At 57.9% G+C, this 115343-nt stretch carries 95 protein-coding genes and 1 pseudogene (2 of these 96 cut by a window edge); 50 read left to right on the top strand and 46 right to left on the bottom strand.

Annotated elements, in window-relative coordinates; genetic code table 11:
* The 4 genes from ACEPPP_RS07015 to ACEPPP_RS07000 all read left to right on the top strand — a co-directional run.
* Nucleotides 1-14213 carry the 3' portion of a non-ribosomal peptide synthase/polyketide synthase gene (locus ACEPPP_RS07015; protein ID WP_374090326.1) on the top strand. 2548 nt of this gene lie to the left of the window's left edge, so the window shows 14213 of its 16761 coding nt (coding positions 2549-16761); its start codon lies off the left edge, out of view; its stop codon occupies nucleotides 14211-14213.
* 315 nt (nucleotides 14214-14528) lie between these two features.
* Entirely contained in the window at nucleotides 14529-15542 is a 1014-nt protein-coding gene (locus ACEPPP_RS07010) for an SIR2 family protein (protein ID WP_374090325.1), read from the top strand.
* A 9-nt stretch (nucleotides 15543-15551) separates the two neighbouring features.
* On the top strand, nucleotides 15552-17285 hold the full coding sequence (locus ACEPPP_RS07005) for an ATP-binding protein (protein WP_374090324.1): 1734 nt from the start codon (nucleotides 15552-15554) through the stop codon (nucleotides 17283-17285).
* 98 nt (nucleotides 17286-17383) lie between these two features.
* Nucleotides 17384-17911: a hypothetical protein gene (locus ACEPPP_RS07000; RefSeq protein ID WP_374090322.1), complete on the top strand. Its 528-nt coding sequence runs from the start codon at nucleotides 17384-17386 to the stop codon at nucleotides 17909-17911.
* A gap of 237 nt (nucleotides 17912-18148) precedes the next feature.
* Here the strand turns inward: ACEPPP_RS07000 and ACEPPP_RS06995 are convergent, their stop codons facing one another.
* Nucleotides 18149-18601: an efflux RND transporter permease subunit gene (locus tag ACEPPP_RS06995; RefSeq protein WP_374090321.1), complete on the bottom strand. Its 453-nt coding sequence runs from the start codon at nucleotides 18599-18601 to the stop codon at nucleotides 18149-18151.
* 164 nt (nucleotides 18602-18765) lie between these two features.
* Here ACEPPP_RS06995 and ACEPPP_RS06990 point away from each other — a divergent pair, with 164 nt between their 5' ends.
* Both ACEPPP_RS06990 and ACEPPP_RS06985 read left to right on the top strand, forming a co-directional pair.
* The gene (locus ACEPPP_RS06990; RefSeq protein ID WP_374090320.1) at nucleotides 18766-19029 is read left to right on the top strand and encodes a type II toxin-antitoxin system RelB/DinJ family antitoxin; all 264 of its coding nucleotides are present in this window, start codon (nucleotides 18766-18768) and stop codon (nucleotides 19027-19029) included.
* Entirely contained in the window at nucleotides 19016-19297 is a 282-nt protein-coding gene (locus tag ACEPPP_RS06985; RefSeq protein ID WP_374090903.1) for a type II toxin-antitoxin system YafQ family toxin, read from the top strand. Before ACEPPP_RS06990 ends, ACEPPP_RS06985 begins: the two co-directional genes overlap by 14 nt.
* A gap of 91 nt (nucleotides 19298-19388) precedes the next feature.
* On the opposite strand, the gene ACEPPP_RS06980 is transcribed toward ACEPPP_RS06985, so the two are convergent.
* Both ACEPPP_RS06980 and ACEPPP_RS06975 read right to left on the bottom strand, forming a co-directional pair.
* Nucleotides 19389-22463 carry an efflux RND transporter permease subunit gene (locus tag ACEPPP_RS06980; RefSeq protein ID WP_374090319.1) on the bottom strand — a complete coding sequence of 1025 codons (3075 nt, stop codon included), beginning with the start codon at nucleotides 22461-22463 and terminating at the stop codon, nucleotides 19389-19391.
* A gap of 3 nt (nucleotides 22464-22466) precedes the next feature.
* On the bottom strand, nucleotides 22467-23636 hold the full coding sequence (locus tag ACEPPP_RS06975; protein ID WP_374090318.1) for an efflux RND transporter periplasmic adaptor subunit: 1170 nt from the start codon (nucleotides 23634-23636) through the stop codon (nucleotides 22467-22469).
* Nucleotides 23637-24196: 560 nt separating this feature from the next.
* Between ACEPPP_RS06975 and ACEPPP_RS06970 the strand changes: the two genes are divergently transcribed.
* The 7 genes from ACEPPP_RS06970 (at nucleotide 24197) to ACEPPP_RS06940 (ending at nucleotide 35934) form a co-directional block, all read left to right on the top strand.
* On the top strand, nucleotides 24197-25675 hold the full coding sequence (locus ACEPPP_RS06970; protein ID WP_374090317.1) for a NarK family nitrate/nitrite MFS transporter: 1479 nt from the start codon (nucleotides 24197-24199) through the stop codon (nucleotides 25673-25675).
* A 12-nt stretch (nucleotides 25676-25687) separates the two neighbouring features.
* The gene (locus ACEPPP_RS06965) at nucleotides 25688-27424 is read left to right on the top strand and encodes a protein kinase (RefSeq protein ID WP_374090316.1); all 1737 of its coding nucleotides are present in this window, start codon (nucleotides 25688-25690) and stop codon (nucleotides 27422-27424) included.
* A 327-nt stretch (nucleotides 27425-27751) separates the two neighbouring features.
* On the top strand, nucleotides 27752-30319 hold the full coding sequence (nirB, locus tag ACEPPP_RS06960; protein ID WP_374090315.1) for a nitrite reductase large subunit NirB: 2568 nt from the start codon (nucleotides 27752-27754) through the stop codon (nucleotides 30317-30319).
* Nucleotides 30316-30648: a nitrite reductase small subunit NirD gene (gene nirD, locus ACEPPP_RS06955; protein ID WP_374090314.1), complete on the top strand. Its 333-nt coding sequence runs from the start codon at nucleotides 30316-30318 to the stop codon at nucleotides 30646-30648. Before nirB ends, nirD begins: the two co-directional genes overlap by 4 nt.
* A 3-nt stretch (nucleotides 30649-30651) precedes the next feature.
* Nucleotides 30652-31563, top strand: a complete 912-nt coding sequence (locus ACEPPP_RS06950) for a PhzF family phenazine biosynthesis protein (RefSeq protein WP_374090313.1) — start codon at nucleotides 30652-30654, stop codon at nucleotides 31561-31563.
* A 153-nt stretch (nucleotides 31564-31716) separates the two neighbouring features.
* Nucleotides 31717-33912, top strand: a complete 2196-nt coding sequence (locus tag ACEPPP_RS06945) for a molybdopterin oxidoreductase family protein (protein ID WP_374090311.1) — start codon at nucleotides 31717-31719, stop codon at nucleotides 33910-33912.
* A 123-nt stretch (nucleotides 33913-34035) separates the two neighbouring features.
* On the top strand, nucleotides 34036-35934 hold the full coding sequence (locus ACEPPP_RS06940) for a DmsC/YnfH family molybdoenzyme membrane anchor subunit (RefSeq protein ID WP_374090310.1): 1899 nt from the start codon (nucleotides 34036-34038) through the stop codon (nucleotides 35932-35934).
* A 52-nt stretch (nucleotides 35935-35986) separates the two neighbouring features.
* Here ACEPPP_RS06940 and ACEPPP_RS06935 read toward each other — a convergent pair whose 3' ends face one another.
* Nucleotides 35987-36400 carry a HEAT repeat domain-containing protein gene (locus ACEPPP_RS06935; RefSeq protein ID WP_374090309.1) on the bottom strand — a complete coding sequence of 138 codons (414 nt, stop codon included), beginning with the start codon at nucleotides 36398-36400 and terminating at the stop codon, nucleotides 35987-35989.
* A gap of 461 nt (nucleotides 36401-36861) precedes the next feature.
* Between ACEPPP_RS06935 and ACEPPP_RS06930 the strand changes: the two genes are divergently transcribed.
* Both ACEPPP_RS06930 and ACEPPP_RS06925 read left to right on the top strand, forming a co-directional pair.
* Complete coding sequence (locus tag ACEPPP_RS06930; protein WP_374090308.1) at nucleotides 36862-37698, top strand: heme-binding protein; 837 nt, start codon at nucleotides 36862-36864, stop codon at nucleotides 37696-37698.
* A 163-nt stretch (nucleotides 37699-37861) separates the two neighbouring features.
* Nucleotides 37862-38143 (top strand): hypothetical protein, encoded by a 282-nt coding sequence (locus ACEPPP_RS06925; protein ID WP_374090307.1) that lies wholly within the window; start codon nucleotides 37862-37864, stop codon nucleotides 38141-38143.
* Between the two features lie 87 nt (nucleotides 38144-38230).
* On the opposite strand, the gene ACEPPP_RS06920 is transcribed toward ACEPPP_RS06925, so the two are convergent.
* The gene (locus tag ACEPPP_RS06920) at nucleotides 38231-38638 is read right to left on the bottom strand and encodes a ketosteroid isomerase-related protein (RefSeq protein ID WP_374090306.1); all 408 of its coding nucleotides are present in this window, start codon (nucleotides 38636-38638) and stop codon (nucleotides 38231-38233) included.
* Nucleotides 38639-38774: 136 nt separating this feature from the next.
* On the opposite strand from ACEPPP_RS06920, the gene ACEPPP_RS06915 reads away from it, so the two are divergent.
* Complete coding sequence (locus tag ACEPPP_RS06915; protein WP_374090305.1) at nucleotides 38775-39410, top strand: SOS response-associated peptidase; 636 nt, start codon at nucleotides 38775-38777, stop codon at nucleotides 39408-39410.
* Between the two features lie 251 nt (nucleotides 39411-39661).
* Here the strand turns inward: ACEPPP_RS06915 and ACEPPP_RS06910 are convergent, their stop codons facing one another.
* From ACEPPP_RS06910 to ACEPPP_RS06875, 8 genes are all read right to left on the bottom strand, one after another.
* Nucleotides 39662-39832: a rubredoxin gene (locus ACEPPP_RS06910; protein WP_374090304.1), complete on the bottom strand. Its 171-nt coding sequence runs from the start codon at nucleotides 39830-39832 to the stop codon at nucleotides 39662-39664.
* A 35-nt stretch (nucleotides 39833-39867) separates the two neighbouring features.
* Entirely contained in the window at nucleotides 39868-40881 is a 1014-nt protein-coding gene (locus ACEPPP_RS06905; RefSeq protein WP_374090303.1) for a Gfo/Idh/MocA family protein, read from the bottom strand.
* Nucleotides 40882-41057: 176 nt separating this feature from the next.
* Nucleotides 41058-42239 (bottom strand): bifunctional 3-hexulose-6-phosphate synthase/6-phospho-3-hexuloisomerase, encoded by a 1182-nt coding sequence (gene hxlAB, locus ACEPPP_RS06900; RefSeq protein ID WP_374090302.1) that lies wholly within the window; start codon nucleotides 42237-42239, stop codon nucleotides 41058-41060.
* Nucleotides 42240-42477: 238 nt separating this feature from the next.
* Entirely contained in the window at nucleotides 42478-42777 is a 300-nt protein-coding gene (locus tag ACEPPP_RS06895; protein ID WP_374090301.1) for a protealysin inhibitor emfourin, read from the bottom strand.
* Between the two features lie 179 nt (nucleotides 42778-42956).
* Nucleotides 42957-44042, bottom strand: coding sequence for a M4 family metallopeptidase (locus ACEPPP_RS06890; RefSeq protein ID WP_374090300.1), 1086 nt, complete (start codon nucleotides 44040-44042; stop codon nucleotides 42957-42959).
* Nucleotides 44043-44246: 204 nt separating this feature from the next.
* Complete coding sequence (gene rpoS, locus ACEPPP_RS06885; protein WP_374090299.1) at nucleotides 44247-45239, bottom strand: RNA polymerase sigma factor RpoS; 993 nt, start codon at nucleotides 45237-45239, stop codon at nucleotides 44247-44249.
* Between the two features lie 42 nt (nucleotides 45240-45281).
* The gene (locus ACEPPP_RS06880; protein WP_374090298.1) at nucleotides 45282-46076 is read right to left on the bottom strand and encodes a peptidoglycan DD-metalloendopeptidase family protein; all 795 of its coding nucleotides are present in this window, start codon (nucleotides 46074-46076) and stop codon (nucleotides 45282-45284) included.
* 5 nt (nucleotides 46077-46081) lie between these two features.
* Complete coding sequence (locus ACEPPP_RS06875; protein WP_374090297.1) at nucleotides 46082-46564, bottom strand: DnaJ domain-containing protein; 483 nt, start codon at nucleotides 46562-46564, stop codon at nucleotides 46082-46084.
* 184 nt (nucleotides 46565-46748) lie between these two features.
* On the opposite strand from ACEPPP_RS06875, the gene mobB reads away from it, so the two are divergent.
* From mobB to ACEPPP_RS06860, 3 genes are all read left to right on the top strand, one after another.
* Nucleotides 46749-47273 carry a molybdopterin-guanine dinucleotide biosynthesis protein B gene (gene mobB, locus ACEPPP_RS06870; protein ID WP_374090296.1) on the top strand — a complete coding sequence of 175 codons (525 nt, stop codon included), beginning with the start codon at nucleotides 46749-46751 and terminating at the stop codon, nucleotides 47271-47273.
* Complete coding sequence (gene glp / locus ACEPPP_RS06865) at nucleotides 47270-48508, top strand: gephyrin-like molybdotransferase Glp (RefSeq protein ID WP_374090295.1); 1239 nt, start codon at nucleotides 47270-47272, stop codon at nucleotides 48506-48508. Before mobB ends, glp begins: the two co-directional genes overlap by 4 nt.
* Before the next feature lie 314 nt (nucleotides 48509-48822).
* The gene (locus ACEPPP_RS06860; RefSeq protein WP_374090294.1) at nucleotides 48823-49338 is read left to right on the top strand and encodes a hypothetical protein; all 516 of its coding nucleotides are present in this window, start codon (nucleotides 48823-48825) and stop codon (nucleotides 49336-49338) included.
* A gap of 106 nt (nucleotides 49339-49444) precedes the next feature.
* Here ACEPPP_RS06860 and ACEPPP_RS06855 read toward each other — a convergent pair whose 3' ends face one another.
* The 8 genes from ACEPPP_RS06855 to gcvH form a co-directional block, all read right to left on the bottom strand.
* Nucleotides 49445-49966, bottom strand: coding sequence for a copper resistance protein NlpE (locus tag ACEPPP_RS06855; RefSeq protein WP_374090293.1), 522 nt, complete (start codon nucleotides 49964-49966; stop codon nucleotides 49445-49447).
* 91 nt (nucleotides 49967-50057) lie between these two features.
* On the bottom strand, nucleotides 50058-50450 hold the full coding sequence (locus ACEPPP_RS06850) for a group II truncated hemoglobin (protein ID WP_374090292.1): 393 nt from the start codon (nucleotides 50448-50450) through the stop codon (nucleotides 50058-50060).
* A 158-nt stretch (nucleotides 50451-50608) separates the two neighbouring features.
* A complete protein-coding gene (locus ACEPPP_RS06845) occupies nucleotides 50609-51799 on the bottom strand; it encodes a D-alanyl-D-alanine carboxypeptidase family protein (RefSeq protein WP_374090291.1) in 1191 nt (396 codons plus the stop codon).
* 366 nt (nucleotides 51800-52165) lie between these two features.
* Nucleotides 52166-53185, bottom strand: coding sequence for an exo-beta-1,3-glucanase (locus tag ACEPPP_RS06840; protein WP_374090290.1), 1020 nt, complete (start codon nucleotides 53183-53185; stop codon nucleotides 52166-52168).
* Nucleotides 53186-53233: 48 nt separating this feature from the next.
* Nucleotides 53234-54040 (bottom strand): nucleoside triphosphate pyrophosphohydrolase, encoded by an 807-nt coding sequence (gene mazG, locus ACEPPP_RS06835; protein WP_374090289.1) that lies wholly within the window; start codon nucleotides 54038-54040, stop codon nucleotides 53234-53236.
* A gap of 5 nt (nucleotides 54041-54045) precedes the next feature.
* Entirely contained in the window at nucleotides 54046-54981 is a 936-nt protein-coding gene (locus tag ACEPPP_RS06830) for a carbohydrate kinase family protein (RefSeq protein ID WP_374090288.1), read from the bottom strand.
* The gene (locus ACEPPP_RS06825) at nucleotides 54978-55349 is read right to left on the bottom strand and encodes a diacylglycerol kinase (protein ID WP_374090287.1); all 372 of its coding nucleotides are present in this window, start codon (nucleotides 55347-55349) and stop codon (nucleotides 54978-54980) included. The genes ACEPPP_RS06830 and ACEPPP_RS06825 overlap by 4 nt, the downstream gene beginning before the upstream one ends.
* A 70-nt stretch (nucleotides 55350-55419) precedes the next feature.
* Entirely contained in the window at nucleotides 55420-55806 is a 387-nt protein-coding gene (gene gcvH / locus ACEPPP_RS06820) for a glycine cleavage system protein GcvH (protein WP_374090286.1), read from the bottom strand.
* A 238-nt stretch (nucleotides 55807-56044) separates the two neighbouring features.
* Here gcvH and ACEPPP_RS06815 point away from each other — a divergent pair, with 238 nt between their 5' ends.
* The 6 genes from ACEPPP_RS06815 to ACEPPP_RS06790 all read left to right on the top strand — a co-directional run bounded on the left by ACEPPP_RS06815 (nucleotide 56045) and on the right by ACEPPP_RS06790 (nucleotide 63425).
* Nucleotides 56045-56710: a protein-L-isoaspartate(D-aspartate) O-methyltransferase gene (locus ACEPPP_RS06815; protein WP_374090285.1), complete on the top strand. Its 666-nt coding sequence runs from the start codon at nucleotides 56045-56047 to the stop codon at nucleotides 56708-56710.
* A 52-nt stretch (nucleotides 56711-56762) separates the two neighbouring features.
* Nucleotides 56763-57515: a protein-L-isoaspartate(D-aspartate) O-methyltransferase gene (locus ACEPPP_RS06810; protein ID WP_374090284.1), complete on the top strand. Its 753-nt coding sequence runs from the start codon at nucleotides 56763-56765 to the stop codon at nucleotides 57513-57515.
* Nucleotides 57512-59953: an SAM-dependent methyltransferase gene (locus ACEPPP_RS06805; protein WP_374090283.1), complete on the top strand. Its 2442-nt coding sequence runs from the start codon at nucleotides 57512-57514 to the stop codon at nucleotides 59951-59953. Before ACEPPP_RS06810 ends, ACEPPP_RS06805 begins: the two co-directional genes overlap by 4 nt.
* A 309-nt stretch (nucleotides 59954-60262) precedes the next feature.
* Nucleotides 60263-61882, top strand: coding sequence for a hypothetical protein (locus ACEPPP_RS06800; RefSeq protein WP_374090282.1), 1620 nt, complete (start codon nucleotides 60263-60265; stop codon nucleotides 61880-61882).
* 280 nt (nucleotides 61883-62162) lie between these two features.
* A complete protein-coding gene (locus ACEPPP_RS06795) occupies nucleotides 62163-62702 on the top strand; it encodes a M23 family metallopeptidase (RefSeq protein ID WP_374090281.1) in 540 nt (179 codons plus the stop codon).
* A gap of 3 nt (nucleotides 62703-62705) precedes the next feature.
* Complete coding sequence (locus tag ACEPPP_RS06790) at nucleotides 62706-63425, top strand: hypothetical protein (RefSeq protein ID WP_374090280.1); 720 nt, start codon at nucleotides 62706-62708, stop codon at nucleotides 63423-63425.
* Nucleotides 63426-63521: 96 nt separating this feature from the next.
* Here ACEPPP_RS06790 and ACEPPP_RS06785 read toward each other — a convergent pair whose 3' ends face one another.
* Together ACEPPP_RS06785 and ACEPPP_RS06780 are read right to left on the bottom strand one after the other, a co-directional pair.
* Nucleotides 63522-64409 (bottom strand): carbon-nitrogen hydrolase family protein, encoded by an 888-nt coding sequence (locus tag ACEPPP_RS06785; RefSeq protein WP_374090279.1) that lies wholly within the window; start codon nucleotides 64407-64409, stop codon nucleotides 63522-63524.
* Nucleotides 64399-64998 (bottom strand): GNAT family N-acetyltransferase, encoded by a 600-nt coding sequence (locus ACEPPP_RS06780; protein WP_374090278.1) that lies wholly within the window; start codon nucleotides 64996-64998, stop codon nucleotides 64399-64401. The genes ACEPPP_RS06785 and ACEPPP_RS06780 overlap by 11 nt, the downstream gene beginning before the upstream one ends.
* A 351-nt stretch (nucleotides 64999-65349) precedes the next feature.
* On the opposite strand from ACEPPP_RS06780, the gene ACEPPP_RS06775 reads away from it, so the two are divergent.
* On the top strand, nucleotides 65350-66276 hold the full coding sequence (locus tag ACEPPP_RS06775) for a multicopper oxidase domain-containing protein (RefSeq protein WP_374090277.1): 927 nt from the start codon (nucleotides 65350-65352) through the stop codon (nucleotides 66274-66276).
* Between the two features lie 21 nt (nucleotides 66277-66297).
* Nucleotides 66298-67302 (top strand): multicopper oxidase domain-containing protein, encoded by a 1005-nt coding sequence (locus ACEPPP_RS06770; RefSeq protein ID WP_374090276.1) that lies wholly within the window; start codon nucleotides 66298-66300, stop codon nucleotides 67300-67302.
* 94 nt (nucleotides 67303-67396) lie between these two features.
* On the opposite strand, the gene ACEPPP_RS06765 is transcribed toward ACEPPP_RS06770, so the two are convergent.
* The 5 genes from ACEPPP_RS06765 to ACEPPP_RS06745 all read right to left on the bottom strand — a co-directional run bounded on the left by ACEPPP_RS06765 (nucleotide 67397) and on the right by ACEPPP_RS06745 (nucleotide 72332).
* Nucleotides 67397-67651, bottom strand: coding sequence for a Rho-binding antiterminator (locus ACEPPP_RS06765; RefSeq protein WP_374090275.1), 255 nt, complete (start codon nucleotides 67649-67651; stop codon nucleotides 67397-67399).
* A 166-nt stretch (nucleotides 67652-67817) separates the two neighbouring features.
* Complete coding sequence (locus ACEPPP_RS06760; RefSeq protein WP_374090274.1) at nucleotides 67818-68918, bottom strand: Do family serine endopeptidase; 1101 nt, start codon at nucleotides 68916-68918, stop codon at nucleotides 67818-67820.
* Between the two features lie 507 nt (nucleotides 68919-69425).
* Nucleotides 69426-70418 carry a zinc-dependent alcohol dehydrogenase family protein gene (locus tag ACEPPP_RS06755; RefSeq protein WP_374090273.1) on the bottom strand — a complete coding sequence of 331 codons (993 nt, stop codon included), beginning with the start codon at nucleotides 70416-70418 and terminating at the stop codon, nucleotides 69426-69428.
* Nucleotides 70419-70545: 127 nt separating this feature from the next.
* The gene (locus tag ACEPPP_RS06750; RefSeq protein WP_374090272.1) at nucleotides 70546-71727 is read right to left on the bottom strand and encodes a carboxynorspermidine decarboxylase; all 1182 of its coding nucleotides are present in this window, start codon (nucleotides 71725-71727) and stop codon (nucleotides 70546-70548) included.
* Nucleotides 71728-71735: 8 nt separating this feature from the next.
* Complete coding sequence (locus tag ACEPPP_RS06745) at nucleotides 71736-72332, bottom strand: 5-formyltetrahydrofolate cyclo-ligase (RefSeq protein ID WP_374090271.1); 597 nt, start codon at nucleotides 72330-72332, stop codon at nucleotides 71736-71738.
* Between the two features lie 142 nt (nucleotides 72333-72474).
* Here ACEPPP_RS06745 and ACEPPP_RS06740 point away from each other — a divergent pair, with 142 nt between their 5' ends.
* Nucleotides 72475-73383, top strand: a complete 909-nt coding sequence (locus tag ACEPPP_RS06740; protein WP_374090270.1) for an NAD(P)-dependent methylenetetrahydromethanopterin dehydrogenase — start codon at nucleotides 72475-72477, stop codon at nucleotides 73381-73383.
* 194 nt (nucleotides 73384-73577) lie between these two features.
* The gene (locus ACEPPP_RS06735) at nucleotides 73578-74483 is read left to right on the top strand and encodes an NAD(P)-dependent methylenetetrahydromethanopterin dehydrogenase (RefSeq protein ID WP_374090269.1); all 906 of its coding nucleotides are present in this window, start codon (nucleotides 73578-73580) and stop codon (nucleotides 74481-74483) included.
* 100 nt (nucleotides 74484-74583) lie between these two features.
* Here ACEPPP_RS06735 and rplI read toward each other — a convergent pair whose 3' ends face one another.
* Genes rplI through rpsF form a run of 4 tightly spaced genes read right to left on the bottom strand, consistent with a single transcriptional unit; the run spans nucleotide 74584 to nucleotide 76698 of the window.
* Nucleotides 74584-75030, bottom strand: a complete 447-nt coding sequence (gene rplI, locus ACEPPP_RS06730) for a 50S ribosomal protein L9 (RefSeq protein WP_374090268.1) — start codon at nucleotides 75028-75030, stop codon at nucleotides 74584-74586.
* A gap of 44 nt (nucleotides 75031-75074) precedes the next feature.
* On the bottom strand, nucleotides 75075-75968 hold the full coding sequence (locus ACEPPP_RS06725) for a DUF2232 domain-containing protein (RefSeq protein ID WP_374090267.1): 894 nt from the start codon (nucleotides 75966-75968) through the stop codon (nucleotides 75075-75077).
* 22 nt (nucleotides 75969-75990) lie between these two features.
* The gene (gene rpsR / locus ACEPPP_RS06720) at nucleotides 75991-76215 is read right to left on the bottom strand and encodes a 30S ribosomal protein S18 (protein WP_374090266.1); all 225 of its coding nucleotides are present in this window, start codon (nucleotides 76213-76215) and stop codon (nucleotides 75991-75993) included.
* A 30-nt stretch (nucleotides 76216-76245) separates the two neighbouring features.
* Nucleotides 76246-76698 carry a 30S ribosomal protein S6 gene (rpsF, locus tag ACEPPP_RS06715; protein WP_374090265.1) on the bottom strand — a complete coding sequence of 151 codons (453 nt, stop codon included), beginning with the start codon at nucleotides 76696-76698 and terminating at the stop codon, nucleotides 76246-76248.
* A gap of 294 nt (nucleotides 76699-76992) precedes the next feature.
* Between rpsF and ACEPPP_RS06710 the strand changes: the two genes are divergently transcribed.
* Nucleotides 76993-78930: a hypothetical protein gene (locus tag ACEPPP_RS06710; RefSeq protein WP_374090264.1), complete on the top strand. Its 1938-nt coding sequence runs from the start codon at nucleotides 76993-76995 to the stop codon at nucleotides 78928-78930.
* 50 nt (nucleotides 78931-78980) lie between these two features.
* Here the strand turns inward: ACEPPP_RS06710 and ACEPPP_RS06705 are convergent, their stop codons facing one another.
* Together ACEPPP_RS06705 and ACEPPP_RS06700 are read right to left on the bottom strand one after the other, a co-directional pair.
* Nucleotides 78981-79304: a rhodanese-like domain-containing protein gene (locus tag ACEPPP_RS06705; protein ID WP_374090263.1), complete on the bottom strand. Its 324-nt coding sequence runs from the start codon at nucleotides 79302-79304 to the stop codon at nucleotides 78981-78983.
* Nucleotides 79305-79307: 3 nt separating this feature from the next.
* Nucleotides 79308-80474 (bottom strand): pyridoxal phosphate-dependent aminotransferase, encoded by a 1167-nt coding sequence (locus ACEPPP_RS06700; protein WP_374090262.1) that lies wholly within the window; start codon nucleotides 80472-80474, stop codon nucleotides 79308-79310.
* A 112-nt stretch (nucleotides 80475-80586) separates the two neighbouring features.
* On the opposite strand from ACEPPP_RS06700, the gene dksA reads away from it, so the two are divergent.
* Together dksA and gluQRS are read left to right on the top strand one after the other, a co-directional pair.
* A complete protein-coding gene (gene dksA, locus ACEPPP_RS06695; RefSeq protein WP_326500411.1) occupies nucleotides 80587-81021 on the top strand; it encodes an RNA polymerase-binding protein DksA in 435 nt (144 codons plus the stop codon).
* Between the two features lie 14 nt (nucleotides 81022-81035).
* Nucleotides 81036-81932 (top strand): tRNA glutamyl-Q(34) synthetase GluQRS, encoded by an 897-nt coding sequence (gene gluQRS / locus ACEPPP_RS06690; RefSeq protein WP_374090261.1) that lies wholly within the window; start codon nucleotides 81036-81038, stop codon nucleotides 81930-81932.
* 89 nt (nucleotides 81933-82021) lie between these two features.
* Here gluQRS and ACEPPP_RS06685 read toward each other — a convergent pair whose 3' ends face one another.
* From ACEPPP_RS06685 to ACEPPP_RS06660, 6 genes and pseudogenes are all read right to left on the bottom strand, one after another.
* Nucleotides 82022-82612, bottom strand: a complete 591-nt coding sequence (locus tag ACEPPP_RS06685; protein WP_374090260.1) for a TIGR00730 family Rossman fold protein — start codon at nucleotides 82610-82612, stop codon at nucleotides 82022-82024.
* Nucleotides 82613-82749: 137 nt separating this feature from the next.
* Nucleotides 82750-82997, bottom strand: a pseudogene (locus ACEPPP_RS06680) (DUF2238 domain-containing protein).
* A gap of 328 nt (nucleotides 82998-83325) precedes the next feature.
* Nucleotides 83326-83499 carry a hypothetical protein gene (locus ACEPPP_RS06675; protein WP_374090259.1) on the bottom strand — a complete coding sequence of 58 codons (174 nt, stop codon included), beginning with the start codon at nucleotides 83497-83499 and terminating at the stop codon, nucleotides 83326-83328.
* Between the two features lie 413 nt (nucleotides 83500-83912).
* Nucleotides 83913-84929, bottom strand: coding sequence for a ketol-acid reductoisomerase (gene ilvC / locus ACEPPP_RS06670; RefSeq protein WP_374090258.1), 1017 nt, complete (start codon nucleotides 84927-84929; stop codon nucleotides 83913-83915).
* Between the two features lie 51 nt (nucleotides 84930-84980).
* Nucleotides 84981-85475 carry an acetolactate synthase small subunit gene (gene ilvN / locus ACEPPP_RS06665; protein WP_374090257.1) on the bottom strand — a complete coding sequence of 165 codons (495 nt, stop codon included), beginning with the start codon at nucleotides 85473-85475 and terminating at the stop codon, nucleotides 84981-84983.
* Entirely contained in the window at nucleotides 85475-87211 is a 1737-nt protein-coding gene (locus ACEPPP_RS06660) for an acetolactate synthase 3 large subunit (protein WP_374090256.1), read from the bottom strand. The genes ilvN and ACEPPP_RS06660 overlap by 1 nt, the downstream gene beginning before the upstream one ends.
* A gap of 430 nt (nucleotides 87212-87641) precedes the next feature.
* On the opposite strand from ACEPPP_RS06660, the gene ACEPPP_RS06655 reads away from it, so the two are divergent.
* On the top strand, nucleotides 87642-90143 hold the full coding sequence (locus ACEPPP_RS06655) for a glycogen/starch/alpha-glucan phosphorylase (RefSeq protein WP_374090255.1): 2502 nt from the start codon (nucleotides 87642-87644) through the stop codon (nucleotides 90141-90143).
* Between the two features lie 7 nt (nucleotides 90144-90150).
* Nucleotides 90151-90621, top strand: a complete 471-nt coding sequence (gene trmL, locus ACEPPP_RS06650; RefSeq protein ID WP_374090254.1) for a tRNA (uridine(34)/cytosine(34)/5-carboxymethylaminomethyluridine(34)-2'-O)-methyltransferase TrmL — start codon at nucleotides 90151-90153, stop codon at nucleotides 90619-90621.
* A gap of 142 nt (nucleotides 90622-90763) precedes the next feature.
* On the opposite strand, the gene ACEPPP_RS06645 is transcribed toward trmL, so the two are convergent.
* A complete protein-coding gene (locus tag ACEPPP_RS06645; protein WP_374090253.1) occupies nucleotides 90764-91993 on the bottom strand; it encodes a pyrophosphate--fructose-6-phosphate 1-phosphotransferase in 1230 nt (409 codons plus the stop codon).
* Nucleotides 91994-92230: 237 nt separating this feature from the next.
* On the opposite strand from ACEPPP_RS06645, the gene ACEPPP_RS06640 reads away from it, so the two are divergent.
* The 4 genes from ACEPPP_RS06640 to ACEPPP_RS06625 all read left to right on the top strand — a co-directional run bounded on the left by ACEPPP_RS06640 (nucleotide 92231) and on the right by ACEPPP_RS06625 (nucleotide 96088).
* Nucleotides 92231-93577, top strand: coding sequence for an ABC transporter permease (locus ACEPPP_RS06640; RefSeq protein WP_374090252.1), 1347 nt, complete (start codon nucleotides 92231-92233; stop codon nucleotides 93575-93577).
* A 261-nt stretch (nucleotides 93578-93838) separates the two neighbouring features.
* Nucleotides 93839-94075 (top strand): DUF6364 family protein, encoded by a 237-nt coding sequence (locus tag ACEPPP_RS06635; RefSeq protein ID WP_374090251.1) that lies wholly within the window; start codon nucleotides 93839-93841, stop codon nucleotides 94073-94075.
* Complete coding sequence (locus tag ACEPPP_RS06630) at nucleotides 94072-94491, top strand: PIN domain-containing protein (RefSeq protein ID WP_374090250.1); 420 nt, start codon at nucleotides 94072-94074, stop codon at nucleotides 94489-94491. The genes ACEPPP_RS06635 and ACEPPP_RS06630 overlap by 4 nt, the downstream gene beginning before the upstream one ends.
* Complete coding sequence (locus tag ACEPPP_RS06625) at nucleotides 94484-96088, top strand: ABC transporter ATP-binding protein (protein WP_374090249.1); 1605 nt, start codon at nucleotides 94484-94486, stop codon at nucleotides 96086-96088. The genes ACEPPP_RS06630 and ACEPPP_RS06625 overlap by 8 nt, the downstream gene beginning before the upstream one ends.
* Here ACEPPP_RS06625 and ACEPPP_RS06620 read toward each other — a convergent pair.
* From ACEPPP_RS06620 to ACEPPP_RS06600, 5 genes are read right to left on the bottom strand one after another with little or no spacing between them, the layout of a single operon-like run.
* Nucleotides 96040-97341: a glycosyltransferase gene (locus tag ACEPPP_RS06620; protein ID WP_374090248.1), complete on the bottom strand. Its 1302-nt coding sequence runs from the start codon at nucleotides 97339-97341 to the stop codon at nucleotides 96040-96042. The two genes, ACEPPP_RS06625 and ACEPPP_RS06620, sit on opposite strands and share 49 nt — an antisense overlap.
* A 43-nt stretch (nucleotides 97342-97384) precedes the next feature.
* Nucleotides 97385-98497, bottom strand: coding sequence for an Ldh family oxidoreductase (locus ACEPPP_RS06615; protein ID WP_374090247.1), 1113 nt, complete (start codon nucleotides 98495-98497; stop codon nucleotides 97385-97387).
* Between the two features lie 6 nt (nucleotides 98498-98503).
* On the bottom strand, nucleotides 98504-98923 hold the full coding sequence (locus tag ACEPPP_RS06610; protein ID WP_374090246.1) for a secondary thiamine-phosphate synthase enzyme YjbQ: 420 nt from the start codon (nucleotides 98921-98923) through the stop codon (nucleotides 98504-98506).
* A gap of 52 nt (nucleotides 98924-98975) precedes the next feature.
* Entirely contained in the window at nucleotides 98976-100481 is a 1506-nt protein-coding gene (locus tag ACEPPP_RS06605; RefSeq protein WP_374090245.1) for a lipase maturation factor family protein, read from the bottom strand.
* A 5-nt stretch (nucleotides 100482-100486) separates the two neighbouring features.
* Nucleotides 100487-100780: a hypothetical protein gene (locus ACEPPP_RS06600; protein ID WP_374090244.1), complete on the bottom strand. Its 294-nt coding sequence runs from the start codon at nucleotides 100778-100780 to the stop codon at nucleotides 100487-100489.
* Here ACEPPP_RS06600 and ACEPPP_RS06595 point away from each other — a divergent pair.
* The 12 genes from ACEPPP_RS06595 to ACEPPP_RS06540 form a co-directional block, all read left to right on the top strand.
* Complete coding sequence (locus ACEPPP_RS06595; RefSeq protein ID WP_374090902.1) at nucleotides 100673-100963, top strand: thiol-disulfide oxidoreductase DCC family protein; 291 nt, start codon at nucleotides 100673-100675, stop codon at nucleotides 100961-100963. The two genes, ACEPPP_RS06600 and ACEPPP_RS06595, sit on opposite strands and share 108 nt — an antisense overlap.
* A 310-nt stretch (nucleotides 100964-101273) precedes the next feature.
* Entirely contained in the window at nucleotides 101274-101759 is a 486-nt protein-coding gene (rimP, locus tag ACEPPP_RS06590; protein ID WP_374090243.1) for a ribosome maturation factor RimP, read from the top strand.
* Nucleotides 101749-103263 carry a transcription termination factor NusA gene (gene nusA, locus ACEPPP_RS06585; RefSeq protein WP_374090242.1) on the top strand — a complete coding sequence of 505 codons (1515 nt, stop codon included), beginning with the start codon at nucleotides 101749-101751 and terminating at the stop codon, nucleotides 103261-103263. The genes rimP and nusA overlap by 11 nt, the downstream gene beginning before the upstream one ends.
* A gap of 15 nt (nucleotides 103264-103278) precedes the next feature.
* Complete coding sequence (infB, locus tag ACEPPP_RS06580; protein WP_374090241.1) at nucleotides 103279-105969, top strand: translation initiation factor IF-2; 2691 nt, start codon at nucleotides 103279-103281, stop codon at nucleotides 105967-105969.
* A 6-nt stretch (nucleotides 105970-105975) separates the two neighbouring features.
* Complete coding sequence (gene rbfA, locus ACEPPP_RS06575) at nucleotides 105976-106350, top strand: 30S ribosome-binding factor RbfA (protein ID WP_374090240.1); 375 nt, start codon at nucleotides 105976-105978, stop codon at nucleotides 106348-106350.
* Nucleotides 106347-107249 carry a tRNA pseudouridine(55) synthase TruB gene (truB, locus tag ACEPPP_RS06570; protein ID WP_374090239.1) on the top strand — a complete coding sequence of 301 codons (903 nt, stop codon included), beginning with the start codon at nucleotides 106347-106349 and terminating at the stop codon, nucleotides 107247-107249. Before rbfA ends, truB begins: the two co-directional genes overlap by 4 nt.
* 513 nt (nucleotides 107250-107762) lie before the next feature.
* Complete coding sequence (gene rpsO / locus ACEPPP_RS06565; RefSeq protein ID WP_374090238.1) at nucleotides 107763-108032, top strand: 30S ribosomal protein S15; 270 nt, start codon at nucleotides 107763-107765, stop codon at nucleotides 108030-108032.
* Between the two features lie 94 nt (nucleotides 108033-108126).
* The gene (gene pnp, locus ACEPPP_RS06560) at nucleotides 108127-110208 is read left to right on the top strand and encodes a polyribonucleotide nucleotidyltransferase (RefSeq protein WP_374090237.1); all 2082 of its coding nucleotides are present in this window, start codon (nucleotides 108127-108129) and stop codon (nucleotides 110206-110208) included.
* Nucleotides 110209-110936: 728 nt separating this feature from the next.
* Complete coding sequence (locus ACEPPP_RS06555; RefSeq protein WP_374090236.1) at nucleotides 110937-112322, top strand: undecaprenyl-phosphate glucose phosphotransferase; 1386 nt, start codon at nucleotides 110937-110939, stop codon at nucleotides 112320-112322.
* Between the two features lie 210 nt (nucleotides 112323-112532).
* A complete protein-coding gene (locus ACEPPP_RS06550) occupies nucleotides 112533-112814 on the top strand; it encodes a hypothetical protein (RefSeq protein WP_374090235.1) in 282 nt (93 codons plus the stop codon).
* Nucleotides 112815-113020: 206 nt separating this feature from the next.
* The gene (locus tag ACEPPP_RS06545) at nucleotides 113021-114496 is read left to right on the top strand and encodes an O-antigen ligase family protein (protein WP_374090234.1); all 1476 of its coding nucleotides are present in this window, start codon (nucleotides 113021-113023) and stop codon (nucleotides 114494-114496) included.
* On the top strand, nucleotides 114486-115343 hold the 5' portion of the coding sequence (locus ACEPPP_RS06540; RefSeq protein WP_374090233.1) for an outer membrane beta-barrel protein. The gene runs 441 nt beyond the window's last position; the window shows 858 of its 1299 coding nt (coding positions 1-858); its start codon is at nucleotides 114486-114488; its stop codon lies beyond the right edge, outside the window. Before ACEPPP_RS06545 ends, ACEPPP_RS06540 begins: the two co-directional genes overlap by 11 nt.

The following is a 115343-nucleotide window of genomic DNA, read 5'->3' as shown; positions in this document are numbered from 1 at the left end:
TCCAGGTCAAGATCCGCGGCTTCCGCATCGAGCTGGGCGAGATCGAGGCGCAATTGGCCGGCTGCCCTGGCGTGCGCGAGGCGGCGGTGCTGGCGCGCGCGAGCGCTGCGGGCGGCCTGGGGCTGGTCGCCTACTACACCGCCGACGCGGCGATCGCGGTCGATAGCCTGCGCGCTCGGTTGAACGAACGCCTGCCGGAATACATGGTGCCGGCGGCCTTTGTCCGGCTGGATGTGATGCCGCTGACCCCCAACGGCAAGCTGGACCGCAAGGCGCTGCCGGCGCCGGAAGCCGACGCTTATGTCGCCTTGGACTATGAGGCGCCGCAGGGCGAGGTCGAAAGAACCCTGGCCCGGATCTGGGTGGAGCTGCTGAAGGTCGAAAGGATCGGCCGGCACGACCATTTCTTCGCGCTCGGCGGCCATTCGCTGCTGGCGGTGACGTTGATCGAGCGGATGCGGCAGGCGGGCTTCAAGGCGGACGTGCGCGTGCTGTTTGCCTCGCCGACGCTGGCAGGCCTGGCCGCCGCCGTGGAGGGCAGTACCAGCCTGGTGGAGGCGCCCGGCAATCGGATTCCTCCGGGAAGCCTGGAGATCACGCCCGCGATGTTGCCGCTGGTCACTTTGAGTCCGCTTGAGATCGCGCGCCTGGTCGATGCGACACCGGGCGGCGCGGCCAATATCCAGGACATCTATCCTTTGGCGCCTTTGCAGGAAGGCATTCTGTTCCATCATCTGATGGCCGAGAAAGGGGACGCCTACCTGCTGCCCGCCATGCTGGCGTTCGACACGGCCGCACGGCTGCAGGAGACCCTGGACGCGCTGCGGGCGGTGATCGGCCGGCATGACATCCTGCGCACGGCGGTAGCCTGGGAGGGCTTGTCGGAGCCGGTGCAGGTGGTCTGGCGTTCGGCAGCGCTGAAGGTCGAGGCGGTCGAGCTCGACCCGGCAGGTGGGGACGCCGTCGCCCAACTGCGGGCCCGCTTCGATCCGCGCCATTTCCGCCTCGACGTGCGCCGGGCGCCGATGCTGCAGGCTTACACCACTTACGATGCGGCGAACGCCCGCTGGCTCCTGTTGCTGCTCACCCACCATCTGGCGCTCGATCACACCGCGCTCAAGATCCTGCTGGAGGAGACGCTTGCCCATCTGGCGGGACACGCCGAGCTGTTGCCGGAGCCGATGCCGTTCCGGAACTTCGTGGCGCAGGCGCGCCTGGGCATCAGCCAGGCCGAACACGAGGCGTTTTTCCGGGAGCTTCTCGGCGATGTGGACGAGCCGACGGCGCCGTTCGGCGTGCTCGACGTGCAGGGCGACGGTTCGGGCGTCGAGGAAGCGGCACTCACGCTCGATGCCGAGCTGGCGCGGCGCCTGCGCGAGCGGGCACGGGCGCTGAGCGTCAGCGCGGCGAGCCTGTGCCATCTGGCATGGGGGCAAGTGCTGGCGCGGACCACCGGGCGCCGGGACGTGGTGTTCGGCACGATATTGTTAGGACGCCTGCAAGGCGGAGCCGGTGCCGACCGGGTTCTCGGCATGTTTATCAACACGCTGCCGGTGCGGCTTGAGATAGGCACCGAGGGGATTGAGGCCGCCGTGCGGCGAACCCACGTGCAGCTGGCTGATTTGCTGCGTCATGAACACGCTTCGCTGGCGCTGGCGCAACGCTGCAGCGCCGTGCCGGCGCCGACGCCGTTGTTCACGTCGCTGCTCAATTATCGCCACAGCCCGGATTTGGAGGACCTCGAGACCGTGCCCATCTGGGATGGGATCGAGGTGGTGGTTGGCGAGGAACGCACCAATTATCCGATTGCCCTTGCCGTGGACGATATGGGGAAGGGTTTCCGCCTGACCGTGCAGGCGCAGGCCCCGGTCGATCCGGCGCGTCTGTGCGGTTACATGCAGGCGGCGCTGGCGGGATTGGTGGAGGCCCTGGAGCGGGCGCCGCAGACGGCCGTCTGCGCGCTCGACCTCCTGGGAGATGCTGAGCGGCACGAGCTGCTGGAGACAGGAAGCGGCACCGCGGCCGACTACCCGCAGGGCCTCTGTATCCATCAGCTGTTCGAGGCGCAGGCGTGGAAGACTCCCGAGGCGACGGCAGTGGTGTTCGAAGATCGGCACTTGAGCTATGGCGAGCTGAACGCCAGGGCCAACCGCTTGGCGCACCACTTGCGCGGCTTGGGCGTGGGGCCGGAGACGCGCGTGGCGATCTGCCTGGAGCGGAGCTTCGAGATGGTGGTGGGCCTGTTGGCCGTGCTGAAGGCGGGCGGCGCCTATGTGCCGCTGGACCCTGCCTACCCGGAGGATAGGCTGAGCTTCATGCTGGCCGATAGCGCCCCGCTGGCGTTGTTGGCGGACGCGGCGGCCAAGGCCCGGCTGGCAGGGCATTTCGGCGGTTCGGTGCTGATCGATCTTACAGCAGACGCCGCCGCGTGGGAACATCAACCCAAAGACAACCTCGATCCGCGCGGCATAGGGCTGGCCCCGGCGCATCTTGCCTACATGATCTATACCTCCGGCTCCACCGGCCGGCCGAAGGGCGTCATGCTACCGCATTCCGCCTTATGCAATCATACCCTTTGGATGCAGGAGACGTTTCCTCTGGAGGCGTCGGACCGTTTCCTGCAAAAAACCTCGATCAGCTTCGACGCCGCGGTGTGGGAGTTTTTCAATCCCTTGTCTTTCGGCGCGCCGCTGGTCCTCGCCCCGCCCAACTGGCAAGAGGACCCGCGCTCCCTGCTGTCGACGATTCGGGAACAGGGCATTACGGCACTGCAGGCCGTACCGAGTCTGCTGCGGCTGCTGCTCGATACGGACCGAGACGGCGCCTTGCATTCTTTAAAGCGGATTTTCTGCGGCGGCGAGGAGCTGCCGGCAGCGCTGGTGCAACAATGCCGCAGGCGTCTTGAGGCAGAGCTGATCAACCTGTACGGACCGACCGAAACCTGCATCGACGCGACTTACTGGGTCAGCCCGCGCGATTTTGAGGGTGCCTGGTCGCCGATCGGCCGGCCGGTGGCAAACGCCCGCGCCTATCTGCTCGACGACAACCTTGCACCGGTTCCGGGAGGGATTTCCGGTGAATTGTACCTGGGCGGCGAAGGGCTGGCGCGGGGCTATCTTGAGCGTCCCGATCTGACCGCGGAACGCTTCGTGCCCGACCCGTTCGGGGAGCCGGGCCGCCGCCTGTACAAGACCGGCGACTTGGCACGCTGGCTGCCGGACGGCACGCTCGAATACCTCGGCCGCAACGATTTCCAGGTCAAGATCCGCGGCTTCCGCATCGAACTGGGCGAGATCGAGGCGCAACTGGCCGGCTGCCTTGGCGTGCGCGAGGCGGCGGTGCTGGCGCGGGAAAGCGGCGCCGGCGATCCGCGCCTGGTCGCCTACTACACCGCCGATGCGCCGATCGCGGTCGATACGCTGCGCAGCCACTTGAACGAAAGTTTGCCGGAGTATATGGTGCCGGCGGCCTATGTCTGGCTGGACGTGCTGCCTGTGACCCCCAACGGCAAGCTGGATCGCAAGGCGCTGCCGGCGCCGGAAGCCGATGCTTTCGGCGTCTCGGGCTTTACCGCGCCCGAGGGCGAGATCGAAGCGCGCCTCGCGGGCCTGTGGGGCGAACTGCTGGGACTGGATCAGGTCAGCGCGACCGCCAATTTCTTCGAGCTCGGCGGCCATTCGCTGCTGGCGACCCGTCTGGTGGCGCTGATTCAGCGGGAGTTCGGCGTGGATCTGCCGATCGTCACGGTGTTCAGCCATCCGACCTTGCGGGCACAGGCGGCGGTGCTGGAGCGCGCCGAAGCGCGCAGCGACGTCCCGGCGCTCGAACGGATCGAGCGCGGCGGTGTCCTGCCGCTGTCCTACGCCCAGCAGCGGCTATGGTTCCTCGATCAGTTCGAGGGCCCGAACTCCCGTTATAACCTGCCGGCGGCGCTACGGCTCCGGGGCACGCTCGACCTGGCGGCGCTCGCGCGCACGTTCGAAGAAATCGTTCGGCGCCACGAGAGCCTCCGCACCACGTTCACCGCCGTCGACGGCGAAGCGCGGCAGCGCATCCAGCCGGCGGCCGGTGTGCCGCTGCCGCTGACCGACCTGCGGTCGCTGCCGGAGGCGGCGCGGGCGGCCGAGGCGGAGGCGCTGCTGGCGGCCGAGTCGGCGCAACCGTTCGACCTTGGCCGGGATCTCTTGCTGCGGACCCGGCTGCTGCAATTGCGGGACGACGAGCATCTGCTGGTGATCACGGCGCACCACATTGCCGCCGACGGCTGGTCGGTTGGGGTGTTGGTCAAGGAAGTGGCGGCGCTCTATGGCGCTTACGCGCGCGGCGAAGCCAGCCCGCTGGCGGAACTGCCGATCCAGTATGCCGACTACGCGGTCTGGCAGCGGCGTTGGTTACAGGGCGCCGAGCGCAGCCGCCTGGAGAACTACTGGCGCGGCCGGCTCGCCGGTCTGCCGGAACTGCACAGCCTGCCGACCGACCGGCCACGCCCGGCTCTGCAGAGCGACCGGGGCGCGGTGCACCGGCAACACTTCGGGCGCGAGTTGACCGCCGAGCTGAACAAGCTGGGCCAACAGGAAGGCGCGACCCTGTTCATGACCTTACAGGCCGCTTTCTCGGCGCTGCTGGCGCGCTACAGCGGCGGCGCCGATATCGTCCTGGGGACGCCTATCGCCAACCGCACCCAGGCCGAGTTGGCCCCCCTGATCGGCTTCTTCGTGAACACCCTGGTGCTGCGCCTGGATCTGTCGGAGGACCTGCGCTTCATCGACCTCTTGCGACAGGCCAGAGAGCGCGCGCTGGAGGCCTACGCGCACCAGTCGCTGCCGTTCGAACAATTGGTGGAACTGATGGAGCCGGAACGGAGCCTCAGCCACCATCCCTTATTCCAGGTCATGCTGACTTTGCAGAACAACGAGCAAGGGGAGCTGGCTTTGCCGGACCTCACGGTGAGCGCGGTGGAGCCGCCGCTGGCCGTGGCCAAGTTCGACCTGTTGCTGAATCTGGAGGAAGGGCCGGAAGGACTGGATGCCATCTGGGTATATGCCGCCGATCTCTTCGATGCGGCCACGATTGCACGCATGGCAGGTCATTTCGAGCACCTGCTCGAAGGCATCGTGCGCGCGCCCGAACAGTCCATTCGGGGCTTGCCGCTGCTCCGTGACCAGGAGCGTCGACAGCTTCTGCTCGACTGGAACGCGACCGCGGTCGACTACCCGCAGGCCCTCTGTATCCATCAACTGTTCGAGGCGCAGGTGAGAAAGACTCCCGAGGCGGTGGCGGTGGTGTTCGAAGACAGGCACTTGAGCTATGCCGAGCTGAACGCCAGGGCCAACCGCTTGGCGCACCACTTACGCGGCGTGGGCGTGGGGCCCGAGGCGCGCGTGGCGATCTGCCTGGAGCGGAGCTTCGAGATGGTGGTAGGCTTGTTGGCCGTGTTGAAGGCGGGCGGCGCCTATGTGCCGCTGGACCCGGCTTACCCCGAGGACCGCTTGGCCTTTATGCTCAGCGACAGCGCGCCGCGCGTGCTGCTGACCCAGGGCGACTTGGCCGCAAGTTTCCTTGCGGCGGCACCGGACGTTACGGTGATCGATCTCGCCGAGGCTTCGCAATGGGCGCAGAGACCCGCGTCTGATCCGGATCCGGCCGAAGTCGGCCTGACCGCGCGGCACCTCGCCTACATGATCTATACTTCCGGCTCCACCGGCCGGCCTAAGGGCGCAATGAATGAACACCGGGGCGTCGTGAACCGGCTCCTGTGGAAGCAAAGCGCCTACGGGCTGGAAGCCGGCGATGCGGTATTGCAGAAAACCCCGTTCAGTTTCGACGTTTCGGTATGGGAGTTCTACTGGCCTCTGTTCACCGGTGCTCGGTTGGTCATGGCACGTCCGGAAGGGCACAAGGACCCCGCTTACCTGGCGGATGTCATTCGGCGGGAAAACATCACGACACTGCACTTTGTGCCCTCGATGCTGCAAGTGTTTCTTGAACATCCGCAGGCGGCGGCATGCACTCCTTTGGTCCGCGTGATGTGCAGCGGCGAAGCCTTGCCCGAAGTGCTGGCGCGCCGTTTCCACGAACGCTTGCCGGGCGTGGCGTTGCACAACCTTTACGGGCCGACCGAAGCGGCCGTGGACGTGACGGCTTGGGCCTGCACCCCGGATTTCACCGGCACGAGCATTCCGCTCGGCCGGCCGATTGCGAATACCCGGATGTACGTCCTGGATCCGCAGGGCGAACCGGTCCCGATTGGCGTGGCGGGAGAACTTTTCATCGGCGGCGTGCAGGTGGGACGGGGCTATCTGGACCGTCCCGATCTGACTGCTGAACGCTTCGTGCCCGATCCGTTCGGGACGGCGGGGGCGCGCATGTACCGGACCGGCGATTTGGGACGCTGGCTGCCGGACGGCACGCTCGAATACCTCGGCCGCAACGATTTCCAGGTCAAGATCCGCGGTTTCCGCATCGAACTGGGCGAGATCGAGGCGCAACTGGCCGGCTGCCTTGGCGTGCGCGAGGCGGCGGTGCTGGCGCGGGAAAGCGGCGCCGGCGATCCGCGCCTGGTCGCCTACTACACCGCCGATGCGCCGATCGCGGTCGATACGCTGCGCAGCCACTTGAACGAAAGTTTGCCGGAGTATATGGTGCCGGCGGCCTATGTCTGGCTGGACGTGCTGCCTGTGACCCCCAACGGCAAGCTGGATCGCAAGGCGCTGCCGGCGCCGGAAGCCGATGCTTTCGGCGTCTCGGGCTTTACCGCGCCCGAGGGCGAGATCGAAGCGCGCCTCGCGGGCCTGTGGGGCGAACTGCTGGGACTGGATCAGGTCAGCGCGACCGCCAATTTCTTCGAGCTCGGCGGCCATTCGCTGCTGGCGACCCGTCTGGTGGCGCTGATTCAGCGGGAGTTCGGCGTGGATCTGCCGATCGTCACGGTGTTCAGCCATCCGACCTTGCGGGCACAGGCGGCGGTGCTGGAGCGCGCCGAAGCGCGCAGCGACGTCCCGGCGCTCGAACGGATCGAGCGCGGCGGTGTCCTGCCGCTGTCCTACGCCCAGCAGCGGCTATGGTTCCTCGATCAGTTCGAGGGCCCGAACTCCCGCTATAACCTGCCGGCGGCGCTACGGCTCCGGGGCACGCTCGACCGGGCGGCGCTCGCGCGCACGTTCGAAGAAATCGTGCGGCGCCACGAGAGCCTCCGCACCACGTTCACCGCCGTCGACGGCGAAGCGCGGCAGCGCATCCAGCCGGCGGCCGGTGTGCCGCTGCCGCTGACCGACCTGCGGTCGCTGCCGGAGGCGGCGCGGGCGGCCGAGGCGGAGGCGCTGCTGGCGGCCGAGTCGGCGCAACCGTTCGACCTCGGCCGGGACCTCCTGCTGCGGACCCGGCTGCTGCAATTGCGGGACGACGAGCATCTGCTGGTGATCACGGCGCACCACATTGCCGCCGACGGCTGGTCGGTTGGGGTGTTGGTCAAGGAAGTGGCGGCGCTCTATGGCGCTTACGCGCGCGGCGAAGCCAGCCCGCTGGCGGAACTGCCGATCCAGTATGCCGACTACGCGGTCTGGCAGCGGCGTTGGTTACAGGGCGCCGAGCGCAGCCGCCTGGAGAACTACTGGCGCGGCCGGCTCGCCGGTCTGCCGGAACTGCACAGCCTGCCGACCGACCGGCCACGCCCGGCTCTGCAGAGCGACCGGGGCGCGGTGCACCGGCAACACTTCGGGCGCGAGTTGACCGCCGAGCTGAACAAGCTGGGCCAACAGGAAGGCGCGACCCTGTTCATGACCTTACAGGCCGCTTTCTCGGCGCTGCTGGCGCGCTACAGCGGCGGCGCCGATATCGTCCTGGGGACGCCTATCGCCAACCGCACCCAGGCCGAGCTGGCCCCCCTGATCGGCTTCTTCGTGAACACCCTGGTGCTGCGCCTGGATCTGTCGGAGGACCTGCGCTTCATCGACCTCTTGCGACAGGCCAGAGAGCGCGCGCTGGAGGCCTACGCGCACCAGTCGCTGCCGTTCGAACAATTGGTGGAACTGATGGAGCCGGAACGGAGCCTCAGCCACCATCCCTTATTCCAGATCATGCTGGCCTTGCAGAACAACGAGCAAGGGGAGCTGGCTTTGCCTAACCTCAATTTGAGCGTGGTGGAGCCGCCGCTGACCGTGGCCAAATTCGACCTGTTGCTGAACCTGCAGGAAGGTCCCGAGGGACTGGACGCCTCCTGGGAGTATGCCGCCGAGCTGTTCGATGCGGCCACGATTGCACGCATGGCGGGCCATTTCGAGCGCCTGCTCGAAGGCATCGTACGCGCCCCCGAGCAGTCGATTCGGCGCTTGCCGTTGCTCGGCGACTCGGAGCAACGGCAGGTCCTGCTCGACTGGAACGCGACCGCGGCCGATTACCCGCAGGACCTTTGCCTCCACGAGCTGTTCGAGGCGCAAGCGTGGAAGACCCCCGAGGCGACGGCTGTGGTGTCCGAAGACCGGCGCTCGACCTATGCCGAGCTGAACGCCAGGGCCAACCGCTTGGCGCGCCACCTGCGCGGCTTGGGCGTGGGTCCGGAGACGCGCGTGGCGATCTGCCTGGAACGTAGCGTCGAATGGGTGGTCGGCCTGTTGGCCGTGCTGAAGGCGGGCGGCGCCTATGTGCCGCTGGACCCGATCTATCCGAAGGAGCGCCTGGATTTCATGCTGACCGACAGCGGCGCCGCCGTGCTGCTGACCCAGGGCGCGCTCGTGGATGCCCTGCCGCACCATCCCGTCACCTTCTGTCTCGACCGTGATTGGGTGGCGATCGAACAGGAGAGTCCGGCGAATCTTGACGGCTTGACGCTTCCGCAAAATCTCGCCTACGTGATCTATACCTCCGGTTCCACCGGTACGCCGAAGAGCGTGGCGGTGCCGCACGCCGGGGCGGTAAACCTCGTAGCCTGGCACAATCGCCAGTTCAAGGTGAGCGCCGCCGACCGGGCCACCCAATTGGCCGGCCTGGCCTTCGACGCGAGCGCCTGGGAAACCTGGCCCTACCTGCTGGCGGGAGCCAGCCTGCACCTGATCCGGCAGGAACTGCTGGGACAGCCGGAGGCGCTGTGGCGGAAGCTGGCCGACGACCGCATCACCCTGGCCTTCATGCCGACGCCGCTCGCCGAACTGATGCTGGCGTCGCCTTGGCCCGAGCACCTGGTTTTGCGCTGCCTGCTGACGGGCGGCGACCAGTTGCACGGGTATCCGCCGGCCGGGTTGCCGTTCGAATTGGTCAACAACTACGGCCCCACCGAGAACAGCGTCGTTTCGACCTCCTGTGCGGTGCCGGCGGGCAGAGAAGGGCTGCCGTCCATCGGCCGGCCCATCGCCAACACCCGCGCCTACCTGCTGGATTCGACCTTGACGCCGGTCCCGGTCGGGGTGGCGGGCGAGTTGTACGTGGGCGGCGCCGGGCTGGCGCGGGGCTATCTGGGTCGCCCGGAACTGACCGCGGAGCGCTTCGTGCCGGATCCTTTCGGACCCGCGGGCGCGCGCCTGTACCGGACCGGCGACCTCGGCCGCTGGCTGCCGGACGGCAGCCTCGAATTCCTCGGCCGCAACGACTTCCAGGTCAAGATCCGCGGCTTCCGCATCGAGCTCGGCGAGATCGAGGCGCAATTGGCCGGCTGTCCGGGCGTGCGCGAGGCGGCGGTGCTGGCGCGCGCGAGCGCTGCGGGCGGCCTGGGGCTGGTCGCCTACTACACCGCCGACACGGCGATCGCGGTCGATAGCCTGCGCGCTCGGTTGAACGAACGCTTGCCGGAATACATGGTGCCGGCGGCCTTTGTCCGGCTGGATGTGATGCCGCTGACCCCCAACGGCAAGCTGGACCGCAAGGCGCTGCCGGCGCCGGAAGCCGACGCTTACGTCGCCTTGAATTACGAGGCGCCGCAGGGCGAAGTCGAGAGAAGCCTGGCCCGGATCTGGTCGGAGCTGCTGAAGGTCGAAGGGATCGGTCGGCACGACCATTTCTTCGCGCTCGGCGGCCATTCGCTGCTGGCGGTGACGTTGATCGAGCGGATGCGGCAGGCGGGCTTCAAGGCGGACGTGCGCGTGCTGTTTGCCTCGCCGACGCTGGCAGGCCTGGCCGCCGCCGTGGAGGGCAGTTCCGGCCTGGTGGAGGCGCCCGGCAATCGGATTCCTCCGGGAAGCCGGGAGATCACGCCCGCGATGTTGCCGCTGGTCACGCTGAGTCCGTCGGAGATCGCGCGCCTGGTCGATGCGACACCGGGCGGCGCGGCCAATATCCAGGACATCTATCCTTTGGCGCCCTTGCAGGAAGGCATTCTGTTCCACCATCTGATGGCCGAGAAAGGGGACGCCTACCTGCTGCCCGCCATGCTGGCGTTCGACACGGCCGGACGGCTGCAGGAGACCCTGGACGCGCTGCGGGCGGTGATCGCCCGGCATGACATCCTGCGCACGGCGGTAGCCTGGGAGGGCTTGCCGGAGCCGGTGCAGGTGGTCTGGCGTTCGGCAGCGCTGAAGGTCGAGGCGGTCGAGCTCGACCCGGCAGGTGGGGACGCCGTCGCCCAACTGCGGGCCCGCTTCGATCCGCGCCATTTCCGCCTCGACGTGCGCCGGGCGCCGATGCTGCAGGCTTACACGGCTTACGATGCGGCGAACGCCCGTTGGCTCCTGTTGCTGCTCACCCACCATCTGGCGCTCGACCACACCGCGCTCGCGATCCTGCTGGATGAGGCCCGCGCCCATCTGTCGGGTCACGCCGAGCTGTTGCCGGAGCCGATGCCGTTCCGGAACTTCGTGGCGCAGGCGCGCCTGGGCATCAGCCAGGCCGAACACGAGGCGTTTTTCCGGGAGCTCCTCGGCGATGTGGGCGAACCGACGGCGCCGTTCGGCGTGCTCGACGTGCAGGGCGATGGTTCGGGCGTCGAGGAAGCGGCACTTACGCTCGATGCCGGGCTGGCGCGGCGCCTGCGCGAGCGGGCACGGGCGCTGAACGTCAGCGCGGCGAGCCTGTGCCATCTGGCATGGGGGCAGGTGCTGGCGCGGACCACCGGGCGCCGGGACGTGGTGTTCGGCACGGTATTGTTCGGCCGCCTGCAAGGCGGAGCCGGTGCCGACCGGGTCCTGGGTATGTTTATCAACACGCTGCCGGTGCGGCTTGAGATCGGCACCGCGGGGATTGAGGACGCCGTGCGGCGAACGCACGTGCGGCTGGCTGATTTGCTGCGTCATGAACACGCTTCGCTGGCGCTGGCGCAACGCTGCAGCGCCGTGCCGGCGCCGACGCCGTTGTTCACGTCGCTGCTCAATTATCGCCACAGTCCGGGGTTGGAGGACATCGAGGCCGGACGCATCTGGGACGGAATCGAGGTGTTGGCAGGCGAGGAGCGCACCAATTATCCGATTGTCCTCTCGGTGGACGATACGGGGACAGGTTTCCGCTTGACCGTGCAGGCGCAGACCCCGGTCGATCCGGCGCGTCTGTGCGGCTACATGCAGGCGGCGCTGGCGGGATTGGTGGAGGCCCTGGAGCGGGCGCCGCAGACGTCCGTCTGCGCGCTCGACCTCCTGGGAGATGCGGAGCGGCACGAGCTACTGGAGACAGGGAACGGCACCGCGGCCGACTACCCGCAGGATCGCTGCCTCCATGAGCTGTTCGAGGCGCAAGCGTGGAAGACCCCCGAGGCGACGGCTGTGGTGTTCGAAGACCGGCACTTGAGCTATGCCGAGCTGAACGCCAGGGCCAACCGGCTGGCGCGTTGCTTGCGCGGCTTGGGCGTGGGGCCGGAGACGCGCGTGGCGATCTGCCTGGAACGTAGCGTCGAATGGGTGGTCGGCCTGTTGGCCGTGCTGAAGGCGGGCGGCGCCTATGTGCCGCTGGACCCGATCTATCCGAAAGAGCGCCTGGATTTCATGCTGACCGACAGCGGCGCCGCCGTGCTGCTGACCCAGGGCGCGCTCGTGGATGCCCTGCCGCACCATCCCGTCACCTTCTGTCTCGACCGTGATTGGGTGGCGATCGAACAGGAGAGTCCGGCGAATCTTGACGGCTTGACGCTTCCGCAAAATCTCGCCTACGTGATCTATACCTCCGGTTCCACCGGTACGCCGAAGAGCGTGGCGGTGCCGCACGCCGGGGCGGTAAACCTCGTAGCCTGGCACAATCGGCAGTTCAAGGTGAGCGCCGCCGACCGGGCCACTCAATTGGCCGGCCTGGCCTTCGACGCGAGCGCCTGGGAAACCTGGCCCTACCTGCTGGCGGGAGCCAGTCTGCACCTGATCCGGCAGGAACTGCTGGGGCAGCCGGAGGCACTGTGGCGGAAGCTGGCGGACGACCGCATCACCCTGGCCTTCATGCCGACGCCGCTCGCCGAACTGATGCTGGCGTCGCCTTGGCCCGAGCATCTGGTTCTGCGCTGCCTGCTGACGGGCGGCGACCAGTTGCACGGGTATCCGCCGGCCGGGTTGCCGTTCGAATTGGTCAACAACTACGGCCCTACCGAGAACAGTGTCGTCTCGACCTCCTGTGCGGTGCCGGCGGGCAGGGAAGGGCTGCCCTCCATCGGCCGGCCCATCGCCAACACCCGCGCCTACCTGCTGGATTCGACCTTGACGCCGGTTCCGATCGGGGTGGCGGGCGAATTGTACGTGGGCGGCGCCGGGCTGGCGCGGGGCTATCTGGGGCGTCCGGAACTGACCGCGGAGCGCTTCGTGCCGGACCCGTTCGGACCCGCGGGCGCGCGCCTGTACCGGACCGGCGACCTCGGCCGCTGGCTGCCGGACGGCAGCCTCGAATTCCTCGGCCGCAACGACTTCCAGGTCAAGATCCGCGGCTTCCGCATCGAGCTCGGCGAGATCGAGGCGCAATTGGCCGGCTGCCCGGGCGTGCGCGAGGCGGCGGTGCTGGCGCGCGCGAGCGCTGCGGGCGGCTTGGGGCTGGTGGCCTATTACACCGCCCAGGAGCCTCTTGCAGTCGATCTTCTGCGCAATCATTTGCAGGAACGCTTGCCGGAATACATGGTGCCGGCGGCCTTTGTCCGGCTGGATGTGATGCCGCTGACCCCCAACGGCAAGCTGGACCGCAAGGCGCTGCCGGCGGATGCGGATCTGGCGGCCGGCAAAGTCTCAGTGGCTCCGAGGAACCGGCATGAGTTGCAGATGTTCAGGCTCTGGCAGTCGTTGTTCAAGCTCGACGGCTTGAGCATCGACGACAACTTCTTCGAACTGGGCGGACATTCGCTGCTGGCCGTACAATTGATGGCGAGAATCGAAGCCGAACTCGGCAAGCAACTGCCGCTGGCGGCCTTGTTCAAGGCGCCGACCATCGAGCAATTGGCGCGCCTGATTGCGGATGACGCGACCGACGAAACGTGGGAGACGCTCGTTCCGCTTCGCGCCACCGGTTCGCGTCCGCCCCTGTTTTGCGTGCCTGGCGTGGGCGGGCAATGCCATTATCTCTACCATCTGGCGGCGGCTCTGGGAAGCGACCAACCGGTTTATGCCTTCCAGGCCAAAGGGATGGACGGGCGTACGCCGCCTCACACCCGCATCGAGGACATGGCCGCTTATTATGTCGAGCAGGTGCTGCAAGTCCAGCCCGAAGGGCCGTATTACCTGGCAGGCCACTCCATGGGAGGAAGCGTGGCGTTCGAGATGGGAGGACTTCTTGAAGCCTCCGGCCGGAAGGTAGGATTTGTGGCGCTGCTGGATGCGGGCATACCCGCCGGCGTAGAGGCCTCCGACGAGGAACTCATCATCCAGGCACTCGAGCTCATGGGGTACGCTTACGGCCGGGATATTCCGATCAGCGAAAGCGACCTTGTAGGCTTAGCCGAGGAGGAGCAACTCCATCTGATCAAGCCTTACCTGGTGGAATTAGGTGTGGTTGGGGAAGATGCCGGCATATTCATCGTGCGCGGCTTGCTCGACATCTTCAAGAGCCAGTTCCGCATGGCGTACCAGCCGGACGGTAGCCAGATAGAGCAACTGTTGTTCATTCAGGCCCTGGAGAGAGCCGAGGCGGGAGAACAGCAGGCTTTGGACAACGCCTTCAGCGAATGGAGGCAGTTGTCGAGGCGTCCTGTGGTGCACGCGCATACGCCCGGAGACCATATCAGCATGTTGAATCATGAAAATGCGCGTATGGTGGCGGAGGTCTTGCTGGCGTGGATGCTGCCGGAAGAAGCGGAGGTTTCGGAGCCGGAAGCCCTCGACTTGGAGATTGCCTAGTCACTTCTGGTTACCGCGCGGCGCGTGGTAACCAGAGCGGCGCGCCGGCGTCCCGTCTCGCGACGCTGGCGTGCCTTGACTGAAGCCCCTCTATGCACGTTGGAACGAGAAAAGCAGGCACTGGTAATTGTTAAGTTGAAGTTTGGTAAACGCCAATTATCGACCCATTGCGGTCGATCGTCCCATGTGATTCAATGGCTGTAATATGGGCGTTAGCAGCTATAATTTTTTATTAAAATGCATAACTCTTCCTGATAATTTCTTCAGAGGATAAAAGAAGAAATAAACTAGGCCTCATTAAAAAGGAATCGTAGGATGCCAGAGTTTGATTACCAAAAGCAGGCGCAGAATTACTACAGCAGGGCGCCTCTAATTATTCTGGGTAGCGGTGCATCGGCTGCACATGGCATGTCCGGGATGGGAGCACTTGCCAAGCACTTGGTCGCAAATACCGACATATCAGGATTATCTTCTCCTGAAGTCAAAGCCTGGGAAATATTTTGCCAGGTTTTGCAAGACGGTATTGACCTTGAGTCTGCTCTTCATGAGGTTGACGTATCTGAAACGCTTACCGGCAGAATTATCCAAGCCACTTGGGCACTAATTAACTCTGAAGACCTTAAGATTTTTCATCAAAGCCTCCAAGACAAAGCGATGTTTCCGTTAAGCCGCTTGCTTAGCCATATGTTTAAAAGTAACCTCGCCAAAATAAACATCGTCACAACGAACTATGACAGGCTAGCAGAATATGCCTGTGACCAAGAAAAGGTTCATCACTACACTGGCTTTACTCATGGATTTTTTCGTCAGTTAGCTACGCCAAATGAAATAACGTCACAGCGAAGGGTAAATATATGGAAGGTTCATGGCTCTCTGGATTGGTTCCAATCCCCGCTTGAAGACACCGTAGCTCTCACCAATATTGGCGGCATACCTAACAACTACGAACCACAAATCGTCACTCCAGGTACACAGAAATACCAGAAAACGCATTTGGAGCCGTATCGTTCTATTATTAACAATGCAGATCAAGCTATGAATGCAGCCAATTCGTACCTGTGCATAGGCTACGGATTTAATGATGGGCACATCCAACCGAAGCTAATTGCCAAATGTTTCCGGCAGAACACTCCTATAACTATTATTACTTATGCTCTTTCGGATGCCGCCAGGAAGCTTATCCTTGACGGCAAGGCACAGAATTACTTGGCAATAGAGCGGGGAGAGACAGACCATCAGTCTGTTATCTATTCCTCACTAGATAAGACCCCATTGACCGTAGAAAAGAATGTTTGGAGCCTTCAAGGTTACCTGACACTCATCATGTAGGAAAAAGATATGCCGATATTTAATTTTAAGGATGAAGAAGCGCTTGGGAAGGTTACATCCGTTGACACGACAAATGTTTTTGTAGACGTGGAAAATGTCGAGCAACTAAAACGGTTGCAGGTCAACCATCTTGCCGTACTACAAAGCAGTAGGCCTGGACAGCATCTCATTGGGCTCATTACTCAGGTGATCCGCAAGCGTGGCATCGAAGACATCGTAGACGACGGTATTGTTGACCAGACTCCAGAACTAAATCTATGCCGTATTGCGCTAATTGGCACCATGCTGGATCGTGAGGGTGAAAGAAAAAATGTCTTCCGTCGTACTCTGGAAAGCGTTCCTGAAATCGATGCTAACTGCTATTCACTGGAGAGCGAAAATCTTACCAGTTTTATGCGAACGCTCTCCAATGTAACTGCCGGCGAGAAATCCTTGACTCTTGGTAAATACACGCTGGATGAGCATGCCATCGCCTATCTCAATGGCAACAAATTTTTCCAGCGTCACGCATTCATCGGTGGCAGCACTGGGTCGGGTAAATCGTGGACGACCGCCAAAATCATTGAGCAGATGTCGGAGCTTTCTACAGCAAACGCCATTGTCTTTGACCTGCACGGTGAATATGCGCCCCTGGTAGGCAAAGAAATTCAGCACTTCAAGGTGGCAGGACCCGCAGACGTTGAGGCTAAACGCACCATTGGTGATGGTGTTCTTTACCTGCCTTACTGGTTGCTATCATATGAAGCGCTTGTGTCGATGTTTGTTGATCGAAGCGACCAGAACGCACCCAATCAAGCCATGATCATGGCTCGTGAGATCAACCAGGCTAAGCGCAACTACCTGGAACATAACGGTCAGCACGACGTACTGAAGCACTTCACTGTCGATAGTCCTGTCCCGTTTAACCTCAACGCTCTCATGGATCGATTGAATGAGATTAACGTCGAGATGGTCCCCGGAGCTAAGGCTGGAACCGAAAAACAAGGGGATTTTTTCGGGAAGTTAGCACGCATGATTTCCAGGCTTGAGAATAAAATTTTCGATAGACGTCTTGGCTTTATGTTCAACGGAGGCAATGACATTCTGGATTTTGGATGGCTTGAGAAGTTCACCAATGCCATACTCGGCAGTTCCGGTGAAAACGGAAAGGCCGGGATCAAGATCATCGACTTTTCGGAAGTCCCCTCAGACGTGCTGCCTCTGATCATTTCCCTTGTCGCACGGGTTACCTTCTCCCTCCAGCAATGGACGCCTTCAGAACTGCGCCATCCTATTGCACTTCTGTGTGACGAAGCTCATCTCTATATGCCACAACGAAACATGGCTGATGCTGCTGATGACATCTCCTTGGACATCTTCGAGCGTATTGCCAAGGAGGGTCGCAAATATGGTGTCAGCCTCGTGGTAATTAGCCAACGTCCGTCCGAAGTGAATAACACGATGCTCAGCCAGTGCAGTAACTTCGTATCAATGAGGCTGACGAACGCCGAGGATCAAGGCGTTATTAAGAGATTGCTTCCCGATAGCCTCGGCGGGTTCAGTGACATTCTCCCGACTCTCGACACAGGTGAGGCATTGGTTGTCGGCGATGCGAGTTTGCTGCCGAGTAGAATCAGAATCGACCAGCCGAAAAACAAGCCTAATAGCGGGACGGTCAACTTCTGGGATGAATGGCAAAAGCCCGTCAAAGATAAGCGTCTATCGATTGCTGTTGATAATTGGCGAAACCAGAACATTCAATAAGATCCCCTTTAATTATCAATCTAATGTTGTTCCAACAAACCAATCAACCGCCCATCTCCAATGCATGCAGGTTATTTTTAACGTTAGGTAAACTTATTATGAACATGAAGGATTCAATCCAAAGCGTCGGTGACTTGCTGGCAATAACTCCCAACAAAATCCCTGCTGGTCCTGGTGTCTATGCATTCTGGTGGATTGGTGATCGAGAAACCCTGCTAACATCAAATCGCACAGTCGTTTTGAAAGGGCCGAACGAAGTGCGAGTCACCGTTGAGTACCGCGAATGGTGGCCAGCGGAACTTCCTTACCCTTGCCTGTATGTTGGCAAGAGCACAAATATCCGTAAGCGATTTGGCCTCCACATAAAGCGCAAGAGCCCTGGGCGTCTTCACGAATCACACCCAGATCACCATAAAGCCACACCCAACACCACGTCATGTCAATTGCGCTGGGGTATTGAGCACATCTTCCCTAATGAGCCCAATCCGCTGAACGTCATTCTTAATTCAGTCGGGTTCTCCTATCGCACAGATTTTTTTGACAACGCGATCGCTGAACGCTTTTTTGAAGAGGACCGGCTTGTCGGTACATGGCGGCCTTGGTTCAACATAGACTCCGAGCGTTGAAAAATGCTTCGCCATGTTTTTTGTCCCATCTGTCTAACCATCTACTACCCGCCTAACCGTCGGTTCAACACTTACGTTTAGGCTCGGTGTTAAACGCGTAAATTCTGACATATACCTGTCATTCAAGAATTAGTTTCGGCGGTCAGCTTTTTGGTCGATTGCTGCCAATGTATAAAACTCATTACCGACGGCAGTTTTGAAATTGCAACAAGGCCGGTCCCAACTAATAAAAACCGGTCAATTTGCCCCCACCACCGACACCTTCACTTGCCGGCCGCGCCGCGCCAACCCCTGCTGCAACCCATCGACATAAGTAAACACTACCGGCACCACCAGCAAACTCAGCAGCGTGGAGCTCAGCAAGCCCCCTATCACCGCAATCGCCATCGGCTGCCGGAAGCTGGCGTCGGAACCTAAACCCAGCGCAATCGGCAGCATGCCGGCAATCATCGCGACCGTGGTCATCATGATCGGGCGGGCTCGCTTGTGGCAGGCATCCAGCAGCGCTTCATGCAGCGACAAGCCGCCGCGCTCGCGCCTTGCCGCCAGCGCGTATTCCACCAGCAAGATCGAGTTCTTGGTGACGATGCCCATCAGCATGATCAAACCGACCATCGACGGGATATTCAACTCGCCGCTGGTGATCAGGAACCCGTAAGATGGATGAATTGTGGATTCGCCGTCAGGCAACCCATCACAAACGACGCTCCGGTATTTCGTTTGGTATGGCGGTTTGCTGGTGTGAAACCGTCATACGCTCTTTTAACCCGCTTTGCCGGGTTTTTATGCCTTGCTTTTGATCTTGAATGAATTACAATGTAATTCATTCAAGCTTAACTTATTAATTAATCACTATGGCAGCAAATCAACTTGTACAAGCCCGCATTGATGGGCAAATTAAAGAAGAAGCCGCCGCCGTATTGGCGGCAATGGGGCTCACTGTCTCCGACGCCGTGCGTCTGATGTTAACCAAGGTGGCTAGGGAAGGAGTCTTGCCATTTGAACCCTATATTCCCAACAAGACGACTATCGAGGCTATGAAGGAAGCCAGAAACGGCACGCTGCCTCGATTCGATAGCGTGCAGGAGTTCATGGATGATCTGCGTGCGGACGATTGAGCGCACCAGTCAATTCAAACGAGATTACAAGCGAGAGGCTAAAGGTCGTTATCGGGGCTCGCTCGATGCCGACTTGGTCTCTGTTTTGACTGCCTTGGTCAACGATCATCCGCTGGATTCCCGCTGTCACGACCATTCCTTAACCGGCGAATGGTCCGATCATCGCGACTGCCACATCAAACCCGACCTTGTTCTTATCTATCAAAAACCCGATGCTAAAACTTTGCGGCTCGCCCGCTTAGGTTCTCATTCGGAGCTTGGCCTTTGAGCTGATCTTTCCTTCGCCGATGTATAAAACTCATTACCCACGGCAGCTGCTAAATTGCAAAAAGGCGGCCGGTCCCAACCAATAAAACCTGTCAATTTGCCCCCGCCACCGACACCTTCCCTTGCCGGCCGCGCCGCACCAACCCCTGCTGCAACCCATCAACATAGGTAAACACCACCGGCACCACCAGCAAACTCAGCAGCGTGGAGCTCAGCAATCCCCCGATCACCGCGATCGCCATCGGCTGACGGAAACTGGCGTCGGAACCTAAGCCCAGGGCGATCGGCAGCATGCCGGCAATCATCGCGACCGTGGTCATCATGATCGGGCGGGCTCGCTTGTGGCAGGCGTCCAGCAGCGCTTCATGCAGCGACAAGCCGCCGCGCTCGCGCCTTGCCGCCAGCGCGTATTCCACCAGCAAGATCGAGTTCTTGGTGACGATGCCCATCAGCATGATCAAACCGATCATCGAGGGAATATTCAACTCGCCACCGGTGACCAGGAGCGCGATAAACGCGCCGCCCAGCGACAGCGGAATCGCCGACAGGATGGTCAGCGGCTGGAAGAAGTCCTTGAACAGCAGCACCAATACGCAGAATACGCAAAGCAGTCCGGTCAGCATTGCCCATAAGAAACCGCTAGCCATCTCTACCATGACTTCCGCATCGCCGGTCTCGATCAGCTTGACGCTGGACGGCATGTTCTTCACCGCCGGCAGCGCCTTGGCGGACGTCAATGCCTCGCCCAACGACATGCCGCCCAGTTCGGCGCTGACGGTGACATAGCGGCGGCGGTCGAAACGGTTCAACTGCGCCGAGCTGCCGGCCAGCGATAATTCGGCGACGCTGGACAGCGGCACCAGGCCGCTGCTGGACTTGATCCTGAGATTGCTCAGCACCTGCAAATCCCGGCGGGCGGCATCGGCCATCCGCACCCGAATCCCGAGCTGCCGGTTGTCCAGGTTGAGCTTGGCCAGTTGTGTGTCGAAATCGCCGGTGGTAGCGATGCGCACGGTTTCGCCTATCAGTTCGGTGGTGATACCCAGTTCGGCGGCGCGTTGCCAGTCGGGTTGAATCAAGATTTCCGGGCGCTCCAGGCTTGCGGTGCTGGTGATATTGCCCAGCGTGCCGACGCCGCGCAGTTCCCGTTCCAAGGCCTGGGCGCTCGCTTTCAGTGCCGCGGCATTATCGCTGGACAGAATCAGCGACATCTTTTCGCCCGGGCCGCCGACGCCAACGGAGAAGCGTGCGCCGGCGACATGCCGCAAGGCCTGGCGTACCGCCTGTTCGATCTCGGTTTGCGAAGGCCTTTGGTCGCGTGCGCTCAAAGTCAGCGTCAACGTACCCTCGCGCACTTCGCCGCCGCGGAGTAGGGCGCCGTCGCCCAGCTGGCTGCTGCCGACCGCGGTGAATATGTGGCTGATGCCCTCTACCGGTTGCAGTTCCGCCCGCACGGCCTCGGCGATCCGGCCGGCATCGACGATCGAACTGCCGGGCGGCAGTTCGAAGCGCAATGAGGTATAACCGCGATCGGAGGCCGGCGCGAATCCGCCCGGAATCAGCGGCACCATGCCGCAGGCGCCAACGAAGAACAGCGTCGCCAACGCCAGCGTGGTCTTGCGCCGGTCGAGCGTCCAGCGCACCATTTGCAGATAAACCCGCATCAGCCTGCCGTCCGAAGCCTCTTGATGCGGGTGATCGGTGAGCAGAAACACCGCCAGCACGGGCGTCAGCAAGCGCGCGACCAGCAGGGATGCGAGCACCGCGACCACCGCCGTCCAGCCGAATTGCTTGAAAAACAGCCCGGAAATGCCGCTCATCAACGCGGTCGGCATGAACACCGCGACCAGCGTCAGCGTGGTCGCGATCACCGCCAGCGCGATTTCGTCGACCGCGTCGGCGGCGGCCTGGCGTACCGTTTTACCCATCCGCACATGACGGGCGATGTTTTCGATTTCGACGATGGCGTCGTCGACGAGGATGCCGACCACGATCGCCAGAGCCAATAAGGTCAGCATGTTCAGGGAATAACCCAACCAATGCATCACCGCAAAGGTCGGCAGGATAGACAAGGGCAGGGCCGAGGCCGATACCAGCGTCGCCCGCCAATCGCGCAGAAACCACCACACCACCAGCACCGCCAGCAGCGCGCCTTCGTACAGCATGTTCATCGAGCCGTGATACTGTTCCCGCGCATAATCGACCGTACCGGAAATCAAGGTCACGCTGATGCTCGGATCGGCTTCCTGCAAACGTTGCAGCGCCTGTTGCACGCCTTCGGCGATAAGGTTTTCGTCGTGGCCCTTGGCGCGGTAAACGTTGAAGCCTATCACCGGCTTGCCGTCCAGCAGGGCCAACTGGGTGCGTTCGGCCACGGTATCCCTGACCGTGGCGACTTGATCCAGGCGCACGTCGCGGCCGTTGCCCAGCGCTATCGGCAAGGCCGACAGTTCCGAGGCCTGGCGCACCGTCGCCAGGGTCCGCAGCGATTGTTCCCCCAGACCGAGATTGCCGCGGCCGCCGGAGGATTCCTGCTGCACCTGCTTCAACGCCCTGGACACATCGGTGGCGGTCACGCCCAGCGACGCCAGCCGTACCGGGTCGACTTCCACCTGAATCTCGCGCTGCACGCCGCCCAGACGTTCGAAGCGGCCGACGCCCACCACGCCGGACAGGGTCTTGCCGACGGTGTCATCGACATACCAGGACAAGGCCTCCTCGTCCAGTTTCGAGGAGGAAATCGCATAGGTCAGCGTCGGTACGCCGCCGACAACGACGGCACTGACGCTGGGTTGCAGCACACTGGTGGGCAAATCCGAGCGCACCCGGTCGACGGCATCCTTGGTTTCGATCAAGGCATCGGACAGATTCTTCTCCAGCACGAATTCGGCGCTGATCTGCACCAGGCCGTCGGTGATCGAGGTGCGGAGGTGTTTGAGGCCGGACAAGGTGGCGATCGAATTCTCGACCTTGCGCGCCACCTCGGTTTCCAGTTGCGTCGGCGCGGCGCCGGGCTGGTTGAGGCTGATGATGATTCCGGGCAGGTCGAGGTCGGGCAGGCTTTGGATGGACAGCTGCTGAAAACCGCGCAAGCCGGCAAACGACAGCATCATGAACAACAACACCGCCGGGATCGGATTGCGGATGGACCAGGTCGCCAGATTCATCGCTTAACCCTCGCTGCCGGCGGCAGGGGCCGGGGCAATCTGCACCCTATCGCCGTCGTTCAGGAAGCCCGCGCCATCGACGACGACACGGTCGGTGTCGGCGAGGCCCTTGACGATCTCGATCTCGGCGCCCTGGCGGCGGCCGGTCTCGACCGGTTGCAAGGCGACCGGCGCGACGGCGTCGGCGGTTTTCAGTTTCAACACATAGCTTCTGCCGTCGCGGATCACCACGCTGGCGGCCGGCACCGTCAGCGCCGGGCTCTCGGCCAGCAGCAGCCGGCCGGAGGCGTACATGCCGGCGCGCGCCTTGCTGCCGGGCAGCAGGTCGGCATAGACGAGGCCCAGGCGCGATTGAGAATTCAGGGCGGGGGCCAGTTGCCGCAAACTGGCCTCGGCACGGCTGCCGTCCGGCAGGCTGAGGCTGATGCGCAGGCCGGGGCGGGTTTGCGCCATTTGCGCGGCGGTCAGTTCGCCGCGCCATTCCAGACGGTTCTGGCGGATCAGCCGAAACAGTTCCTGGCCGCTGGCGGTCACGGAGCCTAGCGTCGCCTGGCGGGCGCTGATGATGCCGTCGTCCGGCGCCATCACCTCGGTATAGCTCAATTCCAGGCGCTTGGCAGCCAGCTGGGCCTTGACCTCTTCGACCTGGGCGCGGGAGGTTTCCGCTTCGGTTTCATAACGCAGGATTTCCTGCTGGCTCAGGCTGCCTGCATTTTTCAGCTTCAATACCCGCTGCTTATTGGTTTCGGCCTGGGTCGCCGTGGCCTGGGATTGGGCAAGCTTGGCTTTGAGTTGGGCCAGGTCGGCGCTTAGCATGTCGGAATCGAAGCGCGCCAGGCGCTGGCCGCGTTTGACTGCGTCGCCGACATTCGCCCGCACTTCGACCAAGCGCAATCCCGACAGTTGTGAGCCGATGACCGCCTCCTGCCAAGGCTCGATGGTGCCCGAGGCCTCGATCGTTTCCGACCACTGCCGCCATTGCGGCGCGGCGCGGGTCACCGTCAATGCAGCCGCGGGTTGCGCTTGAGCGGTTTCGGTGGGCTTGGGCGCGGCCCGCAGGTAGACAAAGCCGGCCGACAACGCCAGCAAGGCAAACACGCCTCCCAGCAAGGCCCCACGGCCGATGCGGTGCTGTGTCGATACGCTGGAGGAATGGGATTTGGGTGTCATCATGACGGATAATCTCGGCAGGGAAGAGTGACTTATAACTGAACCGTTCGGTTTAGAATAGATTTGACAGAAGCGAGCTGTCAACCGGACTTGAACCGGTTAGTTTACTCAAGAAATGTTACATGTGAATTTAATCAGGGAGGTTTCAGGCGAAAAAAGTGACGAACGCTGTCAGGCCGTTCTCGATATAGAGGGCTTCAGTTCCCGTCCAGGCAATAAATCGGTGCGCGGCGCACTAGCATCATCCGCATGGCTCAGACGCTAGCCTCTTTTCGCTTCACTATTGTGGCAAAATGCACCAAGTTGATGCAACAGGCATTGCTTTGGTGCTTTCCCTCGTTCGCTTCACTGCCGCTAAGTTAAGCCGTTCGCCGAGCGAAGTCGAAGCAATTTTCTGGTTCCCGCGTGCCACGTGGGAACCCAGGGCGGACGCGCCGGCGTCCCGTCTCGCGACGCCGGCGCGTCCTTGACGGTATTCCCACGCGGCGCGTGGGAATGAGGATTGAGTTGGCATGTAACCTGCTTGCGCATAGCTCAGTCGATTAACTTCTGAGAAATCCATCATGTCGAACGCAAATTTTAATCTGTTGTCCTTTTCGGGAAGAATGAAGATCCTTCACATGACCTGGCTGGCGTTTTTTATCAGTTTCGTGGTCTGGTTCAACCATGCGCCGTTGATGCTGGTGATCGCCAAGACCCTGAATCTGGACGATTCTCAGATCAAGACGATCCTGATTTTGAACGTCGCGTTGACCATTCCGGCACGTATCGTGATCGGCATCCTGGTCGACAAGTTCGGCCCCAAACGCACCTATTCGATACTGCTGGGGCTCGGCAGCATGCCCTGTTTCATGTTCGCGCTGGCGGAGAGTTTTGAACAATTGGCGCTGGCCCGCTTCTTACTGGGCTTTATCGGCGCCGGTTTCGTGATCGGCATCCGGATGGTCGGCGAATGGTTTCCGGCCCGTCAGATCGGCATCGCCGAAGGGGTTTACGGCGGCTGGGGCAATTTCGGTTCGGCGGCGGCTTCGGGCTCCCTGCCGGTGCTCGCGCTGCTGTTCGGCGGCGATGAAGGCTGGCGCTATGCGGTCGCGAGCACCGGCGCGATCGCGCTGGTCTATGCGTTCGTCTATTATTTCAGCGTGACCGATACGCCGAAAGGGTCGACCTATTTCAAGCCGAAAAAATCGGGCGCGATGGAAGTGACCAGCGTCGGCGATCTGATTTTTTACATCGTGATGACGATTCCTCTGTATGCGACCTTGTCGGTGTTGACCTGGAAACTGTCCTCGACCGGCGTGAATCTGTTGCCCGGCATGATAGCCTATTATATCCATGCGGCCATCTGGGTCTTGTTCCTGTGCAACGTCCAGAAGATTTTTCAGGTGAACAAGGATCATGTGTTCCAGCCGGTCGAAGCCATTCACCAATACAAATTCAAGCAGGTCGCGATTCTGAATTTGTCTTATATGATCACGTTCGGTGCCGAACTGGCGGTCGTGTCGATGCTGCCGCTGTTTTTCTTCAATACCTTTCATGCAACGCAAGGCGTCACGATGGTGCAGGCGGGGCTTCTGGGCGGCAGCTTCGCGTTCATGAACATGGTCGCGCGCCCCGGCGGCGGCTGGTTCAGCGACCGTTTCGGACGCAAGCTGTCGCTGACGATCGTGACCGCGGGCGTGCTGATCGGGTTCGCATGCATGTCGCAGATCAACGCGTCCTGGCCGGTATGGGTGGCGGTGGGGGTCACCCTGGCCTGCTCCTTTTTTGTGCAGGCCGGTTGCGGCGCGGTCTATGCGATGGTGCCGTTGATCAAGCGGCGGATGACCGGCCAGATCGCCGGCATGGTCGGCGCTTACGGCAATGTCGGCGGCGTGCTGTTTTTGACCGTGCTGTCGTTCGTGTCCCCGTCCGAGTTTTTCCTGGTGATCGGCGCGGTCGCTTTCTTCGTGATGGTCGCGGTGCAGTACATCGACGAGCCGGCGGGGCATATGGTCGAGGTGCAGGAAGACGGCACGATCGAGATGATTGAAGTGAATTGACAGCCGTTCTTCATGACTTCAGCCAAATTATCCGTCAGCATTGCCTTTGCCAGCGCGCAGGGCGTCAAGGAAGAGAATCAGGATTTTGCCGGTTCCCTGATTCCGGACGATCATCAATTGGCCTACAAAGGCATCGCGGCGGCGATTGCGGACGGCATGAGCGGCTGCGATGCGGGCAGGGAGGCGAGCCATTGCTGCGTCGCGGCGTTTCTGGACGACTACTACAGCACGCCCGAGTCCTGGTCGGTCAAATATGCCGGGCAAAAGATTCTGTCGGCGACCAATTCCTGGCTGTACAGCCAGGGCCAGCGCCGTTATCAATCGACGCACGGCATGGTCAGCACGCTCAGCGCGATCGTTTTGAAGTCGAACACCGCGCACCTGTTCCATGTCGGCGATTCGCGCATCTATAGGCTGCGAGGCGGCAACCTGGAACAACTGACCCGCGACCACCGGGTCCGCGCCGGCAACGAGCGCGACTATCTGAACCGGGCGATGGGCATCGAGCCGCGTCTGGAGGTCGATTACCAGGCGCTGCCCTTGCAGAGAGGCGACCTGTTTTTGATGACGACCGACGGAGTGCATGACTTCATCGACCAGAAGGCGTTGAAAAAACGGCTGCTGGAAGGCGGCGATCTGACCCGTTTGGCGCAAAGCCTGGTCGATCTGGCGGCACACAACCGGAGCGACGACAACCTGACCTGCCAAGTGCTCAGGATCGAGGAACTGCCGCTGTTGAAGGAAGACGAGATTCTGCGCCGCCAGAGCCAGTTGCCGTTTCCGCCGCCTTTGAGCCCCGGCAAGATTCTGGACGGCTACCGGATCGAGGCGGAAATGCACGCGAGCAAGCGCACGCAGATTTACCGCGCGCTCGACCGTGCAACCGGCAAACGGGTGATCCTGAAAACCCCGTCCGTACTGTATGACGACGACACCCACTACATCGAGCATTTTCTGCATGAAGAATGGGCCGGCAAGCGCATCCACAATGAGCATGTGGTCAAAATACTCGGCTCCGACCGCGACAAAAGCTGCCTCTATTATGTGACCGAATATCTCGAAGGGCCGACCCTGGCCGAATGGATGCGGGCGAATCCGAAGCCCGAGATCCGGGAGGTCAGGAAAATCATCGAACAGATCGCGCTGGGCCTTAGGGCATTCCACCGGATGGAGATGCTGCACCAGGACCTGAAGCCCGAAAACGTCATGTTCGACCTTGACGGCAGGGTCAAGATCATCGATTTCGGCTCGGTCAAGATCGCCGGCATCGCCGAGATGACGCCGCTCGACCACGGCTCTCCGGAAAACATCCTCGGCACCTTGAACTATACCGCGCCCGAATACCATCTGGGCCTGCGCGGCACGGTCAAGTCCGACCTGTTCTCCTTGGGCGTGATCGCGTATCAGATGCTCAACGGCGCGCTGCCGTTCGGCCGGGAGATGCCGGAAAAACCGAATAAAGCTAATCTGGACAAGCTCCGCTATGTGCCGAGCATTCATTGCAATCCGATGGTGCCGGTCTGGATCGACGGCGCGCTGAAAAAAGCGACGTCGATCCAGCCGGAGTTCCGTTACGACGATCTGCCCGAATTCCTTTACGACCTTTCCACCCCGAATCCGAAGTTTTTGACCGCCGAGGAAGCCCTGCCGCTGATGCAGCAAAATCCCTTGCTGGTCTGGAAAACGCTGGCGCTTATCCTGTTCGCCGCCAATCTGGTGACGCTGTATTTCCTGCTCAAGTCGAACTGACGCCTCTCGCCGAGATAACCAGTCTTTTGTGGGCGTCGCTCCCACGGTAACGCCTTCTCCTTGCTTGTTTCTGTCCGCGAACTTTCCGCTTCGGTCTTTCTTTAGCTCGATGTTTCTCCGCACTAAAGAGGATTGCCGTGCACTATTTAAGGGTGTCGAACGGCGGATTGGCGCATCAATGCACCATCGTCGTGCGATTTGTTCAGGGTATTCTTTAGCGGTTTTGTCGGGTTTTGATAAAAATAATAATAAACAATGGCTTATATAAAATGGCCTGCATATTGCTTAGTTTGGGTACTGGGCGTTAATCTGTTGATTGAGGGTGTCATGAGTACAAAACAAACAATCGTCGTGATCGGCAACGGCATGGTCGGGCAGCATTTTTTGGCCGGCTTGGCCTCCAGCGGCAAACAAGCCGATTATAACGTCGTGACTTTTTGCGAAGAACCGAGACCGGCTTACGACCGGGTGCACCTCTCGTCGTTTTTCAGCGGCAAGACCGCCGACGATCTGTCGCTGGTCGAGGCCGGTTTCTTCGAGCAAAACGGCATCACCGTGCATCTCGGCGACAAGGCCGCGAGCATCGACCGGGCCGCCAAAACGGTCAGTTCCGCCAAAGGCGTCACGATCGCCTACGACAAGCTGGTGCTGGCGACAGGATCCTATCCGTTCGTGCCGCCGGTGCCGGGGCATGAGCGCCCGCACTGTTTCGTCTACCGCACGATCGAGGATCTCGAAGCGATCACTGCGTCCGCGCAAGACGGCAAGGTCGGGGTCGTGATCGGCGGCGGCCTGCTCGGCCTCGAAGCCGCCAAGGCGCTGACCGATCTGGGCCTCAAGACGCACGTAGTCGAATTCGCGCCGCGCCTGATGGCGGTGCAGCTTGACGAGGCGGGCGGCGCGATGCTCAGGCAAAAAATCGAGGCGCTCGGCGTGACCGTGCATACCGGTAAGAACACCAGCGTGATCAAGGACGGCGATGCCTCCCGTCATAAGATGTGTTTCGCGGACGGCACCGAACTCGAAACCGACCTGATCCTGTTTTCGGCCGGCATCCGCCCGCGCGACGAGCTGGCCCGGGCTTGCGGTTTGGAGATGGGGCCGCGCGGCGGCATCGTGATCGACAATCAATGCAAGACCTCCGATCCCAATATTTATGCGATCGGCGAATGCGCGCTCTGGAATGGGATGATCTTCGGCCTGGTCGCGCCCGGTTATGCGATGGCGCGGGCCGTGGCCGCCGACCTGACCGGCGGCGAGGGCAACTTCACCGGCGCGGACATGAGCACCAAACTGAAGCTGATGGGCGTCGACGTGGCCAGCATCGGCGATGCGCATGCGAAAACGCAGGGCGCGATGGTATACACCTATCAGAACGGCGCGACCGAAGTCTATAAGCGCCTGGTGGTCAGCCAGGACAAGAAGCGCCTGCTCGGCGCGGTGCTGGTCGGCGACGCGTCCGGTTACGGCACCTTGCTGCAATACTGCCTGAACGGCATCGAGCTGCCGGAAAATCCGGACGCGCTGATTCTGCCGAGCCGCTCCGACGAATCGGTCGGTTTGGGGCCGGATGCATTGCCGATGTCCGCGACGATCTGCTCCTGTTACAACGTGACCAAGGGCGATATCTGCCAGTCTATCGACGGCGGCTGCACCACGATCGGCGGCCTGAAGGCCGAGACGAAGGCCTCGACCGGCTGCGGCGGCTGCGCGGCGCTGCTCAAATCGGTATTGAATTCGGAGCTTTCGAAACACGGCTACGAGGTCAACACCGACATCTGCGAGCATTTTCCCTACACCCGCCAGGATCTGTACAACCTGGTGATGGTCAAGCAGATTACCACTTTTGATGAACTGATCGAGAAATACGGCAAAGGCCGGGGCTGCGACATCTGCAAGCCGGCGGTCGGTTCGATCCTGGCGTCGTACTGGAACGATTACATCCTGAAAGACCAGCACGTGGGACTTCAGGACACCAACGACACTTTCCTCGCGAACATGCAGAAGGACGGCACTTACTCGGTCGTGCCGCGTATCACCGGCGGCGAGATCAAGCCGGACATGCTGATCGCATTGGGGCAAGTCGCGAAGAAATACATGCTTTATACCAAGATCACCGGCGGCCAGCGCGTCGATCTGTTCGGCGCGCGCGTCGAGCAGTTGCCGGCAATCTGGAAGGATTTGATCGACGCGGGCTTCGAATCCGGCCATGCCTACGGCAAGTCGCTGCGTACGGTCAAATCCTGCGTCGGCAGCACCTGGTGCCGCTATGGCGTCGACGACAGCGTCGGCCTTGCGGTCGAACTCGAAAACCGCTACAAGGGCCTGCGTTCGCCGCACAAGATCAAGTTCGCGGTGTCCGGCTGCACCCGCGAATGCGCGGAAGCGCAAGGCAAGGACGTCGGCGTGATCGCGACCGAGACCGGCTGGAACCTGTACGTCTGCGGCAACGGCGGCATGAAGCCGCGGCACGCCGACCTGTTCGCGACCGGGCTGGACAAGGAGACCCTGATCAAACTGATCGACCGCTTCCTGATCTTTTATGTGCGCACAGCCGACCGCCTGCAGCGGACCTCGGTCTGGATGGAAAACATGGAAGGGGGGCTCGATTATCTGAAATCGGTGGTCATCGACGACAAACTCGGCATCTGCGAACAGCTCGAACAGCAGATGCAGTATGTGATCGACACCTATCAATGCGAATGGAAGACCACGATCAACGACGAAGCGCGGCTCAAGCGTTTCCGCCATTTCATCAACAGCGATGCGCAGGACGACAACGTGCTGTTCGTCGAGGAGCGCGGCCAGTTCAGGCCGGCGCTCGAAGACGAGCGCAAACATTTCAAGCTGATCACTGAGACAGAAAAAGAAACCGTAACCGGAGAGGTGGAATGAGCGAATGGATCGATGTGTGCGGCGCGGACGACCTTCAGCCCGATTCGGGCGTCTGCGCGCTGGTCAAAGGACGGCAGGTGGCGATTTTTTTCCTGCCGAAAGAACAGGCGGTGTTTGCGATCGGCAATTACGACCCGATCGGCCAGGCGAACGTACTGTCGCGCGGCATGATCGGCGACATCAACGGCCAGATCGTGGTCGCCTCGCCCTTGTATAAACAGCATTTCAACCTGCAGACGGGGGTCTGCGTGGAGGATGCGGCGGTATCGGTGCCCGTGTACCCGATCCGAATCGAAAACGGCCGGGTTGCAATCGGCATCGGAGGCTAAAGGATGAAATATCAGTATTACATTGCCGACGTGTTTACCCGGCAGGTCTTCAACGGCGCGCAAATCGCGGTGTTCCCGAATGCGGACGGACTCGGCGACGTCGAGATGCAAAAAATCGCGAACGAGTTGAATCTGTGGGAGACCGTTTTCGTCTTCCATCCCGGCGGCGACCTGCGCAAACTCAGGATGTTTTCGCCGAAGGCCGAGGTCGATTTCGCGGGGCACCCGATTATCGCGACCGCCTATGTGCTCGGGCTGTGCGGCGACATCGTGCTCGACGATCCGGTCACGCCGGTCGTGTTCGAACAGAATGCGGGACCGATCGAGGTGAACATTACTTCCGAGAACGGCAAGCCGGCATTCGTGCAGTTCACGAACAAGGTGTCCTCGATCATCGACCGCTTCGCGCCGACGGACGAGGAACTGGCGTCCGTGCTGTCGATCCCGCAAGCCGATCTCGATCACATCAAATATTCGGCGCGCCTGGTCGCCTGCGGCATGCCGTATCTGGTCGTGCCGGTCTGGAAATATGAAACGGTGCGCAAGGCGCGCTTCAATTATGCGGCCTGGAGCCGGTCCGCCGCGCCGCAGACCGCCGCGCAGGAAATCCTGCTGTTCGCGCCGAAGTCGCCCTATACCGACTCCGATTTCAACCTGCGTTTATTGGGGCCGCACATCGGCCATGACGACGATCCGCCGGTCGGCGCGGCGGTGCCGGCGTTCTCCTCTTACCTGTGTTCGTTCGAGCACACGCGCAAGGGCACCCATACCTTCGCGGTGGACCGCGGCGATGCGGATTCGCGCCGCAGCGTGATCAACATCGAAATGGACCACAAGGGCAAGGCGCAATTGACCCTTAGGGTCGGCGGCAGCGCGGTGATTTTTGCGGAAGGCACGGTGTTTTTGCCGGATTGATGGCCAATGTAGGGTGCGCATTTATGCCCTTCAGGGTATCGAACACCTTGAAAGACCTATGGCAACGGTGGATCGTTTAAGGTGCGCGATGCGCACCCTACAGATTTGGCTTCTCTACAAAAACAAATGATCACACATCAGAGTTGACGATTTATGCTATTTGGACGCAACCAAAAAAATCCAATCAAGATGGCCGACAAGGGCGTCGTGAAATGGACCTACACGACCTGCGGCTATTGTTCGACCGGCTGCTCGATCGAAGTCGGCAGCAATGCGGAAGGCAAGGCGGTCGCGACGCGCGGCGTCGGCGGCGCGGACGTGAACCGGGGCAAGCTGTGCCTGAAGGGCATTTTCGAATACCAGGTCTTCGAGGCGCAAGGCCGCGGCGAGCAGCCCTTGCTGCGCGATGCGGTACATGAGCCTTATCGGAAGGTCGGTTGGGACGCCGCGCTGGACAAGATGGCCTCCGAGATCGAGCGCATTCAGGCGGCCTACGGCCGCGATGCGTTCGCGATCGTCTCGACCGGGCAACTCCTGACCGAGGAGTTTTACACCCTCGGCAAGCTCGCGCGCGGGGTGATCGGCAGCAACAACTACGACGGCAACACGACCCTGTGCATGGCTTCGGCGGTATCCGGCTACAAGCGCTCGTTCGGTTCGGACGGCCCGCCCGGCTGTTACGAAGATTTCGAGCATACGCATTGCCTGATCGCCTGGGGCTCGAATCTGCCCGAACAGCATCCGATCATTTACTGGCGGCTGAAAGAGGCGATGGAGAAGCGCAAGTTCCCTTTAATCGTCGTCGATCCGCGCGTCACGATGCTGGCGCAGTTCGCGGACATCCATCTGCCGATCACGCCGGGCACCGACGTGGTGCTGCAAAACGCGCTGATCCATGTGATTCTGGCCGAGGGCCTGGAAGACCGCGACTATATCGAGGCGAATACGACCGGCTTCGAGGAGCTGGCGAAAGAAGTGCAAAACTACGATCCGACCACCGCGTCGAAGCTCTGCGGCATCGACGAAGACACGATCCGGACCGTCGCGCGACTGTATGCGAATGCGCCGAGGGCGATGAGCATCTGGACGATGGGCATCAACCAGAGCACGCACGGCTCGGACGGCGTGGTCGGCATCAACAACCTGAATCTGGTCACCGGCAACATCGGCAAACCCGGCGGCACCAGTCTGTCGATCACCGGCCAGTGCAACGCGATGGGCACGCGCGAATGGTCGTCCTGCTCCGGCCTGCCGGGTTACCGGGTGCTCGAAAAACCGGAGGAGCGCGAGGAGATCGCGAAGTTTTGGGGCATCGATCCGGAGTTCTTTCCGAAACAGCGCGGACTCGCCGAAACCGACATCTTCCCGGCGATCGAGACCGGCCAGATCAAGGGCCTGTGGCTGGTCGCGACCAATCCGATGACCTCGATGCCGAACACCGCGCGCATCAGGAAGACGCTCGAAAAGCTCGAATGTCTGGTCGTGCAGGACTCCTATGCCGATGTCGAGACGACGCAATACGCGCACATCTATCTGCCGGCCGCGACCTGGGCCGAGAAGGAAGGCGTGTTCACGAACACCGAACGCCGGGTCAACCTGACCCGCCAGGTCAGGAAGCCTTATGGCGATTCGAAGTCGGACCTGCAAATCTTCAACGAACTGGCGACTCGCTTCGAACAGGGACGCAAGATCAAATTTCCGGAGCAACCGAGCGAGGTGTTCGAGGAAATGAAGCAGCTATCGAAAGGCCGTCTGGTCGACATTTCGGGCATGTCGCACGAACTGATCGAGGAGAAGCGCGGCATCCAATGGCCTTACAGCGAACAGCAGGCGCAGCAAGGGGTAGAGAAAGGTAATCAGCGGCTTTATACCGAGACCGCAACCTTCCGTTACAAGGACGGCAGGGCCAAGCTGATTCCGCTGCCATTCGTGAACAACAACGAGGTGCCGGACGCCGAATATCCTCTCTGGCTCAACTCGGGCCGACTGGTCGAGCACTGGCATACGCGCACGAAGACCGGCAAGATCGGCAACAACAACAAGTTCAGCCCGATGCCGTTCATGGAAATGAATCCGGATGCGGCGGCCGAGATGAACATCCGGCATCAGACCTATGTCCGGGTCGTCTCGCGCCGCGGCGATGCGGTCGTGATGGTGATGCTGACGCAGCGCGTGCCGCGCAACATGGTGTTCATTCCGTTCCATTTCTTCGATTGCGTGAACCGCCTGACCTTGGGGTTACTGGACCCGCACTCCAGGCAGCCGGCGTTCAAGCAACAGGCGGTCCGGATCGAACACATCGACCAGGAACTGGCCGCGCGGCTTAACAAGGAAGCGCGTGAGTTTTAGATCGTTCCCACGCTCTGCGTGGGAATGTCGACTGGGACGCTCTGCGTCCCGTACCGCGGAGCGGTACAAACAGCATTCCCACGCAGAGCGTGGGAACGATGTTGAACCTACTCAGGATATACCATGTTTGAAGTACGCAACGACGAACCGAAATACGCCTTTCTGAACAGCAAGAACATACCGGACAAGAGCCGCTATGGCCAGAGTATCGAACTGACCGAGTCCGGCAGCGAGCTCAGAAACCAGAGCCTGAACATCAACAACGACGCCGGCGTCGGCTACAATCCGAACCGCTACAAACAGCACGGTTTCTATTTCAACGCGGACAACTGCATCGGCTGCCATGCCTGCGAATCGGCGTGCAGCGAGAAGAACGAGGTGCCGATTCATCTGGCCTACCGTTCGGTCGGCTTCGTCGAAGGCGGCACCTATCCCGATTATCACCGCATGAATATCTCGATGGCCTGCAACCATTGCGAGGACCCGGTCTGCCTGAAGGGCTGTCCGACGCGCGCCTACACCAAGTTCGCCGAATACGGCGCGGTGCTGCAAGACCCGGACATCTGTTTCGGCTGCGGCTATTGCACCTGGGTCTGTCCTTACAACGCGCCGCAACTCGATCCGGTCAAGGGCGAAGTATCAAAGTGCAACATGTGCGTCGACCGGCTCGAAGTGAACCTGAAACCGGCCTGTGTCGCGGCCTGTCTCGGCAACGCGCTCGATTTCGGCGTGATCGAAACGATACCTGAGGGCAGGGTGCAGGCGAAGGCCGAGATTCCGGGCTTTCCGACCACCGACATCACGCATCCGAACATCCGGTTCCAGCAAACCCGGACGACGCACCGCGAGATGACCCGCACCGACGCGATGCCGTTGAAATATCATCGCGACGACCGGGAAGGCAAATTCAGGCCGGTCGTCGATGAGAAACTAGGCAGGGAGAAGCACTGGAATTTGAAGAAACTGCTGACCAGCCACGAAAGCGCGCACGTGATCTTCACCTTGAGCACGCAGGCGACGGTCGGCGCGTTCCTGATGCTGATCCTGAGCGGCTGGTTCGGCATCGAGGCGCTGGCAATTTTACAATCTCCCGCCGTGAAGTTGCCCTTGACGGTGATGATGGTGCTGATCTCGACGATCGGCCTGTTCAAGCTGAACATGCACCTCGGCAAGCCGCACCGCTTCTACCGGGGCTTCAACAACCTGAGGCTGTCGCCGGTCAGCCGCGAAATCGCCGGTGTGTCGCTGTTTTATAGCGGCCTTTTGGGTTATGCGGCGCTGACATGGTTCGACAACGGCTTGCTGCAATTTTTGGCGCAGGTCTCTGCCTTCGCCGCGGTCCTGGGCGGCGCGGTCGGCCTCTTTTATATGTACAAACTGTACCGGATTCCGGCGCGGCCGTTCTGGAACCACTGGCAGACCGGCTCCGCGTTCGGAGGGTCGATGCTGAGTCTCGGCGCATTGATGATCGCGGTCGCCGGCCTGTTCGCGCTGCCGTCGAGCGCGCCCGCCTTGCCGGTGTTGTTCGCGGTGATCGCTGCCGGCCTGGCGCTCGAAGGCGCAGGGCTGATCATCCACGCCCGCGACATGCAGGCATTAGGCAACGAAGGTGCGGCGTCTCATTACCGGCAAGTCACGCAGTACGGCTTTTCCTATCTGTTCAGGAACGCCTTGCTCGGTTTCAGCCTGCTTTTGGCCATTTCGCTCGCAACAGCCGGGGCATCAGGCTTCAGCGCCATTGCAGGGCTAATGCTTTTGACGGTCACGATGCTGACCAGCAGTGCTTTCGGCCGCTCGCTGTTCTTCGTGTTGGTGATTCCGACCACGATGCCGGGCGCGTTCTTCTGGAAAAACAGCGGCTTCGTCGAACATGCCCGTGCGACCGGTTTGGCCGACAAGCCGCAACATGGGGTCGCATACGAACGGCATCATGCGTTCAAGGTGAAAGAACTGATGCAGACGATCCGGGAACATTCGCTCCAGGACATGATCGCGCATGTGAAGTGGATCGTTGGGAAGTGACGGGGTGACCGATTGCCGGATCGGGCTTCCGGCAATCGGTCAGGCGCAGGGGTTATTCGAAGTCCTCCGCCATTTCGAGCGCGGTTTTCGCGGCCTCGGCGACATCTTCGTTTTTATCGGTGCTCAATTCCTTGATTTTCTGCATCAGCGCCGGGTCGTCAAGTTCGGAGACCGATTCCAGTGCCAGCACCACGATGTCGGGTTTGTCGTTGCTCAGCGCGGTCAGCAGCATTTGCTGACGTTCCTTTTCATCTTCCCACGCGCTGATTTGACTGACCGCCTGTTCGCGGACACTGTCTTCCGGGTCATTCAGCGCATAGAGAATCGCCTCCTTGGCTTTCGGATCGGGGTATTCGCCCAAGGTCATCAACGCGGCTTCGCGGTCTTCTGCGTCGGCGGAAGAATAAAAGTCGTTCAAGGCTTCCTGCAATGCCTCCATGTCGTCGGCATCGGTATCCGAAGCCATGTCAGATGCCGGAATTCCAGTCGAGGACTCCGGGTTTTGCTGCAGCAGTTGGTTGATTGCGCCGGGCTGCGCCTCGGCTTGCGGCTTCGCTAAGGGCTTTTCGTTGGAGCTTTGAGCGGTTTCTGGCGGAGAAGTTAATCCAAAAAGGCTTTCTTTTATTTCGGTTGCGTAGATGGCAAGCGTTATTGCCACGGCCAAAAATACAATCGCGAGAACAAGCTGGTATATTTTCACAGTATTTCAGTAGAATTTGTGCTAAAAATGAAGGCGTCAAAAAGCATTTCTTTAGTTTTGCTTATATTGACATTCTTAACGAGCGGTACTATTTTATCTGAAGTTAGCGGGTTCATCGATGTTGTTTTCGAGCAAGACGTTGACGGCTAACTTTCCATGAAGAGGGAGGGCGTCCACTTAGGCCGGGCGTTTACTTAAATAAAAATAATTGTTGGGGAAAAGTATACATGAAACGTAAAGTAATCGGTTCAATGATCCTGGCGGGCTTAGGCTTCGCTTCCAATCAGGCGATGGCTGTGGCGGCAGTTCCGTGCAGCGACCCCGCTCTCGTGACTGCAGTAGGCGTGCTGCAACAAAAAGCGGCGAGTGTAGTTCCTGTTGGCTCAACGCCGAATGGAGGTCTCGGCTTTCCAATGTGGGTGACCATCGTGGACAACACCGGCGTTGTCTGTTCCGTGGTGAATTCGGCCGGCGCATCCGATGTAGAAGGTTTTAGTGGCGAGGCTTGGCTGGGCAGCCGCGTCATTTCCGCGCAAAAGGCCAATACCGCCAATGCTTTCAGCCATGACGCTTTCCCATTATCTACTGCCAATCTGTTCAGCGCCGTACAGCCATGGGGCAGCCTCTACGGGTTGCAGCACAGCAACCCGGTTGATGCGACCATTGCTTACGACGGTGATGCCTCTACCTGGGGATCTGGAACCACTGATCCTTTAGTAAATAACCGCATCGGCGGTGTGAATATCTTTGGTGGTGGTCTGGCATTGTATGTTGACGACAATGGCAATGCTGCCGGGGGAATACGGAAAGTTGGAGCCATTGGTGTTTCTGGCGACACGTCCTGCACAGATCATGTGGTTGCTTGGAAGATTCGCAACCAACTGGGTCTTGATCATGTTCCGGCCGGCGTAGCGAATAAAGGAAAGGACGATGCAATGATACAGGACATCGTGGGTTCGAATGGCAATTTCCGTAGCAAGAGCGGTTTTGGTCATGCCACATGCCTTAACAATCCCACCGATGCTAACGATGGCGGCGCGATAGAAGGCAACAAGAAGCATTAATCGTAGACGATAAATGAAGGAAAGGCCTTTCTCGAAAGAGGGAGGCCTTTTTTATTGAATGAATTTCTGAACAGGACTGCGTTGACTGATTGAGCAGATGGTTGCTTCGATCTGGTACGATTCGATGTTGGTCAGGAATCTATTGGCAGATCAGGATGGGGACATGAAATTAATATTACAAATTGCCTGCGGGGTATTCCTGGGGAGCTTGGCCTCGCAATTTACCTTCGATGCCTGGCGTACGCACCAGGAAAATATTGCAAAGGAGGCTGAGGAGAAGCTTCGTGCTGAAGAAGAGAAGACGCGCGAGGAGCAGGCCGAAAAAGTCCGGGCGCTGTTTATGCAGAACCTGCAAGGGAAAAAGTCTGGCGCTGCGGCTATTCCGCCAGGATTCGTGCCGGATGATGCGCAAGAACAAGCGCCGCAATTTCCCGGGCAGCAGTAACAATGTGGATGGGGTCGCTAATCCTGCATTGGATTTGATCAGTTGGGTCAACGCGAGATCCGTCGTTAACCCAACTTCCGCTAAAATTTAACCGCCAACCTGCGCGATCCAGTCGTTCAGGTTGTAATAGTTCGTGATCCGCGCGACCTTGTTATCACGGATATCAAAAAAAGCGCCGGCCGGCAGACGGTATTTCTGGCCGTTCGCGGCGGGCAGGCCTTCGTCGGTTTGCAGATATTCGCCGAGCACCACAAATTCGGCCGCGGCGCGTTTGCCGTCTTCGCTCGCCATGATCACCATATCGACCAGTTGTTCCTTGTAGTTGTGGTTCATGCAGGCCATGAACTGCTTGAACGCATCCTTGCCGATTTCGCGCTTGCCCTGGTTGATGTCGTGGATCACGTCATCGGTCAACAGGCTCAAAAAGGTATCCATGTCGCCGGCGTTGAAAGCGGCATAATAGTTTTGAATCAGCTTGATGCTCTCTTGGTTCATAATGATTCTCTGGTGAAAAAAATTAAAGCCTGCTATTTTACCGCGAATGAGCCGTTTTACCTTGTGAAATTTGACGTTTCCCTGACGGCGGGACTGTCTATTGCGATGGAGATTGATGATGTGCGGACGCTTTAATATGCTCGCAACGCCCGAACAATTGATCGAAACCTTCGGTCTGGAGCAGGTGCCGGGCTATAAGATCAGTTACAACATCGCGCCAGGGCAAAAAATTCTCGGCATCGTGCAGCCGGATCGGAACGGCCTTAGCGCGGTCAGCCTCGATTGGGGGCTGGTGCCTTCCTGGGCCAAGGACAGCAAGATCGGGCATTCGCTGATCAATGCCAGGGCCGAAACGCTCGGCGACAAACCGTCGTTCAAGGCGGCTTATCACAAGCGGCGCTGCCTGATTCCGGCGACCGGCTTCTATGAATGGCAGAAGACCGAAAACGGCAAGCAGGCCTATCATATCTGCCGCGAGGACAGTCAATTATTCGCCTTCGCGGGGCTTTGGGAGCATTGGGAGCATGGCGCCAACACGCTGTATTCCTGCACGATCATCACGGCCGCCGCGAATGGATTGATGCAGCCGATTCATGAGCGGATGCCGGTGATTATCGGCGCCGAACAGTACCGCTTCTGGCTGGATCCCAGGCAGTCGCGGCAGAGTCTGGATCAACTCTTGGCGAATCCTGACTATGGCGGGATGCGCCTGTATCCGGTCAGCGACCGGGTCAATAATCCGCGCCATGATGATCGGCATTGTTTGGAGTAAATTCGGCGGCGTATTCCTGACCGGAATCGGCTCTTCCTATTATCTCTGTATCCGGATAATCGGACATTGGTCTGGGACAGGTTGCCGATGACGATAGCCTTCATGGCGTTGTTCGGTGCGATCGTCGGAGAATACATTTCGAGGCGGGCGGCGCGAGCGCTCTTCGCGCCGTTATTGGGGGTTGCTGAAGCATTTGATCGCGGCCGTAGCGCCTTATCTTTTCTATCGGGCGCTACGGCAAAAGGAAAAGGTTATTCGAGCAGCTTGAAAAAGCTTTTCGGGGCGCCGCAGATCGGGCATTCCCAATCGTCCGGAATGTCTTCCCAGCGGGTGCCGGGCGCGATGCCGCTGTCCGGATCGCCTTTGGCTTCATCGTAAATGTGCTCGCATTCCATACAGTGGTATTTCTTGTAATCCGGCATGTTTGCCCCTCGTCTGTGGTTAAAATTGCTCTGTATTAAGCCAGTTTGATCAGCCTGCCTTCGGCGGCCGACTGCAGCACGGCTTCGAGAATCCTGCAGTTATCCTTCGCGTCATCCAGCGACAGTGCGGGTTCCCGGCCCTTTAACACGCAATCGCTGAAATGTTCTATCTCGAGGCGGAAATGATTCGCCGGCGGCAGTCTTTCCTCGCATTGGCGGCCGTCTTCGGTCCACCAGGAAATGATCGGGATGTCGCCCGGCAATTGCCAGACCGTGTGGCATTTGATGCCGCCTTTGCTGCCGATCACTTCGTATTCGGAGCGGCGCGCGCGTTCGAAACTGAAGTCGAATTGCGCAAAGCGGCCGCGGCCGAAATCGATCACGCCGCTGCTCGAAATATCGGCGCCGCTGCCGACATAACTCGAAACGGCCGTCACCGCAATCGGCGCATCCTCGAAAAACATCCGCGCCGAATGCACCGCGTAACAGCCGATGTCCCATAAGGCGCCGCCGCCGTTTTCGACCGGCTGTTCGAGCCGGTACATGCGCGCCGGACGCATCATGAACGAATAGGTCGCGCGCACCGAGCGGACTTCGCCGAACAGGCCCGATTTGACCAGTTCCAGCACGCGGGCATGTTGGGGATGAAAGCGGTACATGAAGCCTTCCATCACGGTGACCTTATGGCGGCGCGCGGCGGTTTCGATCGCGCTGATGTCGTCCGCCGACAAGGCCATCGGCTTCTCGCAGAGCACATGTTTGCCGGCTTCGATCGCGCGCAGCGCCCAGTGGGCATGTTCGTGATTGGCCATCGGCAAATACACCGCATCGACTTCGGTGTCGTTCAACAGGTCTTCAAGATCGTCATAGGCGCGCGCCTCGGTTTGGCTCGGACCGTATTTGGCCAGCGTTTCGGCCGCCGCGCCGGGCCTGCGGCTCGCTATCGCAACGAGTTCCGCGTTTTCCGCTTCGACGATCGCCGGCAACAGGCGCTCGTTGATGCGCGCCGCGCCAAGGATGCCCCAGCGTAGTTTGGTTCTGTTGGTCATCGTTGTTCTCTGGTTGGGGTTATTAACGACGGCTGCAAAAAAACGTCGAAATTTCGCAGGCAGGAAGCTTGGGGAAGGAGCGAGGCGTTGGCCGCGAATGCCGCGGCCAACGCCCTAAACACCGTTGTCAATGCCGAAGCCGGCTTTGACTCGCCATGGCTTCCAGGCGCCGGCGCTTATTCGAGGTTCGCGTGCCGGTATCTCATCACTTCTTCGGCGATGCCTTTTTCGTGGATCAGATGCGATACTAACGCTTCGAGGAAAGACAGGGTCGACAGTTCGAACACCGTACCCATCGGCATGCCGACGACCTTGCCGTATTGGTCAGGGCTTCCGATCTGGATCACCTCGTCGGACATTTCGCCGATCGTCGAGCCGCTCTTCGCGGTGATCAGGCAGATTTGCGCGCCGATTTCGCGGGCTTTCTTCGTGAACGCGATCAACTGTTCGGTTTCGCCGGAGCCGGAAATGATGATCAACAGATCGCCTTTTTTGATGCTCGGGGTCACGATTTCGCCGACCACGCTGACATCATAGCCGCTGTGCATCAACCGCATCGCGAAGAAGCGGCAAACCAGGCCGGAACGTCCCGCGCCCGATACATAGACGCGCTTGGCGTTATCGAGCATGTGGGTCAGCTTGACCGGCAGGTTGTCGTCGGTCGCTTCCAGGATCGATTTGATTTTATTGAGGATCAGGGTTTGATGCGGCGAGCCGATGGTGCCGTCCACGAGCTGACGGATCTGTTTGGCGGCCGTCGCCGGGCAAGGGGCGCCGTAAATCGCCGCGCCGACCACGATGATGTCCGCGCCGGCCTTGACGACTTGATCGATGGTGGCAGGCTTGATGCCGCCCGCGACCGAGATTCTGACATCGAGGCCCAGGTCGGCGATCTCTTGCAGATCACCGAACGGCGTTTGGCCGGCCGCTTGCGCGTCGAGACCGGTGTGCACGCCGATGATCTGCGCGCCGAGTTCGGCCGCGGCGCGCGCGCAGGCGGCTTTATCGGGCACATTGATCAGGTCGATCTGCACCTCGGCATTGTGCGCCTGGGCCGCCTTGATCACGCCGCCGATCGTCGCGAGCCCGGATACGCCGAGCACGGTGCAAATGTCAGCGCCTGCCGCATAAAAAGGCGTCGCTTCGTATTCGCCTGCGTCCATCGTCTTCAGGTCGACCAGGATCAGTTTGTCCGGAAACTTTTCCCGCAAGGTTCTGACCAGTTCGACGCCGTTGTGCTTGATACAGGGCGTACCGATTTCGAAAATATCGACATAAGGCGCCGTTTGTTCGGCGAGGCTGAGGGTTTGGTCGAAATCCAGAGAATCCAGTGCCAATTGTATTAATGGTTTTGCCATTGTGCGCTCCCAATAGGTATTGTTATTGTCATAATGTGTAGCAACGGCCAACTCTAAATCAGGATGCGGGTGGATGTCAATTGCGTACGGGCCTTGGTTTGAGCTTAATGGCGGTGTTTTTTGCACAGGGCGGCGGGACTGCCGTGGCGCTGTCGGCAAGCGCTTGAAGTCGTGAAGAAAAGGACAGGAAAACCTGCAAGGAGGAGAGGGCGGGATAAAGCCGCCAAGGCGGGGCTGGTTATCTGGCGGTCCGCCCTAATTTGATCAGCCAATCCACCAGCGGCTTTAATTCGGCAGGCAGAGCCTGTTCCGCGGCGGTGACGCTGTGCTTTTTGCCGTCCTGTTCGATGATGATTTGATATTCAAACCGGTCGGGTTGGGGTTTCGAGGGGATCAGTGCCGGCAATTCAAAAAACCGCGCCGTTTCGAGCATTTGTTGCAGATCGGCGATTTCGGATGCCGAAAGGCTGGCGGCATCGATCGATTTGATCAACGGGATACCGGCAAAGCCGCCTGTTCTTTGAAGAGTCACATGCATGGTTTTATCTCCCATGGTAATAGACCGGGCTGGAAGCGTGCACGCTGCGGCGCCTGCGCACAGCAGGCATAGCGGCAAGGCGCGGAGAAAGACGCATCGCCGAACAGACGCCGGGAACCGGACGCGCATAACTATCGGCTTTCCGGACAGGGCGCGTTTCTGTTCGAAGCGGCTGAACCTTAAATAACCCCCACCGCCCGCCAGGCCTCGCGCACCGCAGTTTGTTCGGCGCTGTTTGGGCCGTAGAGATTGCCTGCCACCCGGATCGTGGCGTCGGCGGCGCCGCTGAAGGTCGAACGGGAGCGCAGCACGTCCCTGAGCGCGATATACCAGATTCTGCCGGCTTTCTCCCAGGCATGGCCGCCGATCGCGATGGCCGCCAGATAAAACGCATGGTTCGGAATGCCCGAATTGATATGCACGCCGCCGTTGTCCTGGCGTCCGCGAAAACGCTTCGTATAATGGGACGGCTGCGGATCTTTGCCGAGCATGTCGTCATCGTAGGCTGTCCCCGGCGCTTTCAGCGAACGCAGTCCCTGGCCGCTCACGCCGGGGGCGAGCAGACCCGCGCCGATCAGCCAGTCGGCCTGATCGGCGGTTTGATTCAATGTCCGTTGTTTGACCAGGCTGCCGAACACGTCCGCGAACGATTCGTTCAAGGCGCCCGATTCGTTCTGATACTGCAATCCGGCTTCAAACTGCACGACGCCGTGCGTCAATTCATGGCCGATGATGTCGACCGCAATCGTAAAACGGTTGAACAGCCGGCCGTCGCCGTCGCCGTAAACCATTTGGTTGCCGTTCCAGAAGGCGTTGTCATACTGCACATCGTAGTGCACGGTCGAATCGATCCTAAGGCCCCGGTCATCGATCGAATTGCGCTCGTAAACCTGACTGAATAAATCATAGGTCGCGCCGGCACCGTCATAGGCTTCGTTGACCGCGATGTCCTGCTTGGCCCGCCCCCCCTCTCCGCGCACCAGGCGCCCGGGCAGCGTGACGCCTTGCTTGGCATCATAAACGGTGCGCCGCTTTTCTCCGGTCGAAACCGCAAGCGCCGGCATGCTGCCCATGACGCCCCGGATGCCGCGGAACTGCTCGGTCATCCGCATCGTTTCCATGGTCAACTCGCGCATGGCTTCATCGCCGTGCTTGAGGATGTGGTCGGTCATATACGGCGGGATGATCGTGCAAAAGGCGCAAGCATGCGTTTCGGATTGGCGAGAGCGTCTTGAGTCTTGTGAAGCCGTGTTCTTTATTGCCATGATCACCCCCGAAGGTTAGTTAAAAAACAACTGAGACTTTTTGGCTTTATAACGCGATGGCTGAGGGTTGTCAACCACGACGTGTCTGGTGCTTCCGGATGAAAAGAAACACGTTATGCCGGGGTTGCGACGCGTCGCGAGGGATCGCTGAGGTCGGGAAGGAGGGGCAGGGGTCGGGAACGAACTTCCCAACCTGCCGCCATTTCAATTGAAAATCGTTTCGAACGAATAGCCGTTCACATGCAGGATCTCTTTTAATCGTTTCAATCCGTCCATCTGAATCTGCCGCACCCGCTCGCGGGTCACGCTCAATTCCAGCGCGACCTGTTCGAGTGTTTCGGCCTCATAGCCGCAGAGCCCATAGCGCCGGCAGATCACTTCGCGCTGCTTTTCCGGCAACTGAAAAACCCAGCCGGAAACGCTCTGGCGGATGCCGTCTTCCTGAATCCGGTCGGCGGCCGAGGGGGTGTCCTCATCCGAGATCGTCTCGACCATCGGTTTATCGACATCCTTGCTGCACGGCACATCGATCGAGGTGACACGCTCGTTCAACTTGAGCATTTTCTCGACCTTGTAGACCGGCTTATCCATGAACTGCGCAATCTCCTCGGCGCTCGGATCGTGATCGAGCGTCTGCTGCAGCTGGCGCTGCGCCTTCAGATACGTGTTCATTTCCTTCACGATATGAATCGGCAGGCGAATGGTGCGGGTCTGGTTCATGATCGCGCGCTCGATCGTTTGACGTATCCACCAGGTCGCGTAGGTCGAAAAACGGAAACCGCGGTCCGGATCGAATTTTTCGACCGCGCGAATCAAGCCGAGATTGCCTTCCTCGATCAAGTCGAGCAGCGGCAGTCCCCGGTTGAGATAACGGCGGGAAATCTTCACGACCAGGCGCAGATTGCTTTCGATCATGACCTTGCGGGCTTCGGAATCGCCGCGCAGGGCTTTGGCGCCGTAAAATTTTTCCTGATCGGCCGATAAGAGTTTCGAGCGGCCGAGATCGTTCAGATAGACGCGCGTCGCGTCGAAATTGTCATCGCGGGCTCTGAGCGTCTGGACTTCGCTTTCGATGTCTATCTCGTCGAGCGTGTCGTCCGCGTCCTCGAACTCTTCCGCTAAAAAAAGCTCCTCATCCTCTTCTTCAAAAGGCGGGCCGATGTCATCATCAGCGGGTTCCACTATCTCTTCTTTCATCTTATTCCCCCTGACGCTTCGCTTGATCAGTCAACAGTATCTTCATAGCTTCGGTAATAATGTAAGCGGGTTGACCGACTTACCCTGCTTGCGAATTTCAAAATGCAGCATGGCTTTCTGCGCGGCGCCCGTGCCAACCGTGGCGATGCCTTGTCCTTTTTCGACAACGTCGCCCTCCTTGGCCAATAAGGCGCTGTTATTCGCATAAGCGGTTAAATACTGGTCATTGTGCTTTATAATAAGCAGATTACCATATCCGATCAATCCTTGTCCGCTATAGACGACCTTTCCGGCCTCCGCGGCCCGTACCGTTTGCCCTTTTTTGCCGGCGATGCGGATGCCTTTTTTGCCCGTCTGGCTATAGCTTTTCAAAATATTGCCGGCTAACGGCCAGCCGAAGTTCAAATCGGCATTGTCTTTTTTCGCCATGGTGGCGCGTGGCTTTTTTTCGCTTGCCGGAACTTTAGCAGCCGGCTGCGCGCGCTCAGCCTTGGATATTATACTTTTTTTGGCCGTTAGCGCAGCAGCGATTGTTTTCGGCTTGCGTTTGGCGTCGTGTTTCTCGGCCGATTTGACCGGCTCAGGGGCGTCTGCGCTGTGTTTTTCCGGGCGCGGGTAAGGGGGGCGCGGCCCAGGTGGCGTTTCCTGCCGCTGCGGTAACGGCGGCGCATAGCCGCTAGCTACCTGAGGCGGATAGGTCGCATCCGGAAAGGCATCATCGATATGTTGATGGCCGCTCAGCACCGGCGCCAAATCGGTGCGTTCGGTACAGCCGGCCGCGATCGCAGCCAAAACCGCAAGCGACATCAACACGGTGTTTCGACAAACATGAGACATGGCACTTATCTTTCCAACAGCGTCTTTTTGGCCAGGTTGATTTTCGCGGCCAGATAATCGGAACCGCCCCGGTCCGGATGAATTTTTTGCATCAGCCGGCGATGGGCCTCGATGATTTCCTTGTCGCTGGCGCCCATCTTCAATCCCAAGACCTCGTAAGCTTCCGCGGCGGTCATTTTGCCTGACGTATGCCGGGATTCCTGTTGCTGCGCTTGTCCCTGCTGCGAGCGTTGCCAGGCCATCCAGATTTGATGCAGATAGGGCGCATTTTGCAGCAAGGACGGCAGCAATCTGAGCAGAAACGCCAGCGCCAGGCCGAGCACGGCAAACAGCCCCCCAAGCCAGCCGGCCGTCCCCATATACCCCAGCACCACGAGACCGCCGGCGATCAGCAGGTAGCGAAGAAAACGGGCCTTCGCGGAGGAGGGGGCTTTTTGTACTTTACGCAAGGCAAAAAAAACAAGCAAAATCAGCAGTAGAACAAACACAATGCGAATCAAGGTTGACTCCGGGGATCACTCAGGTTTGGCGCAAACAATCAAAACGCGCCGGACGACCGACTGGCGCGATGGCAGGCGATGATAACAGCCATGCCTCCGTTATCGTAGTGCTGGCGTAAATAATACCTTAGAATAGCGTGATTATTGACTCCGATCCAATTACGCTAACGCCATGCAACATGCACAAAAGCCGATACTCGGTTTTGCCGCCGCCAGCGGCACCGGCAAGACCACCTTGCTGGAGCAATTGATTCCTTTGCTGAAACAACACGGTCTGCGGGTCGGCCTGATCAAGCACAGCCATCATAGCTTCGACATCGACCATCCCGGCAAGGACAGTTACCGTCTGCGCATGGCCGGCGCCTCGCCGGTGATGATGGTCTCCAAATACCGCTATGCGATCATCAACGAGTTCGAAACGCCCGAGGAGCCGAGTCTGGACCGGCAGCTTAAAATTCTGGATCAATCCGGCCTGGATCTGATCCTGGTCGAAGGCTTCAAGGCCGAAAAATTTCCGAAGATCGAATTGCACCGACCGTCGCTGCAAAGGCCGCCACTGTTTCCTGATGACCCGAATATCATCGCGATTGCAAGCGACAGCCCGGTCGAAGCGCCGGAGCATCTGGTCAAGCTCGATCTGAACCGTCCCGACCTGATCGTCCGCTTCATCCTGGAACATTACCTGGAGTTCAAATGACCGACCTGTGCAGCCGCGAGGCGCTGCTTTCGATCGAGGCCGCGCGCGCGAGGATCGCGGCCTCGATACGGCCGGTTGCCGGCGTCGAAAGAGTGACGTTGCCACATGCGCTCGGCCGCGTATTGGCCGAACCGGTGCGCTCGCCGCTCGACATCCCGCACGACAGAAACGCCGCGGTCGACGGCTATGCCTTCAGCAGCCGGGACATCGACGCCTGGCAGCCCTTCCGCCTGCGCCTGGCGGGCGTTTCCTGGGCCGGCAAACCGTTCCAGGGACTACTCAAGGCGGGCGAATGCGTGCGAATCTTTACCGGCGCGGTCGTGCCGAGCGCGGCGGATTCGGTCGTGATGCAGGAATTCGCGAGCGTTGACGGCGGCCACATCGAGTTTCCGGCCGCGGTGCCGGCGCGCCGTTTTGTGCGCGAGATCGGCGAAGATGTCAAACGCGGCGAGTTTTTGTGCGGCGCCGGCAAAAAACTCGGCGCGATCGAACTCGGCCTCTTCGCCTCGGCCGGCATTTATGATGTCGCGGTCAAAAGGCCGGTCACTATCGCTTATTTTTCGACCGGCGACGAATTGACCGGCATCGGCCAGCCCTTGGCGCCCGGCCAGATTCATGACAGCAACCGCTACATTCTCGGCGGCCTGTTGGACGACCCTCATTATCGCGCCGCCGACCTGGGCGTGATCGGCGATGATAGGCGGCAGCTCGAAGACGCATTGAGCCAGGCGGCCCTGAGTCATGATGTGATCATCACGACCGGCGGCGCCTCGGTCGGCGAGGCCGATTTCATCCAGCAGGTTCTCGCTGGTCTCGGCGAGGTGCATGTGTGGAAGATTGCGATGAAACCCGGCAAACCGCTCGCCTTCGGCAAAATCGGCAACGCCTGGTTCTTCGGCCTGCCAGGCAATCCGGTGGCGGTCGCGGTGACTTTTCAGCAAATCGTCGAGCCGGCGCTCAGGCGGCTTGTCGGCTTAGCGCCGGCAAACCCGCTACGTATCAAAGCCACCTTGACGACAGCGCTCAAAAAAGAGATCGGCCGCCTCGAATTTCAGCGCGGCATCCTGACCCAGGATGCGGCCGGCGAATTTTTTGTCGCCTGCGCCGGCGGCCAGGGCTCGCACATGCTGGCTGCGATGTCCGCGAGCAACTGCTATATCATCCTGCCGACCGACTGCGGCGGCGTTCCGGCAGGCGAGCCGGTTTGGGTCGAGCCTTTTCGCACGGCGCTATGACAAAAAAAACGGCTGGCGGCGCGGCCTCGGTTATCCACAATTCCTGTGGATAACGTTGTGGAAAAGCTCTCGATAACCGTCCGCGAAGCCGAGGAATCCTGCCCTGTCATCAAATTGTAAAAAGTTTATACAAAATTAATTAGTTGTTTAATATCAGTGGCTTGTATAAATGAATCGGATGTTGGCAGAGTCCTGGCCCTGCCAAAATCAGAACGAGTGACAAGCGCTCGACTGTGTGTATAACATAGACAAAAACCGCAAATTAAATCCCATTGGATGCCATTTTAAAAACAATCACTTCAACGGATCCGCGCATGCTCGTTTTCATTCTACTCAGTCTTGCTTTGGGCTATCTCGTACAGACCGCGGATCCCTTGATAAACGTGTTGGCGACGCCGTCTTTCCTCTATTCGGGCATCGGCGGCGCCTTGCTGGCGATCGCCGGTTCGCTGGTCAAAAAAGGCCATTTCAGGCTCTGGTACGACCTGTTTGCTTCGAGCGTGTTACTGGCCTGGTTCGCCTATTGGAAGTCGCTGTTCAACGATGACGCGCCGATGTTTTTTTTCTTTCCGGTGTATTTTGCCGCCATGAGCGCATTCGTCTCGCTCGCTTTCATCGGTCCATCCGAACGTCTCGACCAGGAATCCCTCCGCTACATGCGCCTGCTTGCCGAGCAAAAAGGCTTGCAGCCCTGGATCATCATGTTGGGCGCGCTCGGGAGTTTGCAATTGCTGGAACATTATCTGGTTTTTCCGGTACTGATCACGCTGTTGCTGCTGCGCTTTGCGCTGGATTCTTGTGTCGAACGGAATAGCCGGAGGAATACGTGAGGAAGAAACCGCGTCGGCAATAATAAACCGCCTTTGCTTTTGCCAAGAGGCGGTTTGTTTTGAGTCGGTCGGCAGTGTTCGCCGCTGCTTTCGAACTGATGATGCGTTAGTGAATATGCACCTCACGCGACTTATAAGTATCGCTTCTTTGCAGCTCATACCCTTCCTTTTTTATGCCATCGGCATTCAGCTGAATCAGCGTGCCTTCGTCTTCAATATGAAAACTTCGCGGGTTTGCTCCTCCTTTTTTTGGCGTTAACACCACGGTACGCTTTTCGTTATTCCAGTCATATTTGCCTCTTTCATAATACTCCCGCGAGGACTCTTTGGCGGGCTGAGTCACCAACAGATAATTTTGCTTTTGTTGTAAGGACAGCGTCGTTTTAACGCCATCGCAATCGTCGCAGGGGAGATAGCCGTAAAAAACGCCATGAAACTCCAGGCTTTTATCGGCAGGGTTTTGATGTGCCGAGTGATCTATGTCCTTCTGCAGGGTCTTTGCACGCGCTCTGGCGAAACCTTCTTGCGCTTCGAGGTCTGATGCCGCCATTGCAGGAATGGCAGCAAGCAGACCGCCAGCCAGAAACAGAGTCAGAGTGTGTTTTAATTGATTTTTTAATGCTCGCATGATGACTTTCCAGAAAAGTAACGAGGGTTGTGCCATTGGAAAACGGAGCGGAAAATTTACCAGATTTACCGACAATGAGCTTCTAAATTTGTCAGCAAGCTGGCTCCTGATTAATCATATGCGTTGCGAGTTGCTGCAAGGCATTTTGGATATTGGTTTTCAGCCGCGGATCCATGGTCATTTCCGCCAGGGCTTTATTCATGCACAGCATCCACTGGTCACGCTCCGATTCGCCAATTGCGAACCGCAAATGACGGGCGCGCAGCATCGGGTGGCCGAATTCTTCGATGAACAAGTTGGGGCCGCCGAGCCAGCCGGACAGAAACTTGAACAGCTTGTCCTTGGCGGAGCCAAGACTCGGCTGGTGTACGGCGCGTATGCCTTGTGCCTCGGGCAGGGTGTCCATATAGAAGTAAAACCGGTCGACCAAACTGAGGATGGTCTGCTCGCCGCCGATGACGTCGTAAGGCGTGAGGGATGTCATTGCTAAGTGCTCTTAGAGGTTGGATTGCTGTTTATATTAGGCGTCGTGGGAACATCATTCCCAAGGGGAAAAAGGATGCTATCAAAGCCTTGTCAGTACCGCGCACCCTTCAAATCCTGAAAAATTGGAATGATGCGCGGAGTCTAACCCTCAGGGGGTTACGCAGACTTGCTTCTTTTCTTGACGGTCTTGCGAGCGACCGAAGACTTTGCGGTTTTCGATTTCGTGCCGGTGGTTTTTTTGGCGACCCGCGTCACGCCGCCGCGTTTATTTTTGGCGACTGTCATGCCGCGCTTCGCACCGCGCTTGCTGATGATGTTTTTGCCGGACCGTGTCTTGCCGGCTGCGAGGCGGTGATAGCCTGAGGCGGCGCGGGTTCGGTGGTGCGCTTGGTAATGTTTGGCCGCGGGCCGATGATAACTCGCATGCGGAACATTGTCATCGCCGGATGCGACCGTAATGCCTCTGCGGTTGCCGCAACCGAGCTGATAAGGCGGCTCGCCGCCCATGCTTTCGGTCATCGTGCTGATGTTGCGATACGAGCCGTCGCCGTAGCGATTGGAAAAGCCCCCGTCCATCATGTTCATCATCAGCTGGTAGCGTTCCGCGCTGGTCATGCCGCCCATCACAACGCCGATCAAGCGCTTGCCGTTCTGGGATGCCGAGCTCATCAGGTTGAAGCCGGAGCCGCAGGTGAAGCCGGTTTTCATGCCTTCCGCGCCGGGGTAACGGGCGGTGAACTTGTTGATGCCGTGCAGCTCGCGTCCTTTGAAGAAAAAGCCGTGGCTGCCAAAGTAAGGATAATAGTTGGGAAAATTCTTCATGATTTTCCAGGCCAGTACCGCCAAATCGCGCGGCGTGGTAACCTGCAAATTGTTAGGCAAACCGGTCGCGTTCATGAAGCGGGAGTTGTACATGCCCAACTGGCGCGCCTTGGCGGTCATCTGCGACGCGAATGCTTCCTCGCTGCCGCCCAGATGTTCGCCCAGCACGACCGCCGCGTCGTTAGCCGAGCGGGTGATCACGGCCAGTATCGCCTCTTCGACGCTCAGGGTTTCGCCCGCACGGAGGCCCAGCTTGCTTTGCGGTTGCCGGGACGCATGAGAGGATGTGGTCATCCTGTCGTGCAGGCCGATTTGCCCTCGGCTGAGCGCCTCGAAGGCCATGTACAGCGTCATCACCTTGGTCAGCGACGCCGGATACCAGGGGCGCGTCGCATCGATTTCGTGCAGCACATTGCCGTTTTCGGCGTCGATCATGATCGCGGCATGGCGCGCCTGGGCGGAGCCGGCCAGCAGAAATGCCCCTAACGCCAGCAGTACAACAACAAACGACTTTACTTTACGCATTGAAAAATCTCAAAAAAAACTGACCGACTCAAAAAGGGTGGGGGCATGGGACGCGCGGAACGGAGTAAGTCGAATCGCTCGGGGCGTTGCCGTGAAGCCAGCGCGGGCCAAGCGGCATACCACGAAAACTGTGTGGCAACGCGACGAAGAACTCGCTAGCTTAACAGTAGATCCCGTAAATTTTCCTTAAGCTATACCCATGGCTATTATTTTAGCAAAGTACGGAAAAGGGGAGGAATCTATTTAGGAAGGGCTAATACATGCCCCAGAGTCGCTCGGTTAAACCCTTCAGGGGCGACAGGCTCATCCTGAACGGTTTAACGAGATGGATTGAAGATTTTCTTTCGAGTTTGCCGTTAGCAGGGCTCAGTGCCGCTTGCTTTTTTGGGGCTGGGCCGTCAAATCGGTCAGGCAGTCATGCGGCGGTTCGCCGGAACAGATGCCCCAGGAGCCTCCGAACAGGCCTTCGTTGCTGGGTTTCCAGTTTTCCGAAAAGGCTTCGAAGACGACGCCTGACCCTTGTTTTTCGGCCAGCTTTTTCAGCGTCGAGCGGATTACCAAGGCCTGATTCTTGCGGTTGGCGATGCCGCAATGCTCGCCGGTATGGACATTGGTTTCGGTTGCGCCTTCGGGCGCATAGGGCCAGCCGAATTCGGTTACGATCACGTCCTTGCCGGGGTAGGCGCGCCGGATATCCTCGCGTCTCGCCAGATGGAAATCGGCCGCTTTCTCGGCCGGCGTGCAGGAAAAAACGCCGGCATGCTTGTTCTCCCACCAGGGAAATATATTGATGCCGATCCAGTCGACCGAGTTTGCGAAAACGGTCTGCTGGCAAGGCGTCGCGCGGTTGCACCATTCCCACCAGGTATCGATCGTGGTGACCGGCTGCGCGATCTTCGCCTCGCGCATCGCGTTGATGCAGCGGGTTATCTCGCTATCCAGCGCGTTGCCGTGGCGGGTGCGGACTTCCGAACCGCAACTGAGCTTGATGATCGTTTTCGGGTAGGTTCTGGCGACTGCGATGCCTTTCGAGATCGAGGCGGAATTGACCTCGATGTCTTTGTCGAGCCACAGGATCGCAATCACCTTGATTCCTCTCGCCTCGGCCGCCGCAAACGTCGCGTCGAGGCCGTTCAATACGCCGTAGGTCATGATGCAGCGGAAAGGCGTTTTCTCGACCAGCACGTCCAGCAATTGCTCGATTTGGGCTTGAGTCGGATGCGGACCGTAATCGGGGTTCAACTGGCCGACGTAGGGGCTGAAGGCGACGCATTGCAGCGGCGCCGTTTGGGCAGCTTTCTGCGCGGCTTGTTGCCCGCGAGCCGAGGCGTGTTGGCTGGTCATCAACATCGATGCCAGCGCGAGAGCGTATAAAATCTGTTTCATGAGAACCTGTATTCGAGGGGGCAGGGAAGTCTGTTACGACAGATGACTCTAATCTGTTTTACGCTTGAGCACCTGCTTCGCCTCGTGCCAGAAGGCATCGAGCTCATAAAGATCGCAATCGGTCAGATTGCGGCCGGAGGAGGCGACCTGCTGTTCGATGTAATTGAAGCGGCGCGAGAATTTTTTGGTGCTTTCCTTCAGCGCCATTTCGGCATTCACATCGAGATGCCGCGCAAGGTTCACGACTACCAGCAACAAATCGCCGATTTCCTCGCGGATATGATATTGATCGCCCGACTGCCAGGCTTCCCGGACTTCCTCGAGTTCCTCCATCACCTTGTCGAAGACCGGCGGCGCGTCGGGCCAGTCGAAGCCGTGCTGCGCGGCGCGGTCCTGAATCTTTTCGCATTCGAGCAGGGCCGGCAGGCTGCCCGCGACGCCGGCCAGTACGCTGACCGGTTCCGCCGAGGTCTCTTTGGCCCGGCGTTCCTCGGCCTTGGCCTGTTCCCAGGCCTCTTGGCGCTCCGCGTCGGTCTCGAAGACCGCGTCGGCGAAGACGTGCGGATGCCGGCGAATCAGTTTGTCGCTGATGCTTGCCGAAACCTGTTCGAAATCGAACAGGCCGCGTTCCTTCGCCAATTGCGAATGAAAAACGACCTGCAACAACAGATCGCCGAGCTCGGAGCGCAGGTCGTCCATGTCGTTGCGTTCGATCGCATCGACGACTTCGTAGGCCTCTTCGATCAGATAAGGGATCAGCGTAGCGAAATCCTGCCGCAGGTCCCAGGGGCAGCCCCGCTCGGGATCGCGCAGGCGCGCCATGATGTCCAGGAGGTTTTGGGTGTTTTTCAGCATGTCGGTCAAAACTCGGAGCCGAAACTTTCCCGGTAGCGCTGCTTGAAGGCATCCATGTCGAAGCTGTGGTTCTGCGTGCCGTTATGTTCGATCTTGATCGTGCCCATCAGGGAAGCGATCCGTCCGGTCACGGCCCAGTCGAGTTCGTTCATCAGGCCGTACAAGAGGCCGGCGCGGTAGGCGTCGCCGCAGCCGGTCGGATCGAGCAGTTGTTTCGGCGGCGCGGACGGAATGTCGATGCAGCGGCCATGCGTATAAATTTTCGAGCCCTGCGCGCCGAGCGTCACGATCAGCGCCTCGACCCGCTTGGCCAGTTCGTCGAGCGGCAGGCCGGTGCGCTGCTGCAGCAGTTCGGATTCGTAGTCGTTGACCACCGCCCAGGTGGCTTGGTCGAGGAAGGTCAGGAGTTCCTCGCCGTTGAACATCGGAATGCCCTGGCCCGGATCGAAAATGAACGGAATATCGAGCTCGCGGAATTGCGCCGCATGCAAGAGCATGCCGTCCCTGCCGTCCGGCGAGACGATGCCGATCGTGATGTCGTCCCGATGGGTCGGCACCGAATTCAGGTGCGACTCGCTCATCGCGCCCGGATGGAACGCGGTAATCTGATTGTCGTCTTCGTCGGTGGTGATATAGGCCTGGCCGGTGTAATGGTTGTCGAGAATCCGGATGAATTCGCGCGACAGGCCGTTCTGGCAAAGCCATTGCATGTAAGGCTCGAAATCGTGGCCGACGGTCGCCATGATCAGCGGCTCTTCGTCGAGCAGATTCAGGTTGTAGGCGATGTTGCCGGCGCAGCCGCCGAACTCGCGGCGCATCACCGGCACCAGAAACGACACGTTCAGGATATGCACCTTGTCCGGCAGGATGTGATTCTTGAAGTGGTCATGGAACACCATGATCGTGTCGTATGCCATCGAACCGCAGATCAATGCGCTCATGATTTAACTCCTAATAGTATGTAAGCCCAAGTAACCGCCGCCCAGACCAGCGACAACATCACCGCCGACGAGCCGATGTCCTTGGCGCGGCCCGATAATTCGTGGCGTTCCAGTCCGACCCGATCGACGACCGCCTCGATCGCCGAATTCAACAATTCGACCAGCAATACCAGCACGATGCTGCCGATCAATAGCAATTTTTCGATCGGCGACTGGCCCAGCCAGATCGCCAACGGCGTGGTGACCGCAAACAGCAACACCTCCTGCCGGAACGCTTCCTCATGCGTCCACACCGCCTTGAATCCGGCCGCCGAAAAATAACACGCATTGATCAGGCGCTTGAGGCCTTTCTCATTTTGATTTGCCATGCACTACCATAAAAGGTTGTTTGAAAAGGGGCTGACGATGCGCCAGGCGCCGTCGCTTGCCGGGCTCTGCTTAATCGGCGTCTATCATTTGCTGATAGGCGCCGGCATCCATCAATTGATCCAAGGTGGAAGTATCGTCGGCTTTTACGCAAAAAATCCAGGCGTCGTAGGGCGCATCGTTGACCTGTTCGGGACTGTCGGACAAACTGTCATTGACCGCGACGATCTCGCCGCTGACCGGGCTGTACAGGTCGGAAGCGGTCTTGACCGATTCGACCACCGCGCATTGCTCCTTAGCCTCTACTTTGCGGCCGACCTCCGGCAACTCGACATAGACCAGGTCGCCCAATTCCTGTTGCGCGAAGTCGGTGATGCCGACGCGCACCACATTGTCGCTTTCCTGTTTCGCCCATTCATGGGTCGCGGCGTATTTCAGATTTTCCGGCAAATCACTCATATCGTCCTCTGTTGATAAATTACAAACTCTTTGGGCGGCGGAGAAGCCCGCGCCAGGCATCGTTTCTGCGTCCATCATACCATTGAAGCGCCTGCTTTCTCCACCGGGACGAGACGAACGGGCGCCCGTTTCGCCCGGCGCAGGCCGACGGATATTTTTTAGCCGTCCGGAACCTTCAGGCGATATTCTTGTTTAACTTCAGGTCCAAGTCTTCGTCAAGCCATTGTACCAAGAGACTATGAAAAACATTCACCATATGCTGGAAGATATCCGGCAGGAAACCCTCCTGACCGCCTTTTTGACCGGCCGCAAAACGCTCTCGCCGGAGGTGATGGAGGCGATGCGCGACGTGCCGCGCGAGCAGTTCGTCGATCCCGGCATGACGTGTTTGGCATTCGATAACGGGCCGCTGCCGATCGGTTACGGCCAGACCATCTCCCAGCCTTTCATCGTCGCGCTGATGACCGATTTTCTGGACATTAAGCCGACCGATGCGATCCTCGAAATCGGCACCGGTTCGGGTTATCAGACCGCCATCCTGTCGCTTCTGGCCGCCCGGGTTTACACGCTCGAGGTGATAGAAGATTTGAGCCTCGAAGCGGTCGATCGTTTCAAAAGACTCGCTTATCAAAACATCCACGCCAAGGTCGGCAACGGTTATGACGGCTGGCCGGAACAGGCGCCCTATGACGGTATCATCGTGACCGCCGCCGCGCCTTATGTGCCGGATGCGCTGATCGACCAGTTGAAAGTCGGAGGGCGGCTCGTGATTCCGCTCGGCCATCCTTTCGGGCACCAGGAACTGATCCTGCTTGAAAAACGGGCGAAAGGGCCGCACAAGATCAGCAAAATCCTAGACGTCGCCTTCGTGCCCTTGGTCGATCAGCCGAAAAAATGGCACTAAATACACGGTTAAGGGTCGGATAGCTAAAGCTTAGGCCTAGGAGTTTATCGTAATGATCCATCCAAAACATCTACTGCTGGTGTTGTTGCTCTTGGCGGTATTGCTGCTTCTCTCTACTGTCCTTGCTTGGGCAGAGCCGGATGCCTATGCACGGCAGCGCGCGGCGATGGTGGCCGAAATCGAAGAGTATATGGCATACACGGCCGATAGGCTGGGACGAAAAACCTTGAGCCACCCCGTTGCGGACGCGCTACGCAACGTGCCCCGGCATCAGTTCGTCGGCGAGGATCAGCGCCCGTATGCCTATCAAAATCGGCCGCTGCCGATCGGTCATGGCCAGACCATTTCACAGCCTTACATCGTCGCGGTGATGACCGAATTGCTCGATTCGAAACCCGGCGACAAGGTGCTCGAGATCGGTACCGGTTCGGCCTACCAGGCGGCGGTGCTCGCCACGGTCGGCGCCGACGTTTACAGCATCGAGATCATCGAGCCCTTGGCCGATAGCGCCCGCGAGCGGATCAAAAAGCTGGGCTATCAAAACATCCACACCCGCACCGGCGACGGCTATTACGGCTGGCCCGAAGCCGCGCCGTTCGACGCGATTCTGGTGACCGCGGCCGCAAGCCACATTCCGCCGCCCTTGATCAAGCAGCTGAAACCGGGCGGGCGCATGCTGATCCCCGTCGGCGACCGCTTCAATGTACAGCAACTGGTGCTGGTCGAAAAAGACCGGAATCAGAAAATCAAAACCCGGCAGTTGCTGCCGGTGGCCTTCGTTCCCCTGACCGGAACGCACCCTTGAGCGCGAATCCGGAGGCAATGAACCGCTATCCGGGCCTGCCGCTGGCGATCGCACTGGTTTCGGGCGCGGCTATCGGCTACGAAATCCTGCTGATGCGGCTGTTTTCTATCATCCAGTGGCATCATTTCGCCTACATGATCATCAGCTTGGCCTTGTTGGGCTACGGCGCCAGCGGGGTGGTTCTGGCGCTTTACCGGGACTGGCTGAATGCGCGCTTCCAATGGGTGTTTCCCGGCGGCATCTTGCTGTTCAGTCTCTCGGCCCCGGGCTGCTTCTGGCTCGGGCAGCGCCTGCCGTTCAATCCTTCCGAGCTATTTTGGTCGCCGGCCCAGCCTCTGTATCTTTTGATGCTCTATCTGCTCCTGGCCTTGCCGTTTTTTTTCGCAGCCTCCGCGGTCGGGCTGGCGCTGTTCCGCTTCCGCGACGAGGTGTCGAGCATCTATGCGGCCGATCTGGCCGGCGCCGGCCTCGGCAGCCTGGTCATTATCGGTTTATTGTTTCTGGTGCCGCCAGGCCAAGCGCTGATCGCCCTGGCCCTGATCGGCCTCGCCGGCATCCTGCCGGTCTCGATAGCGTGGGAAAAAAGCTGGAGGGGACCGGCCGTCTGCGCGGCCGCACTGGCGCTTTTGTGGCTCGCGCCTTCGGACTGGAAAACCCTGCACATATCCCCGTACAAGGAGATGCAGCAATTGCTGCGGATTCCGGGAACCCGCATCATCGACAGTTTTTCGAATCCTATCGCCTATACCGATGTGGTCGAAAGCAGGGTCACGCCGCTGCGGCATGCGCCCGGCCTCAGCCTGAACGCCGAGCGCGAGCCGCCCGCCCAGTATGCGCTGTTCTCGGATGCGGGCAATATGTCCGCGCTGACCCGCTACAACGGCGATCGGGCCACGATTTCGTATCTGGATCAGACCACTTCCGCGTTGCCCTATCACCTGAACAAGCCGGAGCAGTTGTTGATCTTGGGCGTCGGCGCCGGCAGCGATCTGCTGCAGGCCGAATGGTTCGGCGTTCCCTCGGTCGATGCGGTCGAACTGAACGGCCAACTGATCGATTACATCAAGACCCGGTACGACGCCTTCAGCGGCGGCATCTTCACGAATGGCCGCCTCAGGCTGCATATCGGCGAGGCGCGCGGCTTCGTCTCCGGCACGAAGCTGCGTTTCGACCTGATCCAGATCGCCTTGATGGATGCCTACGGCGCCTCGTCCGCCGGCCTCTATGCCTTGAGCGAAAATTATCTCTATACGGTCGAAGCGTTGCAGGAATATATTCGCCATCTGCAGCCGGGCGGCTATCTGGCCTTGACCCGCTGGGCCAAGATGCCGCCGCGCGATGCGTTGAAATTGTTTGCGACCGCCGCCGAAGCGCTGGAGCGCTCCGGCATCAGCGAGCCCGGCAGGCGACTGCTGCTGATCCGCGGCTGGCAGACCAGCACCTTGCTGGTCAAGAACGGCGAGGTCGCGCTGGCGGACGTCGTGAAGCTCAAGACCTTTTGCGAGGACCGCAGTTTCGACATCGATTATTACCCCGGCATCACCGAGCCCGAGACCAATCGCTTCAATCAATTGCCGGAATCGTATTACTACCAGGGCGCAAGCCAGATCCTCGGCGCCGGGCGGGCGGCCTATCTGGACCGTTACAAATTCGCGATCGATCCCGCGACCGACGACCGGCCTTATTTCTTTCAGTTTTTCAAATGGACCACCTTGCCCGAAATCCTGTCGCTGTACGGGCAAGGCGGCATCTCCCTGCTCGAAACCGGCTACATCATCCTGGTCGCCGGCGCGCTGCAGGCGCTCCTTGCCGCCGCCCTGTTCATCGGCCTGCCGATGTGGCGCTGCAAGCAAAGGCTTGGCTTGCCGGATTATTCGCCGCGCTTGTGGCGTGTGATGGGTTATTTTTTCCTGCTCGGCAACGCCTTCCTGTTCATCGAAATCGCTTTCATCCAGAAATTCATCCTGTTTTTGCATCATCCGGTGTATTCGGTCACCGTGGTATTGTGCACGTTTCTGATTTCGGCCAGCGTGGGAAGCTATGCGACGCGTTCGCTGCACGCTATGCGCCATGGTCATATTGCGCCGATTCTCGGCATTGCGGCGCTGGCGCTCTTCTATATCCTGTTCTTTAAAAACCTGACCGGGGTGTTTCTCGATCAGTTCGTTCCGGTCAAAATCGCGGTGACCGTGCTCTTGATCTCGCCCTTGGGATTTTTGATGGGCATGCCGTTCCCGCTCGGACTGCAACGCGTCGCCGTCTTATCGCCGAGTCTGATCCCCTGGGCCTGGGGCGTCAACGGCTTCGCCTCGGTGATCAGCGCGAGTCTTGCGACCCTGATCGCGATCCATGGCGGCTTCAATGTGCTGATTTTGACCGCGGTGGGTCTTTATTTGGGCGCGGCGGTCTGTTTGCCGCGTATCGAACGAGCACTATAAAGCTCTGGCCGGACAAAACAGCAAACCGGGGCATATCGTCTTCCGAAAAAAGTAGCGATCTAGAACAATTTGATCAGCGTGCGGCGGCAAGTCCGTGGGTATTCGGCAGGCGCCATGACGCAGCGGTTGACCGTTGCGGACTGCCAACGATTATTTTTGCCAACTGCGTAACACAATCGATCAAGACTCCTCCATCCCACAGGATTCAGCAGGTTTCCTCATTTCCAAGCCGGCTATACTTCACTGGACTTTAACTTTTCTTAATTCATCTAGTGAGGAAATCCTGTGAAATCTTTTAACCGAAACCTGTTGTGGGGAGCGGTGCTGGCCGCCATCACACAAAATGGCGCGTTTGCGGGCAGCTCCGCGATGGTCAGCGTCAACGCCCAGCAAATCGTCGGCAACAACGACAGCTACGATCCCTCCCTGTCGAAAGGCGGCTCGGCGGTCGCGTTCGAGTCGGACGCGGCCAATCTAACGCTGGGCGACGGCAATAACGCGAGGGACGTTTTTATCAAAGGAGGCAAAACTCTGACCCGCATCAGCGTTAACAGCCTGGGCCAGGAGGGGTTCAACAGCGGTTTACATAATGGAAATACAATAAATTGGTGGGATTCGAATAACTATGCAGACAGCGAAAACCCATCCATTTCCGCAGACGGCAAGCTCGTAGTCTTCCAGTCCAATGCGAATAATCTGGACCTGTTAACGCAAGACAGCAATAACGATACCGACAACGACAAAGAAACGGATATTTTTCTGCGCGATGTCGCCAAAAAGAAAACCTATCGGCTGAGCGGGATCATGGACGGCGCCGACAATGCGATAACGCCTGACCTTAAAGATGCAAAGAACCAGCCTCTGGCAAAAGCCGACGCGCCCTGGAAAATTCTGACAGAAGCCAACGACGCCAGTGCCAATCCGGTCATCGCCGGCACGCTGAAAGCCGGCGTAGTTGCTTTTGAATCGAAAGCCACCAATCTGTCGTCACCGTTTACCCCCTCCGGTAAGAAGAATATTTATGTGATCGACCTGAAAACCAAAAAAATCGAATTGATCAGCGCGGCACACGATCCGTTGACCGGTGCTCCAACGACCCAGGCTCAAAACGCCACACCCGCAGCTGTCGATAGTACAAATCCGGCGCTGTCGCCCGATGGACGTTTCGTCGCGTTTCAAAGCAGTGCGACCAATTTGGTCTCTGGTGTCAGCGGTACGGCGAAAACCGACATATTTCTCTATGACCGAGTAACATTCAGAATGTATCAGCTGAGCGGCGCCTTGAGTGCTTCGGCGCCATTTTCGGTAACCGCCGAAGGCAATGAAAACAGCGGCAATGCCTCCATTACCGGAGGCGGTAAAGGCAAAAGCTATCTGATTGCATTCGATTCCGCGGCGACCAATCTCGATTCCGTACAGGGAGGAGATTCGGGGCCCGATTCGGATATTTTTGTAGTTGAATTTAAACCCGGTGCTTCCATTGTACCCAGTGATCCTTTGAGCGTTGGCGAAATCCTGTCGGTCAAGCGAATTAGCGGACCGGTTGATGCAAACGGCAATGTGATTGGAGAGGCATGGAGAGAGAACGGCGATAGAGACGCGGACAGTAACTTCCCGGTGATTGCGGGCAACAATACCGCCTATACCGTGGCTTTTAAATCAGAAGCCGACAATTTGTTGGCTGATACGCTGGATAGTTTCTGGAATGAAGACAGCAATAAAGTGGCCGACATTTATGTTTACGATAGCAAGACTCGTTTGTTTTCACGGGCCAATGTCGACGTTGGCGGGGAGCAAGGGATAAAAGTAGCCGACAGGCCAGCTTTGTCGCCGGATGGCAAAGCCGTTGGCTTCGACACCGTCGATGATTACCTGGTCCCATTTTTTGGCGACAATGAGGATACTCAAGTCTATCTCCGTAAACGCTGATTCCTTTTATCCCCCTACTAACAAGGCCCGCTATGCGGGCCTTTTTTTATCAGCCTGTCAGCCGGCCTAGCAGTATTTCACGTTCTTAATGGCTACCTCTGCTTCCTACTCTTGAGTCCTGTATGGGGCAATGACATTGCGTAAGACTTATGGGTTATTGCGGCTTTTTGATTCGATGTGAAGATTCGTATTGGTTTAAGTTTTTACTTAATTTAAAATTAAAAAACGTTTAAACTGATTCGAAACCACTCCCGGCATACGAGGTTGCGAATACAAGCCAGTGCCTGCCAAATTCAAATTAAGCAAGCGTGAATGGGGTTGGATTGCGATCCTGACTTTGCTTTTCTTTGTGTTCGACATCGGACTCTTTCTCGAACAAGACCTCACCATCCCGGTCGAAGGCGCAACAGCGAAGGACTGGAATCGGGACGCGTTCTGGCGCGAACCTTGGGGAAAATCCGGTGTCCATAAAGGCATTGATATTTTCGCGCGCCGGGGAACGCCCGCTCTGGCGGCGGCTTCCGGTGTGGTCGTGTATCAGGGCGAATTGAAACTCGGCGGCAATGCGCTGATGATCTTCGATTCCAAATGGCGTCTGCATTATTACGCTCATCTCGACTCGACAACGGTCGGCATGGGGACTTGGGTGTACAAGGGGAATGTGGTCGGCACGGTCGGAGATTCCGGGAACGCCCAAGGTAGGCCGACACACTTACATTATTCGATCATGAGTCTGATTCCTTACCCCGATCGGTATTCCACGCGTACGGAGGGATGGAAGCTTATGTTTTATCTGAATCCTACTGATTATCTGCGCTAACGTATGAAAAATACAAACGACGATGATGCAATCGCAAAAGCGCTCCAGGAACGCTATTCGCGCATACTGGGGTCGGGTGAATTCAAGGCTCCCACCGAAGTGTCGAAGGTAAGCCCGCTACGTTGGACTGTTGGGTTTTTCATCATCGTGATATCGGCCGCGGCGCTTGGCTCCTGGTATTTCTTCAGGCCTTCTGCGGTGAGAACAATTGATGTGGCGACCATCCCTCCCAAAACAGCGCCTCAACAACCGCCGCTCCGTTCCGGGGGCACGGAGCTATACCTTCAGACCGAGACTGGACAGCCGGAACCGCTTCTTTCTGAAGAACCCGTCTCGAGCGCGAATACGGGAGAATCCACTTCGCCTGCTGAAGATATTGATTTGGCGAGTCTGTATAAGCAGCAGATTTCCGAGGTGCGCCCTTCGAGCAATGGAGAGATGAAGCCTAAACCGGTAGCACCTGGTGCATTGCTAGTCGTTCTATTATCGACAACATCGAAAGAGGAAGCGATCGAGCGCGCCAAGGAACTCATTAACAGCGGCAACCCGAGCGAAGTGATATTAAGCGCGTCGGGTTACTATGGTGTCGTCTTGCGGCACGATACCTACGAACAAGCCCAGACCGCGATTAAGGCGCTTGTCGCCTCGGGCGTCGCCAAGACCGCGCCTTACATCATGTCTGCGGATCGCGTTAAAGCGCAGATCTATCCTGAAATACGCTAAGGATTTGGGAAAAAATCTCTTCGCAAAGACCTGCGAGATTTTCAACCCCCCCGCAGGTCTTTGCCGTTTTTCGCGCTTGTTATTTTTAACCCAGGTCTAGGCGTTGTTTGACGCGGGGCTGAAGGCCGGCGCATGTTGTAACGGCCAATCCCGGTAATTGAATACCTGGCCGTTTTCCCGCACCCTGGCGATGCCGTCCAGATCGATTTCCGCAAACACCCACTGGCTCGCGTTCAGTTCGCCGATCGCTAAAACGCCGTTATCCGGAAAGCCACGATCTACCGGCGTATAGATCGCCGCCGCGCCGATGTTCACATCGACCGCTTCTGACCACGGCGCCAGGCCGACCGTCGGCGACTGCACCACATAGCACTGGTTTTCAAGCGCCCGTGCCTGGCAGCCGATGCGGACGCGGTGGTAACCGGCCAGCGAGTCGGTGCAGCTCGGCACCAGAATCAGATTCGCGCCGGCTTCGACCTGTTTTCTGGCCAGTATCGGGAACTCGCTGTCATAACAGACGTTGATCGCGATGCGGCCGTATTCGGTGTCGAAACACTTCAATTCGAGGCCGCGATTGATCAGCCATTGCTCGTTCTCGAAGCGGGTCATCATCAGCTTGTCCTGATAATCGAATTCGCCGTTCGGCATGAACAGATAGGCGCGGTTGTGATAAATCTCGCCGTCGATTCGCACCGGAAACGTGCCGGACTGGATGTAGCACCGATGCTTTTGCGCCAGTTCCTTGTACAGTTCGATATAGTCGTCGAGCAGGGACTGCATCGCTTCGAGCTGTTTGCTCAGCGAGGAATAAATGGCCTGGCCGAACAAGGAGGCGAGTTCCATGCTGCCGTACTCGGGGAACAGCAGGATTTTCGCGCCCTGGTCTGCGGCTTCGCCGACCCAGCGTTCGATCTTTTGCCGGTAGTCCTGCCAGTTTTCGAAAAAACCGATGTCGTACTGCGCGGCGGCGATCTTAACTTTCATGTTTCAGCCAGAAGGTCATCGGTTTCGGGGTCTCGACTTCGTCGTCCAGGTCTTTCCAGAGATAGGTCGTCTTCAGTTCGGGGTGCTTCACATAGCCGCGCTTGTTCCAGAACTTGTCGAGCGGCACATAATCGGCCGGACGGCGCGGATGGTCGATCGGCCGTTCGACGCAGCAGAAGGTGATGTGCTTGAAACCGCCCAGTTCCTGCGCATGCGCCTCTCTTTCCTCGAAAAAGCGCACGCCGATGCCGAGGCCTCGGTAATTTCTGTCCAGCACCGATTCACTGCAATAAAAAACCTCCTCCAGCTTATAACCGTTTTCGATGAACGGCCGCTTCATCTCCTCGGTTTCGTACTGCATCGGAATCGCGGTCGAGGCGCCGACGATCTTGTCGCCGTCGAACGCAATCACGATCACGCTTTGCGGGCAGTTCAGATAGGTTTGCAGGTATTTTTCTTCATATTCGTAAGTGCCGTCGTACAAATACGGGAACTCACGGAACACTTGGATTCTGAGTCGAGCCAGCTCCTTGATATAAGGTTCGATGGCCTTGCCGCTAAATCTTGCAATGCGAATATCTTTGGACATGAAAAGGATTAAACGAGGTGAAAAAAGGCGATAGTTTACCAGAGCTTAGAGCTCATGTGCAGGGAGAGGCGCATATCAGCGTTCTTGCGGCATGCATTCAAGCTTCAGGTTTCCGGCATCGTTCAAAAAATAGGCCATATGCCGCAATCGAGTGTGGCATATGGCCTATTTTTTGCCTGAAAGCCCCGCAAAGGCATCAGTTTATCAGTATAAAGTAATTGGCATGCGTCTTGCTCTAAATGCGATCTTGTAGCCCGTTGTTTAAAGGCAAAGCCTGAAGGCCGTCGCCGGCAAGCGTGGGTTATAACAAGACCGGGCTACCGGCAAGTACACTAACCAGAGGAAAGAAACATGCTTAAAAAATTGGGGATTTATGCCTTGTTGCTGATAGGGCAGCATTGCGTTCTTCAAACCGACGCGGTGGCGGCGGTACGCGATTTTACCCTGCACATCTATAGCGGCGATTTAACCATCACTGGCGCCGGCGGCACGACGCTGTCGGTGTGGGGCTATGGCCAAACGGCCGGACTGCCGGTCGTGCCGGCGCCGACCTTGACGGTCAACGAAGGCGATACGGTCAACGTGACCGTGTATAACCACCGTTCGGTACAGCATAATTTTGTCGTGCAGAACGTGACGACCGATGCCAATCCGATCGCGCCGGGCGGCAGCAAGGTCTATTCGTTCGCCGCGCCGACCGCCGGCAGCTATCTGTACAGCGACACGCTGAATAACAACATCAACCGGGAAATGGGCATGCACGGCGCCTTCATCGTGCGCCCGGCCGACAACGGTAATACCGCCTGGAGCGGCGGGCCGGCCTATGACCACGAGCGCACCTGGGTGATCAGCGACATGGACAAGCCGCGCTGGAACGATGTCGCATCCACGGGCGGCACCGTCAACACCTCGGTGTACAAGCCGAATTATTTCATGATCAATGGCCTCGGTGGCTTCGACGCGATGATGGACCATGACACGATGATCATGGGCATGATGGACGAGGTGACGCTGGTGCGCATCGTCAATGCCGGGCAGTTCAGCCATTCGCTGCATTTCCACGGCAATCATTTTCAGGTGATCAATATCAACGGCGTGCGCCAGACGACGCCTTTCGAGGAATGGGACACGATCAACGTACCGCCGATGAGCATCGCGGAGGTGTTGTACACGGTCAACCAGGCCGGCGAATACCCGATGCATATTCACACCGCGCAGGCAGAAACCGCGAACGGCGTTTATCTGAACGGTGGCGCGACGATGATCATGATGCATTGATTTATTTAGGGATAAACCGACATGAAAAAAATCACTTCGATAGTGTTGGCCGTCTGCGGCCTTTGCGCGCCAGTTTTGCATGCGGCGACGATCAATAAAACCTACTGCGTCGGCTCGCTGAGCAAGACCCTGAGTGGCCAGTCGGTGAACTTCTGGGGCTTCAGCGATTGCGGCGGTGGCGGCATGATGGGAGGAGGCGGCATGGGCGGCATGGGCAGCGCCACCGCGCCGGGACCGCTGCTTGAAATCGGCGCCGGCGACACGCTGAACCTGACCTTGAACGTGAACATGATGACGCCGCAGGAATCCTCGCCTTATAACGGCCATACGATCCACCTGCACGGCGCGGACGTGCAAACCAGCGAGGACGGCGTGCCTGAAACCAACGACAATACGGTCACCGGCGACACCTATACCTGGTCGCCGTTGCCGGGCCACGAAGGCGCCTATCCGTATCATTGCCATGTGCATACGGTCAAGCATCTGGAGATGGGCATGTATGGCGCGGTCATCGTGCGGCCGCGCGACGCGTCCGGTAATTTTATGAACCGTTTGAATCAGGATCCGGCAACGGCCTATGATTATTCGCAGGTCTATGTGTTGAGCACGGTCGATCCGGCCTACCATAATGCAAGCGGCGATTCGACGGTCTTTGCCGACTACAATCCGCAGTATTTCCTGATCGGGGGCAAGGAAGGCAAAACGACTTCGGCGCCGGCTCTGACTTTGGCGGCGGCGAAAAATAAAAAGGCCGCTTTGCGTCTGGTCGGCATGCATTCGACCAATTCGACTTTCCAGATCAAGGACGGCGCCGGCAACGTCAAGCCGTTCACCGTTTATATCCGCGATGGCCGCGCCTTGCCGGCGCCGAAGACCGTGAATAGTCTGGATATCTCGCCCGGCCAGCGCGCCGACTTGATCGTGACGTTGCCGAGCACGACCGGTACCTGGTATCCGCAGGTCACCTATAAGAAGTTAAGAGATAACGCGCCTTACGCGACCGTGTACGGCAAAATTACTTTTTAACCGCATTTCACTCGGCGGGACGGGACTTACAATCCCGTCCGCAACGGTAGCAGACGGCGTTTCAAACGCCGTCCGATCAAGAGCTTGGGTGCGGTTAAAACGTCACCTCTTTAAAAGACGCATTCGGCGTCAATGTTGTCATCCGGGCGAGTTGGTTCAGTTCGACCTGCTGTTTCTGCCCGTTGTCGAGCACCAAAAATTCCCGCTTTTCGGCCGTCGTCATCACATCGACTGCCTTGCCTTCAAGGCTGTGGCCGTCTTTGAATTCGAGCTTGACCCGGTAGCCGTACATGCAGGCGATTTCGATGTAATCGTGCAATTCGCAGGAGATAGCGTTGCATTGCGTCATGTCAGTCTCCATTTGATGTTACTGAGATAGCCGGCATTTTAGCGCAGCACGCGGCAATGACGGCAGCCGATTTATTGGCGCATTGTCCACAAAAAGCAGCAAAGGCACGAAAAATTTGATGGCGCAATTCGATGCCTATCGGGCTTTTCGTGGATACTAACATCGGTCAATAGGGCTGCGGCCGTCTGACCGCGACCGCTTTGGCGATTCGGGCCTTGATAGTCAGCTCGCCGCCGTCGCGCAGGATGCCCAGGTTGACCATGTCGCCGACTTGCATCAGGGCAATGTGATTGTGCAACTTGGTGGCGGAGTCCACGGCTTGGCCGTTCACCGCAATCACCACATCGCCTCTTTGCAGTCCCGCGTTCTCGGCTGGCGAGCCCGGCACGATGCCGGCTATCACCGCGCCATGCTGCTGTTTGATCCCAAATGCGCTGGCCAGATCCGGCGTCAGGTTCTGTATCTGGATGCCGAGTTGTCCGCGTTGAATCTTGCCGAATTGGAGGATTTGGTTGACGACCTGATTGGCCATGTTGATCGGAATCGCGAAACCGATGCCGACATTGCCGCCGCTGGGGCCGACGATCGCGGTATTGATGCCGATCAGTTCACCTTGCAGATTGACCAGAGCGCCGCCGGAGTTGCCGGGATTGATCGAGGCGTCGGTTTGAATGAAATCTTCGTAGCCCTCAATGCCCAGACTGCTGCGGCCGAGGGCGCTGACGATACCCGAGGTGACGGTTTGTCCCAAGCCGAAAGGACTGCCGATCGCGACCACGAAATCGCCGACCTGCAAACCATCCGAATTGCCTTTCGGCAGTTCGACCAGATTGCCGGCGGGTATCTGGATCAGCGCCACATCGGTGGTCGGGTCACTGCCGACCAGTTTGGCTTCCACATTGCGGCCGTCCTGCAAAGTGACGGTGATCTTGTCGGCTTTGTCGATCACATGGTTGTTGGTGATGATATGGCCCTTTAAGGCGTCGATGATCACGCCCGAACCCAGGCTCTGCCTTTCGCGTTCCATCGGCATATTCGGAATGTCGAAAAAACGCCGGAAGAAGGGGTCGCGCAGCAACGGGTTCTCTTCGTAGCGGATTCGTGTCCGGGTCGAAATGTTCACGACGCCCGGCACGACTTTCTTCAGCATTTCGGGCAAGGGGTTGTTTGCCAGCGGCAAAAACGCGCCCGCCTGCAAAGGCGCTCCTGTGGCCAGCAGCGATAAGAGCAGCATGGCTTGCAAAAATCGGGGCATAGTCTTTTTCATGTTCACTCCGTAATAAAGATCAAGGATTTGCGGAAGTTAGGCTGGAAGGAAAGCTATCACGAAGCGTTTGACCACATGGATTGCGAAAAGTCGCCAAGACCGAGGGAAGGGGATAAATCTTGTCGTTCAACCTTGCGCACAACAAGTGAGCAATGACTGCAATAAAGCCTTGTTTTAGTGCATACGGAGTTGTTTCAGCCAACGGTTTCGAACCGCCGGCAGGCGTTCGAAACCGTCCAATTTGATCCGGAATGAGTTTCGAAATGTATCAAAATCAAGGGTTAAGGAAGGGGAAGGCGATTTTGGGACGCCCATCTGCGGCAGCAAGGGTCAGCAGGGCGTGGCTTTTTGTCTAACAAGCAGGTTTGGCATCAAAAATGCTTTCTATGAATCGTACTCTAGGGATGGAGTCGTTAGTTCTCTCCTCCAATGTTGTTACGGATATAGGCGCTTATCCCTGAGGGATAGGCGCCTTTTTTTAGCAGGGAAACTTTTGCTCGCCCGGGGTCAAATCGTCAATACGATTTTTCCCTGAGTATGACCTTCTTCGATCTTTGCATGTGCGCTCGCGGCGCCGGCCAGCGGCAATTGCTCGCCGACATGAACCTGTAAGCGGCCCTGATCGAACCACGCTGCGCATTGGTTAAGGATGGCGACATGCCTGTCCCTGGCTTCGTGCAAATCCCGCAGCATCGGCGTCAGCATCAGTTCGAAGCCGATCAACAGATTGCGCATCCGGGCTTCGGCCCAGTTCAACGCGCCGGGGTCGAGGATCGTGACCAGGCGGCCGAAATGCGAGGTGGCCGGGATGCTTTGTTCGAATACGGCAGGTCCTACCGTATCGAACACCAGATCGCAGCCCTTGCCGTCGGTCAATTGATTGACCGCCTCGGCAAAGTCATGGGTTCGATAATTGATCACCTCGTCCGCGCCGAGCGCCTCGACGAATTCGGCCTTTTGTTCGGAGCTGACCGTCGTGATCACGCGCGCGCCTTTCAGTTTCGCCAGTTGAATCGCGACATGGCCGACGCCGCCCGCACCCGCATGGATCAGCACGGTCTGGCCTGCCTGCAAGCCGCCGCGATCAAAGAGCGCGCCCCAGGCGGTGATCAACACCAGCGGGGAGGCGGCCGCTTCGGCGAACGACAGGGTATTCGGCATCAAGCCGGCCCAGCGTTGGTCCAGCACCGTATAGTCGGCATAGTTGCCTGGTTCGCGGCCGAGTCCGCCATGACAGAACCAGACCTTGTCGCCGGGTTTGAAGCGGTCGACCGCGGCGCCGACCGCGACGACTTCGCCCGCACCGTCGCAGCCCAGTACCGCCGGCAGCGGATTCGGGAAAAACACGCCCCGGCTGCGGACCTTGGTGTCGATCGGGTTGACGCCGGCCGCATGCAGTTTGACCTTGATGTCGGTCGGCGAGGCCATTTGGGGTTCGTCGATGTCCTGGAGCGACAAGACTTCGGGGCCGCCGACGGCGGTCATCATGATGGCTTTCATGGCAATTCCTGTTGTCAATTAATGGCTGATGTTACGCATTGTCCACGAAAATCACGAAAGGCACGAAAAATTTTAGGGCGCAATCCGTTAAACCGTGGCTTTCGGATAGTTGATTTTGGCTGGATCCTCAGGCGGTGAAGGCCGCTTCCGGGAGCAAGGCCATATCCCGTTCGCATCGCCATTGGCCGCGAAAATCATCAAAGCTGAACCGTTTCACGCAGTCGAGACTGCCGTCGCCGGCGACATAAATATCGGGCAGATTGCAGCCGTTGAAACGGTTCGCCTTGATCAGGCTGTAGGCGCCGACGCGGGGGAACACGACCCTGTCGCCGATCGCAAGCGGCGTAGCGAAGCGGTATTCGCCGAACAGATCGCCGGCCAGACAGGTACTGCCTGCCAGAATCGCGGCATACAGGCCATCCGGCTTATGCTCGGCCAGGTCGGGCCGGCGCTGGTATTCGAACACCTCGGGATGGTGGTTGACGCTGGTGTCCAGAACCGCGACGGTTTTGCCGTCGCTGACGAAAACGTCCAGTACCGTCGCGACCAAATGGCCCGCGTTGCCGACGACCGCCTTGCCGGGCTCGATAACGGCTTGCATGCCGTAGCGGTTTTCGAACCGCCGGACCAGGTCGATGAACGGGCGATGGTCGGTGATGTTGCCGTATAAATAGCCGCCGCCGAGATTGAGCCAGTCGAGTCCGCTTAGCTTGCCGCCGAAACGGTCTTCGAGTTTCCGCATCGTCTCGATCAGCGCGGTATAAGAAGTCGCGGAAAAGCTGTTATGCAGATGCAGGCCTTCGATGCCCGCCCAGGAATCCAGGCTTTCCAGGTCCTCGATCGCCACGCCGAGTTTCGAATGCGGGCGGCATGGGTCGAAGCGTTCGTCGTTCAGGGTGGATAGTTTCGGGTTGATCCGCAGTCCGGCCGATGCCTTGCCGCGCAAAGCCGGCGCAAAGCGTCGGAATTGGCCCAGCGAATTGAAGCTGATGTGGGTGCAGCATGCGCTCAAGGCTTCGATCTGGTCGGGCCGGATGCCGGGCGTCGTCAGATGAATGCGGCCTTGCTCTTGCAGGATTTCCTTGGCGAGCCGGGCTTCAAAGAGCGAGCTGACCGAAAAGCCGTCGACGAAGGGCCTTGCCGTTTGCAGGACCTCCGACAAGGGCAGCGACTTGATCGAGTATAAAATGCTGACGCCGCTCTGCTTCTTCAGTTCCGCCAGGGTTTGTAAATTGGCGAGGAGGGCGTCCTTGTCGATCACGAAAGCGGGGGAGGTCGCAAGTCCGGCCTTGATTGTGTTCAGATCCATCGTGCAGGTCAGCGTCCGCGGCAGGGATAAAAGGCGGTTTCGGTGATCACGGCATCCATCGGGACGTCGTGCGCGTGCATCACGACCCGATCCAGCAACTGCGACTCGAAACAGACGCCATACAACACCGTGTCCTTTCTTATACCGGCCAGCAGGCGGTCATAATAACCCGCGCCATTGCCGAGGCGGCCGCCGCTGCGGTCGAAGGCGACGCCCGGTACGATGACCAGATCGAGTTCGGAAGGCGAGACTTCCTTGCCCGCTTCGCCCCAGCGCGACTTCGGCGGCTCCGGAATATTCCAGGTGCCGGGCGTGAGTTCGGTAAGGCTTTCAAGATGCCACAACCCCAGCTTGCGCCGGCCGTGTTCGTCGTGCGTGCAATAAGGAATCACGATGTGTTTAGGCTTCTCCAGTTCGAGGCGCAAGGCCTGCAAGGTCTGGACTTCGGATTTGCAGCCGACATACCATAGCACCGTGCCGGCGGCCTGATAGGCGGCTTGCGCGATGAGGCGGGAGCAGAGCGCCGCGCTGAGCGCTTCCTTGTCGGGCTGGAGGTCGCGCGCCAGGCGGGCGGCGCGGCGTTGTTCGTCTTTGCGGGAAGGCATGGGGGAGGGGGCGGGTTTCCCTGGTTAAACTTGCGATCATACACAAATCCCGGGCTATTTCAAATCCGCCGAGTGCTTTTGAGTGTTATTCTCGGGCAAATTCTTTTATACTTTGCGGTTATATTTTAGTTAAGGGGGTACCATGGAAAAACCATTTATTCTACACATGCTGACAACCGCCAAAAATCTGAGCCCGTTCGACGTCAATATGGCGATGGACGCGGGCTGGGTTTCGGCCGTGCCTTATATCAATGTCGAACCGAGCGAAGTTCAGGGTCTGGTCCAGGATGCGATTTTTTCCCGCAGCGCGAAAAATTTGAAACGCACCGGCATCTTCATCGGCGGACGCGATACCAAACAGGCGATGGACATGCTCAAAATCGCCAAGCGCTCGATGGTGCCGCCGTTTGAAGTCTCGGTGTTCGCGGATCCGAGCGGCGCCTTCACGACCGCGGCCGGCATGGTCGCGGCGGTTGAGCGTGAATTGATCGGCAAATTCAATACCAAGCTGGAAGGTAAAAACATTCTGGCGCTCGGCGGCACGGGACCCGTCGGTCAGGCCGCGGCGGTGATTGCGGCGCGCGCGGGCGCGCACGTCAGAATCATTGGCCGCCAGCTCGACAGAGCGCAAGGCGTGGCGGACATGTGCAGTAACGAATTCGGCGAAGGCCAAATCACGATCACGGCCGGCGCTGACGCGGACAAGGCCGAGTACATCAAGACCGCCGATGTGGTGTTTGCGACCGGCGCGGCCGGCATCGAGCTTCTGAGCGCGCAATTGATCGCTTCGGCGCCGCAACTGAAAGTGGCGGCCGACGTGAACGCGGTACCGCCGGCCGGTATCGCGGGCGTCGATGCGTTCCATAACGGTACGCCGATCGAAGGTTCTATCAGCGGCGCGGTGGGCATCGGTGCGCTCGCGATCGGCAATGTCAAATATCAGGCGCAAAATTTGCTCTTGAAGAAGATGATCAGCACCGAAAAGCCGGTCTATCTGCATTTCGAGCATGCATTCGAAGTCGCGCGGGAATATATCAAGGCTCATCCGTAAATTGCGGCGAAGCCGAGGCCGGGGATTGGATGGATGCCCGGCTGCAAAAAATTGGTGGGCCGGGCGCCGTCGCGATGTCCGGCCCAACGTTCCCGCCATGCTTCATCCGTCTTCCTCCGCAAGCAAAGATGTTCTTTGTATTTTAGCCTTTCCCTTTTATATTAAGCTCTCCTGCAACAAAACAAGGATCACCGATGGAAAAACGCAGCATACTTCACATGCTTGACCCGATGCCCAACAACAGCCCGTTCGACATCAACATGGCGGTGGATGCCGGCTTTGACGTCTTGATGCCGTACAGCAACGTCAAGCTGGACAGCGTGAACGGGCTGACTCAGGACGCGATCTTTTCGCGGGGGCCGGCCGGCGTCAAACGGACTGCGATGTTCATCGGCGGGCGCGATATCGGCCTCGCGATCGACATGCTCGCCGCGGCTAAGCGGGCGATGGTGCCGCCGTTTGAAGTCTCGGTGCTGGCCGACCCGAGCGGCGCGTTTACGACCGCTGCGGCGCTGGTCGCCTGTGTCGAAAAGGAGTTGGCCGCCAAGCACGGCAAAACCTTCAAGGATTGCAAGGCGGTGGTCTTCGGCGGCACCGGCGCGGTGGGCATCACGACCGGCGTGATTGCCGCCCTGGCCGGTCTCGATGTCGCGATCGTCGATCACTTGTCGCTCGAAACCGCGAACGAAATTGCCGCCGCCTATAACCGCCGCTTCGGCTGCCATATCAAAGGCGCCTTCGCCGGCTCCGAAGCCGAAAAAGCCGCGCTGATTGCCGATGTCGACATTATTTTCTGTACCGCGAAAGCCGGTGTGCAGGTGTTGAATGCGGGCGTGTTGAAGGCCGCGAAAAACCTGAAGGTCGCCGCCGACATCAATGCGGTGCCGCCGCTCGGCATCGAGGGTGTCAAGCGCAGCCATTATGGCGAAGTCTTGGTGCATGCGGAACAATCGCCGGGTGCAGTCGGCATCGGCGCGCTCGCGGTCGGCGATGTCAAATACAAGCTGCAAAATAAATTATTGCGCTTGCTGCTGGAGACCGAGCAGCCGGTATATCTGGATTTCAGGGAAGCGTTTGCGAAGGCGCGGGAACTGGCCTAAGAGACGACGCGTAGACAGGGCGAAGGGTAACAGAGTCGGCAAGAAAATGCCTAAAAACCGGGCGCCGATCGGCGCCCGGCAGAAGCGCTGGGAGGCGTTTTTATTCCGCAGCGATCGTGATTGGCAGAGTGACCACGACATCGGAATGCAGGTTGATGTCGATCGGGAACTCGCCGACATGGCGGATGGCGCCGTGCGGCAGACGTACTTCGGATTTCTCAACCGCAACGCCGGCCGCGGTGATCGCTTCGGCGATGTTGTGGGTGCCGATCGAGCCGAACAATCTGCCTTCGTCGCCCGCTTTATGGGTGATCACGACTTGCAGTTTGCTGATGGCATCGGCGCGTGCTTGCGCGGCAGCCAGTTTTGCGGCGGCGGCTTTTTCGAGTTCCGCGCGGCGCGCTTCAAACTCGGCGATTTTTTGGGTGGTTGCGGCGACCGCCTTGCCGGTCGGTATCAGATAATTTCTGCCATAGCCGGCCTTGATCGTGACTTTGTCACCCAGGGCGCCCAAGTTCGCTATTTTTTCAAGCAAAATAACTTCCATCTTTTGATCCTCTTATTCGGACGTTTAACCGATAAATGGCGCCCTCAGGCGCTTGTTTGATTCGAATTTCTTTTACGAATGTTAAGCCACGCGTCGATCAAGCCGACGACCGCGACCGGTGGTAAGACTTGCGGCACCAGAAACAGCGTCACATAAAACAGCGGCACCGCGTAGCGGCTGATTGGGGTCTGCGAAAACACCACATGCAGCACCGAGGTGCCGATCACGGTGTAGAGCACAAACAACAAAATGGTCATGTTCCATGCGACTTCGGACACCGCTCCCTCGGCAAAAAATGCCACCGCCAGCACGATCAGGCTGCTGATCGCCAGTTTCCGGCTGGTGTTCAGCAGCAAGAACTCCTGTTTGAATCCGCCCGGATAGAACAGCAGCGATTGCCACCAGCGCCCGAGAAACAGTCCGAACAACAGACTGAAAACGGTGCCCGCGGCAAACATGCCGGTCATGTAATGGGAGAATTCGCCAATCCAGCTCTTGATGTCCTTGATCGGCGCGGCCTGCTGCATCATCTGTTCGAGCAGCGCGGTCCACAACGCGGCGGGATCGCCTACGGCGAGATAAAATCCCGCCACGCCCAGTATGCCGATGAAGACGGCAATTTCTACCGCCAGCGACAGCTGCCGTCCTTCCCGCAGGATGATCGAGATCACCCAGACCGGCAGCCACAACAGCATTGCGTAGAGCAAGGCGAACTGAAAGTTGTCGATTGCGAAAAAGCCGAGCAGGGCGGCGGCGATGCCGGCGCCGAACAGGATGTACATGCCTTCGACGGCGCCATGCCGGAGCGTGACGAGTGCGATGGTGGCCGAGCTGAGAATGCTGATCGGCGGGAATTTCAGCGACAACAGCGCCAGCGTCGAGGCCACGATAATGGCCTGCGTCCGCCCGCGCATGATGTAATCCGCCAAAATTTTCACAGTCTTACCTGGTCTGGCTCAATTATTTGTGTGCGTCGCAGTAAGGCAGCAGCGCGATATAGCGTGCGCGCTTGATCGCGGTGCACAACTGTCTTTGATATTTTGCGCTGACGCCGGTGATGCGGCTGGGTACGATCTTGCCGGTTTCGGTGACATAGTCACCCAGCAAGTTCAGGTCTTTGTAATCGATTTCCACGCCGTTGGCGGCGCCGAAGCCTTTTGCTTTACGTCTTGCGTTACGTGCCATGATATTCTCTTATCCTGTTGGGTTGATGTATTAGTCGGCAGCCAGTTCGTCGGCATCGAAGTCGGCATCGATTTCCTCGATGTCGTCATCTGCTTCGGCTTCGGCAGCGGCGGCGCGAGCGGCGGCTTCCTTGGCTTTGGCTTCGGCGTTTCTGCTTTCTTCAGCCGCTTGCGTCGCGATCGAAGAAGGCGTGGTGATCGCCTGTTTTTGCAGCAGGGTCATGCTGCGCAGGATCGCGTCGTTGAAACGGAAGTTGCTTTCCAATTCCGCCAGGGTCGGCTGGTCGCACTCGATGTTCATCAGCACATAATGCGCTTTGTGAATCTTGTTGATAGGGTAGGCCAAGTGTCTGCGGCCCCAGTCTTCCAGGCGGTGGATCGAGCCGGAAGCGCCTTCGATGACGGCTTTATAGCGGTCGATCATCGCAGGTACCTGAGCGCTTTGATCAGGATGGACTAAAAAGACAATTTCGTAATGTCGCATGGTTTTTCCTTACGGTTGAAGCCTTCCGTCACGCCAAGGCGGAACGGTAAAGCAAGGATGAGGCGTATGCCCCGGTAAAACTTACCATTGTATAAGGTTTAGGTCTCAAGTAAAAGCTTTAATTTCAATCCTTTGTAGATGGCATAAAAGCGGTGCGGCAGGAGTTGTGTGCGGAAAAGGGACGGGGTGTAAAAAAGACAATAAAATGAAAGGCTAGTCTTTATGGTCAGGCTCTTGACAAGGTCTGGTGTTTCCTTCATTGTGGTTGCGTCCACTTAATCTACAGGGGGGGTTATGCTTCGAAAATCTACTGTTTTAGTCTTTACGGCTGTGCTGGCGGCTGTCGGGGCGGAAAACGCCTCCGCGGTCAGCGTTCTGGAACGTGCCGGCAACCCTTTCCGCACCGCCGCGAATAATCAGGAGTTCATTCTGAACAAGCAGAATGTCAATGCCAATCAATTCGGCCTGCTGCGAACCCATGATTTCGACGCGAAGGTCGAGACGCAGCCGTTGGTTGTGCAAGGCGGCGCCGGAGCGGACGATCTGGTGATCGTGACCACGATGAAGAACCAGGTGATCGGCATCAGCGCACGCACGAATCAGCGTTTGTACGAAGTCGATTTGGGCGTTGAAGCGGATTCGAACGATATGGATGCCTGGGGGCATACGCCAACCTGGGGTATCGCCGCCACGCCGGTCATCGATGCGGCCACCAATACCCTATATGTGGTGGCCTGGATGCGCAAAAATGCGAACGACAACCGCTATCGCGACTATAAGGTCTTCGCGTTGAATCCGATGAACGGCGCGCAGAAATCGCCGCCGGTGCGCATCTTCGGGCAATCGCAGGAAGGCAATGGTTGCTGGTTCAACGATGCGGATGCGGTTTTTACCGAAAACGGCCAAACTCAGCAATATGTGTATCCTAAATTGCGCGCCGGTTTGGCGTTGACCGGCAATAACGGGTTGGTGTTGGCATTCGCCGCCAATGGGGAAAGCTTTCAGGGCGGACGTAAAAATCCGCACGGTTTCGTGATCGCCTACGATACCCGCGGTTTGCTCGGGCAGGCCGGTTTTTCACGCGAGCCGGGCATCTTTTGCGCGACGGCTTTCAATAACTGGGGCGCCGGCATCTGGCATGCGGGCGGCGCTCCGGTCACCGAGGGCGATATGATTTACGTCGCGACTTCGAACGGCACCTCGAACAACGGCGGCATCGACTTGGCCGAAAGCATGATCAAGCTGCGCTTCGTGCCCGGTGCGGGCGGCAGCCGGCCGCTGCTGCAAAAAGTCGATTGGTACAAGGCCTTTCTCGATGAGCGGACTTCCGGTGACGGCTGCCTCTGGCAGGACAACAAAACCGAGGTTTCCTGCGGCCGCTCCGAAATCAACAAGGCAGGGTCGGATTGGGATTTCGGCGCGACCAGCCCGATGTTGATTCCGGGTTCGAACATGCTGCTGCAGGGCACCAAGGACGGCCTCATTTACGCGTTGAATAAAAACGATCTCGGCCACAACGACCGCTTCAACAAGCTGATGTTCCGGCCGCCGCTGGTCGCCTCCTATGATGGCGGCGATGTGAATGAAAACTGGGCGCGCGCGAATCGGTTGAACGCGAGCATTCCCTGTCCCGATCCCGGCGATGTCGACGACGGCACCCGCAATTGGTTCCTGCCATGCAGCGATCTGCGCCCGGAAAACAACCGCATGCACCATATCCATGCGATGGCGTACGCCAAACGCGATGCGGGGCGCGGTATCGTCTATGTCTGGGGCGAAAACTCGCAGCTCAAGAGTTACAATTTTTTTACCGCGCCGGATACGTTGCCGACGTTTCGTGCGCAAGGATCGGAAATCGCCTCGGGCAATATGAGGTCGCCAGGAGGCATGCCCGGCGGCCTGCTTTCCATCTCCGGGCGGCCGGCGGCCACGGATGCGATCGATTTCAATACCGCGATCGTCTGGGGCGTTTATGCCAAATTCGGCGACAGCAACAAGAGCTTCGGCGACAGTCAGCTGGTAGCCTACGATGCGTCAACGATTCTTCCCGGCGGTAAATTGCGCCGGTTGTTCAGAACGGGCGACGACCATCAAGGCGGGCTCGGTCTGATGGGCAAGATGATTCCGCCTGTCGTCGCAAACGGGCGGGTGTATGTGATGATCTATCGCCTGGCGCCCGGAACGGACCGGGTTATCGGCAGCCAATTAAAGGTCTACGGGCTGAAATCCTGATCTTACGGCAGGAGAGGGGCGGTCTGATTCGATCCGCCCCGATCTTGCCTTCAATAACGCGGCACCGAACTGTCGCAATGCAGAGACCAGGCGTCGATCCCGCCGGTCAGGCTCGCGATGCTGGCAAAGCCCTGGTTCGCCAGATAATTGGCCGCCTGCATGCTGCGCATGCCGTGATGGCAGATCACCACAATGTCCCGCGCCGGGTCGAGTTCGCCTATCCGCTGCGGTATTTGCTGCAACGGAATCAACGTGCTGCCGTCTATTTTCGCATAGTGATATTCCTGCGGTTCCCTGACGTCGAGCAGGAAAAGGTCGGCGCCTTGCGTCAGGCGATCTTTCAGATCGGTTGCGGATAAAGTTGTGACTGCCATGTGTTACCTTGTGTTGATGAATCGTTCGAGTCGTTGCGCCGCGTCCGCCAGTTTTTCGAGCGAGGTCGTATAGGCAAAGCGCAGAGCATGATGGGCTTCGTGCGTGCCGAAATCCTTGCCCGGCGTGACCGCGACGCCTTCGCTTTCGAGCAGGTCCAGCGCGAATTTGAAGCTGTCGTCGGTGAATTTGGCGCAGCGCGCATAGATATAAAATGCGCCTTCCGGTTTGATCGGTACCTCAAAGCCGAGCCGCACCAGCGCATCGTACAGGAAATCGCGCCGCTTTTCGAATTCGAGGCGCCGGCTTTCCAGTTCGGCGAGCGTGGCGTCGTCGAAGGCGGCCAGCGCGGCATGCTGGGCATCGCTCGAGGTCGAGATGAAGATGTTCTGCGACAATTTTTCGGTCGCTTCGATAAAGATTTCGGGCACGATCAGCCAGCCGATGCGCCAGCCGGTCATGCCGAAATATTTCGAGAAGCTGTTGATCGCGAAGACTTCGTCGCTGAATTCGAGGGCGGTCGCCGCGGTTTCGCCATAGACCAGGCCGTGATAAATCTCGTCCGAATAGAAGCAGCCGCCGAGCCGTTCGGTCGTGGCGATCGCTTTTTTGAGCTCGTCGCGCGGAATCATCGTGCCGGTCGGATTGGAGGGCGAGGCGATCAGGACTCCCTTGGTATCGGCCGACCAATGGCGCTCGATCAAGCCGGCGGTCAATTGATAATGGCTGTCCGCGCCGACCGGGATCGTGCGGGTTTTGCCGTCATAAAGCTGAACGTAATTGCTGTTGCAGGGATAGCAGGGGTCGGCCATCAGCACTTCTTCGCCGGGATTCAGGCTTGCGCCCAGGGCCAGCAAAAACGCGCCGGTCGCGCCGGGCGTCACAAAGATGCGGCTTACCGGGATCGTCACGCCGTATCTCAGGCGGTAGAACGCCGCGATTTTTTCTCGGAGTTCGGGCAGGCCCGCCGCCGGCGTGTATTTGACATCGCCGGTCGCGGTGTGCGCGATCGCCGCCTTCAGGATCGTTTGCGGCGTCATAAAATCCGGCTCGCCGATTTCCATGTGAATGATGTCTCGGCCTTCGGCTTCCAGTTCCTTTGCGCGCCTCAGCAGTTCCATCACATAAAAAGGCTGAATGCCCGAAATTCGCTCCGCTACCCTTAGGCTCATGCTGTTGCCGCTCGTTTTTAAAAGGCAGAATGATACCAATAAATCTTGCCAACCCGTAACTATTCTGCTAAAAATGTAGGATTTATTTAGCCTATCCCTTGGGAGTTATTGGATGATCGAAAGTTCTAAAGTTGGTGCATCACCGTTCAGTTTTACGCCTTATGTGGAACAGGAAGGCGAAGAATACATGAATGATGCTCAATTAAAGCATTTTGAGAACATTCTAAGAAACTGGAAAGCCGAACTGATGAAGGAAGTGGACCGCACCGTCCACCACATGCAGGATGACGCGGCCAACTTTCCCGATCCGAACGACCGGGCCACGCAGGAATCCGAATTCAGCCTGGAGCTCAGGACCCGCGACCGCGAGCGCCGTCTGATCAAAAAAATCGACGAAGCGTTGAAGGAAATCGAATCGGGCGGTTATGGCTTTTGCGAGTCCTGCGGCATCGAAATCGGTATCCGTCGTCTGGAAGCGCGCCCGACTGCGACCTTGTGCATCGATTGCAAAACCCTGGATGAAATCCGCGAAAAACAAATGGGCTGATTTTTAGCCGCGCCGTGGCGGATGCTCAATCCTATGTCGGCCGGTTTGCGCCGTCGCCGACCGGTCCCTTGCACCTCGGTTCTCTCTACACGGCGCTCGCGAGCTTCCTTGACGCGCGCGCCCGGCGCGGCCTTTGGTTATTGCGCATCGACGACATCGACACGCCGCGCAATGTGCCGGGCGCCGTGGGCAGCATATTAAAGACGTTGGAGGCTTACGGCCTGCAGTGGGACGGCGCGGTTTATTACGAAAGCCAACATTTGGACGACTATGAGCAGGCGCTGGCTCGGTTGCAGCATGAAGGCCTGCTCTATCCCTGCGTTTGCAGCCGCAAGCGGCTGGCCGAACTCCCCGGCAGGCACGATATCTATCCGGGGCTGTGCCGAAACCGGATCGCGATTCCAGCCGGTCAGCCCTACGCCTTACGCGCCAGAAGCGACGATCGCGACATCGTCTTCGAAGACCGGCTGCAAGGCCTCATTTGCCAGAACCTCGCGGCCGAACACGGCGATTTCATCCTGAAACGCAAGGAAGGCATCGTCTCCTACCAGCTCGCCTGCGTGATCGACGATCATCTGCAAGGCATCACGCATGTTGTTAGAGGGCTCGATCTCGTCGACTCGACCCCAAGGCAGATTTTCCTGCAACAACTGCTCGGCCTGCCGACGCCTTCCTACCTGCATGTGCCGATCATCATCGACAGCCACGGCTATAAACTCAGCAAGCAGACGCTGGCCGAGGCGGTGACCTTGCGGAATGCGCCTGCGGTGATGTTTAAACTGCTGGAATTATTGCGGCAAAAGCCGCCGGTAGAACTGAAGCAGGCATCCTGCCCGGAACTGCTGGACTGGGGCGTGCGGAACTGGGATCCCCTGCCGTTGAACAAAACCCGTTCGGTTCAGCCGGGATGATTCAATGCCCGGCAGAAAAGGTCGATGCGGAATCGGATCGCAAAAGTATTACCGCGTACTGGGCATCCTGAGTAGTACGCTGAAGTGCTTTAAATCTCGTCTTTCTCTACCCAGGTCTTGACGATCGGAGGCTGGTAATTTGTAAAGCGGTCCAGCAGCTTCCCGGGATCGTTTTCCACGATCAGTATCGCACGGTGAGAGGGGTGGACAAAGTGTTCCGTTACCGCATGATCCAGAAATTCGATCAACGGGTCGTAATAGCCTTCCACATTAAGCAGGCCGCAGGGCTTGTCGTGAAAACCCAGCTGGGCCCAGGTCCAGATCTCGAAGAGTTCCTCCAGTGTGCCGAGGCCGCCCGGAAGGGCGATGAAGCCGTCGGACAGCTCCGCCATCCGCATCTTACGCTCGTGCATCGATTGCGTGACATAGAGTTCGCTTAGGCGATAATGCGCGACTTCCTTGCGCATCAAGGCTTGGGGGATTACGCCGACCGCCTTGCCGCCTAGCTGTAGCGCATGATCGGCTACTGCGCCCATGATGCCGATGCCGGCGCCGCCGTAAACGAGGCCGATGTTGCGGCTTACCAAGGCTTCGGCGAGATCGCGGGCGGCGTCCGCATAAGCTTCTAATCGTCCGGGGTTGGAGCCGCAATAGACGCAGATATTTTTGATTGGTTTCATGAATTCCTTGCGCCGGACGAGGGGGGGCATAGCGTCCGTCATGTTTCGGGGATAGATGATAGGGTGTTGATGCTGTGTCTGAATATCAACAGTCGATGGAGCGGCAATCGGGCCAAAGCAGCCTGGCCAATTGCCGGTCATGCGCGCGGCTCAATGCGATCAGCGCCAGTGCGCGCGCCGGTCAGGGCAAAGGCCATGTCCAATCGCGTGTTCCAGGAATAGCCTTGGGTGCCGAGAAAAGCTTCGGCGCCGTCTTCGCCGTCCACCACTCGATCATTTCATAAACGGCGCTGAGCGCCAGACAGAAACAGAGGGTCATGAAATTCAGCCAATAGGCCAGCGGCGTCAAGCGAAAGTGATTTCGGGTCGCGAAGACCGCGATCATGCCGATCACGGTGGGCAGGGTTTCCATCATCCAGGTCGGATAGTCTTTCGGGTGAATGCCCGACCAGATGAAAACCGCCCAGAACAGCGCGAGTCCGGATGTATACATGGCTTATTAGCAGCGAGAGTCCGTTGAATGCTGTCATTATCTCAAAGCGGCGGCATTTTTTCATGCATCGAACATTTTCGATGAGCGTTCTAAAGAACCCAGCCTTTGATCGGGTGGGAAATAATGATCCGATTTGTGACTTGCAGCGCTAATTTGGTGCGCCGCAGTAAACTGGCTAACGGCTTAAATTGCGTTAATGGGGGGGGGCAACCCATTCGCATCAGGACAGAAAAAGATAAATGGCGCGCCGCGCTCTTTTGATCGCTTCGTCGTCATCCTCGGCGGTCACATTGATGATCGACCGCAACTGGTTGCCCAAAAACACGCGCAAATGATAGCCGTAATTATCACAGATCAACTCTGCGTCATTCCATTTTTCAACGATTCGTATCATAAAGTCTCCTTAATCCAAGGGGTGCAAATTTTTTTGTCTAAAAGTGTTGATAAAATTACAGCAAAAAATGGGCCATAGTCTGTTTTTGTTTGATCGCCGCGATGCATAGTGCAAATGTCTAAGGCAAACAATCCTTAGGACCATGATGCTGGAGATTTTTCTCCCTTACGACGCTATTATTTTCCTTGTAAGATGAATCCGCGATGAATGCCCTAGAAATCGCGGGCTGGCCGGAAGGCGTGGTCCGGGTTAGCGGTTTACATCAGTTGATCAAAATAGCAGATTTTCAGGAAAAGTGTAGGTAATTTTCAACTGAGTCAAAAAATTAGATAAGTATTGCTGATACGGTGATTTTCGCCGGACAAAAAAAAGCCCGTCAGATGACGGGCTTTTGTCGAGCCGAATGAAGCGGGTCAGTTTTTGGCTTTATCGACGATTTTGTTCGCCTTGATCCATGGCATCATCGCGCGCAGTTTTTCGCCGACGACTTCGATCGGATGCTCCGCGTTCAGGCGGCGACGCGCGGTCATTTCCGGATAGTTGGTCGCGCCTTCCAGGATGAAGCGTTTCGCGTATTCGCCGTTACGGATGTTGTTCAGCGCTTCCTTCATCGCTTTGCGGCTTTCGTCGTTGATCACGCGCGGGCCGGTCACGTATTCGCCGTATTCGGCATTGTTCGAGATCGAATAGTTCATGTTCGCGATGCCGCCTTCGTACATCAGGTCGACGATCAGTTTCAGTTCGTGCAGGCATTCGAAATAAGCCATTTCCGGTGCGTAACCGGCTTCGACCAGGGTTTCGAAGCCGGCCTTGATCAGTTCGACCGCGCCGCCGCAGAGAACAGCCTGTTCGCCGAACAGGTCGGTTTCGGCTTCGTCGCGGAAAGTGGTTTCGATGATGCCGGAACGGCCGCCGCCGATCGCCGAGGCGTATGATAGGCACAAGGCCTTCGCGTTGCCGGATGCGTCTTGCTGCACCGCGATCAGATCGGGCACGCCGCCGCCGCGGACGAATTCGGAGCGGACCGTGTGGCCCGGCGCTTTCGGCGCGATCATCACCACGTCGAGGTCGGCGCGCGGCACGACCTGGTTGAACAGGATCGAAAAGCCGTGCGCGAACGCCAGGGTTGCGCCTTGCTTGATGTTCGGCTCGATTTCGGCCTTGTACAACTGCGCCTGAAACTCGTCAGGGGTCAGAATCATCACCACGTCGGCGCCGGCGACCGCTTGCGCCACGTCCTTGACGGCCAGGCCGGAGCCTTGCGCCTTCGCGACCGAAGCCGAATTCGGCCGCAAGCCCACTACCACATCGACGCCCGAGTCTTTTAAGTTGTTCGCATGCGCATGGCCTTGGGAACCGTAGCCGATGATCGCGACTTTTTTGGATTTGATGATCGAAAGATCCGCATCTTTGTCGTAATAAACTTGCATTGTTGTACCTGTTGTTGCTTTTAAATTGGAAAATGAAACTGTGCGTTTGGCTTATAAGTGCAGGCCGCTTTCGCCGCGCGAAATGCCGGTCGGGCCGGAGCGCACGACTTCGATGATCGCCTCGGGCGCGATCGCGGCGATGAACGCGTCGAGCTTTTCGGAGGGGCCTGTCATCTCGACCACATAGGTGCTGGCGGTCACGTCGACGATCTTGCCGCGGAAAATATCCGCGAGGCTTCGGATTTCAAGCCGGTTCTGTTCGGTGCTCCTGACCTTGATCAGCATCAGTTCGCGTTCGATATGCGCGCCGACATCGACCAGATCGAGGACCTTGACCACGTCGATCAGCTTGTTCAATTGCTTGGTGATCTGCTCGATGATGTCGTCGCTGCCGCGCGTCACGATCGTCATTCGGGACAAGGTCGGATCTTCGGTCGGCGCGACGGTCAAGGATTCGATATTGTAGCCGCGCGCCGAAAACAGGCCCGCGACGCGCGACAATGCGCCGGATTCGTTTTCCATCAAAACGGAGATGATGTGTCTCATTAGGCTAATTCCCTGTCTGTTGAGGCGGAGTCGGCAACCCGAAGCTTCATGTCGTTATGGGCCTTGCCGGCTTCGATCATGGGATACACGTTTTCGGTCCGGTCGGTGATGATGTCCAGGAACACGGTGCGATCTTTCATCGCAAACGCCTGTTCGAGCGCCGGCCGGACTTCTTCCGGCTTGTCGATGCGCATGCCGACATGGCCATAGGCTTCGGCAAGCTTGACGAAATCCGGAATCGTGTCCATGTACGAATGCGAGTAACGGCTTTCGTAGGTAAACTCCTGCCATTGCCGCACCATGCCCATGTAGCGGTTGTTCAGGTTGATGATCTTGATCGGCGTGTCGTATTGCAACGCGGTCGACAACTCCTGAATGCACATCTGGATGCTGGCTTCGCCGGTCACGCAGGCGACATCGGCGTCCGGAAAGCCGAGCTTGACGCCGATCGCCGCCGGCATGCCGAAGCCCATCGTGCCGAGGCCGCCGGAGTTGATCCAGTGGCGCGGCTTGTCGAAACGGTAATATTGCGCGGCCCACATCTGGTGCTGGCCGACATCGGAGGTGACGTAGGCGTTGCCCTTGGTGACTTCCCAGAGTTGCTCGATCACATATTGCGGCTTGATCAAGGGGCTATTGCGGTCGTATTCGAGGCACTTCAGCGCCTGCCATTGGGCGATTTGCTCCCACCAGGCCTCCAGCGCTTTTTTGTGCGGCTTATGTTTGTGCTCCTTGATCAGTTCGATCATCTGCTCCAATACCGGCTTCACTTCGCCGACGATCGGAATGTCGACCTTGACCGTTTTCGAAATCGACGCCGGATCGACATCGATATGAATGATCTTTGCGTGCGGGCAAAATTTGTCCAGCTTGCCGGTCACCCGGTCGTCGAAGCGCGCGCCGATCGCAATGATCACATCGCTCTCGTGCATCGCCATGTTCGCTTCGTAGGTGCCGTGCATGCCGAGCATGCCGATGAACTGCTTGTCGGTGGCAGGATAAGCGCCGAGTCCCATCAGCGTGTTCGTGATCGGATAGCCGAGCAGGCGGGTAAATTCGGTCAGTTCCCGGCTCGCTTCGCCGAGTACGACGCCGCCACCGGAGTAAATGACCGGGCGTTCCGCGGTCAGCAGCAGATCGACCGCCCGCTTGATCTGGCCTTTATGGCCGACCACGGTCGGATTGTAGGAGCGCACCGATACCTTTTTCGGGTAGTGATACGGCACCTTGATGTTGGGGTCGGTGATGTCTTTCGGAATGTCGACCACGACCGGGCCGGGGCGGCCGGTGGTCGCGATGTAGAATGCCTTCTTGACCGTTTCGGCGAGCTTGGTCACGTCCTTGACCAGGAAATTATGCTTCACGCAGGGGCGGCTGATGCCGACCATGTCGACTTCCTGAAAGGCGTCGCTGCCGATCACCGGCATCGACACCTGCCCCGAGATCACGACCAGCGGGATCGAGTCCAGGAAGGCGGTCGCGATGCCGGTGATCGCATTGGTCGCGCCGGGACCGGAGGTGACCAGCACGACGCCGGGCTTGCCGGTCGCGCGCGCATAGCCGTCGGCCGCGTGGGTCGCGCCTTGCTCGTGCCGGACCAGAATGTGTTTGATGTCCTGCTGCTGGAACAGTGCGTCATACAAATGCAACACCGCGCCGCCAGGATAGCCGAAAATATATTCAACGCCTTCGTCTTTAAGACTCTGCACCAATATTTGTGCGCCGCTTAACTCCACCCCAATACCTCGTTCTACCTGAAATGTTCTCAAGCCGGCGGTCCGGCTTTGCTTTTTGCCGCATGGTCAATCCCGATGTGTGCAAGACGCATCGAAAAACCGTTAATTATAGGCCATTCTTCCGGCAATATCTTCTGTATTCTACTCGGTTCTTGGCAAAATTGTAATGTTCAATCTTCATCCGCCCTATCGGCTTGCGCTTCCTGGGTGTCGGCACGGGAGTTGCATGATTTATCGCAAGAGGTCCAAGGTGCGGCTAAAGCCGCATTTTGGCAAGGTATGCGTTTCGGATTCGTCTTTTTCGCTCCAAAATGGGGCTGTTGGTGCGAGATTGGCGAAGATCGGCGAAAATCTGAAAACTTAGCTGAATGTTTTATTTAAAACGCCTAAAATGGCCGCCATCTATTTTCAACTTACCGTAATTTGACCGATGCCTAAGAGACAATTAACAAAGAGTCACCCGAAAGCCGATATTACGAATCTGCCAGCTCTGGGAATGGACAAGGAAGGCCTAAAGGAGGATTTCAAGCGTTACTACGGACACCGGCTGGGGCGGGATGAGCATAGCAGTTCGCTGCATTATGCTTACGAAGGATTCTCGCTCGCGATCAGCGATCGCCTGATCGAACGGTGGAAAAAAACCTATAACGCCTATAAGGAAACCGACTGCAAACGCGCCTACTATCTGTCGATGGAGTTTTTGATGGGGCGCACGCTGAGCAATGCGATGCTGAATCTGGGGCTCAACGACGCGGCCAAAACCGCGATGTATGATCTGGGCCTGGATTTGGAAGAGTTGGTCGATAACGAGCCCGACGCGGGGCTCGGCAACGGCGGCCTCGGTCGTTTGGCGGCCTGCTTCATCGACAGTTGCGCGACCTTGCAACTGCCGGTTACCGGCTATGGCCTGCGCTACGAATACGGCATGTTCACGCAGTTGATCGTGAGCGGCGAGCAGGTCGAAAAGCCCGACCATTGGCTGCGCAACGGCAATGTCTGGGAAATCGAACGCCTCGAATATAAGCAACGGATCAAGTTCGGCGGCCGCACCGAGGTGCATGTCGATGAGTACGGCAAGAAGCGGGTGGTCTGGGTCGATACGCATGACGTGCTGGCGATACCCTTCGATACGCCGATTCCGGGTTTCCAGAACGGTACGGTCAACACCTTGCGTCTGTGGAAAGCGGCCGCGACCGAGGAATTCAATCTCGATGAGTTCAATGCCGGCGATTATGCCGAATCGGTCGCCGCGAAAAACACCGCCGAAAACATCACGATGGTGCTGTACCCGAACGACGCGAACGAGAACGGCAAGGCCTTGCGCTTGAAGCAGCAATACCTCTTGGCTTCGGCGAGTCTGCAGGACGTACTCGAAAAATGGGTCGGCAACCACGGCAAGGATTTCAGCCAGTTCGCGGCGAAGAATTGTTTTCAATTGAACGACACGCATCCGAGCATCGCGGTCGCCGAGCTGATGCGGTTGTTGATCGACGAGCACGATCTCGAATGGCACGAAGCCTGGCTGATCACGCGCGAAACGATGGCCTACACGAACCATACGCTGCTGCCGGAAGCCTTGGAAAGATGGTCGGTTTCGCTGTTCAGACACCTGTTGCCGCGCCTTTTGGAAATCATTTTCGATATCAACGCGCATTTCCTGGCCGAGGTGTCGGCCCGCTGGCCCGGCGACATCGATCGTCTGGCGCGCATGTCGCTGATCGAGGAAGGTCACGAACAGCATGTCAGAATGGCTTATCTCGCGATCGTCGGCAGCTTCTCGGTCAACGGCGTCGCGGAATTGCATTCGAAATTGCTGCAACAGGGCCTGTTTCGCGACTTTTACGAACTGTGGCCGGAAAAGTTCAACAACAAAACTAACGGCGTCACCCCGCGCCGCTGGCTCGCATCGTGCAATCCGGAGCTGGCGGCATTGATCAGCGAAACGATCGGCGACGGCTGGCTGACCGATCTGACGCAGCTGAAAAAACTCGAGAAATTCGCGGACGACAAGAAGTTCCAGAAGCGCTGGCAGCAGGTGCGCCATAATGCGAAGAAACGTCTGGTCGATCTGAAGAAGATCGAGCATGACATCGATATCAACCTGGATGCATTGTTCGACGTCCAGGTCAAACGGATTCACGAGTACAAGCGCCAGTTGCTGAACGTGTTGCACGTGATCCATCTGTACGACCGCATCAAGCGCGGCGATACCGCCAACTGGACCAACCGCTGCGTGCTGATCGGCGGCAAGGCGGCGCCGGGCTATTTCATGGCGAAGCGGATCATCAAGCTGATCAACAATGTGGCAGACGTGATCAACAACGACCCGGCGGTCGGCGATAAGCTGAAACTGGTATTTTTGCCGAATTACCGGGTGTCGGCGATGGAAAAGATCTGTCCGGGCGCCGATCTGTCCGAACAAATCTCGACCGCCGGCAAGGAAGCGTCCGGTACCGGCAACATGAAGTTCATGATGAACGGTGCCTTGACGATCGGTACGCTCGACGGCGCGAACATCGAAATCCGCGAGGAAGTCGGCGACGAGAATTTCTTCCTGTTCGGCCTGACCGAGCAGGAAGTCGAGGAAACACGCCGCCACTACGATCCGGTCTCGATCATCGAAGCCGATGAAGACCTGAAGCGGGTGATGAACCTGCTCGAGATGCGCTATTTCAACTCCTTCGAGCCGGATATCTTCGATCCGATCATCGCGTCGCTGAAAAGCCCGCACGATCCGTGGATGACGATCGCGGATTTCCGCAGCTTCATCGATGCGCAGCGCCGCGTCGAAGAAGCCTATCGGGACCAGGAGCGCTGGACGCGGATGAGCATTCTGAACTGTGCCGCCAGCGGCAAATTCTCGACCGACCGCACGATTTCGGATTATAACAACGAGATCTGGAAACTGACGCCGGTTCCTGCCCAAAAGTAACCGCTCGATGTTTCATATCGTGTTGTACGAGCCGGAGATTCCGGCGAATACCGGCAACATCATCCGGCTTTGCGCCAATACCGGCGCAAAGCTGCACTTGATCGAGCCTTTGGGGTTTGAGCTGGAGGACAAGAAGTTACGCCGGGCGGGACTCGATTATCATGAATGGGCCGAGGTGAAGGTGTATCCGAAATGGGCCGATTTCATCGACAGCGTGCGGCCCGGGCGGCTCTTTGCGATGACCACGAAAGGCAAGACGCTGTTTAGCGGCGCGGCATTCGAAGCCGGCGATGCCTTGCTGTTCGGTCCCGAAAGCCGGGGCTTGCCGGCAAGCCTGCTGGCCGATCTGGGAGAAGAGCATCGCCTGTATCTGCCGATGCGGCCGGAGAGCCGTAGCCTAAACCTGTCGAATACGGTCGCGGTTGCGTTGTATGAAGCCTGGCGGCAACAGGGTTATTCGGGTGCCGCGCTCAAATAGAAGGGATGCCGGAGATCCTCCGGCCTAGAACTAAAAAACCGCGCAATTCGCAAGAATTGCGCGGTTTTTTTTCGACCGGATGATCTGTTCGTCAGATCAGGCGGGCGCGGAAAAAGCATGCGCCCGCCGTTGCCGGCTCGCTTTAGTGCGCGGTACTGACTTTCTTGCCTTTGGTCTGGCCGATTTCACCCAGAGCCTTTTCGAACCATGGCGCGTCGATGTCGAACGGCTTGCCGCCCTTGATGCGCGGGAACTCGATCGCGCGCAGCACGTTGCCGTTGTCTTCGTCATGGCCGATCACGCCGGCTTCGCGGCGCAGCGCGCATTCGACCGCCAAGTCGGCGCAGGATTTGATCAGGCGGATGTCTTCGGCGTTCGCGGCGGAGGCGCGCGCGAAATAGCCGGATTTTTGCACCAGCGTCTTTTCCGCGCCGATCATCTGCGCGAACTGTTCGCCGAACCATTTGCCCGGATTCACCGCATCCAGCTTGATGTGGCCGAACGCATCGCGCGGCACTTCCTGTCCTTTCGCCTGCATTTCGGCGACGATCGCTTCGACGCCGGCGCCTTCGGAGACGAAAATGTTCACGCAATCGACGGTGTCCATCACCGCACGCAGGCGGGCGGCTTCGGCGGCCAGGTCGACGTCCATTTCCGGCACGAAGATGCCGTGGACTTCGTAGGTGTCGCGGCTCAGGCCGAGATCCGGCAGCCATTCGGCGCGGTCGAGGAGCTTCCGGTATTCGACCGCGGTTGCGGCGGTCAGCCAACCGCAGCTGCGGCCCATCACTTCGTGCACGATCAGCATGCGCGGATTCGAGTTGTTTTCCGCGACCACGTTCCAGAAATAGCGCGCGCCTTGTTCGGCGGCGGTCCAGGCGCCCAGGGATTGCTTGATCGGGAACACGTCGTTGTCGACCGTTTTCGGCAGGCCGATCACGGTCAGGCCGTAGTTGTTCTTCGCCAAAAACGCCGCGAGGTCGGCTGCGGCGGTATTGGTGTCGTCGCCGCCGATCGTATGCAGTACGTCGACGCCGTCCTTGACCAGTTGGTCGGCCGCGACTTTTTGCGGGTCCTGACCTTCCTGAACCAGGCCGCGCTTCACGCAGTCCTTCACGTTGGTCAGTTTGACGCGGCTGTTGCCGATCACCGAACCGCCAAATTTTTGCAACAGGCCGGCATTGTCGCGCACCGCCTGGGTGACCTTGTAGGAGTCGCCGAGCAACAGGCCTTTGTAGCCGCTGCGGTAGCAGATGATTTCGATCGACGGATCGATTTCGTTGTAGCGTTCGATCAGGCTGCCGATCGCAGAGTTAAGGCAAGGGGCCAGGCCGCCGGCGGTCAAGATTGCAACTTTTTTAGGTTTGTTCATGTGCGTTTTTATAATCATTGATGGTTAAAAAATGCGTGGCTAAGGCGGCGCCTCGGCGCCGACTTGTCCTTTAGTGCCCGTGTCATTCTGCTGGATACGGTACAACCGGATTAACCGAGGAATTTTATCATAGAACCGCAAAATTTCCCGGCATTATCAAAATGCCGCGAGCGGCCGGAAATTATGGGAAAATAACGGCAGCCAACGCTTTTCCTTTTCACACCGCAGGTTGTTTGCATGATCGTTTTATGGACCGACGCCTTGATCTTTCTGCTGATCGCGATGGTGATCGGGCTGGGAGTCGTTATTCGCGGCAAGGAGCATTTCCGGCGTCCGCTGCGCCGGATCGCCGCGAGCAGGACCGGCATGGTGTCCCTGACCGTGCTGCTGTTTTTTGTCGCGATCGGGCTGATCGATTCGATCCATTTCAAGGCCTCCGGCGATGACGGCAACGATGTGATCAGCGTGCTGGACACCTGGGCTGCGCCGATGCGCCGGCGCGGTGAGAAAACCTATTCGGCGCCGTTTTCGGCGTATGGCTACGGCAAGGAAATGGTCACGGCGGCCGACGGCACGGCGCGCTGGGATTATCCGCGCCTGCAATACGGCGGCGCGCATTTGAGCGATCCCGGGACGCAGCTTGCCGCCGATATTCTGAAAAAGAGTTTATACGGCCTGTTCCAGGGCGCGAGCCTGTGCGGGTTTTTCTGGCTGATGCTGTGGGGCATTTATGCGGCACGACAAAAACCATTTTTGCACGGCTCGGCCCCGGCCAAGAGCGCGCTGGCGGTCGGTTTCGCGGTCGTGACGATCGGTTACGCCTTGTGCTATTTGTCCCTCTATTACCATGTGCTCGGCACCGACAAGGTCGGCGAGGACGTGTTTTACCAGACCATCAAAAGCATCCGCACCGGCCTCGTGATCGGCACGCTGACGACCTTGATCATGCTGCCGATGGCGATCCTGTTCGGCATCCTGGCCGGTTTCTTTCAGGGCTGGGTCGACGATCTGATCCAGTACATCTACACGACGCTGAATTCGATCCCCGGCGTCCTGCTGATCGCGGCATCGATTTTGATGGTGCAGGTGTACATGGCGAACCACGAGGAGGCCTTCACCAGCGTGGTCGTGCGCGCGGACATGCGGCTCCTGTTTCTGTGCATGATCCTCGGCGTGACCAGCTGGACCGGCCTGTGCCGGCTGCTCCGCGCCGAAACGCTGAAGCTGCGCGAGATGGAATACGTGCAGGCGGCCAGAGCTTTGGGCGTCAAGCAGGGCGCGATCCTGACCCGGCACATCCTGCCGAACGTGATGCACATCGTCTTGATCTCGGTCGTGCTCGATTTCAGCGCCTTGGTCTTGGCCGAGGCGGTGTTGTCCTACATCAACATCGGCGTCGATCCGACCACCTACAGCTGGGGCAACATGATCAACGGCGCGCGCCTCGAAATGGCCCGCGAGCCGGTCGTCTGGTGGTCGCTGACCGCCGCGTTCGTGTTCATGTTCATCCTGGTGCTGGCGGCCAATCTGTTTGCGGATGTGGTGCAGGATGCGTTTGATCCGCGGCGAGCCGGCAACGGATAATCGCTCCAAAAATAGTGTGAGGTAAAGCTATGACAAAACAATATATTACCGATGGAAGAATATATTGAATTGATGGAAGACATGGATGATTTGGCGTCAGTCGTTGAATTGAGAAACGAGTCGACTATTCCATGGGGACAGGTAAAAAAGGAGTTGATCCGTGTCGGTCTGCTATAAAATCGAATTTCCGCTAGAAGTTGGTGATCTTTAAATTATCTCCAGTCTAACAAGCTATGTGATATACAGAGGAGCATTTAATCTATGCATACCAAGCTAACACTGCATCTTGACAATGAATTGATTGAGCAAGCGAAGCTATTTGCCAGACAGCATGATAAATCGGTTTCGCAAATTGTGGCTGACTATTTTCAAATGCTTTCGCGGCAAACCAAGATTGACCGGGTTCCCCCGATAACGCAATCATTAACTGGAATTTTGCAAAAACATCAAGTCAATGAGGAAGACTATAAGCAGTATTTGCGGGATAAATATCTTTGAAAATCGTATTCGACACGAATGTTGTTCTCGATGTGCTGCTCGACCGAGAGCCGTATTCTCAGATTGCAATCAATCTATTTGCAGCGGTGGAAAACAAAGTTGTTGAAGGGTGCTTATGCGCTACTACGATCACAACCGTTGATTATCTTTGTACAAAAGCCATCGGACGAAAACCCGCGAGGCTTGCGATCGGGCGATTGCTCGAATTATTCCGTTGTGCGGAAGTCAATGAAGCTGTTTTGAAAGCGGCGCTGGCATCTGATTTCTCCGACTTTGAAGATGCGGTTCTATACCATGCGGGTATTTACGCAAATGCCGATGGTATTGTGACGCGCAATATTAACGATTTCGCGGCTGCGGATCGTGCAATCTACACTCCTGCCGAGTTATGGAGCATCATTCAACTCAATGAATAGACCTTTACTCTCAGTCAACAACCTCAGTGTCGCCTTCAATCGCCATCAAAAGGTCGTCGATCGCATCAGCTTCGCGATCAATCCGGGCGAAACCTTCGCGCTGGTCGGCGAATCGGGCTCCGGCAAGTCGATGACCGCGTTGTCGGTGCTGCGCTTGCTGCCGGATAACGCCAGCATCGAAGCCGAAGCGATCACCCTGAACGGCGACAATCTGCTCGAACATTCGGAACTCGAATTGTGCAGGGTTCGCGGGCGCCGCATCGGGCTGATCTTTCAGGACCCGATGTCGTCTTTGAATCCGGTCATGACGATCGGCAGCCAGATCGCGGAAGTGATCGAGAGCCATTTTTCGCTGCCCAAGGCCGCCGTACAGGCGCGCGTGCTGGAATTGCTGCAACAGGTCGAGATTCCGCACCCGGCACAGCGGGTCAACGATTACCCGCATCAACTCTCGGGCGGCCAAAGGCAGCGCGTGATGATCGCAATCGCGCTGGCGGGCAAGCCCGATCTGCTGATCGCGGACGAGCCGACCACCTCCCTGGACGTGACGATCCAGGCGCAAATCCTCACGCTGCTCAAAGGCATTCAACAGCAGACCGGCATGGCGTTGTGGCTGATCAGCCACGATCTGGCGCTGGTTTCGACGTTGGCGGACCGGGTCGCGGTGATGCAGCGGGGCAGGATCGTCGAGACCGGGGCGCTGCCGGATTTTTTCCACCAGCCGAAACATCCCTACACGCAAAAGCTGCTCCAGGCCTTGCCGTCGATGCAGAGCTGTCTTACGCATCAGGCCCAGGAAGCGCCGCCGCTGCTGAAAGTCGAGGATTTTCGCTGTTACTACCCGATCCGCAAGGGCCTGTTCAAGCGCGTGGTCGATCATGTGCGCGCGGTCGACGGGGTCAGCTTCACGATTCCGCGCGGCAAGACGCTGGCGCTGGTCGGCGAATCCGGCTGCGGCAAGACCACGCTCGGCAAGGCCTTGTTGAATCTGATTCCGGGCGGATTCGGGCAGGTCAGCCTGGATGGCGTCGATCTCGGACAATTGACCGGCGAGGCGCTACGGCAAAAGCGCGCGGACATGCAGATCGTGTTTCAGGACCCGTTTTCGTCGATGAATCCGCGCATGCTGGTCGGCGACATCGTCGCGGAAGGCCTTCGCGCCCTGCATCCGGGCATCGGTAGCGACGCCCGGAAGGAAAAGGTCAGGCACCTGCTCGAACAGGTGGGTCTTCCGGCCGATTCGGCGTTGCGCTATCCGCATGAATTCTCGGGCGGCCAGCGCCAGCGCATCTGCATCGCGCGCGCGCTGGCGGTGAACCCGAAGCTGATCGTCTGCGACGAACCGACCAGCGCGCTCGACGTGTCGGTGCAGGCGCAGATCATCGAGCTATTGAAAATGTTGCAGCGCGAAAGCCAGGTCAGCTATCTATTCATCACGCACGATCTGGCCGTCGTTGCCGAAATCGCCGACGAGGTCGCGGTGATGTACCGAGGCAAAATCGTCGAGCACGGCGAGGTGAAGCAGGTGTTGATCGAGCCGCGGCATGACTATACCCGCAAGCTGCTGGCCGCCGCGCCCGTGCTGGCGGCCGGTTGACACTCAAATTTCTCCGTCAGTAACGCGATGGCCCTGGCAACGCCATCATGCGCTTGCATTTGCGCGCCGATGCGCTGCGCTTGCTCTCTATAGCAAGGTGCGGACAGTATATTGCCAATCGTCCGCGCCAAGGCTTCAACTGTCACGCTTTTTGCCGGTAACGGTTTGCCTGCCGCGCCTAAGGACTGGAGCTGCCTGGCCCAGAACAATTGCTCGTCCATGAACGGCACCACCACGGACGGACAGCCTGCGCGAGTCGCCGCATGGGTCGTGCCCGCGCCGCCATGATGTACCACGGCGGCACAACGTGCGAATACCGGTTGATGCGGATGTTTGCCGATAAAATAGACATCGCCTTGTTGGCTGCCTTCCGGATAATGGGCGGAACTGGTTTGGACGATGGCCCGGCAAGCGGATTTTTCCGCGGCCTGCAAAAATAGGTCCATGCTCCATTCCGCTACCGCCTGCTGCACACTGCCAAAGGTCATATACACCGGCGCCGGTCCCGCTTCCAGAAAGGCCAATAATGATTCGGGCCATTGCCAGCGCCGGGTATCTTCGGTCAAATTCAGAAAACCGCAGCTTTGATGGAATGCGGACCAATATTCGCTGCCCCGGCAAAACACCGGATCGACCGCCACCAGGTTCAATTCTTGTGAGGTCAAGAGTTCGCTGAGCATATTGGCGGGCGGCGTCAAGCCTGCCTCTCGCCATAATCGGGTCAGCGGTTGTTTCAAAATCCAGTTGAAGATCGCATCCAGCAGTTTCCAGCTCAGCGGATTCAGGCGTTTACCCAAATCCGGAAAGCTGAACGGCGGCAAGGCCGGATTAGGAATCGCGGCATGACAAAACGTCACGCTGTAAAATGGCTTATGTTGCAGCAGCGCCGCCAGTTTTAGCGGGTAAAGAAAATGATGGCCGATCACGCAATCGTTTTCGGCGACTAGGGCTTCGGCGGCTTGATAGATTAACGCTTCGGTCGGAAAAAAGGCTTCATCCAATAAAGCCCGGAGCCATTGCAAGGGATTCATCCGAAACGAGCGTTCGGCAAAACCTTCCATATCGAAATCGATGTGTTCGGGGACCTGCCGGTAGCCGATGTGCATTTGCTCGCAGATCGCTTGATAGCTTTGATTGTCGATGCTGCTGACCACCAAGGTGACCTGATGACCTGCTTTTTGCAAGCCATCGGCCAGCGCCAACAAGGGCCGGATGTCGCCATTGGAACCCCAGGTTTGAATGCCGATTTTCATAGTCAATGTATTCCTGTACGATCATAACCGCAACAGCTGCTTTCTATGGGTTTAGCGATTCCACGTCAAGCGGTATGCCGGTTTTTCTCGAAATATTCAGCAGATCATCCACCACGGGCTTAATCAACGGAATCCCTGCTTGGCTTCGAAGCACTTCGGCTTCTCGCTCAGGATCGCCGGGGATCAGGGGGCCATTCGTCCCTGGAGCCGGTTTGGTCTTTCGGAACACGTGAATCCAGTCGTCGATCTGTTTCTTGAATTCATCCTTGTCGATGAAGCCGTCGATCTGCATGGCGCCGAAAAAATGGCCGATGCCTTTGCCGACGCTGCGCGCGGGCATTTCTTGGTTAACAAAAAAAGGCGGAGCGAAAGGGCCCCAGTTGGCGCCGCTCAGGACGCAGCATAAGATATCGACCATCGAGGCGAGACAATAACCTTTGTGCCCGCCCATTTCCCTTTCGAAGCCAAGCGGCAATTGCGCGCCTCCAGTGATCATGTCCTGTGGGTGGGTGGTGTCGCGGCCCTCTCTATCGATGATCCATCCTCTCGGGATTTCTGTTTTCTTGCGTAGCGCGATTTCGATTTTGCCAAAGGCGACGGCGCTGGTGGCCATGTCGATCACGATCGGCGGCTCTTTGTAACCCGGAAAGGCGATGGCCATGGGATTTGTGCCTAGCATTCTTTCCGCCCCCCACAATGGGGCGACCAGCTTCGTGGAATTCGTCATGGCCCAGCCGATGAGATCTCTTTCGAGGGCCTTCAATGGATAGTAGCCGGCGATTCCAAAGTGGTTCGAATTACAGACTCCCACCCAACCGGAGCCGTAAGTCTCGGCTTTATCCATGGCGATCTCATTCGCCTTGGGGCCCACGATGAGGCCCAGCCCATTATCGCCATCGACGGTTGCCACGCTCGCTTTTTCCCGGACGATCTTGATATTGGGCTTGGGGTTGATGCGGCCCAGCTCCAGCATATCCACGTAAGTATGCAGTCTCGCCACGCCGTGGGAGTCAATGCCTCTCAGATCGGACTTGGCCAAAACGTCTGCGGCTTGCCTGGCGTCCGCTTCGAAGATGCCGAAGTGCATGAAAACCTGGGTCGAGAAGTCTTTGAGGCGGTCGGCCGGGAAAAGGTATGAATTTTTCTCGTCGGTCATGATTTTTTACTCGCCTTGAAGCGTCACCACCAGCTCTCGGCTTCCGCCGTGATTCCTGTGCTCGCACAGATAGATGCCTTGCCAGATGCCAAGATTCAGCCGTCCATGGGTGACCGGAATATTCAAGCTGCAGCCCAGAATGCTGCTCTTTAGATGACTCGGCAGGTCATCGCTGCCTTCATAGGTATGCTTGTAGTAAGGCTCATCCTCCGGCACCGTGCGGTTAAAGAAACTCTCAAAGTCCTGCCTTACCGTCGGATCGGCGTTCTCGTTGATGGTCAGCGAAGCGGATGTGTGCTTGATGAACACATTGAGCATGCCCACCGATACTTTCTCCAGCTCCGGAAGCTGCCTGAGGATGTCTTCCGTTACCAAATGAAAGCCGCGCGGCCGGGCTTTGAGCCGGATTTCTTTTTGTATCCACATCGAGGCGGTTCCTCACTGAAAAGGCGCATGATAGCATGGCCCGAAACCCAGGCTAACCGAATTCAGGAACGGGCGGCGGCCAGTATTGGCCGATCGCTTCGCGCCGCCAGAGTTGGCCGGTTTTTGCGCGCTGCTCCGGCGTTGCATAGGCATACCGGTACAGCAGCGCGCGCACAAAAACCGGTGGATGGTCCGGGAAAGGATTCGTGCGCAGCAAGGCCAGGACGGGTGGCGATCCTTCCTGCAAGCGCGCCATGAACGCCGCAAACCACCCGTCGAGCCTGGGTTTTTCCAGCGCGGCAAACCACAGTTGCCAGTCGAGCCGGGGTTGATGCGGAATGTTCCAGCGCAGATTGCGGGACAAATCTCCGGGCTTATAGTTGAATTCGTAAGCCTTCCAGGTCTTGCCGTCATCGGAGCCCTCGATGATGATCTCGTGCCGCTCGGTATTGATCACCCCAAACGGGCCGTATTGATTGATCACCGCAAAAGTCGAGGTCGTCAACACCCAGGAGCGGAAGATTTGCGGGGTCCGGCCTTGGGTGTTGTGCATCCAGGCCGTTAGCGCGCAGACGATCAGCACGAAGACGGTCCATGATCCTGCCAGAAGATGCGCGGCTTCGCCCGGCCGCGGCTGCTGTTGCTGGATATGGGCGACCAGGCGCGCAGGCAGTCTGCCGGCCAAGTCCCGGTCGTCGAACAGCCAAAGACACAAGAGGATCGTTAGCAGATTGAAGAAATTGTAATTGCCGGTCAGGATGATCGCGCTTTGCAGGCCGATAAAGCTCCAGGCGGCGAACAGGCGGAAAGGGCGCGGCAGAAACACGAAAAACGGCACGATCAGTTCAAGCCAAAGCACGCCGGCCACGCAAAGCTTATGGAACCATGACGGCAGGAAATACGCATAGTAGGCCAAAGGCGTGGGCAAGGGCTCGGTCAGGTAATGATAATTCAGCGCGGTCAGCTTGGCCCAGGCCGGATCGCCGCTCGCCACTTTGACCACGCCGCCCATGAACATGAAGCGCGCGACCAGCCAGCGGTACAGAAAAACGTTGAACCGCGATCCCCAGCTCAAAAAGATGCCGATAAACCCGGATTCGAGCAGGAACACGTCCCACTGAAACGAGAAAAAATCCTGTCCCGCGACCGTGACGGACAAATACAGCAGATAGCAGAGGATCAAGGCGGCTTTCTGCGCGATGTTCAGCAGCAACAGCACGGACGATGCCATGCCCGCATAACAGACCAGCCTGAGCGCCGTGTCGGAAGCCGCGAGCCAGAATAGGGTCGGAAACTCGAAATAGCCGCCGCTGCCGTAAAACGCAGCCATCTCCGCGAGTTTCGCTTGCAGCGGCAGGATGCCCTGAGAGCCGATCAAACCCTCGATTTGCGCCGACATCGAGGCGAACGCGGCCAGATAAATCAGCGCCAGACCGCGCAGGAATAGCCAGCTGACGAGCGCGAAAGGCGGGCCGGAGGAATCTAATCGGTTCAGCCGGCATTTGATCGTGCCGGGAACCTGCAAGGGTGTTTTGCGTTCAAACAGAGCAAAGGACATAACGCTTAATCACCTCGGTACAGGTGGGGAGGGGGCAGGTAGTATTTGCCGTCTCCGCCGCAAAATAAATAGGTACGATTACGGACCCGGCAGGCGGCAGGTAAAAATCGATGATGCAGTAAAACAAAGTCACGGTCTATTACGACGGCGCCTGCCCGAAATGCATTCGCGACCGGCAAAATTACGAGAAGCTGTCGGGGGACGCCGGCGATCGGGTCTGCTGGTTCGACATTACCGGCCAGGAAGATCGGCTGCGGGAGCTCGGCATCGATCCCGAGAAAGCCTTGACCGAACTGCATGTGCAGGATGAATCCGGGCGCATTCATGCGGAGCTCGATGCGTACATCCTGTTGCTGCGCAAAGTGCCTGCACTCAGGCCGTTGGCCTGGGTGATCGGCTTGCCGGTGATCCGTCCGCTGTTGGCGCGCCTCTATCACCGGCAAGTGAATCGGCGCTTGCGGAAGCGGAAAAATTTTCTTTAAAAATCAACAAGCATTTTGCCGCATAATGCAGCGAGAGGTCGCCGCGGTATTTTGGTTTAACGGCTTAAAACGCTTTGAAGTTAGGAAGCCTTGTGGTATATTATGGTTTTTAGGATATTCCAGCGTGTTATCCTAATGGCAGGGGCTTAAAAGAGGTTGTAGGTTCATTCCGGCCCCCGCTACCACTTACACGGAAGCCCCATTATGGGGTTTTTTATTTTCTGGGCTCCGGTAACGTGGTTGTAGCATTTGCTTGTCAATGTGAAGAGCCCTGGGCTCTTTTTTTTTGTGCGGTGAAAAGGTAGGAAAAATGAAGCAGGCTCCCGAACATTTGGTTGCCTTAATCGAGCCGGTCGTGGAAGGCTTGGGTTATGAATGTGTCGGCATTGAATATCACCCACATCCGCGGCATGGTTTATTAAGAATCTATATCGACAGTGACAACGGCATTTTGGTCGATGACTGTTCGAAAGTCAGTCATCAGGTCAGCGGCGTGCTCGATGTCGAAGATCCGATTCCCGACAATTATCAATTGGAAGTGTCCTCGCCGGGGGCGGACCGGCCGTTTTTCAAGCTCAGTCAGTTTGAACGCTTCGCCGGCAGCACCGTGCAGGTGAATCTGTTCAAGGCGATCGGCGGACGCAAGCGGATTACCGGTCTGATCGAAAAGGTCGAAGAAGATATCATTACGCTGAACGAAAACGGGCAGACTTTCGAAGTGCCGTTTTCGGCGATCAGTAAGGCGCGTCTGGTGCCGGACTATTTAATCGAAAAAGGAGTACGCAGTGGCAAATAAAGAGATTTTGTTGGTCGTGGATGTCTTTTCCAACGAGAAAGCGATCGATAAAGAAGTTGTCTTCCAGGCGATGGAATCGGCACTGGAAATGGCGACGGTCAAACGTTATGCCAATCCCATCAAGGCGCGTGTCGAGATCGATAGAAAAACCGGCGATTACAAGACTTATCGGCTGTGGGACGTGGTCGCGCCGAACAGCGAAATCAACGGCGATGTCGAGTTTCCGGGTACGCAGATCCTGATCGATGTCGCGAAGTTCGACAATCCGAATGCCGAGGTCGGCGATGTGGTCGAGGAAGAGATCGAGTCGGTCGAATTCGGCCGTATCGCCGCGCAGACCGCGAAGCAGGTGATCATCCACAAGATCCGCGAGGCCGAGCGCAAGAAAATCGTCGATGCCTACAAGAGCCGCGTCGGCGAGCTGATTACCGGCGTCGTCAAGCGCATCGAAAAAGGCAGCGTGTATCTGGATTTGGGCGGCCATGTCGAGGCTTATATCGCGAAGGAAGACATGATTCCGCGCGAAGCGGTGCGCGTCGGCGACCGTATCCGCGGTTATCTGAAGGACGTACGCTCCGAGCCGCGCGGGCCGCAATTGTTTGTCAGCCGGACCGCGCCGGAATTGTTGATCGCGCTGTTCCGCCTGGAAGTGCCGGAGGTCAGCGAAGGCCTGATCTCGCTGATGGGCGCGGCCCGCGATCCGGGTTCGCGCGCGAAAATCGCGGTCAAGAGCAACGATCCGCGTCTCGACCCGGTTGGTGCCTGCGTCGGCATGCGCGGCTCGCGCGTGCAGTCGGTATCGAACGAATTGGCCGGCGAGCGCGTCGATATCATTCTCTGGAATCCGAACGAAGCGCAATATGTGATCAATGCGATGTCGCCGGCCGAAATTCAGTCGATCGTGGTCGACGAAGACAAACATTCGATGGATCTGGCGGTCGGCACCGACAACCTGTCGCAGGCCATCGGCCGCGGCGGTCAGAACGTGCGTCTGGCGACGCAATTGACCGGCTGGGAACTGAACGTGATCGATGCGTCGAAAGCCGAAGCGAATAGCGAAGCGGAAGCGGTCAAGATCAAGGACATGTTCGTCCGGGAGCTCGATGTCGATGACGACATCGCGATGACCCTGGTCGAAGTCGGCTTCAACACGATCGAAGAGATCGCTTATGTGCCGGTCAGCGAAATGCTCGAAATCGAGGGCTTCGACGAAGAATTGGTGAACGAGCTGCGCAGCCGCGCGAAAGATGTGTTGTTGATCAGCGCGATCGCGGCCGAGGAAAAAATAGAAACCAACGAGCCAGCCCAGGACCTTTTGGAGATGGAAGGTATGGACGATGATCTGGCTTATGAATTGGCAAGTCGCGGTATAATCACGATGGACGATCTGGCGGAGCAGTCGATCGACGATTTGCTGAGCTTACCTGAAATGGATGAAGATCGGGCGGCAAAGTTGATTATGAAGGCGCGTGAGCCCTGGTTTTCAGAAGAAAAAGGCGAGTAAGGCAGGAGTAGGCAAATGAGCGATCAAACAGTACGGCAATTGGCCGAGGTAGTCAGAATACCTCTGGAAAGATTATTGGAGCAGTTGAAGGAAGCGGGTTTATCGGCCACTACGCCGGACGACGTGATCAGCGAAGATGAAAAATTGAAGCTTCTGACGCATTTGCGCAAGCGTCACGGCAAGGACGAGGGCGAGTCGAAAGCCGCGCCCCGCCGCGTGACGCTGGAACGGCGCAAGGTGATCGAAATGAAGCAGGCGAGCGTGCCGGGCACGGCGACCAAGACGATCAGCGTCGAAGTCCGCAAAAAGAAAACCTATATCAGCAAGCGCGAGCTTGCCGAAACGGCCGAGCCGAAGACCGTGGCGCAATCGCAACCGGTGGCAGAAGAAAAACCGGTCGTGACAGCGGCGGAGGCGGCGGTTGTCGTTGAGCAGCAAGCCCAGCCGGTCAAGGCGGCCGAGCCGGTCGCGGAAGCGGTCCCAGCGGTGGAAGCCCAAAAGGCGCCGACAGTGGAACCGGTCGTTGAAGTGCCGGAAGAATATGAGGAAGAGGTCGTCGCCGTTCAGGCGGAGCCCGAAGAAGAGCTCGAACTTGAACTGGCGCCGGTAGTCCGGCTTGAAGCGGCCAAAGCCAAGGAAGTTAAAAAGATCAAGGCCGAAAAGCCTGGCAAAGCGAAGGAGCCCGAAGAGGTCAAAAAGAAGATGACCGAAAAGGAGCTCAGGGTCGAGGAATCGATCAAGCGCACCGCCGAAAAAGTCCGCCAGCAGGCCCAGCAGAAGCAGGAAACCCTGCATCGCAAAAAGCAGCGCGACGACGGTCTGTTGACCGAAGGCCGCGATGCGCCGCGCCGGCCGAAGAAAAAGGGCGGCAAGGCGCCGCAGCAGCAACAGCGTTCCAGTGCTCCGCATGAAGGCAAGCACCAGTTCGAGATGCCGTCCGCGCCGATCGTGAAGGAAGTCACGATCCCCGAAACGATCCTGGTATCCGATCTCGCGAACAAGATGAGCGTGAAGGTCGCTCTGGTCATCAAGCAATTGATGAAGCTCGGCATCATGGCGACGATCAATCAGAGCATCGACCAGGAGACCGCGGTGATTCTGGTCGAGGAGATGGGCCACAAAGCGGTCATGCAGAGCGACGACGATCTCGAAAGAGAGATGCTCGCCGAGGCGCAAGCGGAAGAAACCTTCCCCGAACTGCCGCGCGCGCCGATCGTCACGATCATGGGTCATGTCGACCACGGCAAGACCTCCTTGCTCGACTATATTCGTAAAACCCGGGTTGCCGCCGGCGAAGCGGGCGGCATTACCCAGCACATCGGCGCCTATCAGGTCAAAACCGACCACGGTTCGGTCACCTTCCTCGATACGCCGGGCCATGCCGCGTTTACCGCGATGCGGGCGCGCGGCGCCGATCTGACCGACGTGGTCATCGTGGTGGTCGCGGCCGACGACGGCGTGATGCCGCAAACGAAGGAAGCGGTCGAACATGCCCGCGCCGCGAATGTGCCGATCATCGTCGCGATGAACAAGATGGACAAGCCGGACGCGAATCCCGACAAGGTGATGCAGGAGTTGTCGGTGATCAACGTCCTGGCCGAAGAATGGGGCGGCGACGTGCAGTTCCTGAAAATCTCGGCGAAGACAGGCCAGGGCATCGACGATTTGATCGAGGCCTTGATCGTCCAAACCGAAATTCTCGAACTGAAAGCGCCGATCGAAGGTCCGGCCTCCGGTATCGTGGTCGAATCCCGTCTGGACAAGGGCCGCGGCGCGGTCGCGACCATCCTGGTGCAAAGAGGCACCCTCGAAAGCGGCCAGATGGTGCTTTGCGGGCAAGAATACGGCCGGGTGCGGGCGATGTTCAACGAAAACGGCAAAGCGATCAAGGAAGCCGGTCCTTCGGTGCCGGTCGAAATTTTGGGCTTGTCGGGCACGCCGAATGCGGGCGACGAGTTCCTGGTCGTGCAGAACGAACGAATTGCCAAGGACCTGGCCAAGCACCGTGAAGAACGCAAGCGGACCACCCGTCATGCGGCGCAACAGGCTTCCAAGCTGGACGAGGTATTCTCCCGGATGACCGCCGGCGAGACCGCGAGCCTGAACTTGGTGATCAAGACCGACGTGCAGGGCAGTCTCGAAGCGCTGCGCAGTTCCCTGGTCGACTTGTCGACGCCGGAAGTCGAGGTCAAGGTGGTCTATGGCGGCGTCGGCGGCATCAACGAAGGCGACGCGAACCTGGCATTGGCGTCCGGCGCGATTCTGATCGGCTTCAATGTCCGTGCCGATGCGACCGCGCGCAAGCTGATCGAGGACAAGGGCATCGACCTGCATTATTACAGCGTCATCTACGAAGCGATCGACGAAGTCAAAAACTCGATCAGCGGCATGTTGGCGCCGGAAATCAAGGAGCAGATCGTCGGTTTGGCCGAGGTCCGCGATGTGTTCCGCTCGCCGAAATTCGGCGCGGTCGCCGGCTGTATGGTCGTCGAAGGCTTCGTCAAACGCAACCTGCCGATTCGCGTGCTGCGCGAAAACGTGGTGATCTATGAAGGCCAGCTCGAATCGCTGCGCCGCTTCAAGGACGACGTGAGCGAAGTCAAGATGGGCATGGAATGCGGTATCGGCGTCAAAAACTATAACGATGTCAAAGTCGGCGACCAGATCGAAGTCTTTGAACGGACCGAAGTCAAACGCGTATTGTAAATAGCCATGGCAAAAGAATTTGGGCGCAGCGCCCGCGTGTCATCCGAAATGCAGAAGGAACTGTCGTTCATTCTGCAGCGGATCGTGAAGGACTCAAGGCTCGGCTTCGTGACGATCAATGAAGTCGATCTGACCAAGGATCTGGCGGTCGCGAAAATCTATTTCACGGTGCTGAATGCGGACGCCGACGGCAAGAAGAACCATGTCAAATGGCTGAATCAGCTGGCGCCGGTGATACGGCACGAGCTTGCGAAGCGGATGCGGCTCAGGCATATTTCGGAACTGCGCTTTCTTTACGACGATTCGTTCGATACCGGTATGCGCGTCGCGGAACTGCTGAGCGACATCGACAAGGCCGACACAGACGCCGAGCAGGAATGAGCAAACGCGCAAACCGGCGCAATGTGCACGGCATATTGCTGCTGGATAAACGCCTCGGCGTATCTTCGAATCAGGCCTTGCAGGAAGTCAAGCGCTTGCTGAATGCCGCGAAAGCCGGTCATACCGGCAGCCTCGATCCCTTGGCGACGGGGCTATTGCCCTTGTGTTTCGGCGAGGCGACCAAGGTATCCGCCATGATGCTCGATGACGACAAGCGCTACCGGGTCGTGATCCGGCTCGGCGTGTTGACCGATACCGGCGATGCCGAAGGCGCGGTGCTGGAAACGAAACCGGTGCCGGAGATCAGCCAGGCGATGCTCGATGACTGTCTCAAACGCTTCACCGGCGAGCTCGATCAGGTGCCGCCGATGTACTCGGCGCTGAAACTGAACGGCAGGAAGCTGTACGAACTGGCGCGCGAAGGCAAGACGGTCGAACGCAAGGCGCGGCGGATCACGATCTACGCACTGAGGCAGCTCGATTTCGAGGGCGACCGGCTGACGCTGGAAGTGTTCTGTTCGAAAGGCACCTACATCCGCTCGCTCGCGGAAGACATCGGAACCCATTTCGGCTGCGGCGCGACGGTCGCAGAACTGCGGCGCCTGCAGGCGGGCATGTTCGATCTCGGCCAGGCGGTCACGATCGAACAATTGCGCGCGATGGACGCGGATCAACTCGATGCCTGTTTGCTGAATGTCGATATGCCGTTACAGGCGCTGCCGGCGGTCGAATTGCAGGATGTCGATGCCGGCAGGATCAGAAACGGACAAGCGGTTAATGCCGAATCGTCCGGGGCAGGGCAGGTGCGCCTGTACCATGCCGGCGCGTTTTTAGGCTTGGGCGAAATGCGAATGGATGGTAAACTAGCCCCTTGCAGATTGTTCAATTTGGCCGAATAAGCGGTTTCTGCCGGGCTATGCTGGCAGATTTTAATATGAAAGAACTCTGTAGGGTGGATAAGCGCAGCGCATCCACCTCGGCGGATGCGCGATGCTTATCCGCCCTACGGCTGAAAACAACTTTTCATCGTTCCCACGCTCCAGCGTGGGAATGCAGCCTGAGCCGCTCCAGCGGTTCGGGACGCAGGAGCGTCCCGGGCAGGTTCCCACGCAGAGCGTCACTGCCATTAAGTTAAGCCGTCATCCCGGCATGGATTGCCGGGATCCAGACTACAGGGATGTATTAAAGCTCGCCATCCCTGGCGACTGGATTCCGGCATTCCCTGCCGGAATGACGTGGTTTTCTTAACTTAATGGCAGTGACGCAGAGCGTGGGAACCCTAAGTAATGTTTCCCCGCGCCTGCGCGGGAACCTAAGTTTGACCCATTCTCTACCCCCTATCGTGGAAATGGGTGTCTTACCGGCCCAGCAGGGCTTTTTTTAATTATCTAAACAAATAGGGTTTAATACAAATGCCATTTACTGCGGAACAAAAGAAAAAAATCGTTGAAGAATACCGTCTGTCCGAAACCGATACCGGCTCCCCGGAAGTGCAGGTCGCGTTGTTGACCGCGCACATCCAGCACCTGACGCCGCACTTCGCCGCGCACAAGAAAGACAACCACTCCCGTCGTGGTTTGTTGCGGATGGTCAACCAACGCCGCAAATTGCTCGATTATCTGAAAAACAAAGACGGCGAGCGCTACCGCACGCTGATCGAACGTCTCGGTTTGCGCAAATAAGACCAGACTGCAAACGGCGCCGGTTCGGCGCCGTTTGCGTTTCAGCGTTACCCCCGTTTCAACCTAAACAATATTTACGCAAAGGAACCTAATAGTGAATCCTATCAGGAAAGAATTTCAGTACGGTGATCGCACTGTCACGTTGGAAACCGGTGAAATCGCACGCCAAGCCCACGGCGCCGTGATCATCGATGTCGAAGGCACCTCGTTGTTGGTGACCGTCGTTAGCAAAAAAGATACAGGCGGCAACGACTTTTTTCCGTTGACGGTGAATTATCAGGAAAAATCCTATGCGGCCGGCAAGATACCCGGCGGTTTTTTCAAGCGCGAAGGGCGTCCGTCCGAACAGGAAACGCTGATTTCGCGCCTGATCGACCGGCCGATCCGTCCGATGTTCCCGGAAGGCTATACCGATGAAGTCCAGATCATCGCGACCGTGATCTCGCTGAATCCGGAAGTCGATACCGAAATTCCGGCCCTGCTTGGCGCCTCCGCGGCGTTGGCGGTTTCCGGCTTGCCGTTCAACGGCCCGGTCGGCGCGGCCTGTGTGGGCTTCAAGGACGGCCAATATCTTTTGAACCCGTCGCCGGCCGCGTTGAAAGAATCGCGCCTGCAACTGGTGGTCGCCGGTACCGCGAACGCGGTGTTGATGGTCGAATCCGAAGCCGACTGCCTGACCGAAGAAGAAATGCTCGGCGCGGTGCTGTTCGGTCACGAACACATGCAGACCGCGATCAATGCGATCAATGAGTTTGCGGCGGCGGCGGGCGCCGGCGTGGTCGAATGGACCGCTCCCGAGGCCGATGCCGAACTGGTGCGCCTGGTGACCGCCGAAGTCGAGGAAGGCATCAAGGAAGCCTACCGTATCGCCGAGAAACTGGTCCGGCAGGACCGTTTGAAGGTGATCCGCACCGCGGCGGTCGAAAAATTTACCGCACTCGGCGAATATACCGAGAATGCGATCAAACACATCATCGAAAATCTCGAATACAACATCGTCCGTCATGCGATCCTGAGCGAAAAGCGGCGCATCGACGGCCGCGAACTCGCCTCGGTGCGTCCGATCACGATCCGGACCGGCGTATTGCCGAGAACCCACGGCTCGGCCTTGTTCACGCGCGGCGAAACGCAGGCCCTGGTCGTTGCGACCTTGGGCACCCAGCGCGATGCACAGATCATCGACGCGCTGACCGGCGAATACAAAGACCTGTTCATGCTGCACTACAACTTCCCGCCGTTCAGCGTCGGCGAAACCGGCTTCGTCGGCTCTCCGAAGCGCCGCGAGATCGGCCACGGCCGCCTGGCGAAGCGCGGCGTGTTGGCGGTATTGCCGGTGATGGAAGAGTTTCCGTATGTGATCCGCGTCGTCTCCGAAATCACCGAATCGAACGGTTCCAGCTCGATGGCATCGGTCTGCGGCAGCAGTCTGGCGCTGATGGACGCCGGCGTGCCGATCAAGGCGCCGGTGGCGGGCATCGCGATGGGTCTGATCAAGGAAGGCGACGATTTCGCGGTCCTGTCCGACATCATGGGCGATGAAGACCACCTCGGCGACATGGATTTCAAGGTCGCGGGCACTTCCGACGGCATCACCGCGCTGCAAATGGACATCAAGATCGACGGCATCACCGCCGAGATCATGAAGACCGCGCTGGCGCAAGCGAAGACCGGCCGCATCCACATCCTCGGCGAAATGAACAAGGTGTTGTCGACCGCGCGCGAGCACATGTCCGACTATGCGCCGCGCATCATCACCTTCAAGATCGATCCGAGCAAGATTCGCGAAGTGATCGGCAAGGGCGGCGCGACGATCCGCGGCATCACCGAAATCACCGGCGCGAGCGTCGATCTGACCGACGACGGCGTCGTCAAGATCGCCTCTGTCGACAAGGCGGCCGGCGAAGAAGCGCGCCGCCTGATCGAAGAGATCACCGCCGAAGTCGAAGTCGGCAAGATCTACGAAGGCAAGGTCGTCCGCCTGATGGACTTCGGCGCGTTCGTGACGATCCTGCCCGGCAAGGACGGCTTGGTGCACATCTCGCAAATCTCGAACGAGCATGTCGACAAGGTCAGCGACAAGCTGGCCGAAGGCGATGTGGTCAGAGTGAAAGTGCTGGAGATCGACCGCCAGGGACGTGTCCGGCTCAGCATGAAAGAGGCCGAGAAAGAAGAATAATCTTTCTTGGAATTCTCGGGTATTGAAGAAAGGGCCGCAAGGCCCTTTTTTTTATTCAAAACTGCCAATTGCTTAATATTATTTTAACTATTCATGGGTATAATTCTGCTTCAATCAATATTTTTGCAGATCGCCGGTCTCTGCAGTCAGGGGCGCCAGAAAACTTCAGTAATAATTCTTTTCGAGTAGAATATGTAGTCGTTTTCAAAAAATGAGAGCGATGCGGCTATGATGAATTCTTTCAGGATATAAATCGGTTTTTTCTTTGTCTCGCTTAAAAGCGCCGATGATTTTGTATCGGTTGTATGACAGTCAAAATTTTGTAACGAATAGCAAATATAATATTTGTTTACTACAAATTAACAGCGCCAACATTTAATTTCTTTGTTGCTTAAAAAAAATGAATAAGGTTTTGCAATTGCCGGATCTTTTTCATTAAAACATCGATAAAGTAAAGTTCTTGTTTTTTACAGGGAAAAGTTTTATTCAGGGAGAATTTGGATAACTTGATTATGCTCATGAACCGGCGGATTCATTGCGGGCGGAATCGCTAGATTATCCTTCTCTCCATAGGGTGCCCTAGTGGTGGGGTTTATTGAGGGGCTTGACCGAACAGATAGGGAATCTATTGAGTTTGGGCCGCTTTCGGGGCGGCCATGATTGTCGGTTGTGTTGAAAACTCCTTATGCATGTTAGGCTGATTGTTGAATTTAAAAGGGATGGCAGCTATGAAAATTCTATCTGAACCACCGATCATCGCTTTAGCTAAAAGAATAATAGATCCGTCCGTCTGTGGGTTGAGCTTTCTTGTCTTTATTCATTTTTATCAGGTTCCTTGGGATGGCTATCAGTCCATCCTATTCATAGCGGCGATTTTGTTTTCTTCGATTGTTTCGCAAATGCTCAGGCCGTTGCTCGATTTTCGTGAAAGCAACGTTTATGCGTATATTTCCGCCGTTCTGCTGGGCAGCGGGGTGTTTATCTTGCTGATTTATGCGCTGTTTTTGAACACCGAGTTTTCCGAGCACGTGGCAAAGTATGTCGTGATGTTTTGGCTGCTGTCCGTGCCGCTGTTTTTATTGGTTGCCCATGGATTGTTTCATGCATGGCTGAAAAGGCAGCACCAGAAAACCAAAATACGCAAATGCGTGATAGTGGGGGCCACGGAGGTGGGTTATCAACTCAGCAGGGAAGTCCAAAATGACCCCAGCCTGCTGATACAGGTCGAAGGATTTTTAGATTCGCGCGAACAAGACCGGATTTGGCCAGACTGCAAGGAAAGGCTTTTAGGCGGGCTCGATAGGGTTTTGCACTATGTCAAGGAGAATGGCATCCAGGTCGTTTTTATTGCCTTGCCGATCAAATATGAAGATCGAATCGCCAGTTTGCTGGAGGAATTGCGCGACACCACGGCTTCGATATATTTTGTGCCGGACATACTGAGTTTTAATTTGATTCAGTCGCGTGTTGATTCCATTCACAATATCCCTGTCGTATCGTTATTGGAAAGCCCGATTCACCATCTGAATGCGATTTGGAAGTGCTCATTCGATTTTTGTGCTTCAGTATTCATTTTGTTATTCATCTCTCCGGTATTATTGCTTATCGCATGCGTTATTAAACTATCATCGCCAGGGCCGATACTCTTTAAGCAATCAAGATACGGTCTCGATGGAAGAGAAATCAAAGTCTACAAATTCAGGACGATGAACGTATGCGAGAATGGCTCGAACATACAACAGGCAACTAAGGGCGATTCCCGGATTTATCCTTTTGGCGCATTTCTAAGAAAGACATCCTTGGATGAACTTCCGCAGTTTTTTAATGTGCTCAAAGGCGATATGAGCATCGTGGGGCCTAGGCCGCATGCCGTGGCACATAATGAGGAATATAGAAAGCTCATTCAGGGTTACATGTTGCGGCATAAAGTCAAACCAGGTATTACCGGTTGGGCGCAAGTGCATGGATTGCGAGGAGAAACGGAAACGCTCGAGAAAATGGAAAAAAGAGTCGAGTATGATCTGGAATACCTGAAGAATTGGTCATTGTTATTGGATATCTTGATCATCATCCGGACGTTTGGCGTCGTGCTTAAAACCACCAACGCACATTAGGAAAGTTGTTTTTCTATCGGCTGCGGCTTTCCTCGTTATTGATTCATGGACAGAAAATAAAATAACTTGACGCTTTGGATAACGCCGGAAGAGTTCTCGCAAGCTCTTGCCAAGACAAATCGCCTGGAAGCTTAGTTTATGTTGGTGCCTTTATACGCCTTGCGCTGCAGTCAAGCGCGGGTCTAGGCATAACATTTTTGGATATAACCTATGACGAAGAAGACGATAGTTTCGATTTCGGTGCTGTTTATTTTGATGGCTAGCGGTCAGGCATTTGCAGAACGAGGAAGGGATGCAGGTGAGGGCGGTAAGGGCTTGAAAAACGCTATAGAGAAAGTAACTAATGCCGCTGATGCCCGTCGTGGCAATGGCGGCGGCAACGGTAATGGCGGTGGCAACGGCAAAGGTAATGGCGGTGACGACGATCATGGCGGCGGCCACGGTGATGACGGAAATCCCGGTCACTGCCGGGGAAACGTTTCTCCTTGCTAGCCATTAGTGGGTTTGGTTAAGGCAAGCTCCGTCTGAATTTATTTTTCTGGTTCCCACGTGCCACGTGGGAATCCAGAGCGGACGCGCCGGCGTCCCGTCTCGCGAAGCGAGCGCGTCGTGGCTGCATTCCCACGCAGCGTGTGGGAACGAGGAAACACGATTTTAAATTGAATACGCATTTTGAAAGAATACAGACTTAATTGCAGATGAATGGATTCTCGTCGTTATCAGGATTTTTTCGCTGGCTGGAACGTTCCATTTATGTAGGTTTTTTAGGGGTATTTGTCGTATCCCCTTTGCCCTTGGGCGGTAACCGGGGGTGGGCATTTCTGGCCTTGTCGGCGGTAGCCATGGTTCTGCTGGCCGGATATTTGCTTGTGCAATGGCACAGAGCCCTGATGGAGCCGGCAAAAAAACAGAGACAGCCTGTCCATTGGGATAGCTTTCTGTTAATCTTTGCCGCTTTTTGGATGGGGTTCCAGGGGGCAGTTGAACTGCCGGCCGGCTGGATGGAAATTCTCTCTCCGGCTACGCTGGAAATTTATACCTCGGCGCTGAACGTTTTAGAGCCCGGTCATGCAGAGAACGCCTTTCCCATTTCATTGGAGCCCGGAAAAACCCTCGATAGAGCCATGCTCACCTTGGGGTGTTTGGCGATGGTTGTGTTGATGCATGCATTGATCAATAGCCGGAAGCGGCTGGTCCAATTTTGCTACATGCTGGTTTTGACAGGCGTGTTTCAAGCGTTTTATGGCAGCATGATGACATTAACCGGCATGGAATATTTGTTTTTAGTGCCAAAAGACGCTTATATTGGCAATGCGACCGGTACCTTCGTGAACCGGAATCATTTGGCCGGCTATCTGGAAATGACGTTGCCAATCGGCATCGGCTTGCTGTTGGGTTCGCGCAAAGGATCGGGCCAGGTTCGCCGGCATTGGCGCGGAATTCTGACCTATATCCTGCAAACCTTGTTGAGCCCGATTGCCATCTTACGCGGCCTGTTGGTCGTGATGGTGATAGGGCTATTGCTGACCCATTCCCGAATGGGTAATGCGGGCTTTTTTAATGCGCTGTTGATTACTTCGGCGATTGCCTTTTTATCGACCCGGCAGTTTCGCCGTACTGGGTTTGTTGTGATCATACTCAGTATTGTCGCGGTGGATATTGCTTTATTGGGCACATGGTTTGATCTGAGCAAAGTCGTGGACAGAATCGAAAGCACCGGCATCGACCATGAAACCCGGGATGAAGTCGCGCAATCGGTAATGCGGATGATTCCCGATTTTTGGCTGGCCGGAACAGGGGCGGGCACGTTCGCTTATGTTTTCCCCAAATACAGCCAGTTTACCGGCGGTTTTTACGATTATGCCCACAATGATTATCTTCAAATTTTGGTCGAGCTGGGGCTTGTCGGCTGTATTCCGCTGGCGGGTTTGGTGATGCTCGGCTTGGTGAATGCTTGGAAGCTTTTGCGGAGCAACGACTCAAGATTGCTGAGCGGCATAGGCTTTGCGTCGATCATGGGCACGGTCAGCCTGCTGATCCATTCCACGGTGGATTTCAATTTACAGATACCCGCCAACATCCTGTTGTTTTTGACGTTGCTGGTGTTGCCGCAGGTTGCCCGGCAAGCCCTTAGCCATCGTCCTGTAAACTCACTCGAAGAGTATGCGCATTAGTCATCGCAAGTTCGCCTGGAGCTTGCTGCTTTGTTGTAGCCCGACATGGGCCGCGGAAGAACTGGATATCAGGAAAGATCCGGTCATCATTCCGGCCGGACCCTTTGAATTCGCGCCGATTTTCGAAGCGGCGGAATCCTATAATGACAACATATTTCAGCAGAATAGATTCCAAAGAGACTCCTTGCTGACGCAATTTCACGCGGGAGGGCAGCTTGCGCTGGAAAGGCAATTGAACCGCTACGCCGTGACTTATACCCTGCAAAGCTCCCAGTACCATAACAGCCCGCAAGACGACTATATCGATCATTTCGTGGGAGGAACTTCGCATATTGAGTTTACCAGCCGCAATCGGCTGGATGTGAATCTGGGTTATCTGGATAGCCATTACCAGAGAGGGGTTTTCCTGGGAAGAGATTTGATAAGTCCCACAGGGCTGCCCGTTCCAACAGGGCAGAACGGAATCGATGCGCTTAGCGCAACAGGGCGGTCCGGACCCGATCAATACCATCTGCATAGCGTCGATGCGAGCTATCGTTACGGCAGGGCCGAAGCCAAAGGCAATCTGGAGTTGCAGTTCAATGCCCAGGACTATACGTTCCAAAATAACCGCGAGTTTACGGCGAGACAGGATAGAACACTGTTTGAGGTGACGCCCGGCTTTTATTTCCGGGTAGCGCCAAAGACCACTTTGCAGGCACAGGTTGAAAATCAATTGATCAAGCACAGACAGGGCGCTGTGTCGGGTTTTGATAGCCTGAAACAGCGTTTTCTGTTCGGCGGCACCTGGCGGTACTCGGCCAAGACCCAAGTCGGTGCGCGGGTCGGGTATTTGCGGCAGGAGTTC

The sequence above is a fragment of the Methylomicrobium lacus genome (assembly GCF_041897535.1).
GTDB classification, from domain to species: domain Bacteria; phylum Pseudomonadota; class Gammaproteobacteria; order Methylococcales; family Methylomonadaceae; genus Methylomicrobium; species Methylomicrobium lacus_A.
This window is presented reverse-complemented; position numbering and strand designations above follow the sequence as displayed.

Excerpts from the sequence above, each read along its gene's own strand:
- ACEPPP_RS06765 (WP_374090275.1), bottom strand. The coding sequence starts at position 67,651 with ATGACGCAATGCAACGCTATCTCCTGCGAATTGCACGATTACATCGAA.
- ACEPPP_RS06550 (WP_374090235.1), top strand. The coding sequence starts at position 112,533 with ATGACGAAGAAGACGATAGTTTCGATTTCGGTGCTGTTTATTTTGATG.
- rpoS (WP_374090299.1), bottom strand. The coding sequence starts at position 45,239 with ATGAAAGAAGAGATAGTGGAACCCGCTGATGATGACATCGGCCCGCCT.
- ACEPPP_RS06970 (WP_374090317.1), top strand. The coding sequence starts at position 24,197 with ATGTCGAACGCAAATTTTAATCTGTTGTCCTTTTCGGGAAGAATGAAG.
- rpsR (WP_374090266.1), bottom strand. The coding sequence starts at position 76,215 with ATGGCACGTAACGCAAGACGTAAAGCAAAAGGCTTCGGCGCCGCCAAC.
- rpsF (WP_374090265.1), bottom strand. The coding sequence starts at position 76,698 with ATGCGACATTACGAAATTGTCTTTTTAGTCCATCCTGATCAAAGCGCT.
- ACEPPP_RS07010 (WP_374090325.1), top strand. The coding sequence starts at position 14,529 with ATGCCAGAGTTTGATTACCAAAAGCAGGCGCAGAATTACTACAGCAGG.
- ACEPPP_RS06610 (WP_374090246.1), bottom strand. The coding sequence starts at position 98,923 with ATGTGGATACAAAAAGAAATCCGGCTCAAAGCCCGGCCGCGCGGCTTT.
- ACEPPP_RS06850 (WP_374090292.1), bottom strand. The coding sequence starts at position 50,450 with ATGACATCCCTCACGCCTTACGACGTCATCGGCGGCGAGCAGACCATC.
- ACEPPP_RS06815 (WP_374090285.1), top strand. The coding sequence starts at position 56,045 with ATGAAAAACATTCACCATATGCTGGAAGATATCCGGCAGGAAACCCTC.
- ACEPPP_RS07005 (WP_374090324.1), top strand. The coding sequence starts at position 15,552 with ATGCCGATATTTAATTTTAAGGATGAAGAAGCGCTTGGGAAGGTTACA.
- ACEPPP_RS06940 (WP_374090310.1), top strand. The coding sequence starts at position 34,036 with ATGTTTGAAGTACGCAACGACGAACCGAAATACGCCTTTCTGAACAGC.
- ACEPPP_RS06855 (WP_374090293.1), bottom strand. The coding sequence starts at position 49,966 with ATGCGAGCATTAAAAAATCAATTAAAACACACTCTGACTCTGTTTCTG.
- nirD (WP_374090314.1), top strand. The coding sequence starts at position 30,316 with ATGAGCGAATGGATCGATGTGTGCGGCGCGGACGACCTTCAGCCCGAT.
- ACEPPP_RS06615 (WP_374090247.1), bottom strand. The coding sequence starts at position 98,497 with ATGACCGACGAGAAAAATTCATACCTTTTCCCGGCCGACCGCCTCAAA.
- ACEPPP_RS06925 (WP_374090307.1), top strand. The coding sequence starts at position 37,862 with ATGAAATTAATATTACAAATTGCCTGCGGGGTATTCCTGGGGAGCTTG.
- ACEPPP_RS06620 (WP_374090248.1), bottom strand. The coding sequence starts at position 97,341 with ATGAAAATCGGCATTCAAACCTGGGGTTCCAATGGCGACATCCGGCCC.
- ACEPPP_RS06810 (WP_374090284.1), top strand. The coding sequence starts at position 56,763 with ATGATCCATCCAAAACATCTACTGCTGGTGTTGTTGCTCTTGGCGGTA.
- ACEPPP_RS06860 (WP_374090294.1), top strand. The coding sequence starts at position 48,823 with ATGCTCGTTTTCATTCTACTCAGTCTTGCTTTGGGCTATCTCGTACAG.
- rplI (WP_374090268.1), bottom strand. The coding sequence starts at position 75,030 with ATGGAAGTTATTTTGCTTGAAAAAATAGCGAACTTGGGCGCCCTGGGT.
- glp (WP_374090295.1), top strand. The coding sequence starts at position 47,270 with ATGACCGACCTGTGCAGCCGCGAGGCGCTGCTTTCGATCGAGGCCGCG.
- ACEPPP_RS06710 (WP_374090264.1), top strand. The coding sequence starts at position 76,993 with ATGCTTCGAAAATCTACTGTTTTAGTCTTTACGGCTGTGCTGGCGGCT.
- ACEPPP_RS06935 (WP_374090309.1), bottom strand. The coding sequence starts at position 36,400 with ATGGCTTCGGATACCGATGCCGACGACATGGAGGCATTGCAGGAAGCC.
- ACEPPP_RS07000 (WP_374090322.1), top strand. The coding sequence starts at position 17,384 with ATGAACATGAAGGATTCAATCCAAAGCGTCGGTGACTTGCTGGCAATA.
- ACEPPP_RS06700 (WP_374090262.1), bottom strand. The coding sequence starts at position 80,474 with ATGAGCCTAAGGGTAGCGGAGCGAATTTCGGGCATTCAGCCTTTTTAT.
- dksA (WP_326500411.1), top strand. The coding sequence starts at position 80,587 with ATGATCGAAAGTTCTAAAGTTGGTGCATCACCGTTCAGTTTTACGCCT.
- rbfA (WP_374090240.1), top strand. The coding sequence starts at position 105,976 with ATGGCAAAAGAATTTGGGCGCAGCGCCCGCGTGTCATCCGAAATGCAG.
- ACEPPP_RS06915 (WP_374090305.1), top strand. The coding sequence starts at position 38,775 with ATGCTCGCAACGCCCGAACAATTGATCGAAACCTTCGGTCTGGAGCAG.
- ACEPPP_RS06965 (WP_374090316.1), top strand. The coding sequence starts at position 25,688 with ATGACTTCAGCCAAATTATCCGTCAGCATTGCCTTTGCCAGCGCGCAG.
- ACEPPP_RS06705 (WP_374090263.1), bottom strand. The coding sequence starts at position 79,304 with ATGGCAGTCACAACTTTATCCGCAACCGATCTGAAAGATCGCCTGACG.
- ACEPPP_RS06845 (WP_374090291.1), bottom strand. The coding sequence starts at position 51,799 with ATGCGTAAAGTAAAGTCGTTTGTTGTTGTACTGCTGGCGTTAGGGGCA.
- ACEPPP_RS06640 (WP_374090252.1), top strand. The coding sequence starts at position 92,231 with ATGATCGTTTTATGGACCGACGCCTTGATCTTTCTGCTGATCGCGATG.
- ACEPPP_RS06675 (WP_374090259.1), bottom strand. The coding sequence starts at position 83,499 with ATGATACGAATCGTTGAAAAATGGAATGACGCAGAGTTGATCTGTGAT.
- ACEPPP_RS06735 (WP_374090269.1), top strand. The coding sequence starts at position 73,578 with ATGGAAAAACGCAGCATACTTCACATGCTTGACCCGATGCCCAACAAC.
- truB (WP_374090239.1), top strand. The coding sequence starts at position 106,347 with ATGAGCAAACGCGCAAACCGGCGCAATGTGCACGGCATATTGCTGCTG.
- ACEPPP_RS06990 (WP_374090320.1), top strand. The coding sequence starts at position 18,766 with ATGGCAGCAAATCAACTTGTACAAGCCCGCATTGATGGGCAAATTAAA.
- mazG (WP_374090289.1), bottom strand. The coding sequence starts at position 54,040 with ATGCTGAAAAACACCCAAAACCTCCTGGACATCATGGCGCGCCTGCGC.
- ACEPPP_RS06950 (WP_374090313.1), top strand. The coding sequence starts at position 30,652 with ATGAAATATCAGTATTACATTGCCGACGTGTTTACCCGGCAGGTCTTC.
- ACEPPP_RS06775 (WP_374090277.1), top strand. The coding sequence starts at position 65,350 with ATGCTTAAAAAATTGGGGATTTATGCCTTGTTGCTGATAGGGCAGCAT.
- ACEPPP_RS06945 (WP_374090311.1), top strand. The coding sequence starts at position 31,717 with ATGCTATTTGGACGCAACCAAAAAAATCCAATCAAGATGGCCGACAAG.
- ACEPPP_RS06600 (WP_374090244.1), bottom strand. The coding sequence starts at position 100,780 with ATGCAGTTCGGTCAAGGCTTTCTCGGGATCGATGCCGAGCTCCCGCAG.
- ACEPPP_RS06740 (WP_374090270.1), top strand. The coding sequence starts at position 72,475 with ATGGAAAAACCATTTATTCTACACATGCTGACAACCGCCAAAAATCTG.
- ACEPPP_RS06780 (WP_374090278.1), bottom strand. The coding sequence starts at position 64,998 with ATGTCCAAAGATATTCGCATTGCAAGATTTAGCGGCAAGGCCATCGAA.
- ACEPPP_RS06755 (WP_374090273.1), bottom strand. The coding sequence starts at position 70,418 with ATGAAAGCCATCATGATGACCGCCGTCGGCGGCCCCGAAGTCTTGTCG.
- ACEPPP_RS06920 (WP_374090306.1), bottom strand. The coding sequence starts at position 38,638 with ATGAACCAAGAGAGCATCAAGCTGATTCAAAACTATTATGCCGCTTTC.
- ACEPPP_RS06685 (WP_374090260.1), bottom strand. The coding sequence starts at position 82,612 with ATGAAACCAATCAAAAATATCTGCGTCTATTGCGGCTCCAACCCCGGA.
- rpsO (WP_374090238.1), top strand. The coding sequence starts at position 107,763 with ATGCCATTTACTGCGGAACAAAAGAAAAAAATCGTTGAAGAATACCGT.
- ACEPPP_RS06825 (WP_374090287.1), bottom strand. The coding sequence starts at position 55,349 with ATGGCAAATCAAAATGAGAAAGGCCTCAAGCGCCTGATCAATGCGTGT.
- ACEPPP_RS06830 (WP_374090288.1), bottom strand. The coding sequence starts at position 54,981 with ATGAGCGCATTGATCTGCGGTTCGATGGCATACGACACGATCATGGTG.
- ACEPPP_RS06635 (WP_374090251.1), top strand. The coding sequence starts at position 93,839 with ATGCATACCAAGCTAACACTGCATCTTGACAATGAATTGATTGAGCAA.
- ACEPPP_RS06785 (WP_374090279.1), bottom strand. The coding sequence starts at position 64,409 with ATGAAAGTTAAGATCGCCGCCGCGCAGTACGACATCGGTTTTTTCGAA.
- ACEPPP_RS06840 (WP_374090290.1), bottom strand. The coding sequence starts at position 53,185 with ATGAAACAGATTTTATACGCTCTCGCGCTGGCATCGATGTTGATGACC.
- ACEPPP_RS06655 (WP_374090255.1), top strand. The coding sequence starts at position 87,642 with ATGCCTAAGAGACAATTAACAAAGAGTCACCCGAAAGCCGATATTACG.
- ACEPPP_RS06605 (WP_374090245.1), bottom strand. The coding sequence starts at position 100,481 with ATGTCCTTTGCTCTGTTTGAACGCAAAACACCCTTGCAGGTTCCCGGC.
- ACEPPP_RS06745 (WP_374090271.1), bottom strand. The coding sequence starts at position 72,332 with ATGCCTTCCCGCAAAGACGAACAACGCCGCGCCGCCCGCCTGGCGCGC.
- ilvN (WP_374090257.1), bottom strand. The coding sequence starts at position 85,475 with ATGAGACACATCATCTCCGTTTTGATGGAAAACGAATCCGGCGCATTG.
- rimP (WP_374090243.1), top strand. The coding sequence starts at position 101,274 with ATGAAGCAGGCTCCCGAACATTTGGTTGCCTTAATCGAGCCGGTCGTG.
- ACEPPP_RS06645 (WP_374090253.1), bottom strand. The coding sequence starts at position 91,993 with ATGAACAAACCTAAAAAAGTTGCAATCTTGACCGCCGGCGGCCTGGCC.
- ACEPPP_RS06930 (WP_374090308.1), top strand. The coding sequence starts at position 36,862 with ATGAAACGTAAAGTAATCGGTTCAATGATCCTGGCGGGCTTAGGCTTC.
- ACEPPP_RS06625 (WP_374090249.1), top strand. The coding sequence starts at position 94,484 with ATGAATAGACCTTTACTCTCAGTCAACAACCTCAGTGTCGCCTTCAAT.
- ACEPPP_RS06980 (WP_374090319.1), bottom strand. The coding sequence starts at position 22,463 with ATGAATCTGGCGACCTGGTCCATCCGCAATCCGATCCCGGCGGTGTTG.
- ACEPPP_RS06905 (WP_374090303.1), bottom strand. The coding sequence starts at position 40,881 with ATGACCAACAGAACCAAACTACGCTGGGGCATCCTTGGCGCGGCGCGC.
- ilvC (WP_374090258.1), bottom strand. The coding sequence starts at position 84,929 with ATGCAAGTTTATTACGACAAAGATGCGGATCTTTCGATCATCAAATCC.
- ACEPPP_RS06895 (WP_374090301.1), bottom strand. The coding sequence starts at position 42,777 with ATGCATGTGACTCTTCAAAGAACAGGCGGCTTTGCCGGTATCCCGTTG.
- ACEPPP_RS06760 (WP_374090274.1), bottom strand. The coding sequence starts at position 68,918 with ATGAAAAAGACTATGCCCCGATTTTTGCAAGCCATGCTGCTCTTATCG.
- ACEPPP_RS06555 (WP_374090236.1), top strand. The coding sequence starts at position 110,937 with ATGAAAATTCTATCTGAACCACCGATCATCGCTTTAGCTAAAAGAATA.
- ACEPPP_RS06975 (WP_374090318.1), bottom strand. The coding sequence starts at position 23,636 with ATGATGACACCCAAATCCCATTCCTCCAGCGTATCGACACAGCACCGC.
- trmL (WP_374090254.1), top strand. The coding sequence starts at position 90,151 with ATGTTTCATATCGTGTTGTACGAGCCGGAGATTCCGGCGAATACCGGC.
- ACEPPP_RS06880 (WP_374090298.1), bottom strand. The coding sequence starts at position 46,076 with ATGTCTCATGTTTGTCGAAACACCGTGTTGATGTCGCTTGCGGTTTTG.
- ACEPPP_RS06910 (WP_374090304.1), bottom strand. The coding sequence starts at position 39,832 with ATGCCGGATTACAAGAAATACCACTGTATGGAATGCGAGCACATTTAC.
- ACEPPP_RS06545 (WP_374090234.1), top strand. The coding sequence starts at position 113,021 with ATGAATGGATTCTCGTCGTTATCAGGATTTTTTCGCTGGCTGGAACGT.
- infB (WP_374090241.1), top strand. The coding sequence starts at position 103,279 with ATGAGCGATCAAACAGTACGGCAATTGGCCGAGGTAGTCAGAATACCT.
- ACEPPP_RS06750 (WP_374090272.1), bottom strand. The coding sequence starts at position 71,727 with ATGGATCTGAACACAATCAAGGCCGGACTTGCGACCTCCCCCGCTTTC.
- nirB (WP_374090315.1), top strand. The coding sequence starts at position 27,752 with ATGAGTACAAAACAAACAATCGTCGTGATCGGCAACGGCATGGTCGGG.
- ACEPPP_RS06890 (WP_374090300.1), bottom strand. The coding sequence starts at position 44,042 with ATGGCAATAAAGAACACGGCTTCACAAGACTCAAGACGCTCTCGCCAA.
- ACEPPP_RS06790 (WP_374090280.1), top strand. The coding sequence starts at position 62,706 with ATGAAAAATACAAACGACGATGATGCAATCGCAAAAGCGCTCCAGGAA.
- ACEPPP_RS06770 (WP_374090276.1), top strand. The coding sequence starts at position 66,298 with ATGAAAAAAATCACTTCGATAGTGTTGGCCGTCTGCGGCCTTTGCGCG.
- mobB (WP_374090296.1), top strand. The coding sequence starts at position 46,749 with ATGCAACATGCACAAAAGCCGATACTCGGTTTTGCCGCCGCCAGCGGC.
- hxlAB (WP_374090302.1), bottom strand. The coding sequence starts at position 42,239 with ATGGCAAAACCATTAATACAATTGGCACTGGATTCTCTGGATTTCGAC.
- gcvH (WP_374090286.1), bottom strand. The coding sequence starts at position 55,806 with ATGAGTGATTTGCCGGAAAATCTGAAATACGCCGCGACCCATGAATGG.